The following is a 115343-nucleotide window of genomic DNA, read 5'->3' as shown; positions in this document are numbered from 1 at the left end:
CCGAGTCGCGGCGTCCGTTGCGGCCCCGGCCCGGACCGGTGGAGATCCTGCGGTTTGGTGAGCGCTACGCCGATGTGCGTGATCGCCGCTTGGCGGACACGTTGGTGGTGGAGGACGCCGCGGAGGAGAACGAGGAACTCCAGGCGCTGGAGCGCACCTCCTGCCACGTGCATCGTCGATGGGCACACGAGTGCGTTCATTCGCCTGTGCACGTCATCGTCGTGACCGGACACCGCTGGTGCCGGAGCTGCGAAGCCGAGGCTTCGGTCGCGGTGGACGAGGTGTCGGGTTCGGTCGAGGTGATCTGCACGCGCTGCCGCAGGACCCCTGACACCGCGGCGACGCGGCAGATCATCCGAACCTGCCGGGCCAGCCTGGCGGCTGCGCTCGAAAGCCGTCGCTCTCACGAGGTACGGCATGGCTCTGCGGCCTGACAGGAACGTGTCCGACGAGAGCGAGGTAAGCGCGAAAGCGGTTTGGCGGCTTGCCCGAACGGTGTCCGGCGCTATGCGCGGTGCAGGAGGGACGCGTGTGGCACGACGGACTTCGGACATGTCGTCAGTCGATTGCCCGATCCCACCGGCGCCCGACATCGGCGCGATGCAGTGGCAGACGCTTCTCGACCAGACCACGACTCCGATGGCGTTGCTCGATCCAGAAGGACGCTGCTTGCACGTCAACGAGGCGTTGTGCTCTTTGGCCGGGTACGACCGTGCCTGCTTGCTGCGCCACGGCCTGGGCGCTCTCGACTGTTCCGCCGCCGATGCGGAGACGCTCACCGGCGGAGCAGGTGCGCCCTCGGTCGAAAAGGGGCTCCGGCGCTCCGATGGCGCCATCATCTGGGTGCGGAGGTACACGTCGGTCATCAACGATTCCGATCACCGGCGTGTGCTGCTGGCGCAGTTCGAGGAGATCAGCGATCCCCGGGAGAGCGCGATGCTCTGGAGCAGGGCTTTCGGCAGCGCTCCTGTCGGCATGGCGCTGCTGGACCTCAACGGCGACTGGACCGCGGTCAACGACGCGTGGTGCGAGCTGCTCGGATACACCAGGGACGAGATGCTGTCGATGCGCTGTTCCGACGCCACCTACGCCGTCGACCCCGAAAGCGAAGCCGCGGCGCTCGCCGACCTCGTCGCGGGCAGGGTCGGTTCGGTGAGCCTGAAGAAGCGGTACCGGCACAAGGACGGGCACCCGCTGTGGGCGCTCGTCCGCACCAGCGTGGTGCCCGGTGCCGATGACCGGCCGATGTACCTGGTGAGCCAGTACGAAGCGCTCAGCGAGCGGTGCATGACGGACACGACCCTCGCGCATCTGGCACTCCACGATCCGCTGACCGGCTTGGCCAACCGCGCGTTGTTCGCCGACCGGCTCGAACACGGCCTCGCCCAGCTGAGGCGGAACGGCGGCGTGGTGACGGTGCTCGTCGCGGATCTCGACGAGCTGAAACCGGTCAACGACCGCTACGGCCACGCGGTCGGCGATCAGCTCCTCATCGCCACCGCCGACGAGCTGTTGAACGGAGTCAGCCCCGACGACACCGTGGCGCGCATCGGCGGAGACGAGTTCGCGGTGGTCAGTCACCTGCCCGACGTGGCGGCTGCCGAGGTCCTCCGGGACCGGATCCGGCAACGTCTGCGAACCGAGCGCGTCATCGCCGGGCACCGCGTCACACTCCGCGCCAGCGTGGGGCTCGCGATCACCCAGAACCCGGATACCGCACCGGACGACCTGGTGCATTGCGCCGACCGGAACATGTACAGCCTCAAGAACAGGCACGCACCTCGATGACCCGTCAACGGGCTGTGTCCCGCGCTGAACGACACGCCTGCGCGGCGTGACCAGGAACCCGCCACCGGTTCGAGGAGGAACACGATGTCGCTTCGCCTGCCCGACCACTGGGTCTGGGACTTCTGGTTCGCCGAGCACGGCGACGACGTGCACGTCTTCTTCCTGCACGCGCCGCGGTCGCTCGGCGACCCCGACCGGCGGCACCGCCACGCCCGGATCGGGCACGCCGTCTCGCGCGATCTGCTGACCTGGGAGGTGCTTGCCCCGCCGCTCGGCGTGGGCGAACCCGGAACCTTCGACGACCTGGCCACCTGGACCGGCTCCGTGCTGCGCCATGACGGGCGGTGGCATCTGTTCTACACCGGGCTTTCCACCCGCGAGGACGGCGCGGTGCAACGGATCGGAATGGCCACGTCCGACGATCTGCTCCACTGGCGCAAACAGGGGATGGTGCTGGAAGCCGACGGCCGCTGGTACGAAAAGCTCGGCCCCGGTGTCCGCGAGGAGGCGTGGCGCGACCCCTGGGCCTGCTTCGACCACGAAAGCGAGCGGTTCCACCTGCTGATCACCGCTCGGGCCGGCGAGGGCCCGCCGGACGGGCGTGGTGTGCTCGCGCACGCCTGGTCCGACGACCTCAGCTCGTGGCAGGTCGGCCCGCCGGTGAGCGTGCCGGGGGAGTTCGCCCAGCTGGAGGTTCCGCAGCTGGTGTACCTCGGTGGTGCCTGGCGGGTTCTGTTCTGCGCGCACCCGGAGGACCACAGCGCCGCACGGCTCTCCCGGCCGGGTACCGCGGCCGAAGGCGGCACGCACTACTTGACCTCTCAATCGAAGTTCGGGCCTTACGCACCCGATCGCGACCGCTTCTTCGCGGGCGATCCGGACAACCGGTACTACGCCGGACGCCTGCTGCACCACGACGGGGAATGGCTGTTCTTCGCGTGGCGCCAGTTCGACGAGCACGGCCGCTTCGCCGGAGACCTCAGCGATCCGATGCCGGTCTCGTTCGCCGCGGACGGTTCGCCGATGGTGACTCTGCCCCGGTCCTGAGGGGCGATCGGTTCGTTGCACACCGCAGAACGCGGGTCTAGCGTTGCCGTGTGGCGGCTACCCGCGCCCGGCGCGACCAGGGCAATCTGCCCGAGGCCATGACGACCTTCGTGGGCCGTCGCCAGGAGGTCGCCCAAGTCCGGCAGCTGGTCTCGGTCGGCCGCCTGATCACCTTGACCGGGATCGGGGGTGTGGGCAAGACCCGGCTGGCCATCGAGGTGGCGAGGATGCTGCGCCGGGCCTTCCCCGACGGCGTTTGGCTCGTCGAGCTCGCGGAGCTGACCGACGGTGCGCTGGTGGCGCACACCGCGGCCGACCTGCTCGGCGTGAACGAGCGGTCCGGCGGGTCGCCCGGACGTGCGCTGGCCGGGCACCTGCGCGACAAGCGCCTGTTCCTGGTGCTGGACAACTGCGAACACGTCATCGACGACTGCGCCAAGCTGGTGGAAGAGGTGCTGCGCACGGCACCGGAGGTGCGGGTCCTCGCCACCAGCCGGGAACCTCTTGGCGTCCCCGGCGAACACATCTGGCCGGTGCCCCCGCTCTCGTTGCCGGAGATGGGCAGGCCGCTGCCGCCCGGGGCGTACACCCAGTACACCGCGTTGGCGCTGTTCGCCGAGCGGGCCGCCGCCGCGGCGCCCGGCTTCACCGTCACGGACGCCAACGTCGCAACCGTCGCGCAGATCTGCGCGCGACTGGACGGCCTGCCACTGGCGATCGAACTGGCGACCGCGCGGCTGCGGGTGCTCTCGCCGGAAGAGCTGCTGGAGCGCCTGGAAGATCAGCTCAAGCTGCTGACCGCAGGAGTCCGGACCGGGCAGGCCAGGCACCAGACCCTGCGCGCGGCCATCGAGTGGAGTTTCGACCTCTGCACCGAACCGGAACGGTTGCTGTGGGCCCGGACCTCGGTGTTCGCAGGCAGCTTCGATCTGCCCGCGGCCGAGGCGATCTGCGCGGCCGACGGCATCGAGCAGGAGGAGCTCGTCGAGGTGCTGGCGGCGTTGGTGGACAAGTCGGTCCTCGCCTGTGACTTCGCGACCGGCCACGCGCGCTACCGGCTGCTTGAGACGCTCCGGCAGTTCGGCAGGCAGAAGCTCCGGGACAGCGGTGCCGAGCGCGTGTTCCAGGACCGGCACCGGGACTGGTACACGACGGTGGCCCGGCGCGCCGAGGAGACCTGGTTCGGGCCGCACCAGGCCGACATCTTCGGCCGGATGAGGTGGAACCGGCCGAACCTGCGAGCGGCCCTGGAGCACTGCCTGGATACCCCGGGTGAGACCAGCAGCGCGCTGTACCTGGCCGCGAGCCTGTGGTTCTACTGGATGCCGGGTGGCTTCCTCCCGGAGGGACGGCACTGGCTCGAACGCGCTCTGGCGGCCGATACCGCACCGAGCCGCGAGCGGGTCAAGGCGTTGTGGGTCAGCGCCCGGATCTCCGTCCTGCAGGGTGACGTCCACGCGGCGATGCCGCTGCTGGAGGAGTGCCGGACCCAGGCGCAACAGCTCGGTGACGAGTCCGCGCTGGCGCACGCCCTGCACGTCTCCGGGCACATCGCCCTGCTCAGCGACGACCTGGCGGTCGCCACCGTCCTGCTCGAAGAGGCCCTCGCCCGGTTCCAGGCGCTGGACGAAACCAGCAGCGTGACGATCATGAGCTGGGTCCACCTGGCGCTCGCGCACACGTTCCAGACCAATTACGACCGTGCGGTCGCGCTGTGCCGGGAAGCCCGCGTGCTGTGCGAAGCCCACGGCGAGCAGTGGACGCTTTCCTACGCGTTGTACGCGCTCGCGCTGGCCGAATGGGGCAGAGGCGAGACGCGGAGGGCGAGCGAGCTCGCCAGGGACAGTCTCCGGCTCAAGCGCCAGTTCGACGACCTCATCGGGATCGCCATCGTCGTCGAGGTGCTGGCCTGGGTCGCCGCGGCGGAAGGCGAGAGCGGCCGGGCGGCCCGGCTGCTCGGTGCCTCGTACCGGCTGTGGCCTTCGGTGGGATCCCTGCCCCTGTTCGGGTTCAAGCGGCTGATCGAAGCGCGCGCGGAAGCGGTGGACAAGGCGCGGCACGCCCTGGGGGGCCAGCGGTTCGACACCGCGTTCGAGGCGGGCGGCAAGCTCGGCATCAGCGAGCTCGTCGAATTCGCGCTCGGGGAGGCCGACCGGGTGGCGGAGGAGCCCGCGGCCGGTGGCGCCGCCACGGTGCTCACCCGGCGCGAGCGGGAGGTGGCCGGGCTCATCGCGGACGGACTGTCCAACAAGGAGATCGCGGAACGGCTGGTGATCTCGCAGCGCACCGCGGAAGCGCATGTCGAGCACGCGCTCACCAAGCTGGGCTTCACCTCGCGTGCCCAGATCGCCGCGTTGATCAGCAGGGAACGGGACTCCCAGGACGGGTGACCGGCACCCCCGGGGCCGCCTCGTCCAGGGGAGGAACCTCGCTGGTCCAGGAGGCGGACCGGCCGATTCCGATCGGCGGGCATAGGCTCGGCGGCGGGAGAGTCGGCGGCGCAAGGGAGCCCGCGATGGCGACTGTGACCGGGGGCGTGGGCAGTGCTCACCTGCGGATCGTGCATCCGTGGACTGAGGAAGCCGTTCGCGGTCTGCAGTGCCTCGTCGATGATTTCGTCGCCGAGCATCACGATGTGAGCGTCGAGCTGGACGCTGTTCCCACGGGCGACTGGTACGAGTTCCACAACAAGATCCTGATGCGGATGGCCGCCGGAACGGCTCCCGACCTCGTGTACGTGGTGAGCGAGCACCTCGGCCTGTTCGCCCAGCGGCTGGCCGAGCCGCTGGACGCGTTGGTTTTGCGGGACGGCGACGAACTCCGGGAGTACTTCTCGGACGTCCATCCCCTGCTCGTCGAGTCGATGATGTACGAGGGAAGCCTTTTCGAGCTGCCCATCGAGTTCAACGCGGCGAACATCTTCTACAACACCGAGTGGTTCGAGCGGGCGGGTGTTTCCCGGCCACCGGACGACTGGTCCAGGGACGACTTCTACGACATCGCGAGGAAACTCGCCGCTGCCGGGTTGCCGGGCACCAGCTACGGCTGGGTGAACCGGCTCTGGGGCGGGGTGTTGCCCTGGATGTACGCGGCGGGGGCCAGTCTGCTCGAGGAGACCCACGAGGGTGACGGAGCCTGGTTGTGGGGCGAGTTCTACCCCGATGAGCCCTCGGCGGTGGGCCGGGGCGGTGGCTGGCGGTGGGGAACGCCGCGGGCCAACGACGCCCGCAACGTCGAGGCGCTGCGGTTTCTCGCCGACCTGACGCGCGAAGGGCTGTCGCTGGAGGCGGGTGAGGGTGGCGGCGGGACGCGGTTCGGGCAGCGGTGGGTCGGGACGGTGGCCGACGAGTTCCTGGCGGGACGGCTGGGAATGAGCCCGGCGGGGGGCTTCTGGACCGGGGAGCTGCATCGGAGCGGTATGGCTCCGGGCGCGTTCGACGTCCAGTACTTCCCCAGGTGGACCACCCAGCGCCACGAGTTCGGCGCCGCCGGCTACGCCATCACCAAACAGGCGCGGGACAAGGAACTGGCCTGGGAGTGGGTCAAGTTCTCCGCGAGCAGAGCCGCGATGGAAAGGACCTTCGTCGGCAACGAGTCCACGCCGTCGCGCCGGTCGATGGTGACGGCGAGCCAGTACGAGTGGAGCGGCCCTCGGCACTGGGAGGTCTTCTACCGGACTCTGGAGCGGTTTCCGGACAGCGCGCCGGTTCCCGGGCCACCCACCACGGCTGCCCTGACGGCGACGTTCACCAAGTACGTCGATCTCGCCATGTCGGGAAAGATGTCCGCCAAGCACGCGCTGGACGAGCTCCAGCATGCGTTGGAGCGAATGTCGCGGTGGTATTAGAGCGGGTTGTTCGAACAGCTCCTGGTGCAGAAGTTCGACGGGGGGAGCGATGCGAGACCGATTCCGGTGTCTTCGTCGGCTGGTGGGAGTCGCTGCCGTGCTGGTGCTGGCCACGGGGTGCGTGGGCGCATCCCGGCAGGCCGGACCCGAGGCGGGATCCGGTACCGGGACGATCACGATGTGGGCGTTGCAGGGCCAGCAGCCGCTGGAAGTGGCCGCGCTGCGGGACGTGGTCGCGGAGTTCAACCGGTCCGGATCCGGCATTACCGTCCAGCTGCGGCTGATTCCCGAGGCCGACTACCCCAAGACGTTGGCGGCGACCAGACCGGAGGACATGCCCGACGTCGCCGAGATCGACGGCCCCACCATGAGCAACCTCGTTTACAACGGCAAGCTGGCGCCGCTCGAGGATTTCGTCTCGCCCGCCACGAGGGCGAATGCCACCGATGCGATTCTCGTCCAGGGCACCGCGGAGAACGGCAGGCTCTACAGCCTGGGGATGTACGACTCGGGCCTGGGGATCTTCGGCAACAGGAAGTTGCTGGACACGGCCGGTGTGCGTTATCCGACCGGGATCGACGACGCTTGGACGGCCGAGGAGTTCACCACGGCGCTGCGGGCGCTGGCCCGGGCGGCGCCAGGCGGGAAGGCGCTGGATCTCAGCGAGTACCGGGGATTCGACAACGAATGGGGGACCTACGGGTTCAGCCCGGCCGTCGAGTCCGCCGGTGCACACCTGATCCAGGACGGCAAGGCAGGCGGAACGCTGGATTCCGAGGCCGCGGTGCGGACCGTGCAGACGATCGCCTCGTGGCGCCCGTACGTCGATCCGAACACCGACACCGCCGCGTTCACCTCGGGACGTGTCGCGCTGAGCTGGGTGGGGCACTGGCAGTACCCCACCTACGCCCGAGCGCTCGGTTCCGATCTGGTGGTCCTCCCGCTTCCGGACTTCGGTCTCGGCACCAAGACGGGCCAGGGTTCCTGGGCGTGGGGGATCGGAGCGGGCACGCACAACGCCAAGGCGGCGGGGAAGTTCATCGACCACCTGCTTTCCGACCGTTCCGTGGAGCGGATCACCCAGGCCAGCGGCGCACCCCCGGGGACGAAGTCCGTCCTCGCCCGCAGCCCGCTCTACCGGCCGGGCGGAGCGCTGGAGCTCTTCGGCACCGGGCTCGCGCGGACCTGCGGGACGAAACCGGTCACCAAGGCGTGCGTCGCCGTGCCCCGGCCGGTGACCGCGGGGTATCCCACGATCACCGAACAGTTCGCCGGGGCGTTCACCGCCGCCTACCAAGGCGCGGATGCCCGAGCCGAACTGGCCAGGGCCGCACGCGCCATCGACCGGGACTTCGCCGACAACGGCGGATACCGGCTGAGGTAGCGGCCCATCTCGCGGGAAGTGACCCTGTCATGGAGCGGCCACCCGCGGCGTCGGCCCGGACCGGCGTCCGTTCGCTGAGGAGCCGAGGATGCCGGACAGGACGGTGAGACGCGGGCCGCGGCGAGGGATCACGGGGTGGGTCCTGTCGGCCCCCGCGTTGAGCGCGCTGGCGCTTTTCCTGGTACTGCCGTTGCTGATCGCGTTGTGGCTGTCGTTGTTCAACGTGCAGTTGAACTCGGCACGGCCGCCCCAGTTCGTCGGGCTGGAGCAGTACCGCCGCATCTTCTTCGATCCCGATCTCGGTGCCCAGTTCAGGCAGGCCCTGCTCAACAACACGCTGTTCGCGCTGGCCGTGGTGCCGCTCCAGACCACGCTCGCGCTCGGAGTGGCCCTGCTGTTGAACCAGAAGCTGCGCGGCATGGCCGTTTTCCGCACGTGCTTCTTCATGCCCGTGGTCTTCCCCATGGCGCTGGTCGCGGTGGTCTGGCGCATCATCTACGCGCGAGACGAAGGCGGGCTCCTCAACGCGGCCCTGCACGCGCTGACGTTCGGGAACTTCGAAGCACATGACTGGCTGGGCGACCCGGCGACGGCACTGGCATCGGTCGTGGTCCTGTCGATCTGGCACGGCGTGGGGTTCCAGACCGTGATCATCCTGGCCGGCCTGCAGGGCATCCCGCCCTCGCTATACGAGGCCGCGACGGTGGACGGGGCGACCCGGTGGCAGCGGTTCCGCTACGTGACCGTACCGGGCCTGCGACCCACGCTGGTGTTCGTGACGACCGTGACGACGATCCTGGCCTTCCGGCTGTTCGACCAGGTCTACGTGCTCATCCGTGGTGGTGGCCTGCACGCCGCCACCACCCACACGGTGCTGTACGACGCGGTGACGATCGCGTTCGAAGGCCAAAGCGACGTCGGTCGCGCCTCGGCGATCACCCTGGTGTTCTTCGTGATCGTCCTGGCGCTCACCCTGCTCCAGCGCGCCCTGCTCAGCATGGAGCGGAAGGCCAGGACATGAGCCGGGCGGTGGCTTCGAGGCGCGACCGCGCCGGCGCACGACTCCGGCACGTGCTGCGCTATCTGATCACGGGTGTTCTGGCGCTCGTCTACGCCAGCCCGGTTCTCTACATGGTCCTGGGGAGTCTGGAGCCGAGCGAGAACGTCCTGAGCGGCTTGCGCGCCTTCACGCCCAACACGCTGACCACTGCCAACTACCCGCACCTGACGGCCCGTTTCCACAGCGCGGACACCGGCTACTTCTGGGGTTTCTTCGCGGTGTCGGTCGTGGTGGCGACCACCGTCGTGGTGGGAGGTCTCGCGATCAACTCGCTGGCCGGCTATGCGCTGGCCCGGCTGCGCTGGGCCGGCCGCGACGCGGTCCTGACGGTGATCGTCGCGCTCGCCGTCGTCCCCTTCGAAGCGCTGGCGGTGCCACTGTTCTTCCTGCTGGCAGGACTGCGGGACACCATCGCCGTGCAGGCCCTGCCCTTCCTGGGCAACGCCTTCACGATCTACCTGTTCCAGTCGTTCTTCCGTTCCCTGCCCACCGAGATCGAAGAAGCGGCCAAACTGGACGGAGCCGGGCCGCTGCGCATCTTCTTCCTGATCATCGTGCCGATGAGCAAACCCGTGTTCGCCTCGGCGGCGATTCTGACGTTCCTGACCCAGTGGACGTCGTTCCTGTGGCCAGTGCTGATGATCAGCGACCCCACGGTGCGCCCGCTGCCACTGGCGATCAGCGTCTTCCAGGGAAACCCGCCCTACGACTGGGGCGCGATCATGGCTTTCGGCGTGGTCATGGTGGCCCCGGTGCTGATCGTCTTCCTCCTGTTCCAGCGCTGGTTCGTGCGCAGCATCGCCGACTCCGCGATCCAGGGATGATCGACGTTGCCTCTCGGGGCGGGACGCCTCATCGCATGGACATCCGCGGCCCGTTCTCCCGGCACGTTCACGAACTTCCGCACAGGTGCAGATCCCGAAGGCCCGCACGCCGAGCGGTACTTCCCGGCGACGTCCCGTGCGAGGCGGTCCGCAGCGCTCGACGACCTTCCCTCATCGTCGGGTCCTCAGAGGACATAGACGCCAGTTCGCTTGATTGCCAGTTGGTCCAGCCGAAGAGGCATGCGCGGGGCCTTGTCCTGCGGTTGTGACACTCCGCGTTCACCGCGGTTCGGTTGCATGCACGATCGGGTGCATGTCGGCGAGTGGCATTACCGCAGGTTACTCTCATGTGGCGGGATTCGGCGCGGAAGGTCTTCCGGTTGTTCGTCGGCCGTTCGTCGATCCGGCGGTACCGGTGGTCGACGCAATGGGCGATCGGCCAGCGCGAACACCGTTCACCGCGCTTGAGTGGGGTCGGTGAGTCGGGGGCACCGCCACACCACAAGCCGTTCAACCGAGAGGAATCTGAGCAGTTGCCTGTCGACGCGCTCGACGAAGTCGCTGACCGCGCCGAGCGCGACCGTTTAGTGACCGTGTTGGCTTCGTGGGCCTCCGACCCGGGCGGATCGCCCTACCGTACCGTCGTCACACCTAGCGGCCATCGTCGTCCAGGCGTACGGCCTCCCACCGAGAGAGCTCGAGGTCGCCGAACTCGTGGCAGGTGGTCTGCCCACCGCCGAGATCGCCGCGTCGCTGTTCATCTCCCCGCACACCGTCCGCGATCACCTCAAGGCGGTCTTCGGCAAGGCGGGCGTCTCCAGCCGTGGTGAGCTCGTCGCTCGGCTGTTCTCGGTCACGTTCGTGAAGTGAAGCCGAAAGGGCGGACCAATCCGGAAACATCGCGCTCCGGGACCGATCCACCAGCGCGCCTTCTGGGCCGCCGACCTGGTCTGAACTACTTCAGGCCGGAGCGGACGAAGGCGTTGACGATCTGGCGCTGGAGAACGAGGTAGAGGGCGAACACGGGCAGGCATGCCAGCCCGGCCGTCGCCATCAGGGGACCCCAATCGTTGCCTTCGGTTCCCATGAAGCTGCGGATACCGAGTTGGACCATCGCGTTGCTGCGCTGCAGCACCAGCGCCGGCCAGAAGTATTCGTTCCACGCCTGGACGAACAGCAGAATCCCGAGCGCCGCGAGCGCGGGACGCAGGTTGGGCACCACGACCGTCCACAGCGTCGCCCAGGAGGAGCGTCCGTCGATTCTGGCCGCATCCAGCAGTTCCCTGGGGAAGCTGCGCAGGTGCTGGCGGAGCATCAGGACGCTCAACGCCGAGCACAGGGACGGGATGATCACGCCCGCGATGGTGTTGAGCACGCCGAGCTGGAACAGCAGCACGTAGTTGGGCAGCATCGACACCTGGAAGGGCACCAGCCAGGTGCCCACGAACAGCAGGTAGAGCACCTTTTTGCCGCGGAACTCCCAGACCGCGAACGCGTAGGCGGCGAAAAGGCCGGTCAGCAGCTGGCCGAGCGCGGTCACCAGGGCCACGATGAAGGTGTTCGACAGCATGAGCCCGATCGGAATCTTGCGCCACGCATCGGCGTAGTTGTCCACGGACAGCGGCCAGGGAAGCAGTGAGAGGGAGAAGACGTCGCCGGGCATCCGGAGTGAGGTCGCGTACATCCAGTAGATGGGGAGTACGCACAGGATGCCCAGCCCGCTGAGGAGCACGTTTCCCAGGATCGCCCGCGACCGGCTCCGGGATCCGACCGGGACGTCGAGCTGCTCCCGGGCCTGGTCTTCGACGCCGGTTTCCATAGTGGACATCGTCATGAACTTCTTCGCCTGCTCTCGCGGATAACTCAGTCGTCGTGGAAGCTGATGCGGTCGGCCAGCCACACCAGGAACAGTGCGACGACGCCGAATGCCGTGAAGAAGATCACGCCCGCCGCAGCGCCGAGGCCGGCCTGGTGGCTGTGGAAGCCGTAATCCCACAGCAGGTAATAGATGTGCGTGGTCGCACCCGACGGCCCGCCCTGGGTCAGGGTGTCGATCAGCGGAAACGTCCACTGCGCGCCGAGAAGCACCGTCATGAGCGCGAGAAAGACCAGGGTCGGTGACAACAGTGGCAGCGTGACCCAGCGGGTGATCTGCCAGCGGGAAGCACCGTCGAGTTGCGCCGCGGCGGAGTAGTCGTCGCTGATGCCGGCCAGGCCGGCGGAGACCAGCAGCACGGCGAATCCGAGCAGGTGCCACCCGGTGATCCCGATGATCGAGATCTGCGCGGGCACGGTTTCGTGCAGCCAGTTGACGTTCACGCCCAGCAGCCGGTTCACGGCACCGGATCCGGGGTCGAGCAGCCACTGCCACACCGCCGCGCTGGCCACCGGTGCGACCAGCATCGGCGCGAAGATCAGTGCCCGGTACAGCTCGCGGGCGGGGCCGCCGACCTGGCGGGTCAGCAGCGCGACGACCACCGGGATCACGATCGTGAACGGAAGCAGCCCGGCGATGACCAGGATGGTGTTCCACACGGCGTTGCCCAGTTCCGGTGCCCCGAGCAGCTGTTCGTAGTTGTCGGTTCCCGCCGGGACCATCGGTGATGTGGGCAGCAGGTTCCACGAGTAGAAGGACAGCTGTGCGGTCTGCACCAGCGGCCGGTAGGTCCAGATGACCAGGAGGGCCAGTCCGGGCGCCAGATAAAGGTAGGGCGGTGCCGCCCGGAGGATTCGCGCGAGCAGCGGTGCCCGCCGCGCGGCCGGTGGGGCGATGGCCGCTACGGGGGCGGGGACTTCGACGAACACGGCGTTCACTCCGATTCGGAGAGATGAGTCTGGATCATGTCCACGACCTCGGCTTCGTCGTGGTCGTAGACGAACGGCGAACCCTCGATCGGGACCGACGTGGCGGTCGCGGCATCCGCGAAGACGTCGACACGGGTCAGCCCGCCGCCGGGCACACCACGCAGACGGCCCTTCACCAGCGGGTCGATCTGGTTGGCGCACGCCGGTGACACCCAGACCGGAACGCCCGCGAGCGCACCACATCCCGTGGAGTGGTTGTGTCCGCTGAGGATGATCCGGACGTCGGTTCCGGCGATGGCCTCGCCCAGGCGTTGTGCGTCGTACATCCGCAGCAGATGCACCGGGGGCACGGCCGACGGGAGGGGTGGATGGTGGAGCGCCAGGACCGTCCCACGTGGTGCGGGCCGCTCCAGCTCCGCCCGGAGCCAGCGCAGCTGCGCGGCTTCGAGACGGCCGTCGTGGCGGCCGGGCGTGGTGGTGTCGAGGACGATGATGCGCAGTCCGCCGACCTGGTGCACGACATCGTGAGGTTCGGCCGTGGCGGCAGCCGACAGGAGTTCGGTGCGGAAGGCGCCGCGCTCGTCGTGGTTGCCCATCACGTAGATCAGGCGGGCACCGAGCCGCTCGGCGGCGGGTTCGACGATCTCGCGCAGCCTGCGGTAGGCGGCGGGGGAACCGTCGTCGGTGAGATCCCCGGTGAGCAGCAGAGCGGACACGGTGACCCCGGAGGCCGCCACAGTGGCGAGGGCGGCCTCCAGGTTGGTGAACGTGTCCACCGCGCCGTGCTGGAGTTCACCAGCGGGAAGGATGTGGGTATCGCTCAGCTGGATCAGGGTGAATTCCGGATCCGGAACTCCAGCGCTCATCGGGTGGATCAGCCCTTCGGCAGGAGGCTCGACGCCTGCTCCTGCGCCGTGCGCAGGGTGGCCGCCGGGTCCGCGCCCTGGTAGACGCTCTTTTCCACGGCCGCCATCATCCCGTCGCGGATCTGCTGGTAGTTGACGCCGGGCATGGAAACCCAGGGCTCCATCCGGGCCAGCTGCTCGATGTTCGGCCGCAGCAGCGGGTTCTGGTCGGCCCACGCCTTCAGGCCCTCGGGGTCATCGAGCAGGCCGGTGCGCAGCGGCAGGTAGCCGATCTTGCTGGAGATCTTCTCGTAGGCCTCGGGGCTGGTCAGGAACTTGATCAGTTCCCAGGACGCGCGCTGTTTGGCCGGGTCGTCGGACAGCACGAACAGCGACGCGCCCGAGTTGGTCGGGACCGTGGCCTTGCCGTCGAAGCCCGGCATGGGCGCGGCACGCAGATCCCACTTGCCCTGCGCGGCCTTCTCGAACTTGCTCTGCAGAGCGCTGGATTCGAGGATCATGCCCATCTCGCCGCGGCCGAAGCCTTCGTAGCCCTGCTGCTGGCTGAGTACCGGCGTCGCACCGGTGGCGACCATCTGCTGCGCCATCCGCACGACGTCGACGGAGGCCGGGTCGGCGAAGGTCAGCGTCTTGCGGTCCGCGGAGAGGACGCGCCCACCGTTGGACCGCACCATGGACTGGAAACACCAGTCCTTGGCAGCCTTGGTCAGGCAGTCGGCGTAGGCGCCGTCCTTGCCCGTGGCGGCTTTGACGGCCAGTGCCGCCCGCTCGACCTCGGCCCAGGTCGCCGGCGGCTTCGCCGGGTCGAGCCCGGCCTGCTGGAACAGCGTGGCGTTGTAGTAGAGCACGGGGGTGGAGAACACGAACGGCACGCCGTAGGTCTTGCCGCCCAGGTCGCCGAGGACCCGCGCGGACTTGTCGTAGGAGTGCCGGGGACCGTCGAAGTTGGCCTGCACGGCCTCGCGTCCGACCAGGTCGTCCAGCGGCTTGGCGCGGAGCTGGTTGATGGTGAAGTCGAGCTCGCTGAAGCCGAGCTGCGCCACGTCCGGAGGGGAGCCGGCCATCATCTGGTTCTGCACGCTGGAGACGGTGTCCGACACCGGGTTCGGGCTGTTGCCCTGCGGTTTCTGTGCGGTCACCTTGATGTTCGGGTGCTGCCGCTGGAACTCGCCGATCAGTTCGTTGAACGTGTCCGTCCAGGCCCCGGCCTGCCCGAAGTTGTAGCTTTCGAACACGATCGAGACCTGCTGGTCCGGCCGCAGCTCGGGAACCGGGCCGACGGGATCGGCCGACCTGGGATCAGTGCTGCCCAGGCCTCCGATTCCGCATGCGGACGTGGTCAGTGTCAGCGCGGCGGCAGCCACGAAGCCGCCGAGTGTGCGCAATTTCTTCATCGGGAATCTCCTTGTGTGCGGGGAACTCAGCCGGTGCTCCGGGCTGGTCGGGACTGCGTCAAACGGCGGGGGCGTCGAGTTCTCGGGGCACGACGGCCACCTCCGGCTGCGGATCGCGCCAGACCAGGCGGCGGCCGGTGGCCGGGTCGAACAGGTGGGTCCGGTCCGGGCTCGTGGTGAAGGTGACGTGTTCGCCCACGTGCAGCCCCAGGGGACGCTGCCCGCGGGCGACGAGCCGGGCCCCGCCGGCTGAGCACACGGCGACCTCCTCGTTGCCGAGGTTTTCGACCGCCTCGACGACACCGCGGAACTGCGGGCCATCGGGTGCGTGCCGACCGACGATCGTCAGGTGTTCGGGGCGAACGCCGAGCACGACGTCGCGGGTCGGGAAGTCGCCTGCCGGGTGGTCCAAGGGGACGTCGATGTCGTGGGCCGTGACGTGCACCCGGCCGGCGCGGCTTTCCACCCGGGCGTCGATGAGGTTCATGGGGGGTGATCCCATGAATCCGGCGACGAACACCGATTCCGGGGTGTCGTAGACCTCCGACGGCGTCCCGGCCTGTTCGAGGCGGCCCTGGTTGAGCACCGCGATCCGGGTGGCCATCGTCATCGCCTCGACCTGGTCGTGCGTGACGTAGACGAAGGTCGACCCGAGCTGTTTGTGCAACGCGGTGAGTTCGGTGCGGGTGGCGGTGCGCAGCTTCGCATCCAGATTGGACAATGGCTCGTCCATCAGGAAGGCGCCCGGATCACGGACCAGGGCCCGTCCCAGCGCCACGCGCTGCCGCTGTCCACCGGACAGTTCCTTGGGGCGGCGCTGGAGCAGCTCGCCGAGACCCAGCAGCGATGCGACCTCGGCGACCTTGGTGTGGATGTCCGCGCGGGACCAGCCGCGGGTGCGCAACGGAAAGCCCAGATTCCGGGCGACGGTCAGGTGCGGGTAGAGCGCGTAGCTCTGGAACACCATCGCCAGGTCGCGGTCCTTCGGCGCGACGTGGGTGATGTCGCGGTCGTCGAGGAGGATTCGCCCGGCGCTCGGCGGGAGCAGCCCGGCGATCATCCGCAGCAGCGTCGACTTCCCGCACCCGCTCGGTCCCAGCAGCACCACGAACTCGCCGTGGCTGATGTCGAGCGAGACCGAGTCCACGGCGGCGGTAGTGCCACGCCGGGCATTTCCGAACCTTTTGGTCAGTCCCTCAAGTCGGATTCGGCTCACTGGTGGTCTTACCTTCCGGTTGTGGATCGGGGCCAGACGCGTCGCGGTGCCGTTGTCGAAAGCCCCGTGGTTTCGTGAAGGCCGTCCACCCGCGTCGTTGCGCCGACGGTTTGGTCGGGGTGCGGCCACGGCGCAATTCGAACATGGCCGTGTGGACTTCCGGTGAACGCCCAGGAATCTTCGGATTCCGCGGGAGGTCCCAGGAAGAAGCATCGTCATCCCTGGTCAGGGTTGATTGGAAGGGCTGCACGGCCGATTCGTGCTCGCGGCGGCGGCGCAGGCACGGCGGCGGTGAGCCCGTGATCGGCATCTTCAATCGAGCGAGACGAAGATCGTTCTTGACGTCCTCGCCGGGCATGGCCGGCGGGTCGGCGATTATCGCCTGATAGGAGATACCGATTCGGATGAGCGGTGAAAATCCTTGTCGCGGTGGACGATTTCCGGAAAGATCCCTGGAATCGCCGTTACGTCGTAGCGGACCGGGTATTCACAGGAGGGAAAGAGGATGCGGCTTACCGTGCTGGGTTGCCGGGCGGGAATGCCGGCCGATGGCCAGGCGAGTTCGGGTTATCTGCTGGAGACCGGGACGAGTCGCCTGTTGCTGGACTGCGGGCCGGGAATCGCCACCGCGCTCAGTTCGGTCACCCGGCCGGCGGGCCTGGACGGCATCGTGATCAGCCACTTCCATTCCGATCACTGCTACGACCTGCTGCCCATCGGCAAGTCGCTGCTCAGCGGCTTCGCCCACGAGCCGGGGGCGCGTGCCGACAAGCTCGCCGAGACCGGCTTCACCCCCGTTCCGCTGTTCGTCCCCCGCGGATCCGGTGACCTTTTCGCGCGGTGGGCCGGGTTGTTCCCGGTGCGGACCTTCCCGTTGCTGGACAAGGCTTTCGAGGTCGCCTTCGACGTTCACGAGTACGAACCGGGTGACTCCTGTTCCGTGGGAGACATCGGCCTGACGATGCACGAGATGCGGCATGCGATCCCGAACTGCGGGATCCGCGTCGAGTCCGCGGCGGCGACCTTCGCCTACACCGGGGACACCGGGATGACCCCCGCGCTGTTCGACCTCGCCGCAGACGTGGACGTGCTGCTCGCGGAGGCGACGCTGTCCGCCCCGGACACCGGCGATCACGGACACCTGTCCGGCTTCGACGCGGGCGTCGTGGCCGCGAAGGCAGGGGCGGGCCGGCTGGTCCTGACCCACTTCACGTCGACCGACGAAACCTGGCTGGAGGGCCTGCGTTCCGCCGCGGCGGATACCTTCGACGGGCCGATCGAGCTCGCGGCCCCCGGTGTCAGGATCGACATCGGCGCGTAGCACTGCCGGGCCGGTGCCGAGCGGTCCGGACCGCTCGGCACCGGCCCGGACAAGCCGCGCTGCGAAACCGGCTCCGACGCGGTGTGTCGAAAGTCACCTGCGGTCGCGCATCCAGCGGTTTCGGTTTCCGGACGCGACCTTGACCTGTTGCCACTGACAACGGTTCATCAGGTGTTCCCCGAAGCCGGTTACCGTCCTGCGGTGCACAAAGCTGTTCGACAGCGCGCCCCGGGGGGCAACGTGGAGTTCCGACACCTTGAGTCCTTTCTCGCGATCGCCGAAGAACTGCACTTCGGGAGGGCCGCGGCCAGACTGCACCTGGCGCAGCCTTCGCTGAGCCAGCAACTGCAGCGACTGGAACGCAGCGTGGGTGCCGAGCTGGTCGCCCGCACGTCGCACGAGGTGCGGCTGACCCCGGCAGGCGAGGTCTTCCGGGAACAGGCCCGCGCGATCGTGATGCAGGCGCACAAGGCCGCGCAGACGGCGCGGGAGGCTGCGGCCGGGCGGTCGGGAACCATCAACGTCGGATACAACTTCGCGGCCGGGCAGCACGTTCTTCCCGCGGTTCTGGGGAAGATGCACGCCGAACACCCGACCGTCGGGGTCACGCTGCACGAGATGCGCACCGGTCCCCAGCTGCAGGCCCTGCGGGCAGGCGACGTCGATGTCGCCATGGTGTACGGGCGCCCGGTCGGCAGCGAGTTCGAAAGTCGCCCGTTGGCGCAGTTTCCGCTCGTCGCGGTGGTCGGGCCGAACCACAAGTGGGCCGGCCGGCCGGGAGCCTCGTTCAGCGAGCTCGCTCACGAGCCGTGCATTCTCTTCGGGCGCGAGCAGTGTCCCGCCATGTACGACGCGATCTACGGTGCGGCGTCCACCAGCGGGATCGCCCTGAACATCGAGTACGAGATCGACGATCCGGGTGCCGTGGCGATCATGGCGTCGGTCAAACCGGTCGTCGGTTTCGCTTCCGCCGTGCGGGGAAGGCACGTCTGCGGGAGCGTGCGGACGGTCCCGGTGCGGTTGTACGACCCGGTGCCCACCATCGACCTCCACATCACGTGGCTGAGCGGGAGAATGAGCCCGCTGACGGAGTTGTTCCTGGACTGCGTCGAGTCACGGGACGCGGTGCCCGGAGAGGAACCGCTGCAGGTATAGCTTTCCGGCTGCACGTGTGATCGTTTCCGGTCATTCATGCCGATAGGCCGGAACAATCGCCCGATGCCCGTCCGCTGACACGGTTGACGCTTTCCGGTCCGAGGTAGAAGCATTCGCTCTGACGAAGTTCGGGTCTTCATGCGAATCCGGAGGACGGCACTCGTGGGGCAGCAGCTGAAACAGGACGTTTTCGAAGGGTTCGCGCCCTATGTGGGCTCGCCGGGCGGGACAGGTCCCGATTACGAGAAGATGTGCGCGCACGCGAACACGATGGTGCCGTTCAGCAATCACGTGGGCACCCGGATGCTTGAGATCAGCCCGGAGCGGGGCGTCGTCGAGATCCCGGCCGGCGAGCAGATGAACAACCACCTGGGCAGCGTGCACGCGGGAGCCCAGTTTCTCGCCGCCGAACTCGCCGGGGCGATGGCCTTCGGCGGGGCTTTCGCCCCGGTGCTCACACAAGTGAAGCTGTTCATCCTGCGCAGCAGCACAGCGGTGTTCCTGAGTCCCGGGTGCGGCCGTATCCGCGCGGTGGCGACGCTGGACCCGCGAACGGTCTCGGACGTGCTGGGCGGAACCGTCTCCGGGAAGTTCGAGCTCGACGGCAAGGCCTGGCTGTACGACGACAACGACGTGGCAGTGGCGAAGTTCTACCTCGACTACGTCGTCGATATTCCCGCCGACTGACGCCGGCCGTTCGAATCGGGCGATTCGAGATCCCTATCCAGGGGCCCGCGTGGCGCCGAGACCGGAATACTGCGATCGAACCCGAACCGGACGAATTCCGGCCGAGCCGTTCGTCATACCCGTAGGGATGGTTGTCATGTCACAGGAAGCGACAAGTTTGTTCGGGCCGCTGGCGCAGTTCGGCAACGATGCCCCGGACTACGAGAAACTGCGCGAGGGCACCAACCGGATGGTGCCCTTCAGCGCGCACGTCGGCATCGACATCACCGAAATCGGGCCGGAACGCGCCGTTGCCGAGATCCCCGCGCAGGACAGAATGCAGAACCACATGGGCAGCGTGCACGCGGGCGCGTTGTTCCTGGCCGCCGACGTCGCGAGCGGTTCGGCGTTCGTCGGGGCGATGGCGCCGCGGCTGTCCAGTGTGGTCCGGTTCGTCGTCCGCGAATCCCGCTGCACCTTCCTCAAACCCGCCCTCGGCCGTATCCGCGCCATCGCCACCGTCGACGAGCGCGTGGTGTCCGGCGTGCTCGGGCGTGACACCGCCGAAAAGTTCGACATCGACACCAAGGCACTGTGCTACGACGACAACGACGTCCTCGTCGCGAAGTTCTCTTTCGACTGCGTCTGCAAGATCACCGAGGACTGACGCTGTCCGGCACCGCACTAGGGAGTACTCATGTCCGAACCCGCACGCGCCGACGACACGCCCGACGAGGACAAGCCGGTGGTAGCGTCGGGTTTTCCGGCGCTCGAAGCGATCGAGGTGACCACCGCGGACAACGCCCGGTTCGTTGTCCGCGTCCGGGCACAGGATGATCCCGGGGCTCCGGCCGTCCTCGTTCTTCCCGCCATGGCCATGAAAGCGAAGTTCTACTACCCGCTGGTCAAGGCGCTGCACGCGGAGGGCCTGTCGGTGGCCACGGCAGATCTGCGGGCACAGGGTGAAAGCACCCCATCGCTGGCGGAAAGCCCGAACTTCGGCTACCGCGAGATCGTGGAGACCGACCTGCCCGCGATCACCGAGGCCGTGGCCAAGCGCTTTCCCGAGGCGCCGCTGTACGTGTTCGGCCACAGCCTCGGTGGCCAGACAGCGCTGCTGTACGCCGCTGCGAACTCGGACCGCGTCTCGGGGCTGTGCCTGTTCGCGACGGGAAGCGTCTACTGGCGCGCGTTCCCGGTCAAACGGCAGCCGAGTGTCCTGATCGGTGGGCGCATCATCGGGCTGGTCTCCAAGCTGCGCGGTCACTGGCCGGGCGGGATGTTCGTACCCGCCCCGGTGGCCGGCCGCGTGATGACCGACTGGTGCTTCCAGAATCTGACCGGCCGGTACCGGCTGGGCGGCTCGAAGCTGGACTATGCCCCGTTGCTGCGCGAGCTGTCCGTTCCGGTGCTCGCGATCTCCTTGGACAACGACGAGCTGGGGCCGCGAACGAACGTCGACTTCCTGTGCTCGCGGATCCCCAATGCGAAGGTGACCCGCTGGCACTGGGACGAGACTTCCGGTGTGGTCGGCAATCTGGGCCACTTCGCCTGGATCAAGGACAGCACGGCGGTGGCGGCGAAGGTCGCTCCGTGGATCACCGGCGAAGCCGAGCTGTCGGCCTGACAGATCCGGTAGCAGCGCACCGCGTGAGTCACTCGCGCGGTGCGCCGTTGCGCTTTCCGGTGCCGGAACGATGGTGCGATAGGACATCCCAACCGCACCTTTGCGGAAGCGGCATTGCCCTGCCGCCCAAGGGGAAACGACAATTCAATCACGGTCGGCACGATGGCGTGTCCCATGCGGGGAAGGGTCGCCACGTGAGGACGGCTCTGCGGTCCGTGCACATGACCACGTGACTGTCCCGCATTTCCATGCCAGATCCGAGCGAACCCTCGACAGCATTGTGCTGTGTCCGAAAGCGACGGTGAAGGTGATCAGCGGTGCGGGAAAGCAGCGGCGGCCAGGGTCTGAAACTGCCCGACGATCAAGGGCTCGCCCATGTCGTGGAGGAAGGTGCCCGGCTCACACCGGACCGTCCTCTGCTCAGCAGGCGAGTCGAAGGGGGATGGCGGGACACCACCTGCCGTGAGTTCGCCGAGGATGTGCGGCGCGTCGGCCAGGCCCTGATCGGCGAAGGGGTGCGGCGCGGTGATCGTGTCGCGGTGATGGGGAGCACGAGCTACGAGTGGGTCCTGGCAGATCTGGCCGTGTTGAGCATCGGTGCCGTCTCGGTCCCGGTCTATCCCACGGCCTCCGAGGAACAGGTCAGGCACATCATCACCGACTCCGGGGCCGCGTGGTGCTTCGCCGAGACCGGGGAACAGCAGCGGGACCTGGAACGCATCGGCGGAGACTCATGGCAGGTGTGGGCCTTCGCCGAGCTGAACCTCTGGTGCGAGCGGGAGGCGTCCGGCGCCGACGGAGCCGTCTTCGACGAGCGGCGAGCGCAGGTGCGGGCGGATCACCTGGCGACCATCGTCTACACCAGCGGTACGACCGGCATGCCCAAGGGGTGCATGCTGACCCACCGCAACATGTTCGCCGCTTCCGCGGCCAGCGTCGAGCACCTCGGTGAGACGTGGCGGACCAGCGGGGGAGAGCAGGCGGCGACGCTGCTGGTGCTGCCGCTGTCGCACATCTTCGGCCGGACCATCCTGGTCGCCTGTCTTTACGCCGGAACGCGAACCGGCCTGCTGCCGGGCTTCCCGGCGCTCCTCGACGCGCTCGCCTCGTTCCGCCCCACGTTGATGGGCCTCGTTCCGTACGCGCTGGAGAAGATCCGCAAGGCGGCCCGCGCGATGGGCCTGGATCCAGCCGCGGAGCGGGTCGCGATCGAAGTCGGCCGGGCGCGCTTCGCGGGCAAGCCGATCCCGGACGAGATCAAGGCGGAGTTCACCAGGCTCGACGCGACGCTGTTCGCGAGACTTCGCGAGGCCCTCGGCGGACGGTGGACGCACGCGATTTCCGGGGGCGCATCGCTGGACGAGACGACGGCGGTGTTCTTCCGTGGGATCGGAGTGAACGTCCTGGGTGCCTACGGGCTGACCGAGGCGGCGACCGCGGTGACCATCAACCCGCTGGAGGACAACCGGATCAACAGCGCCGGCCGCCCGGTACCCGGGGTCACGGTCGCGCTCTCCGACGATGACGAAGTGCTCGTGCGCGGCCTGAACGTGACACCCGGCTACTGGCCCGGTGTCCGGGACGGCGACGCCATGGGTGTCCACGAGGAGAATCCGGGCTGGCTGCCCACCGGTGATCTCGGGCGCCTCGACGAGGACGGCTACCTCTACATCACCGGGCGCCGCAAGGAAATTCTGGTCACCAGCAGTGGCAAGAACATTTCGCCGACGCCGCTGGAGGACCGGGTACGGCTGCACCCGCTGGTGAGCAACTGCATGGTCGTCGGTGACAACCGGTCGTTCGCCACCGCGCTGATCACCGTGGACCCGGCCGCCATCGAGAAGTGGGCCGCAGCGCACGATGTGAACCTGCAAACCCCGGGCTGGGGCCGGAATCCTGCGCTGTCCGAGGAACTGAGGTCCGCTGTGGACGATGCGAACGGGCTTGTCTCGCGGGCGGAGTCGATCCGTGAGTTCCGCGTGCTGGAGGCCGACTTCACGCTCGCGGCCGGGCAGCTGACACCGTCGATGAAGCTGCGCCGCAAGGTGATCGAGCGGGATCACGCCGAGGTGATCGAATCCATGTACGCCAAGTAACTGTTCATCCGGAGCCTCCGGAGAACAAGCGGACCGGCACGGTGTGCCGTCAGGTGAACGCAATATCAATTCTGCGGGAAATTGTCCGATCCGGTCGGCCGCTGTTTGTCGTTGAATCCGATCGCGCCGATTGCGCCGGGCTATCGCGCGATGCGGGCAGGCCGTAGAGGTTGACCGCCTTTGTGCCGAGGCAAGAGTATTCGTGTGTACCGGCCGGAATGGTTTGCCGAGTTCTTCGCCCGGGTGATGACGGGAGTATTTCCACATGTACGACGTTATCGTTGTCGGCGCGCGCTGCGCGGGATCTCCACTGGCGATGCTGCTCGCCAGGCAAGGCCACCGAGTGCTGGTCGTGGACAGGGCGACTTTCCCCAGCGACACGATCTCGACGCACTTCATCCAGCAGGCCGGGCTGTCCCGCCTGAAAGAGTGGGGCCTGCTCGACCGCCTGCTGGACACCGGTGTGCCACCGATCCGCACCCTCAACTTCGCCTACACCGGCATCGACTTGAGCGGCTTCGCGGACCCCATCGACGGGCTCACCGAAGCCTATGCGCCGCGCCGCACGGTGCTGGACAAGATTCTCGTCGACGCCGCTCGTGACGCCGGCGCCGAGGTGATCGAGGACTTCGCGGTCGAGGAACTGGTCTTCGACGAGCACGGCCGCGCGGCCGGTATTCGCGGCAAGGCCGGTGGGGAGGAAGGCCTGAAGGAATTCCGCGGCTCGTTCGTCGTCGGCGCCGACGGCCGCAACTCCAAGGTCGCCGATCTCGTGCGGGCGGAATTCTACGACGTCGTGCCCGCCGCCTGCTTCGTCTACTACAGCTACTTCAGCGGGATCGAGTGGGAATTCCACCACCAGACCGATTTCCACCACCAGCAGATCGGCACGTGGCCCACGAACGACGGCCTGATGTTGTGCGCGGTCATGCGCAAAAAGGACCGGTTCCGTGAGTTCCGGGCCAATGCGGAGGAGAATTTCCACTCGATCTACGACGCCATCGTTCCCGAGCTCGGCCAGGACCTGCGGGACAACGGGAAGCGCGAAGAACAGCTGCGCCCGATGCTGTACCCGGACAACTACCGGCGCCGGTCCAGCGGTCCCGGCTGGGCTCTGGTCGGCGACGCCGGTTACCACAAGGACCCGTTCACCGGCCTGGGCATCACCGACGCGCTGAAGTACACGGAGCTGCTCGCCGAACGGCTGCACGAAGGTCTCGCCGGTGAGCGCCCGATCGATGAGGCGGTGGCCGAGTACGTCAGGCTCCGTGACGAGGACAGCCGGGGCTCCTACGCGCTGACCTGCAGCATTTCCGAGCTGGAGCTCACGCCGTACTTCGACTCCGTGTTCCGTGCGACGAGCATGAGCGAAGGGTTCAAGCGCCGGTTCTTCACCATGCTCGGCGGCGGGATCCACGGCGACGAGTTCTTCGCCGTGGATCAGCTGGAGAAGCTGTACGAAGAGGTGGACTTCCCGGCCGAGAAGCGGATTCTGTCCCCCGGCTGAGTCCGCGCTGAGCCTGTTGCGTCCGAACCGGTTCGTCCCGCCGCGACAATGAAGGAACAGACATGCCCGCATTCCGATTGGCAGCGCTGGGTGACAGCTTCGTCGAGGGCCGTGGTGACCCCGACCTCGACGGTCCGTTTCACGGTTGGGTTCCCCGCCTGGCCGAACAGCTCGGGATTCCGCAGCGGGGCGTGCTCAACCTCGGGACGCATCAGGCGACGACCCAGGACGTCGTCGACCGGCAGCTCCCGGCGGTGCTGGCGAGCAAGCCCCCGATGATCGGCGTGATCGTCGGGGTCAACGACCTCGTCAGCGACTACGACCCCGAGCGGTTCCGGCGCAACCTGGGCACGATCTATTCTAGTCTTCGCGGCATGGACACCACGGTGTTCACCGCGGCCTATCCCGACATCCCGAAGAACCTGGCGGTCCCGGAGGTCTTCCGGAACCTGCTGCGGGAGCGGTTCGCGGAGGCGAACTCCGTCCTGCGGGAGACCGTCGCTGCGACCGGGACGCTCTTCCTGGACGTCACGGCGATCCCCGAATGGTCCCAGGCGCGGATGTGGGCGGCGGACGGACTGCACCCCAGTGTCGAGGGCCACCGGCTTTTCGCCGACCAGCTGACCGAATTCGTCGCCCGGGCCACCGGTCTGGTGCCGCCCGCGCTGCTGGTCGACGGGTGACCGGCGCGACCACGAACCCGTCCGCCCCGCACTCACCTCCGACGGTGCCGGTGCATTCCCTGGCCGATGTAGTCCCGGTAGCCCGCACATCAACCCTGTCCGACGGCGGTACGTGTCCTCGTGCTGCCCGCGTGAGGCACGAAACGACTTTGAGAGGAAGAACGTGAGCGAGGGTACGAATCCGATGGATCGGGACCTGACCGGCCGGCGGCTGGCGAACAACCCCATCGCGATTGTGGGCATGGCGGGTCTGTTCCCGATGGCGCGCAACTATCGCGAGTTCTGGCAGAACATCGTCGACGGCACGGACTGCACCGAGGAGGTACCGGAATCCCGCTGGCGACTCGAGGACTATTACGACCCCGACCCGTCGGTCCCGGACAAGACCTATTCGCATCGCGGCGGTTTCGTCCCGGACGTGGACTTCAGCCCGCTGGAATGGGGACTGCCGCCCAACCAGCTCGATCTCACCAGCACGATGCAGCTGCTGAGCCTCGGAGTCGCCCGTGACCTTCTCCGCGACAGCGGGGCGGTGGGCTCGGAGTGGTACGACGCGTCCTCCACCGGCTGCGTTCTGGGCACCACCGGGCCGGTGCCGCTGACGCACCCGCTGGCCGCCCGGCTGTCCACCCCGGTGCTCAAGGAGGTCGTGCGCAGCTGTGGCCTGACCACGGAGGACGCGGAGAAGATCGCGGAGAAGTACGCCCGGGCCTTCACACCGTGGGAAGAGAGCACCTTCCCCGGACTGCTCGCCAACGTCGTCGCCGGTCGCGTCGCGAACCGCCTCGGCCTGGGCGGCATGAACTCCACAGTGGACGCCGCTTGCGCCGCGTCGCTGTCGGCGATCCGGGTGGCCATCGCCGAACTGGTGGACGGCCGGGCGGACATGATGATCACCGGAGGCGTGGACACCGAGAACTCCATCTTCGGCTTCATGTGCTTCAGCAAGACCCAGGCCCTGTCGCGCAGCAGCAGGATCAGCCCGTTCTCGGATGCCGCGGACGGGACGCTGCTGGGCGAAGGCGTGGGCATGCTGGCGCTCCGGCGGCTGTCGGACGCCGAGCGGGACGGAAACCGGATCTATGCGGTGATCCGCGGTCTCGGCTCCTCCAGTGACGGCCGGTCGAACAGCATCTACGCCCCGCTGGCCAAGGGGCAGCGCGTGGCGCTGGACCGCGCGTATGCGGACGCGGACTGCTCACCCGGTTCGGTCGAGCTGTTCGAGGCGCACGCGACCGGAACGCCGGTCGGGGACCGCACCGAGCTGACCGCACTCGGTGGCCTGCTGCGCGAGTCGTCGCAGGAGCAGCACTTCGCCGCGATGGGCAGCGTCAAGTCCCAGATCGGTCACACCAAGGGCGCGGCGGGCACCGCCAGTCTGATGAAGCTCGCGCTGAGCCTCTACAACAAGACGCTGCCACCCACGATCAACGTCGAGCGCACCAACCCGGCGGTCGACTTCTCCGACGCTCCGTTCTACGTCAACGTCAAGACCCGCCCGTGGATCCGCGACCCACACCGCCCGGTGCGTCGCGCCGCAGCCTCGGCGATGGGCTTCGGCGGCACGAACTTCCACTTCGTGCTGGAGGAACACGCGCGGGACCGTGCGGAGATCGAGACGCTGCACCGCACCGCGCGCGCCTACCTCTGGCATGCGCAGACACCTCAGGACCTGCTGGACCTGGTCCGCTCGGACGCCCCGTCCCAGGACGGCGGAACGGTCCCGGCAGACCACGCCCGGATCGGTTTCGTCGCCTCGGACGAGGCGACCGCGCAGGAACTGCGGGAACTGGCCGCCGGGCAACTCGCGCGCGAGCCGGACGCGGAGCACTGGTCGCATCCGAGGGGGGTCTTCTACCGCAAGCAGGCACAACCGAACCTGAAGATCGGTGCCCTGTTCGCGGGCCAGGGCAGCCAGTACCTCGAAATGGGGTTGGAAGCCGCGTTGAGCATCCCGGAAGTCGGTGCGGCCTTCGACGCCGCGAACGCCTCGTTCGACGGGGCGAGCACGAGGCTGGCGCAGGTCGTCTACCCGCCCACGCTGCTGGACGCCGAACTCCGGCAGGAGCAGGAAGCCGCGCTGCGCAAGACCCAGCACGCCCAGCCTGCGATCGGCGCGCTCTCGGCGGGTCAGTACCGCTACCTGGCCTCGCTGGGACTGCGGTGCTCCGGCTTCCTGGGGCACAGTTTCGGTGAGCTGACCGCATTGTGGGCCTCGGGCGCGATCGCCGACGCCGACTTCTTCCGGCTCGCGCGGGCGCGCGGCGAGGCGATGGCTCCGCCCGCCGACGAACCGGGTGCCGACCCGGGCACGATGGCGGCGGTCCAGGCCGGCCGGGGGCAGGTCACCGAACTGCTGGCGGACTTTCCGAACGTCGTGGTGTGCAACCACAACGCGCCGGACCAGGTGGTCGTGGGTGGCCCCACCGCCGACGTGGAGGCATTCACCGTGGCGTGCGCCAAACGGGAGCTGCCCGCCCGGTTGCTGTCAGTGGCGGCGGCCTTCCACACCTCGCACGTCGCGCACGCGGTCGAGAAGTTCCGGCCGGTCGTGGCCTCCGTCCGGATCGGTGAGCCGAGCGCCTCGGTCTACGCCAACAGCCCGGGCGCGAAGTACGGGGCCGACCCGGACCGCAACGCCGAAACGCTGGTGCGGCAGCTGCTTGAGCCCGTCGAGTTCGCCGAAGCCCTGGAGGCGATGTACGCCGATGGCTGCACGGTGTTCGTGGAGTTCGGCCCGAAGCAGGTGCTGACCCAGCTGGTGCATCGCACGCTCGCCGACGCGCCGGTCGTCGCGATCCCGACCGACGGCGGGCCGCTGGGCGACAGCGATCTGTCGCTGAAGCAGGCGGCCGTGCGCCTGGCGGTGCTCGGTGTGCCACTGAGCGGCATCAACGGCCACCTCGCGGCCGACTTCGAGGAGGTCATCCCGACCGGGATGACCGTGCCGATCTCCGCCGCCGAACACGTGCCCGGCACGCGCCGGGACGCTTACGAGGCCGGTTTGACCGATGGCTTCGAGGTTTCCGCGCTCAGCCGGGCGGCCACCTCACCCGAGACCACTGTGGACGACGCCGTGCACGAGAGGGAGCAGATGAACGACCCACAGGCCGCCGCGCCCATCGCCGACGCGCAGCAGGCACCCGCGTACCAGGTTCCAGCCCCGACGGGCGTTCCGGACGACGATGCGGTTCGTCAGCACGTCGCGCTGCACACGCAGTACCTCGACGGCCAGCTTCAGGTCGCCCAGGCCCTGACCGGGCTGCTGCGCGACCACCGCGAGTGGGACCGCCAGGACTCGCGGCTGCCGGAGGTCGTGGAGAGCCTGCGGGGTCAGAGCGTCGCGATCTCGCAGGCACATGCGCGGGCCAACGAGGTGCTGGCCGAGCTCACCACCGCCGAACTGGACGGGCGGCGTTCCCCGGAGGCCCCGGCGACGGTGTTCGCCGAAGCCACCACAGTGCAGGAACCCGCGCCTCAGCGGGCGCTGACGACCCGTCCTGCGCCGGATCAGCTCCCGGCCGCTCCCGTGCCGCAGCCGGCCGCTCCGACCCCCGCCGGACCCGAACCCGTTGCGGTGCAGGAGGAACCGGAGGCAGTCGCGGCTGGCGGGGTCGTTTCGGGTGGTGTTGATGTGGGTTCGGTGAGGTCGGCGTTGCGTGAGGTGGTGTCGGAGAAGACGGGTTATCCGGTGGAGATGGTGGATCCTGGGATGGATCTGGAGTCGGATCTGGGGGTGGATTCGATCAAGCGGGTGCAGATTCTCGGGGTGGTTCAGGAGCGGTTTCCTGGGTTGCCTGCGGTGGGTCCGGAGCAGCTGGGTGAGTTGCGCACGCTGGATCAGATCTCGGGCTTCCTGATGGCCGACGCAGGTGATGCGGACCCAAAAGCCCCGACCCGCTGAGTGACGGGGCCGCCGGCAACGGTACGGTCCCGACACCTCGGCACAAGGTGGAGCTGGTTCCGGTTCCCGGCCGTGATCTGCTCGCGGACGCCTACGCGGCCGAGCCCGTGGCGGTGGTGGCCGACCGTGGCGGCGACTACGCCGACGCGGTCGTCAGCGGACTCCAGGCACGCGGCTGGACCGTGCGCCGGGTGGACCTCAGCGACTCGCCGTCCGCATTCGACGGTGCGACCGCCGAACTGGAAAGCGTTCTGGCGCAACACTTCCAGGGCCGCGTGGACCTGTGCGTGAGCCTGCTGGACGGAGATGCATGGGACGCGGGCGTCCGGCAGATCGCGGAGACGATCCTGGTCGCCAAGCACGCACACGCCGCACTCGCCGAGACCGCCGGAACGGGGGCGAGGGCAGGCTTCGTCACGGTGACCCGCCTCGACGGCGGCCTTGGACACCGGGGCACGCGCCCCGTCCCGGAAGCGCTGGCCGGTGGTGTCGGCGGCGTCGTCAAGACGTTCGCCTGCGAGGCACCTGGCGTGTTCTGCCGGGCGATCGACGTCGACCCGGGTGTGGGCCGTGACGACTTCGTGGCCGCGCTGCTCGGGGAAATCGCCGACGCGGCCACGGACACCACCGAAGTCGGCGTCGACATCGACGGAGCCCGATGGACCGTCGTGCCTGGCGCCTACCGGCTCGCCGCCGCGCAACGCGACGAGATCGGCGGCGACGTCCCGGAAATCAGCCTCGGGACCGACGACACACTGGTCGTCACCGGCGGTGCCAGGGGAGTCACGGCGTTGTGCGTCCGCGCGCTGGCGCAGCACACGGCGGCATCGTTCGTCCTGCTGGGACGCACGGAACTCGCCGACGAACCGCCCTGGGCCCAGGGCGTCGCCGACACTGATCTCAAGGCCGCGGCGATCGAGGACATCAAGGCCCGCGGGGAGCGCCCCACACCCCGCGAGGTCGGGCGACGCTGTCGCGACCAGATCGCCCAGCGGGAAATCCGCGCGACGCTCGAAGCCGTACGCGTGGCCGGTGCGGAGGCCAGTTACCTCGCGGTCGACGTCACCGACTCCGACGCGGTCAGCGCCGCGCTTTCTCCGCTACGGGACCGCATCACAGGTGTGGTGCACGGAGCCGGGGTGCTCGCCGACGCGCACCTGATCGACAAGACCGGCGACGAGATCCACCGCGTGTTCCAGACCAAGCTCACCGGCCTGCGCACGGTGCTCGACGTGCTCGACGCCGATTCGCTGCGCCACCTGGTGCTGTTCACTTCCGTCGCCGGCCTGCTCGGCAATGCGGGGCAGGCGGACTACGCGGCGGCGAACGAGGCGCTGTGCCGGCTCGCGGCGAGCTGGAAGCGGCAGCGCCCCGAGTGCCACGTCACGGCGATCGACTGGGGCGCATGGGACGGCGGGATGGTCACCCCCGAGCTTCGTGACCTCTTCCACGCCCGAGGTGTGCGGCTGCTGGAGCCCGAGACCGGTGCCCAGGCGTTCGTCGAGCAGTTCGGCAGGGAGCACGCCGACGACGTGTGCGTACTGGTCGGTGAGGACAAACCGCTGTCTGCGGGCGACCCGGGCGAGGTGGCCCCGTTCACCGCGCATCGCGACATCGCGACGCTGGCCGGTGATCCGGTGCTCGAGGCGCATGTCGTCGGTGAGCACGCGGTGCTGCCCGCCACGTTCGGCCTCGGCTGGATGATCCACGTCGTGGAACGCGCGCACCCGGAACTGCGGGTCGTCGAGGCCCGTGATTTCCAGGTGTACAAGGGGATCCTGTTCGACGAATCGCTGACGGGCGGCCAACACGTCGTGGTCGAGCCGGTCGGCCGCGAGGGCGGGAACGAGCTCGTAAGAGTGTCGGTGCGCACCGACGCGGGCGCAGCGCTGCCCGTGCTGCACTACGCGGCGACGCTCGTCCTGTCCACGTCGCTCGTGGACGCTCCACTGGTGACCGGCTGGGCACCCGATGCGCCGCTTGACGGCCCCGAGAACGGGCTCGACATCTACCGGGACGCCATCCTGTTCCACGGTCCGGCGCTGCAAGGTCTGCGGCGAGTGCTGCACCACTCCGACGATCGCCTGGTGCTGCAATGCCGGCTTCCCGACACGGCGGCCGGCTCTGGTGCCTACCGGGGAGAACTGCACAGCCCGGTGCTCGCCGACCTGCTGCTGCAGGGGGCGTCGGTGCAGGGCAACCGGCTTCTCGGGCAGGCCAGCCTGCCGCTGGGATTCGGGCGGGCGGAGTACTTCGAGGCATTGCCCGACAACGAACCGTTCGTGCTGATCGTCGACGACGTGCGGCAGGCGGCGGCCTCGATCACCGTGACCGCCACAGCCGGTGACCGGAACGGACGTGTGCTGCAGCGGTGGCATGACGTCGAGATGGTGGCGACGCCGGGGATGTCGGAGAAGTTCCGCGAAGGAACCCGGCGGTGGCTGGCGGAATGAGCACGCGCACCACGCCAAGTGCGGACGGAAGCGCACTGGGGACACCCGGAGGAGAAGCAGCGATGAACGACGATCCGGAGGGACTGGGCTTCGACGGAGTGCCCTTCAACCCCTTCGCCGAGCCCGGCGGGGCAGAGCCGACCCCACCGGCACCCGCCGCACGGCGGGTTCCGGTGACGCAGCCGCCATCGGAGACCGGCCGGACAGCGGGAACCGGTCACACCGCCACGGTGGCGCGGGAACTGCGCAGCGCAGTCGTCAACGCGCACCGGAATGCGCTGCACGCGCAGGTGCTGCTGCAGGCCAGAACTCTCAGCCGGCTGGGTGTGGCTCTTGCCTCGCCGACCGCGTCACCGGAGCCGCACGCCTCCGGGGCACAGTTCTTCGAGGTCGTCGACGGGCACATCCGCCAGGTCAGCACACCGTCGCCGTCGCCGGTAGTGCCCTACGTGACGACCGAAGCCCGGTTCAAGCCGCTGGCCCGGACCGATAGGACACGGCTCGGCCGGGACGATCTCGGCAGACTGACCGAAGGCGACATGGCCGGGGTTTTCGGCCCGGGCCACCTCCAGCCCGGCTGCAACCCGTCGGTGAAGCTCGCGGCGGGAACACCGCTGCTGCTGGCGGAGGTCCCCCGGATCGAGCTGCGCGGCGGAAGCAGCGGACGCGGCCAGGTGATCGCCTCGTCGGGCCCGCTCGACGGGACACCCGAGTCGCTGCTCGCGGCGGCCGGTCAGGTGGCCGAGATCTTCGCGTTGTACCTGGGTTTGCACCTCTGCCTCGCGGACGCGACCTTCGTGCCCGGTGACGGCAGCGGTGAACCGGTGCACAGCGCGGTCGAGCTCGCCGGGTCACTCGGTTCGGCGGAGATCCGGCTCGACGTCACCGACGTCGACCTCGTTCCCCGGCCGCACGTTCGCGCCAACGTGGAATTCCGCTCCGGCGGCGCGGTGGCCGGTCGGGTACTCGGTCTTTCACTGGCACTGGTGGAAAAACCCGGCGTCCCGATCGGGCCGGCTCGCGGCGGCACCGTCCCGTCGTTCCTCGGACGGTATTCCGCGGCCGGCGAACAGACGGTGATCAGCGAGTTCCACATCGCCCACTTCGCCCGCGGCAGCCACGGGATCGCCTTCGGCCCGGAGTTCGAGCACTACTCCGACCGCCGGGCGACCCGGGTGCCCGACCGGGGACTGACGCTGGTGGACCGGCTGGTGTCCATGGACGGCCGGCGCGGCGAGCTCGACGGCGCGAGCTACGAGACCGAATACGATTCGCCCGCCGACTCCTGGTACTACGCCGACACCGCCAACGCCTCCATGCCGAACATGATCTACATGGAGACGTCGTTGCAATCGGCGTTGTCGATCGGGTACTTCCTCGGGCCGACCCTGTCCGACCCGCAAGCGCCCGTCAGCCTCCGCAACCTCGGCGGGACCGCGACCGTGCTGCGCGAGGTCGACCTGCGGGACAAGACGATCCGCCAGCGGTCCGAACTGCTGTCCACCACGCTCAACAACGGTGCGTCGTTGCAGAGCTTCTCGTACACGATGCTGGCGGACGGCGAGCCGTTCTACCAGGGCGAGACCCTGTTCGGCTACTTCAGCGAAGCGGCGATGGCCAACCAGACCGGCCTCGACGCGGGCCGCAACGTGCCGACCTGGCTGGAGGAGCAGCAACCGCGGCCGGCCACCCGCACGATCGACGTCGCCGCCCGACGCGCCGACCCGTCCGCCCCGCTGTGCGCGCGCGACCACCTCGCGTTGCTGGACGACGTGCAGGTCGTCGACGAGGGCGGGCGCTACGGGAAGGGCTATCTCCGAGCGGTCCGCCGGATCGACCCGGCGGACTGGTTCTTCGCCCGGCACTTTCCCCGCGACCCGGTGATCCCCGGTTCGCTGGGTGTGGAGACGGTCATCCAGGCGATGCAGGAGTGGCTGCTGGACGCGGGACTGGGTGCGGGGATGTCCGACCCGGGATTCGTTCTCCCGGTCGGTGCGCCGTTCACCTGGAAATACCGCGGCCAGTTCCTGCCCACCGACGGTGAATCGACCCTCGAAGTGCACATCAAGGACGTCGCCCGCGGGCCGGGCCGCGTGCGGGTGACCGGCGACGCCAGCGTGTGGAAGCCGGGCCTGCGGATCTACGAACTCACCGACGTCGCGGTCGAACTGCGCGAGGAAGGGGCACAACCATGGTGACGCAGACCGGCGCGATACCCGAGGCCGGGCGCGACGCGGGTTCGGTCCATACCCACCTGCTGAACCTTGACCGGCCGTTCTACCTGGTCCGGGACGAACACGGCATCGCCGCGGCGGGCAGCGCCGAGCAGGTGCCGGGCGCCCAGGTGCTCGCCGCCGTGCCGCCGCTGCCGTCGCGGGCGCTGGGGGACAAGCAGTTCCTCACCGCCCACGGTGTCGGTCAGCCGTACATGGCCGGCTCGATGGCCAACGGGATCGCTTCGGCGAAGATGGTGATCGCCTTGGCGGAGCGGGGTTTCCTCGCTTCTTACGGTGCGGCCGGGGTTGTCGCGCAGCGGGTCGAAGAGGACCTCGCGCATATTCGCGCGAACTTGCGCGACCGTCCCTTCGCCTGCAACCTCATCCACAGCCCGAGCGAGCCTGCGATGGAGCGGTCCACAGTGGATCTCTGCCTCAGGCATGAGGTCCGGACCATCGAGGCGTCGGCGTTCCTCGACCTGACCCCGCAGGTCGTGCGGTACCGGCTGGCCGGTCTGGTCCGCGAGGCCGACGGGAAGATCGTCGCGCGCAACAAGGTCATCGCCAAGGTCTCCCGCGCGGAGGTCGCCGAGAAGTTCCTGTGCCCCGCGCCGGAGGCCATGGTGCGGGACCTTCTCGCCTCGGCAGCGATCACCGCCGAGCAGGCCGAGTGGTCGCGCCGGATCCCGGTGGCCGACGACGTCACCGCCGAAGCGGACTCCGGCGGGCACACCGACCGCCGGCCGCTGGTCGTGCTCCTCCCCGAGATCATCGCGGTGCGCGACCGCGTGCAGCGCGAACTCGGCTACGAGTGGCAGGTCCGGGTCGGCGCGGCCGGGGGCATCGGCACCCCGGACGCGGCAGCCGCCGCTTTCGCCCTGGGTGCCGCCTATGTGGTGACCGGCTCGATCAACCAGGCCACCGTGGAGGCGGCGCAGTCGTGGGAAACCAAGCGGCTGCTGGCAAGCGCGGGGGTGAACGACTGCGACATGGCGCCCTCGGCCGACATGTTCGAGATGGGCGTCGAAGTGCAGGTCCTCAAGCGCGGCACGATGTTCGCCACCAAGGCCAAGCGCCTCTACGACGCCTACCGGGCCTACGACGGGATCGAGTCGATTCCCGCCACCGAGCGTGCCGGCCTGGAGAAGCGGATCTTCCAGCGACCGCTGGAGGACGTGTGGCAGGACTGCGTCGAGTTCTTCCGGGAACGCGACCCCGGGCAGATCAGCCGGGCCCAGGACAACCCGAAGCGCCGGATGGCGCTGATCTTCCGGTGGTACCTGGGACGGTCCTCGGGCTGGAGTATTTCGGGCGCCGAGGGGCGGGGGGCCGACTACCAGGTCTGGTGCGGTCCCGCGATGGGCGCGTTCAACAACTGGGTCGGCGGAACCTACCTGGCCGCCGTCGAGAACCGCCACGCGGCGGAACTGGCCACCCACCTCATGCGCGGTGCGGCGTTCCGGAGCCGGGTGACGCAACTGCGCCTGGCCGGGGCCCGGCTGCCCGCCCGCGCCTGTTCCTACGTGCCCGCGCCTCTGGAATCCGGTGCTGGGAGGAATCATGAGTAAAGCCGTCACGGACACCTCCTGGCTGGTGTGCCCGGGATGCTCGGAGATGGTGTACCGCAATCGGTTCATGCGTGCCCACCAGGTGTGCCCGGAATGCGGATGGCACTCGCCGCTGACGGCACGGCAGCGGGTCGACCTGCTGCTGGACGCGGATTCAGCGGAACTGCTGGACTTTTCCCTGCCCGACAGCGATCCACTCGATTTCACCGACACCAAGCCCTACCCCGAGCGCCTGCGGGAGGCCCGCGAGCGCACCGGTCTCGAAGAGGCGATCCTGTGCGCCCGTGGCCGCATCGACGGCAACCCGGTGATCGTGGCGGTGATGGATTTCCGCTTCATGGGCGGCAGTCTCGGCGCGGCCGTCGGTGAAGCGGTGACGCGGTCCTGCGAAACCGCGTTGCACGAGCGGACACCGCTGCTACTGGTGACGGCCTCCGGTGGGGCCAGGATGCAGGAAGGCGTCATCTCACTGATGCAGATGGCGAAAACCAGCGCGGCACTGGGGCAGCTGGACGAAGCCGGCATCCTCACGGTGTCGCTGATCACCGACCCGACCTTCGGCGGTGTGGCGGCCTCGTTCGCGACGCTGCCCGACGTCATCATCGCCGAGCCTGCCTCGCGCCTCGGGTTCGCCGGCCGGCGGGTGATCGAGCAGACCGTCCGGCAACAGCTGCCGGAGAACTTCCAGACCGCGGAGTTCCTGTCGCAGCACGGCGTGATCGACATGATCCGACCGAGGGACGAACTCCGTCCGACACTGGCGAAGCTGTTGTCCGTGGCGAGCAGAAGACCGGACGAGGCCGGCCGCCCGCGGCACACCCCGGCGACGCCCCTGGTCTCCGACCCGGGGCGGTTACCGGAACGCGATGCCTGGGACTGCGTGCGGGTGGCACGCCGGCTCGGCCGCCCCACCACCACCGACTACATCGCGGCGTTGATGGAGGACTTCTCCGAGCTCCGCGGTGACCGCATGTCGTCGGACTGCCCGGCGCTGGTGGCCGGAATCGGCAGGCTGGAGGGAACTCCGGTCGCGGTCATCGGCACCCGGAAAGGGCACACGGCCGAAGAACTCGCCGCCAGCAACTACGGCATGCCCAATCCGGCCGGATACCGCAAGGCGGCCCGGGTGATGCGGCTGGCGGGCAAACTCGGACTACCGGTGATCACCCTGGTGGACACCGCCGGTGCCTTCCCGGGCATCGAGGCCGAGGAGAACGCGCAGGCGTCGGCCATCGCCGAGAATCTGCGCCTGATGGCCAGCCTTCCGGTGCCGGTGATCAGCGTGATCACCGGCGAAGGGGGCAGCGGCGGGGCCCTGGCCCTGGCCGTCGCCGACCGCGTTCTCATGTGCGCCAACGCCGTGTACTCGGTGATCAGCGCGGAAGGTTGCGCGGCGATCCTCTGGAAGGATCCCGCCGCCGCACCAGAAGCCGCCAACGCCCTGCGCGTGACCGCGCGCGAACTGCTGCGGTTCGGCGTGGTCGACGGCGTCATCCCCGAACCGGAAGGCGGCGCCGACGCGGATCACCCGCTGGCGGCCGAGGCACTGCGGGACGCCCTGGTCGCCAGCCTCGCCGAGCTGGCCCCGCTGGATCAGATGAACCTGGTGACGCAGCGGCATGCCCGGTTCCGGCAGTTCGGCGCGGCCGAGCCGATGCCCTTCGTACCAGGCGAAACCAGTGCCGCAGCCGAGGTTCGCACTGACCCCGACGACGAGAAGGAAAGAGCCTCATGAGTCTGACATCCGTCAACGGCGAGCAGACCCCGGTCCACGGCGCCGCCGGCGCGGACGAACTCGACCAGGTCATCACGGTGCTCCGCGAACACGTGCACGCATTGTCCGAACGGACCTCGCGGGCGCCGGCCGTGGTGCGGCTGTCGGCCCGGGGCGTCGAGCTGGAGATGAGCTGGCCGGATCCGGGGCGGCTCGCGGCCGGCGACGAACCGTACGTCGCGGTCCCCAGCGCCCCCGCGGCTGCCCCGCAGGGGCCTGAAACCGGAACCGGCGGAACCAGTGAGGAGCCGGCCTTCCCGTTGTGCGCCGGGACGGTCGGCGTCTTCTACCGCGCACCCGAGCCGGGCGCGAAGCCTTTCGTCGGCGAGGGCGACACGGTTCAGCCGGGCCAGCAGGTCGCGATCATCGAGGCGATGAAACTGATGATCCCCGTCGAGGCCGACCGGCCGGGCACGGTGGTCGAGGTGCTGGTCGCCGATGGTGAGGCGGTCGAGCACGGGCAGCCGCTGATGACCCTCGCGCCCGTCGAGTCCGAAGGGACCACGCGGTGATCAGCAAGGTTCTCATCGCCAACCGGGGCGAGATCGCGCTGCGGATCGCCCGCACCTGCCAGGAGCTCGGCCTGGCCACGGTCGCGGCGCATTCGTCGGCGGACCGTGACTCGGCGGTCGTGCGTTTCGCCGACGAGACCGTGCAGGTCGGCCCCGGCCCGGCGAAGTCGAGCTATCTGAACATCCCGGCGATCATCGAGGCCGCCCGGGCACGCGGTGCCGACGCGATCCACCCCGGGTACGGGTTCCTGTCCGAGAACGCCGACTTCGCCGAGGTGTGCGAAGCCGAGGGGTTCACCTTCATCGGCCCGTCGGCGGAGGTGATGGGGCGGCTGGGAGACAAGTCCAGTGCTCGGGCGATCATGCTCGACGCCGGGCTTCCGCTGCTGCCGGGTAGCCGGGTCGCGCTGAGCAGCGCACAGGAGGCGAAGGAGCTCGCCGCCGAGATCGGCTACCCGGTGATCATCAAGGCGGTCGCCGGGGGAGGCGGGCGCGGGATGGCCGTCGTGCGCGAGCCGGGCGAGTTCGACCGCGCGTTCGCGACGACGAAGGCGAACGCCCAGGCCGTGTTCCGGGACGGGCGGCTGTACGTCGAGCGTTACCTCGACAGCGCCCGGCACGTGGAGATCCAGGTGCTGGGCGACGGCCACGGTGGTGTCGTGCACCTGGGGGCGCGCGACTGTTCCCTGCAGCGACGACACCAGAAACTCGTCGAGGAATCCCCAGCGCCGCGCCTCGACCCGCGGATCGTCGCGGAGATGGGGGAGGCGGCGGTGCGAGGCGCACGCGCCGCGGACTACACCGGGGCGGGCACGTTCGAGTTCCTGGTGGACGGTACCGGCCGGTTCTTTTTCATGGAGGTCAACTGCAGGCTCCAGGTGGAACACCCGGTGACCGAGATGGTCACGGGCATCGACCTGGTGCGGGAACAGTTGCGGGTGGCCGCCGGGGAGCCGCTCGGGTTCACGCAGGACGACGTGGAGCACCGGGGCGTGGCGATCGAGTGCCGGGTCAACGCCGAAGACCCCGCCCGGGACTTCGCCCCGACACCCGGCACGCTCACCCGGTGCGTCCTGCCGGGCGGTCCGTTCGTGCGCGTCGACACCCACATCGAGCACGGGTACAAGATCCCGGCCCTGTACGACTCGCTGCTGGCCAAGCTGATCGTGTGGGCCCCGGACCGGGAGGCCGCGCTGGCGAAGATGCGGCGTGCCCTGGCGGAAACGGAGATCCGCGGGGCGGGCGTGACCACGACGGCGGAGTTTCTCGCCGGGCTGCTGGACCATCCCCGGGTTCGCGCGTCCGAGCACGATACGGCACTGATCGGCTCACTCGTCGGGTAGCCGCCGTGGCACACCGGCCGTCCGCGGCGGGTGTGCCACGGCCCTTCGCTGTTCCCACGAAGACCGCATTTTGGAGGACATAGTCGTGCCCGACGACCGGCTGGCACCTTTTCCGGCACTGTCTCCGCAGCAGGTCATACGGTTGCGTGTGGCCGAGACCGAACTCGAAGCCGAAGACACGAGATCGTTCGTGCTCGTCGAGGAATCCGGCGCCGACCTGCCGGAATGGAGCCCCGGCGCGCATGTGGACCTCCGTCTCCCGGGGGACGTGATCCGGCAGTACTCGCTGTGCGGCGACCCCGCCGAGCGCGGGCGGTGGCGGATCGGTGTCCTGCGCGAGCCCCGCGGGCGGGGTGGCTCGGCCTACCTGCACGACCAGGTCCGTGCCGGAGCCGCGCTGGAGGCGTCCGTGCCGCGCAACAACTTCCCGCTCCGCGGCGCGGCGCGGTATGTGTTCGTGGCGGGTGGGATCGGGATCACCCCGCTGTTGCCGATGATCCGCCAGCTTGAGGATGACGGATCCCCGTGGCACCTGCACTACGGTGGGCGGCACCGCTCCCGGATGGCGTTCCTCGGAGAGCTGGCGCGTTACGGGGACAAGGTGACGCTCTACCCCGAAGACGAGTCAGGCCTGCTGCCGCTGGACAGCATCGCGCGTTCCGCAGGCGAGGACGGGCTGGTCTACTGCTGCGGCCCGGAGGTCCTGCTGACGGCGATGGAGGACACCTGGCGGGGAAGGCCGTCCGAACGGCTGCGCGTCGAGCGCTTCCACCCCCGCGAGATCGCGGGCGACCCTGCTGCTGACCAGCCTTTCGACGTGCGTATTCACAGCACCGGCCGCAGCATCCGGGTCGGCAGCGATCAGTCCATTCTGGACGTTCTTGGCAGGGAAGGATTCGACGTTCCCTCTTCCTGCCGCGAAGGCACCTGCGCGACGTGCGAAACGAGCGTGCTGGAAGGCACGGTCGACCACCGCGACTCGGTTCTTTCCGAAGAGGAAAAGGAATCCGGCAAGACCATGATGATCTGCGTATCGCGATCCCGCTCACCCCGGCTCACGCTGGATCTCTGAACTCGTCGGGACGACACCACGGGTTTCGTCCGCGCGCCACCACCGGCGCGCGGACGAAGCTCGTGGCTGGGCACTCGGCGCACAGCTCTCGGCACATGCCCGAGATCACGTGCGCCGGAACATTGCGGCCGGGGTACCAGTACGGTCCCCGGCGCGGGTTCTCCAGGCGAACCAGTCGGAGTGGGACTCGCAGCGGGAGAACATCGGTGTTCAGACTCCTGATGGGGTCGCAGGTGTCCAGGGCTCGAATGAGGACTCCAGGTAGCGCTTCTTCGCGGCGCTTCGCATGATCTTTCCGCTGCTGGTCTTCTGCAGTTGACCGTGCGTGGTCAGCACGACGTCGGCGGCGGAAAGGTCGTGTTCCCGTACGATCGCCTGGCGGATCGAAGCGGCGATGTCGGTTGCGGCGTCCTCGGCCCGCTCGCGGTGGATCTCCTGTACGACGACCAGTTTCTCGCCGTCGGGGCCGGGGATCGAGAATGCCGCGCACGCGGTGGGACGCAGTGCCGGGTGCGCCGACTGGGCTGTGTGCTCGATGTCGTGGGGGTAGTGGTTCCGGCCCCGGATGATGATCATGTCTTTCAGCCGGCCCACCACGTACAGTTCGCCGTCGATCACCACGCCGAGGTCGCCGGTGCGCAGGTAGGTGAGTGCGGTGTTGCTGCCCTCGCACCGGGCCTGGAAGGTTTCCGCGCTCAGTTCGGGCCGCTGCCAGTATCCGGTGGTGACGTGATCACCGGAGATCCAGATCTCGCCGATCCGGTCCGGTGGGCACGGGTGTCCGGTGTCGGGGTCCACGATCCTGAGCTCGCCCGTCGGCGGGAGGAGGCCGGAACCCACGAGAGTGTGGCCTCGACCGGCGGGTGCCTCGGCGAAACGGCGCCTGCCGAGGGCTTCGGCATCAGCCTCGACCGTGCGCGGTCCGCGGCCTTTCCTGCTTCCGGTGGCCAGCAGGGTAACCTCGGCCGATCCGTAGCAGGGGTAGAGCGCCTTCTCGCTGAACCCGACGGAGGAGAAGGTTTCGGCGAAGCGGCGCAACGTCTCGTGCCGGATGGGTTCGGCACCGTTGAACGCGACCTTCCAGCAGCTGAGGTCCAGGTCCGGCACACCGCCCCTGGCGGCGTGCGCGACGCAGGCGTCGAAGGCGAAGTTCGGCCCGCCGCTGGTGTGGGCGCGATACCGGGAAATCGCCGACAGCCAGCTGAGCGGACGGCGGATGAACGCCGCAGGCGCCATCAGGACACTGGTCACGCCGAGGTAGAGCGGCTGGAGGACGTTTCCGATCAAGCCCTGGTCGTGGTACAGCGGTGTCCAGCCGACGAACGTGGAGTGCCGGTCGTGGCCGAACGCGTGCTGGATCATCTCCTGGTTCGCCGACAGGTTCCGGTGCGACACCATGACGCCCTTCGGGGCGGCGGTGGAACCTGATGTGTACTGCAGGAATGCGAGGGAATCCGGTGAACAGGGAGTGGGCTGGAAGTCTGCGTCCACACTCGACTGAAGATGGTCGGCGAGAAGCCAGTGGGCGGACCCGCAGAACGGTTCCAGCGCGGGTTTCAGCGTCTCCAGCATCGTGCTGTCGGTGAGCACGGCAGTGGGCCGGCAATCTCCGATGATGCTCCGCATCGCCTCCTGCACCCGGTTCGCGCGCGGCGCGCTCACGGGCACCGCGACGACATGCGCGTAAAGGCATGCGAAGTACGCGACGATGAAGTCCAGCCCCGGCGGGAAAAGCAGCAGCGCTCGGTCACCGGGCCGGCAGTGCCGGCTCAGGCGCCCGGCGACGGTGAGCGCCCGCGAGTGCAGGTCGCCGTAGGTCAGGACGGACTTCTCCCGCCCGTGCTCGTCGAGAAACACATAGGCCCGGTGGTCCGGTTCGAGGGCGGCACGGTTCTGCAGGATCTCGGGTAGCGGTGGTGTCTGCGGCACTTGTTCCTTCTCCTTCCCGGCGCGGAGCTCGGCAGAGCGTTCCGGCGCCGCATCGGGTCGTCTCGCACATGCCGGCCTCAGCTGCGCCCGCGCACCGATACCGGAAGGTGCTTGAGCCCCCGGACGATGAAGCTGCGGTCGTGCCACTCGAGTTCCGCCGAGTCCGGTTCCAGAAACTCCGGGCGCCGGTACAGGCACTCGAACGCGACTTCCGCCTGCAGCTGGGCCAGCAGTCCGCCCAGGCAGCCGTGCATACCGTGACCGAACGCCAGGTGACCCCGTGCGTCGCGGGTGATGTCGAACTCGTCCGGCCGGTCGAACAGGTCGGGATCACGGTTGGCGGCACCCAGGCACAGGAGAACCTGATCGCCCTCCCGCACTTGCTCGCCACCGACTTCGGCAGCGCGCGTCGCCACCCGCTTGGTCTGCTGGAGCGGGCTGTCGTAGCGCAGAACCTCGGTGACAGTGCCCTTGAGGTGTTCCGGCTGGCGGCGCAGCAGAGCGTCCTGCTCCGGGTGCCGGATGAGGGCCAGGAGGCCGTTGCCGATGAGCGACTTCGTGGTTTCGTTGCCGGCGACGAAGCACATCATGCAGACGAAGACGAGTTCCTCATCGGTCAGCCGGTCCCCACCGGCCGTCTCCACGGCGAGCAACCGGCTGACCAGGTCGTCGCCAGGACTGGACCGCCGTTCGGCGACTACCGCGCCGAGCTCGTCGGCGAACACCCGGACGACGTCGCAGACGTTCGCGAAGTCCGCGGCGTCCATCAGGCCCGGTTCGAGCAGGAACCGGATGTCGTGCGTCCACTGGCCGACGTGCCGGCGAAGGCCCTCGGGCAGCCCCATCCAGCTGGACATGGCGGTGCTCGGAAGCGGTGCGGCGAAATCGGCGATGGCGTCCATGCCGCCGTCGTCCCATGCTCGCCGCAACAGCCGTTCCGCGGATTCGGCGATGAGCGGGCGAAGCTCGGCGACGGCCTGTGCGGTGAACACCCGGTTCACCAGCCCGCGCAGCCGCGCGTGGTCGGGATTGTCGGTGAAGACCAGGGATTTCTGAGCCAGCCGCTCGATCTGCCCGACGTCGTCCCGGGCGAACCGGTCCGCTTGCCGCTTGATCAGATCGGGGATGAGTCCGGCGCTGAAAGTGCGGTCACGCAGCACGGCCTGTACGTCGGCATGCCGCGTCAGCACCCACATCCCCATGGTCCGGTGCACGGGCTTCGTTTCGCGAAGCCGCCGGTAGAAGGGGTAGGGGTCGCGCCGGAAATCGGCGCTGAAGGGGTTGAACCGGACCGGCGCGGACGGTGCCGGGGATGCGACACCGCCCGCGCCGCCGGGCGTCCGCGTCATCGTGCTCACGCCCCGCCGGACCGGAAATAGGCTCCGCGGTAGGGCTGGAGGACGAGCCGCAACAGGCCGATCTTTCCCATCCGGAAGCCGACCGCCGACATCTTCAGGTAGCGCTCGTACCTGGCGGTGATCTCGGGACCGACGAGACGAACCGCCTCGGCGTGGCGCCGCCGGAGCCGGTGCGCCCACTGCTCGCACGTCCAGGCGTAGTCGAGCCTGCCGTTGCCGACCGACCGCACCTCGAAGATGCCCTCGGCGGCGGCGGTGATCTCGGCCAGCGTAGGCAGGTCGGCGTCCGGGAATATCGACTGCTGGATGAACTCGCTGGCCTGCTCGCGGGACATGTTCGCGTAGGTGATCGTCTGCAACGACAGCGCACCGCCGTCGTTGAGCCAGTCACGGCAACGCGTGAAGAACTCCCGGTACAGGCCGGTCTTCTCGGCCGGCGTCTCCTCCGGCGTGGCGAAGTGCTCGAACGCGCCGATGGAGATGATTCCGTCGAAGCGGGAATCCGGCTCGTAGTGCGTCCAGTTCTCCGTCCGTACTTCCACACCGGGAAGCTGCCGGTCCCGGATGAAGGCGGCCTGTTCGTCGCTCAGCGTGAGGCCGACGGACTGCTGAACCCCGTGCGTCCCGGACAGCTGACCGAGGATGGAACCCCATCCACAGCCGATGTCCAGGACGCGAGTGGCGTTGTCCGCGCGAATCGCCTCCAGGTGGAATCGAAGCTTTCGCTGCTGGGCGGTTTCGAGTGTGTCGTCGGCTTCCTGCCGCAGCGCACACGAGTAGGTCAGCGACGGGTCCAGCCACAGGCTGTAGAAGTCGTTGCCCACGTCGTAGTGGTGCCGGATGGCGGCTGCCGCCTGGGTCGCGCGGACGCTTCCGTTCGGGGCCACCACGGTTACGCCACGACGTTCTGCGTGTGCGCCTGCAGGTATGCCGCGACCGCATTGATGGTCGGGTTCTCGAACAACTCCTCGGGCGGCAGGTCGATGCCGTACTCCTGCTCGATCTCGATCAGCAGGGAGACGGCGAGCGCCGAATCGAGGCCGAGGCGGTCGAAGTCCGCTTCCGGGTCGATCTCCGAGGCCGGCACGTCGAGCAGCTGCGCGACGTAGTTCCGGCACCACTGGACGATGGTTTCCTGGGCAGGCATTGAGTTCTCGCTTCCTTACGCCGCGGCGCCGGCCGTGGGGCTGCTTTTGTCGGAGATCCGCTTGGATTCCCGCCGGTCCTTGGACGGGACCTTCAGATCCCAGACCAGACCGGAGATCTCAAGCACCTTGACGAGCCAGTACCCCGGGTCGAGCCGGTACCAGTCCAGTCCGAACGACGGTGATTCCGGGAACGCGTGGTGGTTGTTGTGCCACGCCTCACCGAAGGTGATCAGCGCGAAGATCCCGCCGTTCCCGCTCTGCTCCCTGGACCGGTACGGGCGCGTGCCGAACATGTGCAGGAACGAGTTGATCGCCCACACGATGTGTTCCAGAACGAAGATCCGTACGAGGCCGCCCCAGAACAGGCAGCTCACCGCGCCGGTCCAGCTCTGGTAGACGAGGCCGCCGATGACCGTGGGAATCAGCAGCCCGAGCACGATCCAGTAGTAGTAGAGGCGCGCGACGCGGACCAGCGAGCGGTTCTTGAGCAGGTCGGGCGCGTAATGCACGACGTTCGGGTACTCGTGGCGGCGCATCCACAGGAAGTGCGAGTGCATCAGGCCACGAAGTCGTCCTTTCAGGCCGCTGCCGGCGAGATTCGGCGAGTGCGGGTCGCCTTCGCGGTCGCTGCACTCGTGGTGGCGCCGGTGCAGCGCGACCCAGGACACCAGGCCGCCCTGCCCGGCCATCGACCCGCACACCGCGAGCACGGCGGCCACCGACGGTGCGGCCTTGAAGGAACGGTGGGTGAACAGCCGGTGGTAGCCCACGCTGATGCCGAGTCCGGTCACGATCCACATCGCGAGGAGCAGCACCAGTTCGGTCACACCGAACGGGTGGACGGCGAGGAACGCGACGGCGGCGACGGTGCCGAAAATCGGGAGCACGTCGAACAACAGGAAGTGGCGGCGTTGCAAGCGGTGCACATAGGAATTGCTGATCGTTTTCCGGCGCGGCTCGGATCGAGCGGTGCCGGGTTGATGCTCTGCGGGTTCCGGTATGGACTCGACGTCTGTTTCGGCCATCTCAACCCCGAAGGTAGTGGCGAGCACGTTTGCGCCCCAAAGCTAGGCGATCGGTTCCGGCTTGGCACCGGTGAGCAAGGAATTTCGATCGCGCGATTGGGAAAGGTACTGGTCGAGGTGGAAGCGTGTCTCAGGACTTCGCCGGCTTCTAGATCGGCATGATGGTGGCCAGCATGGTCGCGACCTGTTTCTCCTTGCCGCCCGTGGCGGTGAAGACGTCGGCGGCAGCGATCACCAGTCGCGAGGAGGACTTGATGACACGACCACGCCCGATCAGCTTCTCGCCGACGGCCGGTGCGAGCAGGTGGAGCTTGTACTCGGTGGTTACGACGTCCCCGACCACCGAAGCGGCGGCCCACGCGCATGCGTTGTCGGCCACGCAGCCGACCACCGCTCCGTGTGCGAACCCGTGGTGCTGGGTCAGGTCCTTGCGGATCGGCACCACCAGTTCGGCCTCGCCGTCGGCGCACGTGCTGATCTCCGTGCCGAGGAATGCGGTGAACGGAGAGTTCGGAATGATCTCCTCCCGCATCATCTCCAGAGTGGCGAGCCGGCGGCCGTTGTTCGGTTCCACGGATGTTCTCCTTCGGTAAGAATGGCGCGATTCAGCGTCGAGGCAGCCGGTCCGGAAATCGGGTAGCCGATGGCCGATCCGATCGGCGGTATTCCGTTCTCGGTAGCATCGGTTGTCGCCCGGCGGTTCCATGATCAGTCACATGGGGGGCCGCTCGGCTCGCGATCGGGAGAACGAATTGCACGTGCATTCATTCCTATCGCTGGCAGCGGGATCCTGCTCTCCGCCGATACGATCATCGACTGTGCTCTGCGGCTCAGTCAGGAGCACGGTCCCGACGTCTCAGCGCCCGGCGCCTCGGCGTCGCGCTCGGCTGCGATCCAGATGCCCTTTGTCGCTACTTCCGCAACACCGACGACCTCCTGTCGGCCATCGCCGATCGGCTCATAGGCCAAACGGGATTTTCCCGAAAGGGATTGCTGAGATCGATTCGCGGAACTCCTTCGGGGTACCCTGCCGCTTCCGGCAGTATCGCCGAGCGGTCGCCGCGGGGCCGTGCTGCTAGTTTTCCCTTCGGTCACCGCGAATTCTCTGTGTCAGATCGCAGGCGGTCGGCCGCTTCGCGACATGAGAGAGCAGAAGGTGGCCAGAAAGGAAGAATCCGATGAAGAAGGTCTACGAAGCACCCATGTTGATCAAGGTCGGCTCGTTTCGCAAGCTGACCGGATTGCTGCAGTTCGCCGGAAACGACCGACTCGTCCTGAGCAAGAACTGACCTTGACCGCCACAGGCGATGAACCGAGCCGTGGTGAGCCGTACTTCGTGGTCCTTCCCGATCACGCGGACGCGCTCACCGCGGCCCGTCGCTGCTCCGCCGTCCGCATCGTCCGCCACGCTTCCGGACGCCCGTGGCTGATCGGCCGGTGGGCCGACGACGACATCACCATCGGCGCGGCGGGCAGCACCCGAATCGCGGTTCTGGGATGCTGCCCGGTCAGCGCGGAAACGCTCACCAGCTTCGCCGAGCGGTTGCGCGACCTCGCCGGTCTCGACCATCTAGTCCGCCGGCTGCCCGGCAGCTTCCACCTGATCGCCACTCTCGACGGCCGGTGCCGGGTGCAGGGAACCGCGTCGGGGCTGCGGAGGGTTTTCCACGCCCGCGTCGGTGGTCTCGCGGTCGCGGCGGATCGCGCGGACCTGCTCGCCGACGCGACCGGCGCCGAACCGGACGAGGAACAGCTCGCCGTCCGTCTGCTGTGGCCGGTTCCGCATCCGCTGCTGGAGACCACGTTGTGGACCGAGGTCACGTCGGTGCCACCCGGCTCGGCCCTGCTCGTCGACGCCGACGGCCGCCACACCCGGGTCTCGCGCTGGTGGACTCCGCCCGAACCAGTGCGCTCGATCGCGCGCAGCGCGGGCCGGGTGCGCGAGGCGCTGAGCACGGCCGTGGACGCCCGGTGCCATCAAGGCGGGGTGGTGAGCTGTGACTTCTCCGGTGGCCTCGACTCAACCTCGGTGTGCTTCCTGGCCGCCGCATCGAACGCTCGCGTGGTGGCCAGCACCTGGCCCGGACGAGACCCCGGCGACGACGACCTGCACTGGGCCGAACGCGCTACCGAGCACCTCCCCCAGGTGGATCACGTGGTGTGGCCCGCGGAGGAGTCGCCGCTGGTCTACACAAACCTGCTCGACATCGACGTGCCGCTCGACGAGCCGACGATCGGCGTCATGGACCGCGCCCGGGCGCTAAAGCACCTGCCAGGTCTGAAGGAACGCGGCAGCAGGCTGCATCTGACCGGCATCGGTGGTGACCACGTCACGTGGTGCTCGGAGGCTTACTATCACCGCCTCCTGCGGGTACGTCCCGTGTTCGCGCTGCGGCAGCTCCGCGGCTTCCGCGCCCTGTGGAACTGGCCGCTGCGGGACATGGCGCGGGCGCTGGCCGACCGCCGCTCGTTCCGGCGGTGGCTCGCCGACTCTGCCGCCGAACTGCGCGATCCGCCGCCTCCGACCGTCAGCGCGTCCCTTGGCTGGGGCATGCCGTCCCGCGTGTTCGATTGGATGACGCCGCACGCGGTGCGGACAGTGCAGCGCGTGTTGCGTCAGGCGGCCGAGAACGCCGAGCCGCTGCACGACGATCGAGGCATGCACGTCGACCTGGACCAGATTCGGATGTGCACCCGCATCGTGCGGCATTGGGACCTGATGGCCGCCAGGGCGGGACTCCCGATGGCGTCACCGTTCTTCGACGACCGGGTGCTCGAGGCGTGCCTCGCGGTCGACCCCGGCGAACGGGTCACGCCCTGGCGCTACAAACCGCTGCTTACCACCGCCATGCGGGGAGTAGTCCCGGATGACTGCCTCCGGCGCACGAACAAGGCGCAGGCGGCGATGGACGCCGCCGACGGGCTGCGCCGCCATCGCGGTGACCTGCTGGCGCTGTGGGAGAGTTCCCGGCTCGCCGAGCTGGGCCTGGTCGACGCGGCGAAACTGCGGGAGCTGGCCCACCGGCCGGACACGCCCGCCCTACGCGAGGCGATCCTGTACTCCACGATCGCCTGCGAGGTCTGGCTGCGGAAGCGGACGAAGATCCAGCTATGAAAGGACGAACTCCGATGCGGTTCACCTCCCATGTCTCCACTGCGGAAACCGACTACGGCACGGTGCTGCTCGACCAGCGCAGCGGGCAGTACTGGCAGCTGAACCCCACCGGCACGGTCGTCGTTCGGACGCTGCTCGACGGTGGTGACGAGAACATCGCGATCGAGGCGCTCATGACGGAGTTCGACGTCGACCGCTCCCACGCGGTGCGGGACGTCCGCGCGCTGCTGGACCAGCTCCGCTCGTCCGGGCTGGTGACGGCATGACCGTGCCGAGCGCGATCGACCGCCCGGCCGGCGTGCCGTTGCGGCGGCGGCTCGCCGCGCGCCTCATCGTGCCGGTCGCCATGGCGATGGCGCTGCTGCCGCCGCACGGGATCCGCACGGCGCTGGAGGTGCTGCGGCGGGGCGCGGCACCGGCGACCTACGAGCAGAGCCAGGCAGCGAGGGACGCCGTCTGCGCGGTCAGCCTCAGCTGCGCTCGACCGCGTGGATGCCTGCCCCGGTCGTTGGCGGCCGTGTTGTTGTGCCGGATCTGGGGTGTGTGGCCGACCTGGTGCACCGGCGTCCGCGTCGTGCCGCCGTTCGGTGCGCACGCCTGGGTGGAGGCGCAGGGACGCCCGGTGGGTGAGGGCGTGCCGGATGATTACTTTCGCCCGCTGATCACCGTCGCGCCGCGCGCATGACAGAACGCCGCGTCCGGTTCACCGACATGCTGCGGTTGGCCTCCGGCCATCGCGGCACGGTCGTGGTCGCGGTGGGGCTCACCCTCGCGGGATCCGGTCTCGGGCTCGCCCAGCCGTTGGTGGCCAAGCAGGCCATCGACGCGGCGTCCGGGGGAAGCGCGGTGTGGCCGATGCTGGCGGGGCTCGCGGGGCTGTTCCTCGCCGAGGCGACGTTGGGCGCACTGGCCCGATTCCTGTTGGAGCGCATGGGGGAACGCATCGTCCTCGGTCTTCGCCGCAGTCTCGTGTGCAACCTCCTGCGGCTGCGGATGCGGGTTTACGACGAGTACCGAACGGGCGACCTCATCTCCCGCGTCACGACCGACACCACCGTGCTGCGCGACGTCACGGCTCAGGCATTGGTCGAACTCGCCACCGGCGGACTGACCGCCGTCGCGGCGGTGGCGCTGATGCTGTGGCTGGATCCCGTTCTACTGCTGATGGTCGCGTTCACCGTCGCGGGTGCGGCCGTGGTCGTGTCGTCGTTGCTGGCCGGAATCCGGTTGGCGGGTGAACGTACGCAGGCGGCGATCGGCGTGGTCGCCGCTGACTTGGAACGCGCGCTGAGCGCGATGCGGATGGTGCGGGCCAACCGGGCGGAGCGGCGGGAGGCCGACCGGATCGGCGAACGCCTCGATTCCGCCTGCACCGCAGGGGTGCGCACGGCGAAGCTGGCGTCGGTGATGAGTTCGGCGGTGGAACTGGCGGTGCAGGGCTCGTTCCTGATCGTGCTCGTGGTGGGCGGCATGCGGGTGGCCGGTGACGCGGCGTCTCTCGGCGAACTGGTGGCGTTCCTGCTCTACGCCTCCTACCTGGTGGTACCGCTGTCCACTGTGTTCCGTTCGATCGGGCTGATCCAGAAGGGCATGGGCGCGCTGGTCCGCATCACCGAGGCGATGGACCTGCCCATCGAACGGGATCCGCCGCCGGTCCGGAGCCCGGAACCCGGCGACGCGCCCGCCCTCGAACTGCGCGACGTGTGGTTCGGATACCGCGAGCGGCCCGTGCTGCGGGGACTTCGGCTGACCGTCCCGCGCCGCGGCCAGGTGGCGTTGGTAGGGCGGTCCGGGGCGGGCAAGAGCACGGTGCTGGCGCTGGTGGCGCGCTTCTACGACCCGGAGTCGGGCGAGATCCGCTTCGACGGGCAGCTCGCGGACGCTCTGGGGCGCGACGAGTGCCGACGCCGGGTCGCCATCGTCGACCAGAGCGCACATGCGGTGCACGGGTCGCTGTGGGACAACCTGACCTATGCGGTCCCCGGCGCCGACCCCGGTGAGGTGGCGCGCGTCATCGGACTGACCAGCCTCGACGAGGTTGTCGCTCGGATGCCAGGTGGTCTGGCCGGCTCGATCAGCGATCGCGGCGGGACCCTGTCGGCGGGCGAGCGGCAACGCGTCGCGATCGCCCGCGCCCTGCTCACCCGTCCGTCGCTGCTGCTGCTCGACGAGCCGACCTCGCACCTGGACGCGCTCACCGAGGCCGACCTGGCGCGGGTCCTGGCCGCTGCGGCAGGGGAGTGCGCACTGCTGGTCATCGCGCACCGGCTCGCCACGGTCCGCCACGCCGACCAGATCGTCGTGCTCGACGGGGGCGTCGCGGCGGCCACCGGGACGCACGAGGAACTGCTCGGCCACAGTGCCCTGTACCGCAGACTCGTCGCGAGCCAGGCCCTCGCCGCTCCGGATGTGACCCGCGGCAAGGTGTGACACCGGTGGCGAACGGTGACGTTCGGCGCGGGTGGGCAGTGCGCAAGATCGTCCGGCGTCTGAGACCCTCACGGTAGCGTGCCTGCCGTGGAGTGTCGACGACGGCTTTCCGACCACTGATGCATCGTAGATATATCAGCACATCGCGCAACACCCTCAGGGCAGCCTTCTGGCCCGGCGGCAAGGTCGGTCCAAGTGAGCACCGCGCCATCGAAGTGTGGCCGAGGGAAGCGAGCCAAGGTGCGGGCATGCGCCTCAGCCAACGCCGCCATCTCCCGCGACTCGCGCTCCGCACGTCTGTCGGTCACCGCGACGAAGTCGATGTCGCTGGCTGTGCTGAGCCGACCGCGACCGCCACCGCGCGGATGAAAGTCGCCCAACGCTACCGATCCAACCAGGTAGAAGCCGGTGACCAAGCCTGGCGCCAACTCGTCCAGGGCAGTCAGGAACAGCTTCACACTCCGACCGACCTCGACCGGAAGATCGTCGCTAGGCATGCCATGCAACCTACCGGGCCCCCACACAACTGCGAGCACTCGCAATCGCGCAGGCGGTGTGATGACTTGATTGCGCCCATTCTGATTGTTGATCGCGAACAGCGAAGGTACGAATATTGCCGGACGAGGATGCACTCTGCGTCGGTCTGTGGGCGCAGCATGAGAGTTCTCCCATCCTTTGCCCAGTACCTCTTCGGGGTGGTGACACGTTCTCGCTTTGCTGGGTTCATCGGTCCGATGCCTTGAGTGGTGATGCTTGTGCGCCGTCTGATTGATCTCTTACGGAGTCGCACATGGATCTCTCTCGCAGGCAGTTCGTCAACCGCTCGCTGCTGGGCGGTATCGGGATCGCCCTCGTCGGCAACGTCGGGGCGGTGACCGCCGCCGCTCCGGCCGCTGCCGACGACGGTGAGCCCGCAGGTTACGGACCGCTCGTGGCCGACCCGGCAGGCCGGTTGTCGCTGCCGGCCGGATTCAGCTACAAGATCGTCACCGAGGCGGGCAAGACGACACTGGAATCCGGTGAGCCCACCCCGCAGAAGCACGACGGCATGGCGACCTTCATCCGCCCCGACGGCGGCAGCGTGATCGTGTACAACCACGAGATCAAGGTCAGCCACAACGCCGAGTTCCCGGTCCCGCGCCTGCCCGGCCTCACCTACGACCCGATCGCCCCCGGCGGCTGCACGGTCGTCGAGGTCGACGCGGAGGGCAACCGCGTCACCGAGTACGTCGCCCTGGCCGGCACCCAAACCAACTGCGCGGGTGGCCGTACTCCGTGGAACACCTGGCTGAGCTGCGAAGAGACCGAGGACAGGGCGGGCAAGGACGGCCTGCAGTTCGACCACGGCTTCACCTTCGAGGTCGACCCTTACAACCGGCAGGCGAACCAGGACCCGAAGCCGATCAAGGCCCTGGGCCGGTTCTCCCACGAGGCGGCCGTCGTCGACCCGAACACCGGGCACATCTACCAAACCGAGGACGCCTCCGGCCCGAACGGCCTGTTCTACCGCTTCACGCCGCCGGCCTCCGCGCTGCCCCTGGGCCCCGGCAAGCTCCGTGCCCTCGGCGACAACGACGGCACACTGGAAGCGATGACGGCGATCGACGCATCCGGTCAGCACGTGGACGACCTGTCCCGAGCCACGCAGGTCGGCACCCGGTATGGCGTCACGTGGGTGTCTGTACCCGACCGCGCGGCGGCGACGACCTCGATCCGCAAGCAGTTCACCGACGACCAGATCACCCGCGGCCGTAAGCTCGAAGGAGCTTGGTGGGGCGACGGCGGCGCCTACTTCGTGTGCAGCTACGCCCGTGTCGAAGACAGCCCGGGCACGCCGCACGACGGCCAGGTGTGGTTCTACAACCCGCGGCGGCAGACCATCGAACTGAAGCTGCGCTTCGAGTACGACCAGAACGACGACGCCCAGTTCGACGGCCCGGACAACATCACCGTTTCCTCCCGCGGCAACGGTTTGATCCTCGCCGAGGACGGTGACGGGAAGTCGCACCTGTTCGGCGCGACCTACGACGGCCAGACCTACCCGCTGGCCCGCAACGAGATCAACACCGGCACCGCACTGGAGCCCGACTACAGCGAGTTCTGCGGCCCGGTCTTCTCACCCGACGGCAACATCCTGTTCGCCAGCGTCCAGACCCCCGGCGTTCTGTACGCGATCACCGGCAACTGGGACCGCCTGGAAGGCGACGACGACTGAGCGGCGCTCGCACGACAGGGACGCCCCGGCCAGCCACGGGCTGGTCGGGGCCCACCCTCACGCCGCCCGACATCGTCATCGCCATTGGGCTGCCGCGCCCGGTCACGGCGAACACTCGGACGCGCGTTCGGTGTGTGGCGTTTTCCTTGCGGGTGAAGGTGTTCAGCATGATCGCGGAGGAATTCCCGGCCAACGTCGGGCGGAGTTCGGCCTCATGCCGCCCACATCGCATCGACGCCGTGGACCGGCTGGCCGCCGTGCAGGGCATGACGCCCTCGGAATTCGCCGCCGCTGATGAGCACCGCTACGTCGCCGCCGATGGCACCGTGCTCAGCATCCGTCCCGAACAGGGGCGGCTGCAGGTGTGGCTCTACAACGACTGCGGGATCCCCGCCGTGGACCGGGCATCCCTTCCCCAGGAACTCCAGTCCGACGATGTCCGGTCCGGCCGGGCGGGCGCAGGAAACGCGTGACTCACTCCTGCGGAGGCGCTGCTTCTCCACAGGAGGTACTTGTCAGCTACGGTGAGGTGCTCGGCAAAGCTGCCGGCGAGACTGGCCGGCATGGCTTTTCCCTTGTTCGCGGGGAAGGAGTCTGATCGGCCAGGACCTGACCGTGACTTGAATCGCAGTCGAAGAGGTCCTTCCGAGTTCGGAATCGGGCAGGGGCGGCAGCGGGCTGGAACTAGGCAGCCGGGTGCCGAGGCTGGGACGATTCCGTCCGGCTGGCCGCGCCGCTACGGCCAGGTCATCGGACGCAGTGGCGCGATCTAGTGGACCACCACCGCGGTGCGTCGCCCTACCGGAAATCTGGGTGAGCGAGGCGGAAGTGGCGGGGGAGTGGTCAAGGACGAGGCGGGTGTCCTGGTAGAGAGCGTGGGCGAATTGGTCGTGTCCCCCGGGGACGTGAACCCTCACAGGGTGGCGGTTTGCAAGCTGTCTTTGACGCGGCTGCGTGGGTTCGAATCCCGCCGTCCCGACGGTCGCAACAGCCCGTTGACGATGCTCGTAAGCGCAGGTCAGCGGGCTGTTTGGTGTTCTGGGGTGGATCTTGTGGTGATCGCCCGCGCGGGCCCGTCTCCGATTTTTGGGAGGATCCGTTCCTGCGGGGCGCGAAACGGGGTCGTGCGACGGACTGCCCGATATGTTCGGACATGTCTGGTTCCGGTTGCGCTTGACGTTGGGCTGCTGTGGGGACCGCGCTCGTGCCGCCTGGGAATGACAGTCCTATCGGGGCGTGGTTGGAAAGCTCGCTTAGCAGCCCTTGATATCCGGACTGTCTCCGCCCGTCGTCAGCGCGTCAGGTCCCTTGCCAGTGCGGTGAAGTTGGCCGCCGCCACGGAGCGGTTGGCCTTCGGTAGCGCGATCGCGAGGTCGACCAGCCGGACCAGCGGGCTGACCGGCACGAAAACCACTTCGGGGCGTGGTTGTGCCGCCGAGCCGGGCAGGATGCTGACCCCGCAGCCGGCGGCGACCAGGCCCACGATCGTGGCCAGTTGCACCGCTTCCTGGGTGATGTCCGGGGTGAATCCGCCGCGTCTGCACAGTGCGGTGATCTCGTCGTGCAGGCCGGGGCCGAGTGCCCGGGGGAACAGCACGAACGGCTCCTTGGCGAGGGTGCTCACCGCGATCCGGCGACGGCCGGCGAGCTGGTGGTCGTTCGGCAGGACCGCGACGAGCGGTTCCCGTGACACGGGCACCAGCTCCAGGTCGTCGCCGGGACCGGGAAGTGGTGGGCGCAGCAGCCCGAGGTCCAGCGCGGCCACGCGGAGTCGCTCGACCTGCGTGACAGTGGGAAGTACGTGGAAGGTCAGCGTCACGTCCGGGTAGCGCGCACGGAACGCGCGGACGATCGTCGGCAGCGGGTGCTGGACCGCGGATCCGACCATGCCGATCACCAGCTCGCCGGCCTCCCCCCGGCCGGTCGCCCGCGCCCGTCTGGCCGCGCTGTCCACCATGGACAGCGCCGCCCTGGCGGCGGCGACGAACGCCTCGCCGGCCGCGGTCAGCGCCACCTCGCGGGTCGTCCGCTGGAACAGCGGCACACCCAGCTCGGTCTCGAGTGCCTTGATCTGCTGGGAGAGCGGTGGCTGGGCCACGCCGAGCGCGGCGGCGGCGCGTCCGAAGTGGAGGTGGTCGGCGACCGCGACGGCGGCGCGCAGGTGCTTGAGATCCATATTGACACCGAATTAATGAGAGTGGATTGTGCACAGAATAGTCGGATCTTGGCGTGGCGGTGACAGCCTGACGGCATGTTCGCGAGTCTTGTCATAGCGTTGTTGACCACTTTCCTGCCCGCGGGGGAGCTGGATCATCTCGTGCGCTCCGACTGGGACATACCGGGCGGCGCGGGCACCCTCCAGGTCCGGGAGGTGCGGCTCGAATCGGCAAAGCGGGCGCGGCCGGTGGTCCTTCTGCACGGCGCGCGGGTGCCAGGTGTCGCGTCGTTCGACCTGCCGGTGCAGGGCGGCTCACTCGCCGAGGACCTCGCACGTGACGGGCACCGCGTGTTCGTCCTGGACGCCACCGGGTACGGCGGCTCGACCCGTCCGCCGGCCATGACCGGGCCGCCCGAGGCGAACCCGCCCCTGGTGACCGGTGAGCAGGTCGTCAAGGACATCGACGCCGTGGTGCGGTGGCTGCGTGCCGGACAGGTGGACCTGGTCGGCTGGGCGACCGGTGGGCACTGGGCGGCGTGGTACGCGAGTGAGCACCCGCACCGGGTGGCGAACCTCGTGGTGCACAGCAGTCTGTACGGCGCGACCGCGGGCCACCCGATGTTCGACGCGCCGCCGCCGACCGAGGCGTACCGGTTGAGCACGGCGGCCCAGCTGCTGCCCGCGTGGGATTCGAGTATCCCGGTGCCGGACAAGACCGAGTGGCGCGACCCGCGCGTCGCACAGTCCTATGTGGATGAAGCGCTGGCGAGCGACCCGACGTCCGAGGACCGCGACCCGCCGAGTTTCCGCGCGCCGACCGGCGCCATGGTCGACAGCCACCAACTGGCGAACGGTACTCAACTGTGGGACGCGCAACGGATCCGGGCGCGGACGCTGGTGTTGCGCGGTGAGTACGACTTCTGGTCCCGGCCGGCCGACCTGACGACGCTGGCGGCGGACCTGACCGCGGCGAAGGAGGTGCGTGCGGTGACGCTGGCAGGCGCCACGCACTACGTGCACTTGGACCGCCCGGAGAAGGGCAGGGCCGAGTTCCTCCAGGAGGTCACCGACTGGCTGCGGTGACACCGATGTCCCTTCGGGTGTTCGGTGACCACCCGAAGGGACTCGTCGCCTGTCGCCGCTCGCGGCGAAAACCAGGGGCCTGCACCGCTTTCGGGTGTCCTGGCGGATGGCCTCGGCACAGGCTGCTGAGCTGTCACGGCTCAGCGTAGATCACGGCGAACGGCCGCAGCCGTCCTTCCGCGCCCTCACAGGGGGTCAGCCCCGGTCGGATACGGGTTTCCAAGCTGCGACGAGGTCCAGCAGGCCGGGGAAGCGCGCGTCGAGGTCCTCGGTACGCACGCGGCTGCGCCGTTCCAGTCCGTACTGTCGTTGCCGCAGGATGCCGGCGTCCCGCAACGCCTTGAAGTGGTGGGTCAGCGACGACTTCGGTCGGTCCAGCCCGAACCAGCCACACGGATGGTCGTAGGACTCGCGCTCCAGCAGCAGCTTGCGGACGATCGTCAGCCGCAGGGGATCGCTCAGCGCACCCAGCACGACCTCCAGCCGCAGCTCCTCACGTGCAGGCTCGGGCAGCGGCGGCGGCAGTTCGGCGGGCGGTACATCCGGGGCGGGCGCCGTTGACGTGCTCATGCCCACATTCAACCACTCCAGTACGACTTGAGTCGAACTGCTGCTATGTTCGAGTTGACTCGTATTAGTTCGACTTAATTCGTACTGGAGGACCGATGGTCGCCGTCACCGACGCCGCGCCACCCCGCGCAGGCAACCCCTGGCTCGCAGCGTGGCCGGTCACCGCGGTGTTTGTGCTGTCGAACGCGCCCACTCCGCTGTATGTGCTGTGGCAGCACCGGCTGGGCTTCTCCGCCGGCACCCTCACGGTGATCTTCGCCGCCTACATCGCCGGGCTGCTGGCCGCGCTGCTGGTGGCGGGCCGCGCCTCCGACCGGCTCGGCCGCAAACCCGTTGTCCTGCCCGGTGTGCTGCTCGCGCTGGTCGCCTGTGCGCTGTTCGCGACCGCCACCTCGGTGCTCGCACTGGCGATCGCCCGGCTGCTGGCCGGGATCGCGGTCGGCATCACCGTGTCCGCGGGCATGGCAGCCGTCGTCGACGTCGGTGGACCCGAACGTGCCCGCACCGCCACGCTCGCCGCCTCCACCGCCATGGTCTTCGGCGCCGGCCTCGGGCCGCTACTCGCCGGAACGCTGTCGGAAACCCTGCCCGGGCCCACAGTGACGATCTTCGTGCTGTCTGCGGCACTGCTGCTCAGCGCCGCCATCGTGGTCGGTCGCCTCCCGCTCCAGCGCCCGGCTGGACCTGGCACAGGCGGCTGGGTGCGCGTACCCGCGATTCCCCGCGCTCACCGCAAGCACCTCGCTCTGGGCATTGCTGTCTTCGCCCCGGGCATCACCTCGACCTCGTTCATGCTCTCGCTCGGCCCGGCGCTGCTCGCTGGCGTGCTTGGCACCAGCAACCGACTACTCGCCGGGGCGACCGCGTTCGTCATGTTCGGCGCCGCCACTACCGTCCAGTTCGCCGCAAGGCGGCTCGGTGTCCGCGCCATCCTGCTCACCGGCACGGTCACGGCACTCGCCTGCATGGCCGCACTGCTCGTCGCCGTGTACGCGCGTTGGGTCCCAGCGATCGTCGTCACCGCCGTACTCGCCGGAGCCGCACAGGGCCTGGGCCAGCTCGGCGGGCTCACCATGATCAGCGCACACGTACCCGAACGACGGCGCGCCGAGGCCAATGCGCTGCTCAACTTCGGCGGCTACATCCCCGCCGCCCTGCTGCCCGTGGGCACCGGCTACCTCAGCGACGCCCTCGGATTCACTACCGGATCGACCATCTTCGCTGCCGTTCTTGCTGTCGCATCGCTTGCGGCCGGCGGGCTCGTCTGGCACCACGAACGCACGCCATGAGCACACCGTCACCGCCGGGTCATGCACTGACACGGCGCCGCTGAAGGACGCATCCAGTGGGCTTCCACCGAAACCGACCGCGGCTACGCTCGCCACATCGAGGGAGCCGTCCGCGGCGGCATGCGCGACCCGGACGCCGACACCATCTGCCGCATCGACGGCTACCTCGTGCTCAACCCCGCCGCGTGACAACGAGTTTCGGGTTGCCCGTGAGCCAAACCGGTCGTGCACGCGTCACCGGTGTCCGCCGGGTTGGCTCTGGTTGAGCGCCGAGTACTGGGTCAGGGCCACGCGGGCCCGGATCGCGGCGTGGCGCAGTAGGCTTTGCGTTCGTGGCATGTCGAACTTCTTGTGGTGAGCTCCGACGCTCAGTGCCGCGACCGGGCGTTGGCTGCGCGTGAAGATCGGGGCCGCGACCGCGGTGATGCCCGGGCTCGGGCCGCCCATGCTCGTCGACACACCGCGCCGCCGGATTTCCACGAGTTCGGCCTGCAAATCGGGTGGCAGCAGGTGATGGCCGAGTCCGGCCGAATGCCATCCCGCCCGCACCCCGAAGCTCGAGGTCAGGTCGGAATCATAGGCGAGGAAGATCTTGCCGGCGGCGCTGGTGTGCAGGAATGACGCTTCCTCGATCCGATTGATCACGTGTCCGTATTGGCGGCCGTAGACCGTGTCGACGAATTCGACCGTCACTTCGCCCGGTATTCCGAGGCCGACGAGATGGTGAGTCTCCTCGTACAACTCGGCCAGCACGGGCTTGATCGCCCGCCGCAACAACTTGATCTCGCGGTGATCGCGGCTGGAGAGCATGCTCAGCATCACCGGCCCCAGCAGGTACTGGTCACCGTCCCTGCGTACCGCTCCGTGGGCGTGGAGCTCGGCCAACAGCCGGTGGACGGTGCTCTTGGGCAGGCCGGTCGCCCGGCAAAGACCGGAAAGCGTGGCCGGTCCGCCGCTTTCCCGGACGGCTTTGAGGATCGCGACAACCCGGCCTATCGTCCGATTCCGGTTGGCAGGCTGAAGATCCGGTCCCTTCGCGGTTTCGTGTTCGTGGACCATCGGACGGATCCTTTCAGCTCCGGATCGGCGGGAAACTGCGAAATCGGTGATGCTGTTCCGGCCGGATGCGCTGGGACGGAGTGTACGCGCCCCGGCGGCCGCGTTACGTTCGAATGCGTGTGCTGACCAGCCGAAACGCGCAGTCGCGGGTAGTTGCGAGGAGACAGGATCGTGGGCGGTTGGGCGGGGGAGGAGACCCGGCGGACATTTCCCGCGCTGCCACGACGGTCATCCCGCGTTCACAGGACCGGTCTGCGGTTTTCCACCAGGTACGGCGCGATGCTGCGCAGCTTTTCGCAGGTCTCCTCGTACTCGCGTTCCGGCCGGGACGCGGCGGTGATGCCCGCGCCCGCCTGCAGCCACCGGCGGCCCTTCTCCTCGAACAGGCTGCGCAGCACCAGTCCGGCGTCCAGCGCGCCATCCTGAGTGGCCATCACCACCGCTCCCGAATACAGGCCCCGCGGACGGGATTCGGTGCGCGCAATGTATTCGCAGGCCGCGGACTTGGGGATGCCGGAGGCGGTGACTGCCGGATAGACGGCCTCCAACGCCTCCCAGGCGGTGCGGCCGGCATCCAGGTAGCCGCGCACTCGTGATCCGAGATGCTGCACGCCGCCGCGCGGCTTGACCGACATCAGGTCGTTGACCACCACGGTCTCCGGGACACACACGCGGGACAGCTCGTCGTAGGCCAGCTTGACGGACACGGCGTGCTCGTAAACTTCCTTCGGATCGGCGAGGAGTTCGGCGCGCAAGCGGTGGTCGTCGACCGCACCGTTGCCGAGGGACCGGGTTCCGGCCAGGGGTTGGGTGGAGACCAGGCCGTCGGCGCCGGTTTCCAGGATCGTTTCGGGGCAGAATCCGGTCGCGCGGCGTCCTCCGAGGTCGAGCAGGAACGATCGGGCCGGGGTGTTGGCCGCCCGGCCACGCAGGTAGGTCCGCGGGAAGTCGATCCCTGCGTCCACTGGGACCTGCCGGGACAGAATGACTTTCCGGAAGAAACCGCGCTGGATGGTCCGCACGGCGTCGGCCACCGCTGCCTGGTATGAAGTGCTGTCCTGCTCGATGTCCACTTTGGCGGTCGAGGCGCGCGGCGCTGGCGCAGCGGTGGTCAGCACGTCGTGGATGCGGTCCCGTAGGTCCGGGTCCGGGCAGGTGATCGTCGCTCCGTTGTGACTGATCCGCGCTTCGGCACGGGGCACGACCACGTGTGCGAGGTCGGCGGTCCCGGCCAGGTCGGGTCGGCCTGCCAGGAGTTGGGCGATCTCGAACGCCAGCCAGCCGTAGGCGGTGCCGGTGGGCATCGGCACGGCGGCCAGCGCCTCGCCCAGGCGGACCAGGGGTTGGGAGCGCCACCTCCAGCGGCGGTCGCTGCCCTCGTGGCGCACGCGGACGTGCTCGGCGTCCAGAGTGACGGTGGCGTGATCTCCTCCGGCGACGGTCCACGTTCCCGCACGCTCGTAGAGCATGTATGTGTCGAAGAGCCCTTCCTGGATGAGCGCCACGGCACCGGCCGCGGCAGCGGTGCTGGTGGGTGCCGGTTCGATCATGGCGGTGTCCGTGGTCGTCGCCCACGGGCGCTGATCATCGGGTAGGAGTTGACGGCGAAATTCGGATCATCGAGCAGGTTCCAGTAGTCCCGCAGTTCCTCGTTTCGTATGCCGGTCGCTGCGAGTTCGGAGTGGAGCTGTCGGGTGTTGGCGCGATGCAGTTCGACGCCGCTCCCGCCGCCGTGCCACGCCTGGGCGAAGGTGGTGGACGAGACCTCCTCGAGTCCGCTCCGGAGCAGTGCGGAGTAGATTTTGCGCCCCCACAACGGATCCGCACCCGCCTGGCGCAGCACCCGCAGGAAGGCTGCCTGTATCCGCTCGAACAACGCCGACGCCTCCCGGCTGGGCGCGGACATCACCGGGGTCCAGGCGCAGTCGAACTCCTCCACCACCAGCCAACCGCCCGGAGCCAGCGCAGCGGCCAACCGGGGCACCACCGCCTCCCGCTGCGGCAGATGCAACAGCACCAACCGGGCGTGGATCAGATCGAAGTCCTTCTCCGGAGGATCTTCGCGGACCACGTCGTGCGTCATCACCTGCACGTTCGCACGCTCGCGCAGCCACCCAAGGTGGCTCGGGGCGACATCGGTGGCGACGACCTGGCCGGTGGCCGCGACCTGGTCGGACAACCAGCCGGCCAACGCCCCGCCTCCGGCGCCGACCTCCCAGCAGCGCCATCCGGAGCCGAGGCCGGTCTCGGCCAGTCGTTGCCGCGAAACACCGTCATAGCAGCCTTCCAGGGCCGCGAACCGGTACGTGGCCTGCTCTGCGTCGTTTCCCAGCACGTAGGGGGAATCTTCGGAGGGATTCCTTGGGGTGTTCGGAGGACTGCGCATGGGTCCCCGCTTCCTTGTGCTGCCGGTCTTGTTCACGTGGTCCGACCGTAGGAACGGGGATCCGACTGGCGCCAGTTCGTGTCCCGTTACGCGGAACACGAACTGGCCTGCGATCTTTTTGCTGGGTCAGGCGCTCCGTCACGAGGTCGTCCGTGCGCCTGTCCTAGAGCACGGTGGCATCGTCGGGGGGCAAATGCGCGGGGTTGACCTTGCTGGTTTCCTGGTGTGGATCGCACGTGAGTCACTGGGGGTGTGGCGCCATGAGTGCCTCGGGATCGGCGCGAATCAGTAGGCGGACCCCACATCCTCGCGGTCGGCGGCCCGATGCCTTCCGGCATCGACATCGTCGACGGGCGTGGGAAAACGTTGCTGCCTGGGCTGATCGACGCCCACGTGCACGCGTTCGGACTTCGCGCAGATCCGGTTCGCTTCGGCGTCACCACCGAGTTGGACATGTTCACGTTCCTGGAGCATCTCGGGCCGTACCGGCAACAGCGCGAATCCGCGGCACCCACCCGGTTCTCCGATGTGTGGACCGCAGGGACACTGGTCACCGTTCCTGGCGGGCACGGCACGGAATACGGCCCGATCCCCACTGTCTCTCCTGACGCGGATCGTGAGGACGTTGCGCGATTCGTCCGTGAGCGCTTGGCCGAAGGCTCTGATTACATCAAAGTCATCAAGGATGACGGCAGCCTGTGGGGCGGGCACTATCCCACGCTCAGCGACAGGCAGGTGGAGTACGCGATCGAAGCAGCACACGAGTTCGGTGCCCGTTGCGTCGTGCACGTGGTTCGGCAGCGCGATGCCCGTGTTGCGCTGGAAGCGGGTGCCGATGGACTCGCGCATGTGCCCGCGGATCCGATGCCCGACGACGTCGTCGATCTCGCGCGACGTCGCGGCGCCTTCGTCATCGCGACGTTGACCGTGTTCAACGCGTTGAGCTGCGCGGGAGAAGCGGATCAGCTGCTGGGAGACCCGCTGCTGGCGCCGTATTTGTCTCAGGAGCAGCGGGATGGGCTGAACTTGCGTGCCAAGTGCAAGCCGGGACTGTTCGATGTCGCGCGGGAGAACGTTCGTGCACTGCATGCCAAGGGTGTTCCGGTGCTGGTCGGAACCGACGCCGCGAACCCGGGAACCGCACGCGGTGTCAGCCTGCTCTCCGAACTCGGCTTGCTCGTCGACGCGAGACTGAGTCCGGTCGACGCGTTGCGTTCGGCTACTGGCATCCCGGCGCGGCGGTTCGGTCTCGAAGGCAGAGGGCTGCTCGCCCCCGGCCACCGGGCCGATCTGGTGCTGGTCAACGGCGACGCCACCGAGAACATCCAGGCCCTGCGCGACATCCACACGATCTGGCGCAACGGAATCCCCACCGACCGCCGACCCGCCCAGACCTAACCAGGATCTGACCTCTTGCCGATCGTCCGCTCGTGCCGACGGGCGGATGTTCCGATTCTGCTTTCTGCGGGGGTGTGCTCCTGCCGGTCTGCAGTATCGGGCTGGCAGTTTCCCACCGCGAGCGTCGGCGTTCCAGAGCAGGGACGTCACTGGGGTGCTGGAGCCCGGGGCCCGATCAGGTAGCCCATGCCGTGTTCCCGGGCCAGCGACGCCACCACGAGGGCGATGGCGCCAATGGCGGCGGAGATCATCGTGGGGCGTCCGCGACGATCGCGATGACCACGGCCATCGTGAACGAGACGAACAACCCGACGCTGGGATCCAGGCCGGCGGTGATCGAGAACGAGATGGAGTACGGGATCGCGTCACACGCCCTTTGCTGGATGAGGGCAGGGATCACCAGGGCACGCCTCGGTTTCGCGCGGGCGTCGGGTCAGCGTTGCGATCGTCCGGCGCGACGGCTACTGCCGTGTGCGCTTCGCGGCGTCGAGGTGCGCTCGGAGCGTGGCGGCGAATTCCTCGGCGGTGCGCAGTCCTCGCAGGGGTTCTCGGCGGTCGCACGGGGCGATCAGGAACGAGGAGGCCCGGGGGAAATCCCCAGCCCATCGCGGTCGAAGTCCAGGCTGAGCGTCTTGATCAGGTTCGGCATTGTGGACGGTCCGTCTTGGCTACTGTGGCCCTATGCGTGAAACCTCCGAAGAGCTCAACGAGCTTCAAGCGCTGCTCGACGCTTCCCTGTCCCGCTCCACCACGCACCTCCGCTCGATCGTCACCGAGCGCACCCTGACCGCCGTTCAGCTCACCCAGGTCCTGACCGGCATGTGCACGCTCGCCCTGTCCACCGTGACGGCGAAGGGGGAGCCGCGGATCAGCGGTGCGGACGGGCATTTCCTGCACGGCAGGTGGTACTTCGGCACGGCGCGCAGCGCGGCCAAGGCTCGCCACCTCGCTGCCCGCCCCGCCGCCAGCGTCGCGCACATGCGCGGCGAGGACCTGGGGGTGTTCACGCACGGCACGGTGGAGGTCCTCAACCCCGAGGACGGCGAGCCGGCTTCGGACTGGCCGGACCTGCTCGCGTACTTCAAGGACTTCTACGGCGATGATGCTTTCGACTGGGACAACGACGTGGTCTTCTACCGGCTGCACCCGCACTGGATGACCGTTTACGCCCCCGACATCGCGAAGCTCACCGCCGGGTAACCGCTGCAAGTCCGTCAGAAGCTGACCCGAGGCGCCGGGCTGGATGAAGAGCGCGCGTACGCACCACGACGTAGCGGCAGATACGCACGACGGTCGACGACGCGACGGGCGTGTCCACCGACGATAGAGCAGTCCGCCGAAACACGGTGCTGACCAAGCGCTACGGCGACCTCACGGCCGTCACGAGTCCCGGGTTCCCGCGTGCGGCTGTCGCTCATCCATCGGCGTCCCGTTCAGCTGACGAAGGACTTCCATGCGTATCCACTACCTGATCGGCCTGCTGCTGCTCGCCGTCGCCGGACTTCATCTGGTCGTCTTCGCCATCGACGGCGGGGCGTGGGACGGTCCGGTCTCCTGGCGGAAGCCGATCACCTTCGGCCTGTCCTTCGGCGCCAGCGTGCTCACCCTCACCTGGATCTCCGGGTTCGTGCGACTGGGCGACCGGGCCCGGAGCCTGCTGCTCGGGATCTTCGCCGCGGCCTCGGTGCTGGAGGTGGGCCTGACCTCGATGCAGGCGTGGCGAGGCGTTCCATCCCACTTCAACCTGGAGACCACGTTCGACAGCATCGTGGCCCGGTCCCTCGCCGCAGGCGGGGTCGCGCTGATCGTCGTGGTGGTCGCGCTGACCATCGCCGCGTTCCGCACCGGTTCCGGCTCGGCGGTTCCGGCCAGCATGCGGCTGGCCGTGCGGGCCGGGCTGGTGGCGTTGGTGGCGTCCATGGCCCTCGGCGCGGTCATGATCGCCCGCGGCCTCACGCTGGAGGGCTCGGGCCATCAGCAAGCGGCGTACGAGCTGGCCGGTTTCCTGCGGCCGGCGCATGCGGTGACCATGCACGCCATCCTGCTGCTGCCCGCGCTGGCCTGGCTGCTGGGCCGCTCGTCGCGTCCGGAGGCGGCACGGCTGCGCCTGATCCGCATCGCCACCGGAACCTACGCGGCCACCTCGGTCCTCGTCGTGATCGCTTCCGCCATCGACGCCACCGTCCTGACACCGGCCACCGCGGCCGCGGTCAGCGCCGCTGCCGTGGTCATCCCGGCGCTGGCGATCCTCGTCATCGGCAGGCGCCGGGGAGCGGAAGCCGCACCGGTCCGGCCGTAGCTGCCCGGCACGTCATCCCTAGGCACTCACGGGTCGCCGGGGAGGGTCAGGCCCGCACGCACGGCGAAAACGACGAGTTGGGCGCGGTCCCGGGCGCCGAGCTTCATGGTGGCGCGGCCGACGTGGGTGCGGACGGTCGCGGGGCTCAGGAAGAGTTCTTGGGCGATCTCGTCGTTCGAGCGTCCGGTCGCCACCCAGGCGACGATCTCTCGTTCGCGGTCGGTCAGCTCGTCCAGAGCCGAGGGCGTGGTGGTGCCGCCCGCGATGTGGCGGGCGAAGTGCGTGACAACGCGGCGGGTGACCGACGGGGACAGGAGTGCTTCACCGGCCGCGGCCACCCGGATGGCCTGAACCAGCTCCACGGGGTCGGCGTCCTTGAGGACGAATCCGCTGGCGCCTGCCTGGAGGGCGGTGAAGACGTACTCCTCGGTCTCGAAGGTCGTCACGATGACGACGCGGGTGCCTTCGAGGGCCGGATCGCCGGTGATGGAGCGCAGCGCTTGAAGCCCGTCCATTCCCGGCATTTTCACGTCGAGGAGGAGGACGTCGGGAGTGGTCCGCCGGACCAGCTCGACCGCGGCCGCCCCGTCCTCGGCCTCACCGACGAGTTCCAGGTCGTTCTCGCGTTCGATGAGCACCCGCAGGCCCATCCGCACCAGCGCCTGGTCATCGGCCAGCGCCACCCGGATCATTGCTCCGCTCCTTCCGGAACGGGGATCCGGGCGCGTACCCGGAACCCGCCTTCGTCGCCCGGCCCCGCGGTGAGCGTGCCGCCCAGGGCCTCTGTCCGGGAGCGCATCCCGGCCAGTCCCCGCCCGTCGGACTGCTTCGGCGACCCGCTGCCGTCGTCGGCGATCTCGACGAGCAGGTCGCCGTTCTCGCGGAAGATCTGGACCCGCGCCCGGGCCCGGCCCGCGTGCCGCAGGACGTTGGTCAGTGACTCCTGGACCACCCGGTAGACGGCGGCATCGAGGTCCGCCGGCAGATCGTTCATCGATTCCACGTGCAGGTCGACCGGCAGCCCCGCGCTCCGGACGCGTTCGGCCAGCCGGGGCAGCCCGTCGAGTCCGGGAGTCTCCGCCCCCTGCATCAGGCTGAGCGCGACGCGGAGGTCGCTCAGCGCATCGGTGCTGGTGGACCGGATGGCCTGGAGCGACTTGCGGGCCTGGGCCGGATCGTCGTCGAGCACGAGCAGCGCGACGCCGGCCTGCATCGCGATCACCGAGAAGCCGTGGCCGGCGACATCGTGCACTTCTCCGGCCACGCGCACGCGTTCCTCCAGCGCCCCTCGTTCGACCAGTTCGGTGCGCAGCCGGGCCGCGGCCACGGTCCGGACCTGGACCAGCGTGCCCAGCGACCAGGGCGCGACCAGCCAGTTCACACAGGCGAGGCCGACGATCAGCGAGAGGCTGCTCTGGTCCGCGACGTTGACCAGCAGCGCGGCCACGACAACGGCGGCGGCCACGCCACACGCCGGCAGGGAGACCCGGACCGGCCGGACGCGGGCGACCTGGAACGTCGCGACCACCAGGCAGAGCAGGACCGGCCCTGGCGGGTATCCGCCGACCAGGTAGACGCTCGTTCCGGCAGCAACCACGGCCAGCATCACCACAGAGCCCGCCCGCGACCAGGCCAGCGCACCGGCCGTCACCGCCGCCACCAGCGAGGCCCACGCGTCCGGTGAACGCTCCCAGCCCTCGACAGACGCAGCGAAGTTCGAGCCGACGCCTACGAGGACGGCCAGTCCGACGGCAACCAGGACGACTCGCAGCCCTGGCACGCCCCCGCGACCTCCTGTCGATCTCCGCAGCACCACCGAAGCATAGAGGCGTCCGATCATGAAACGCCGCGGAGTACGCAGGGCTGCGTACCCGCGAATCAACGCTGGTGACGATGCCCGGGAAACCGCGCCCGGCCGATCATTGCTCGACGTACTTGTGGCACGCGACGAACCGAGGAGCCGTGACCGTGAACATGACGCCCGCCGCCCAAGCCGAGACCGCGTCCGCACGAACCCGACCCCGTCCTGGAGCCCCCGACAAGACCCGGCAGCCTTCCTCTCCGGGTGGCGGACACCCAGTCGCCACCGAGCCCGCGACGGCGCGGACCGGCAGGGTCCAGCGGTCCCGACGCCGGCTCTCCGCACGTGCGCGGCGCGTGGTGTTGCTCCTGCACGTCATCGCCGGTGTGGGCTGGTTCGGGATCGCCGCGGTGACGTTCGTGCTCACCGTCGCGGCAATGACCCAGTCCGACGCCGCGATCCTGCGCGCCGGCTACGAGTTCCACGAGCTGCTCATCGGCTCCCTCGCCCGCCCCGCGTCGCTGATCACCCTGGGTACCGGGCTCATCCTCTCCGTCGGCACCAAGTGGGGGATCGCGAAGTACTACTGGCCGCTGGTCAAGCTGGTCCTGGTCGTCGCCACGATCTCGATCACCGCCAGCCTCACACCCGGCTGGATCGCCACCGCCCTGCAGCCCCCTGGCACCCCGCGCACTGGCGATCTCGTCGGTGCGCAGGTCAACCTCGTTGGCATGGCCGTGTTCCACATCCTCACGATCGGTGCCGCCACGTGGCTCTCGATCTACAAACCCGGTGGCCGCATCCGCTGGAACCTGCCCACCCGACGCTCCGAGCAGTAGCTCAGTGCCGCCGACGGCATGCCCCGGTTCTAGCGCCGGCGGTCGAGTGCGGCGGACAGCAGGGCCACGGCCAGCGCGGCGGCGGCCATGATCGCGCCGATCCACGACGGGGCGGTGAGACCGAGGCCGGCGTCGATCGCCTCGCCGCCCAGCCAGGAGGCCGCGGCGATGCCGATGTTGAAGCCGGAGATGTTGGACGCCGAAGCCAGCGCCGGTCCGTCGGCGGCCTTGTCGAGCACTCGCATCTGGACCGCCGGGACGATCGCGAAACCGAAGGCGCCCAAGGCGAACACCGTGATGATGGCGGGCACCACGGCGTGGGCGGTGGCCGTGAACACCAGCAGCACCGCGGTCAGGGCGGCCAGCGATCCGCACAGGGTGGGCATGACGGCCCGGTCGGCGAGCTTCCCGCCGACCACGTTCCCCAGGAACAAGCCCAGACCGAAGACCACGAGGATCCACGACACGGCGGTGTCCGGAAGCGCGGTCACCTCGGTGATGATCGGCTCCAGGAAGGTGAAGGCGGCGAAGACCGCCCCGAACCCCAGGGCGGTGACCAGCAGCGCCAGCCACACCTGCGGCCGGCGGAACACCGTCAGCTCGCCGCGCAAACCACCCTGCTCGGTGCGGGGCTGGGACGGCACCAGGCTGGCCACGGCCAGCAGCGCGACCACGCCGATCGCGCTCACCACCCAGAAGGTGGAGCGCCAGCCGAACTGCTGCCCGAGGAAGGTTCCCAGCGGCACACCGGCGACGTTGGCGGCGGTGAGCCCGGTGAACATCATCGCGATGGCGCTGGCCTTGCGGTCCGGGGCCACCAGGTCGGCCGCCACGATGGAGCCGATGCCGAAGAACGCGCCGTGGGTGAGCGCCGAGACGATGCGCCCGGCCATCAGGGTTCCGTAGTCGGGGGCCAGTGCCGCCAGCAGGTTTCCGACGATGAAGATCCCCATCAGGATCATCAGCATGGTCTTGCGGGGTACCCGGGTGCCCGCCGCGGTCATGATCGGGGCGCCGATCGCGACACCGACGGCGTAACCGCTGACCAGCAGACCGGCGGTCGGAATGCTGACCGACAGGTCGTTGCCGATGGTGCCCAGCAGGCCGACGATCACGAACTCGGTGAGTCCGATGCCGAAGGCACCGAGGGCGAGGGCGGCCAGCGCGAGTGGAGCGCGTTGGGTCCGGGCGGGTGAGGCCGCGGCCTCGGCCGTGATGGCCATGACGTGTCTACCTTTCTGCGTGGTGTGGATGGGATCCGCTGCGGGTGCGGAGCGCGGATTGCCGTAGTGCCGGGCTGGTGAGAGTCCGCACTCCGCACCCCGTCGGCCGCCACCAACCGGTGGGGGCGGCATCAGCTGAGCCCTTACGGTTCGTCGATGATCTGGATGATGGTTTTGCCAGGGGTGCGGCGGCTGGTGAACGCGGTCCCGGTCTCGGCCAGCGAGCGGACCGCGCCCACGACCGGGCGTAGACGGCCGTCCTGCACCCGGCGAGCCAGGTCGATGAGCTGGGTGCGGTCGGGTTCGACGATGAAGAACACGGCGCGGCCATCGGCGGGCCGGACCTTGGGCGGCGCGGCGATCGTGACCAGGCTGCCGCCGGGCCGCACCAGCGACGCCGAACGGTCGAGGATCTCCCCACCGATGACGTCGAACACCACGTGCACCGGTCCGGCGTCCTCCAGCCGCTCGGTCTCGAGGTCGACGAAGACCTCGGCTCCGAGTTCCCGCGCGGTGGCGCGGTCGGCGGTGCGCCCGGTGCCGATCACGTGGGCTCCGGCGTCCCGGGCCAGTTGCACCGCCAGCGACCCGACACCTCCCGCCGCTCCGTGGACCAGCACGGTTTGACCGGTCTCCAGGCGCCCGTGGTCGAACAGCCCTTGCCAGGCGGTGAGCCCTGCGAGGGGGAGCGCGGCTGCCTGAACGTGATCGATCGAGGCGGGCAGCGGCGCCAGGTTGCGGGCCTCCACCGCGACGTACTCGGCCAGGGTTCCGTCACGCGTCCAGTCGGTCAGCCCGAACACCCGCTGCCCGACGGTCAGTCCGGTGGTTCCCAAGCCCAGCTCGGCGACCACCCCGGACACCTCGTGCCCGGGGATCACCGGGGTGCGGTCGCGGCCGGCGCGGTCGGTCCAGGTGCCCGGCCAGTCCAGCTCCCCCGGGGTGAAGCCGGCCGCGTGCACCTTCACGATGACGTCGTTCTCGGCGGCATGCGGGTACGGCGCGTCCTCCAGCACGAGTCCGGCATCCCGGCCGTAGGTCCTGATCGCTTTCATCGTTTCTCCTCGACGGGGTCAGCCGGTGCCGGTGGTTCGTTCAGGCAGATTGGTGTCCTCAATGGACTGCGCGGTCCCTTCCGCAGTCCACCGCCCCATACTGGCGAGAAAGAACGGGCTGGAACGAGATCGATCTGCTCTACCATCGATGCGTGAGACTCACCAATCAAACCGGAACGGGGTTGGAGCGCCACGAGATCGAGGCCGTCCTGGCCGTGGCCGAGGAACTGCACTTCCGGCGCGCCACCGAACGGCTCGGGCTGGCCCAGGGGCGGGTCAGCCAGACCGTCAAGGCGCTCGAACGCCGCCTCGGTGTGGTGCTGTTCGAGCGCACCAGCCGCCGGGTCGCCCTGACCCCCGCCGGGCGGCGGCTCTACGAGGGCCTCGCGCCGGCCTACCGGCAGATCCAGGAGGTCACCGCGCAGGCCGTCACCATCGGCAAGGGCATCACCGGGACGCTGCGCGTCGGCTTCTCCTCGCAATGGGCGAGCGACATGGTGCTCAAGACCGCCAAGCTTTTCCGGCGCGCCTACCCGGACTGCGCCGTCGAACTCGAAGAGGTGCAGCTCAGGGACACGTTCGGGCCGTTGCGCTCGGGCGAGCTGGACTTGCAGCTCACGGAGTTCCCCGTCGACGAACCCGACCTGGTCGCCGGGCCGGTGATCTTCTCCGAGCCGCGTGCCCTCCTGGTGCCCGAGCAGCATCCGTTCGCCCGGTGCGGATCGGTCTGCATGGAAGACCTGGCACGCACCCCGCTGATCGTCATATCAGGAGACAGTCCCCAGTACTGGCGGGACAGCATCTATCCGCGGACAACGCCGCAGGGACGGCCGATCACACACGCTGCCTCCGCCGTGTACTGGGCGGAGGTACTGTCGATGGTCGCGTCCGGACTGGGCGTGTCACCCGTCGCGCTGCGCGCCGCTCGGTACCACGCCCGTCCCGGCATCGCCTTCGTGCCGCTCAGCGACGCGCCACCCCTCGAGTACGGCCTGATCTGGCGGTGTGACGGCGACACGGCACGGGTGCGGGCCTTCGTGCAGACGCTCTGCCGGACCACATCGGACCGACCGCGGTAACAGCACGTCGGCTAGGTTCCCGCTGCCGTGGTGAAGAGCCGGTTGCGCAGGCATTGCTCGAGGTAGGGAACGCCGGCGGTGTAGCCCGATCCGTGCGCGTTGCCGAGCATCCGGGCGGCGAGCCGGTAGTGGGTGATCTTCCAGCGCTGGTGGCTCGCCTCCAGCTGGTCGATGGCGAACCGCAGGCGCGTGCCGGCGGAGTCGTCGATGCGGCCCTGCCGGTGCAGATCGAGGAATGCGCGCGCCACGTTGTCCTGGCGGTGCGCGCCTGCCTGGACGGCCGGTACGTTGGTGAACGCCTCGGACCTGATCCTCGACGGCTTCGGTTCGCCGCAGCAGACCTCGAACCTCTTGTAGGACTCCGACTGAATGGCGCTGGCGCCTTCGGTGAACTGCCGGAAATCATGGAATTGGTCCGCGCGCATGGTGGCGACGATCCGGAACAACATGGCGGCCCGCTGGAATACCTTGTCAGCTCGGAGCAGCGCGGCAGTCGCGGCGTCAACCTGCCCGGCGCGCAATGCGTGGGTAGCGGCCTGGACGTCAGCGGTGAGCGTTCTGAATACGAGCTCGTGCGTTTGGAGCGCGCGGATGAAGAAGTATTCATCGTGCACCAGGGACACGGGCAAGACGGTGAGCGGCAGCCAGGCTCCGGCGGCGGTTCGGGGTGGTAGTGGCAGGTCGGTGATGTCCGCGCTGCCAAGGGCGGTCAAGAGTCGTTTGGCGTGTGTGATCCGTTTGCGACGAGTCTCCGGATCGGTGCGGCCTGCGCTGGACGGCTGGCTCTCATGCGCCACGATGTCGGCGATGAGCAGCGCGGACAGTCGCTCCGGGTCGAGGCCGGACCGAGGATCGGCCAGAACTTGGTCGAGCAGCGGGAGGGCGAGGTAGGTCTGGTTCCGAAAGCGGTCCTGGTGCCGGGCAAGGATGGCGTCGAGGAATGCGTGCAGGAATGGGTCACGGTTTCCGCGCCGGTGCTGGATTTCGGCGAGCGTCTCCAGCAACTGGTCGCCAAGCAGGTGCCTGCCGTGCTTTCTGACCTCCTTGGTGACCAGTTGGGCCAGCCGGAAGCCGTCACCGGCCGAATCCAGCGGCGCGGCGGACCACCCGTCGATTTCACCAATGCCCATGGCACTCCCATGCTCGCGGGGAAGATTGCGGTCGAGAGGCGTGTCTTGCGATGACTCGCCAGTGCGTCAAGGTTGCGGGAAGTCGAGATCCATACCGATGGGGTAAACCCCCGGCCAAACGAGGAAATACCACCGGACCTCGCGGGGTCTTCCCCAGGGCGTCCGTCTCTGGATCGGGGAGTGTTCGAACCGGTGGCACGCGGCCCTGCGTGACAAGGACTCCGCCGACGAGGAGCGCGGCCCGCGCAGCACCCACCTCTGAACCGGCGCCGCGGACCCGTGCTGCCACCCGGGTTGATCGTTCGATGGTCCGCATCCTCGCCGAGCGCGGGGAGGTCGACAGCCTGGAGCTCGGCCCCGACCTGCCGCGCTCGACGCTCACCCACCACACGAGCCTGCTGCGCGAATCCGGCGTGGTCTTCGTCCGCGCCGAGGGGCGCAAGTGCATGATCCGGCTGCGTGCCGAGGACCTCGACGCCCGGTTCCCCGGCCTGGTGCGGACGGTCCTGGCCGGTTACGAGGACGAGGGAGCGGCCGAGGAGGGTGGCGCGTGATCGGGAAGGTCTGGCCGCTGGTCATCGCCGCGGTCTCCCTGGGCATCGACGCCTATGTGCTGGCCGGCGTCCTGCCGGATATGGCCGGCTCCCTGGCCACGACGGCCGGGGCGATCGGGCTGGGCGTCACCGCGTTCACTGCCGCCTACGAGGCCGCGGGCCCGTTCCTGTCCCGCGTCCTGGTCGGCAGATCGACCCGTACCGCGCTGCTGGTCGCGCTCGGTGCGTTCAACCTCGGCAACCTCGCCACCGCGCTGGCACCGACGCTGGGCGTCTTCCTGACCTCCCGCGTCGTGGCGGGAGCGGGGGCCGGTGTGCTCACCGCGGTCGCCACGGCGACGGCCGGAGCTCTCGTGGCGGACCACGAACGCGGGCGCGCGATGGCGATGGTGACCTTCGGCCTGTCCACCGGGACCGTCGCCGGCGTGCCGCTGGGCATGCTGATCGGCGAACAGGTGGGGTGGCGCGGGACGATGGGCTTCGTCGTGCTCATCGGCGTGCTGAGCATGCTCGCCCTCGCCCTGCGTTCCGGCACGCTGCCGCAGCTTCCCGCCTCCCGCCGCTCCGGGAACGGCGCTGTGCTCAGGAGTCCGCGCGTCGCGTTGGGCATCGCGCTGTCCTTCGTCCTGGGGGTGGTCAGCCTCGGTCTCTACACCTATCTGCTGCCGATGGCGGACGAAAGCGGCCTGAACGGCTGGGGTTTCGCGCTCGTGTGGGCCTGGGGCATCGGCAGCGTACTCGGCTCCGGCCTGATCGGCAGACCGCTGGACGCGCTGGGCCCCCGACGGCTGATGCCGGTCGTCCCGGCCTGCCTCCTCGCCGCCTTCCTCATCGTCTGGCTCGTCGACAACCCCGCGGCATGGCTGATCGCCACCGCGGTGTGGGGCGCGAGCGGTTGGATCAGCGTGCCGGTCCTGCAACAGGCGCTCACCCGGGACCACACCGAGCAGGCCATGCCCATCGTCGCCTTCCAGATGGCGGCGATGTACCTCGGCTCCGCCGCGGGAGCGGCCGTGGGCAGCGCCCTGCTCGCCGGGGGCGTCACGTCCGACTCACTGCCGGGATGGGCCGCACTGGCCGCTACGGGCGGCGTGGTGCTCGCCGTGCTGATCGCCCGGCTGACACCTCCGTCCGCACCCGCCGCTACGCCGGACGCCCTCACCCCGCGGACCCCGACGGCACAGCACACGCCGGCTGAGTCACGCTGCCCTTAGCAGTCCAGGCGCGGGCAGCATCACGCCGCCCTGCTCGCCCCCAGCGGCGACTGCCGATGGGGGCGAGCAGGCTGGTCAGCGACACCTCACAGCCGAAGTCGGATGTCGTAGCGCGACAGCCAGTTGTCCAGCTGCAGTACCAGTTCCAGGCCCGCCCGGGCGTTCTCGTCGTTGCTGGCGGCGTGCGGACCGTCGACGACCTGCCGCACTGCCTGCTCGTCCAGCAGCGCCCGCACCGGAGCGTTGTGATCGGCGTACAGGTCGGCGACCTGCTTGCGCAGCGTCTCCGTGTAGGTGCTGTCCTGTGTGGCCGGATAGGGCACCTTCTTGCGCTCGATGATCGAGCGCGGCAGCAGGTCCTGCGCCGCATCCCGCAGAAGGCTCTTCTCGCGGTCGAAGCGCCGCTTCATCGACCACGGTGCGTTGAACACGTAGTCGACCAGGCGGTGGTCGCAGAACGGCACGCGCACCTCCAGGCCGGTCGCCATGCTCATGCGGTCCTTGCGGTCGAGCAGGATGGGCATGTACCGGGTGATCGCGAGGTACGCGATGACGCGCATGCGTCGCTCGTGTGCGTCCTCGCCGGGCACGTCCGGCATCTCGGTCAGCGCGTCGCGATAGGAGTCGGCGCGGTGGGCGGGCAGGTCGAGCGTCGCGAGCAGACCGCCGTTGAGCAGTTCGGTCTTGCGGGACTGGTAGCCGATCGCCAGCCAGGGGAACGTGTCCGCGTTCAGGCATTCGTCGTAGTAGAACCAGCGGTAGCCACCGAAGATCTCGTCCGCGGACTCCCCGGAGAGAGCCACAGTGGACTGTTCTCTGAGCGCGCTGAACAGCAGGTAGAGCGACGTGTCCATGTCGCCCATGCCCGGCATGTCCCGCGCCCGCAGCACCGCGTCGCGCACCTCGGGGTCGGTCAGCCGGTCCGTGGTCAGGACGATGTTCTCGTGCTTCGCGCCGACGTGGGCGGCGAGGTCGTAGGCGAACGGCGTGTCGGGGGTCTCCCGCATCGCGCTGGCGGTGAAGTTCTCGGTGTAGCCGGCGAAGTCGACGGAGAACGACCGGATCGGCTCGGAGCCCCGCTCGGCCAGTTCCCGCGCTGCCAAAGCTGTGACCACCGACGAGTCGAGGCCGCCGGACAGCAGCGTGCACAGCGGCACGTCGGCGACGAGTTGGCGGGACACCGTGTCTTCGAGCAGGTCTCGGACGGTTCCCACGGTCGCGTCCAGGTCGTCGGCGTGCTCGCGCGCCTCCAGGCTCCAGTAGCGCCGCTTGACGATCCCGGAGCGCCGGACGCGCACCAGCGAACCCGGCCTGACCTCGTACATGCCGCGGAAGATCCCGTGCTCCGGGGTCTTGACCATGGCCAGCAGCTCGGCAAAGCCCTCGGCGTCGACTTCGGCCTCGACCGACGGGTGGGCCAGGATCGCCTTGGGCTCGGATCCGAACAGGACCCCGTGGGGCGTCGGGAAGTAGAACAACGGCTTGACACCGAGCCGGTCCCGCACGAGCACGAGGGTTTCCCGCTGCTTGTCCCAGACCGCGAAGGCGAACATGCCGTTCAACCGCGACACGCAGTCCTCGCCCCACTCCAAGTAGGAGCGCAGCACTACCTCGGTGTCGCTGGAGGTGCGGAAGTGGTGGCCGCGGGCCGCGAGTTCGGACCGCAGCTCCCGGTAGTTGTAGACCTCGCCGGAGAAGGTCAGCACCGCCGCGGGGTCGTCGCCGCCCGCCGTCATCGGCTGCCTGCCACCGTCGATGTCGATGACCGCCAACCGCCGATGCCCCAGAGCGGCGTGCCCCTCGGCCCACACCCCGTAGGCGTCAGGGCCGCGGCAGGTCATCGTGTCGGTCATCGCTGAGGCGATGTTCCGCGGTTCCGGCTCAGCGAGATCGCGATCGAAATCTACCCATCCAGCAATTCCGCACACAGGCCAGACCCTTCCTGAATTTCGATAGCGGTGAACGGTTGCGGTGTCCCCAGATTGAACGGATGGAGTCGAGCACGGGCGGCAGTGGCAGGCAACCAACACTTCGGGAATGTGCTGTCGATCACCGGACGTGTGTCGACAATCACACCCTGATGGCGGATTTGTTTTCCGATTTCTGTATTCATTTATCTTCCGATTTCCTGGGTTGGCTGAAATGTTCTCTGTATTGCCGCAGTGGCTCTGCCGGAGTTCCGGCGAGAAACGCGCTACATGTGTCCTAATAGGACAACCTAGAGAGCGTCGACGATCATCAGGGCGGCGTGCAGTGAGGTCCGCGATTCGGCCGAGTCGAGCGAGGTGCCCAGGATGCGTTCGATGGTTTGCAATCTGGCATACAGGGTGGGGCGGCTCAGGCCGGTGATCCGGGCGGTGCGGGTCTTGGATCCGCCGCAGTCCAGGTAGGTCCGCAGCAGGCCGAGGAGGCCGTCGCTGCTGCCTGCGTCGTGTTCGAGCAGTCGGCCGAGCTCGGTTTCGGCGAAGGCTTGGACGCGGTGGTCGTCGCGGAGGAGCGCGATGAGGCCGCGGAGTCGCACATCGGTCGAGCGGTAGAGGCGGTTGGGTTCGGGCATGGTGATGCCGACGTCGGCGACATGTTCGGCTTCGGCGATTTCCCGCGCTGCGGCAAGCAGAGTGCTGGTGCTCGGTGCGGTTCCCGCGACCCAGGCTCCGGTTCCGTCGCGCTTGGCCAGGCGGTCGTTGAGTCCGGTGCACACTGCGCGGAGCGCGGTTTCGGGGTTGTCGCAGGACATCACCGCTGACACGGTTCCTTCGCGGCGGATGGAGACGATCGCGGTGTGGCCGGCTTCCGCGACTGCCTGGCGCAGCGCTGTGAGCAGGCGGCGGTCGATTTCACCCTGGGTCAGCGGATGCGCATCGGGTCGCTGGGGGACCCGGACGACGACCGGGACGTAGTGCTTGCCCGTCTTCAGGCCGAGTGCTTTCGCTCTGACCACGGCTTCGGTGTCGTCGTTGATCCGGCCGCTGAGCATGTCCTGGAGAAGGCCGCCGAGGGCGTGGACGACGAGTGCGTCGCGTTCTTGCTGGAGCATCCGGTGCAGCTGCAGGGATTGCGCCGCGCGTTCGAGCACCATTTTCGCGCGCGGTGCGTCTGGTGCTTCGGCCGGAAGCACGAGCCGCCCCCATCGTTCTGTCCCGACACCGACCGGTACTGCCGACCACTCGGAAGTCGTTGCGGCATTGGGGGAATCGTGCAGCCGTGAGCGGTCCGCCCATTGGTCCAGCAGCTGCGAGGTCGACGTTCCCGCCGCGCAATGGGCCAGCACGTGCCGGTTCAGGTCCTCCAGCACGAGCGGCGCGTCGAGGATCTGCGATGCGCGCGTGACGATGTCGCTGCTGGTGGCGCGCGCGATGTTGAGCGAGGTGAAGATCTCGTGGGTGGTGCGGGCGAAGCTGACCTCGTCGTACTGCTCGGCCACGATCCGGCGGTGGACCTGCTCGGTCACTTCGACGAAGCGGATCTCGGAGTCGAGCACGACGACGGGAACCCCGGCCGTCTCGGCGACCGCTTCGAGGCCGGCGGGGACCTCGCGCAGGTGCGTGCCGAGTTCGACGACGAGTCCGGCGACCTGCTGGGCGCCGAGCATGGCGAGGTAGTCCGAGACGGCCGCGGGGCTGCCGGAGAGCGGTAGCCCGGTGCTCAAGACCAGTTCGCCGCCTTCCAGCAGGTCGGTGAGGTCGGTGGACTCGCTGATGTGCACCCACCGCACCGGGCGATCGAGAAGGGCGTGGCCTGCGACGACCCGCGGGCGCCCGGCCGCGACGACCGGTAGGGCGAGCACATCGCGAACAGTCGGGACCATATGACGAATTGTAAATTGATCCGCCTGATTCTTTCCATCATGTCGGCCCTGGAGCTGGCAACGTCCCAGGGGTCAAGCCGAAAGCCGCAGGCATCGGCGATCCACGCCTGGAGATCTCGAGCGAGGGAAGAAGCAGTGGCGAACACCGGTCAGTCGCAGATCGTGCACTGGGTGAACAACAAGCCGTTCCACGGTTCGAGCGGGGCCACGGCCCCGGTGACCAATCCCGCGACCGGCGAGGTGACGCGGGAGGTGGTGTTGGCCGACACCGCGGACGCGCAAGCCGTGATCGAGGCCGCCGCGGCCGCGTTCCCGGCCTGGCGGGACACGTCGCTGGCGAAGCGGACCGCGATCGTCTTCCGGTTCCGCGAGCTGCTCAACGAGCGCAAGGAGGAGCTCGCCGCGATCATCACCAGCGAGCACGGCAAGGTCCTGTCCGATGCGCTGGGCGAGGTCACCCGCGGCCAGGAGGTCGTGGAGTTCGCCTGCGGCCTGCCTCATCTGGTCAAGGGCGGGTTCACCGAGAACGCCTCCACCGAGGTGGATTCCTTCTCCGTGCGGCAGCCGCTCGGGGTGGTGGGCATCATCTCGCCGTTCAACTTCCCGGCGATGGTGCCGATGTGGTTCTTCCCGATCGCGATCGCGGCGGGCAACGCGGTGGTGCTGAAGCCGAGCGAGAAGGACCCGTCGGCCGCGTTGTGGCTGGCCGAGCTCTGGGCCGAGGCCGGTCTTCCGGACGGCGTGTTCAACGTGCTGCAGGGCGACAAGCTCGCCGTCGACGAACTCCTGTCGCACGAGGCGGTCAAGGCGATCAGCTTCGTCGGCTCCACGCCGATCGCTCGCCACGTCTACGCCACCGGCACCGCGAACGGCAAACGCGTCCAGGCTCTCGGCGGGGCCAAGAACCACGCCGTCATCCTGCCCGACGCCGACCTCGACCTCGCCGCGGACGCGATGGTCAACGCCGGATTCGGCTCCGCCGGAGAGCGCTGCATGGCCATCTCCGCGGTCGTCGCGGTCGGCGGTGTCGCCGACGAGCTGGTCGCCAAGATCGCCGAGCGAGCCGGGTCCATCAAGACCGGTGACGGCACGCGCGGCTGCGACATGGGGCCGCTGGTGACCGCGGCGCACCGGGACCGGGTCGCGTCCTACGTGGACGCTGCCGAGCGGGACGGCGCGAAGATCGTCGTCGACGGCAGGCAGGTGCGGGCCGACGGCGGCGAGGACGGGTTCTGGCTCGGCCCGACCCTGCTCGACCACGTCGGCACCGGGATGAGCTGCTACACCGACGAGATCTTCGGCCCGGTGCTCTCGGTCGTGCGCGTCGAGACCTACGACGAAGCCCTGTCGCTGATCAACTCCAACCCGTACGGCAACGGCACGGCGATCTTCACCAACGACGGAGGCGCCGCGCGCCGCTTCCACAACGAGGTGGAGGTCGGCATGGTCGGCATCAACGTGCCGATCCCGGTCCCGATGGCCTACTACAGCTTCGGCGGCTGGAAGAGCTCGCTGTTCGGTGACACCCACGCCCACGGCACCGAGGGCGTGCACTTCTTCACCCGCGGCAAGGTCGTCACCTCCCGCTGGCTCAACCCCAGCCACGGCGGCCTGAACCTCGGCTTCCCGCAGACCGCGTAAGGAGGACCACGGATGACTCTCATCGACGATGCGGCCAGGACCTACGAACTGGACCGGCGCCACGTCTTCCATTCCTGGTCCGCCCAGGCCGGCCTGGATCCCATGGTCATCACGCGTGCTGAGGGGTCCTACGTCTGGGACGGCGAGGGGAACCGGCTGCTCGACTTCTCCTCGCAGCTGGTGAACACCAACATCGGCCACCAGCATCCCGAAGTCGTGGCGGCCATCGCGGAGCAGGCCCGCAAGCTGGCCACGATCGCCCCGCAGTACGCCAACGACGTGCGGTCCGAAGCGGCGCGGCTGATCGCCGAACGCGCCCCGGGTGATCTCGACCGGGTCTTTTTCACCAACGGTGGCGCTGACGCCAACGAGCACGCGGTGCGCATGGCGCGCCTGGCCACGGGCCGCCCGAAGGTCCTGAGCCGGTACCGCTCGTACCACGGCGGAACGCAGACGGCCATCAACCTGACCGGGGATCCCCGGCGTTTCCCGAACGACGCCGGGGATGCCGGGGTGGTCCACTTCTTCGGGCCGTACCTGTACCGCAGCCGCTTCCACGCCCGGACCGAGGCCGAGGAGTGCGAGCGGGCGCTGGCGCACCTGGAACAGGTCGTCGAGCTGGAAGGGCCGCAGACCATCGCGGCGATCCTGCTGGAGGCGATCCCCGGAACGGCCGGGATCATGGTTCCCCCGCCGGGCTACCTCGCCGGCGTGCGGGAGCTGTGCGACCGGCACGGCATCGTGCTGATCATCGACGAGGTGATGACCGGGTTCGGCCGCACCGGCGCCTGGTTCCACTCCGCGACCGACGGCATCGTGCCGGACCTGCTGACCTTCGCCAAGGGCGTCAACTCCGGCTACGTCCCGCTGGGCGGCGTGCTGCTCGGAGAGCGCATCTGCGACCACTTCGCACACCGGCCGTACCCGGGCGGGCTCACCTACTCCGGACACCCGCTGGCCTGCGCGGCGGCGGTGGCGGCGATCAACGTCATGGACCGCGACGGGGTCATCGACAACGCTCGAAGCATCGGCACGGAGGTCATCGCTCCAGGGCTGTCCCGGCTCGCCGAGCGCCATCCCAGCGTGGGCGAGGTGCGCGGGCTCGGCGTCTTCTGGGCCATCGAGCTGGTCAGCGACCGGGATGCTCGCACCCCCGTCGCGCCGACCGGTGGTGGCAGCGCGATCATGAGCGATGCGGTGAGCACCGCGAAGTCCCTCGGCCTGCTCCCGTTCGCCAACTCCAACCGGATCCACGTCGTGCCGCCCTGCACGATCACTCCGGCGGAGACACGGGAGGGCCTGGACCTCCTCGACAAGGTCCTCGGCCGGGTCGATGATCTGATCGCCGAAGGGGCGGTCTAGAGGTGTCTTGAAAGCCTGAGGTGTGGGTGGCCAGGTCGATCATGGCTTGGTAGGACAAGGCGGTCTTGTCGTATGGAGTGGCGATCGCGCGGAATTGTGTGAGGCGGCCGAAGCAGCGTTCGGCCACGTTGCGGCGCTTCTAGGGCGGCAAGGACCCGGTCCGGGCAGGTGCGTGGTCTGCCCGGACCGGGATGCCAAGGCTTTCGGCAAACACGCCGTCGTGAAACCGTTGTCAGGCAGAGGCGATGGTGAGTGGAATCTGCAGAGTGCCCAGCTCCTGTCGAGTGGGCGCGGTGACGCTGACGGTGAAGTTGCCACTGGTCGGACCTGTCCGCAGCGGCGAGGCCGTGGCGATGCCGTCCTTGTCGGTCGCCGCGCCGTACACCGTGCCACCGGCCAGAAAAGCCGATCCGCTGCTGCCCTCGACGGTGAAGGTGATCCCAAGATCTTTGACCGGTTTGCCGTCGACCTGGACACGCACATCAAAAGCGTGCGGGAAGTTGGTGTAGCGCCCGACGGTCTGGCCACTGGCCGCGGGGTTCATCAAGCTGATCGCACCGTTCGACAATCCAGGAACGAGCAGCAGGTTGTGCTTACCGCCGGCACTGACGAAGGCGACTTTCGCGCTCTTCAGCCTGGGCGGCACCGTGCTTTGCCCTTTGTCGTCGGCACCCCAGGCGTCAAGGGTACCGTCCTGCTTGATCACCACGTTGTGACCGTAACCAGCACTGACGGCCATGATTTTCACTTTCTTCAGGTCATTCGGCGTCTTGTCGCTTCCTTCGTAGCTCCAGGCGTCGAGGACACCGTCCGCCTTGAGCACCATGTTGGGGTCCCACCCCGCACTGATGGCAGTGACTTTCGTGTCCTTCAGCCGTTTCGGCACCCAGGACTGACCCTCATCCTCATCCGACACCCCGGACGCGCAGGTGTCGTACCACCAGGCGTCAAGGTGGCCGCTCTGCTTGATCATCAAGTTCCGCAAACCACCCGCGCTGACGGCAATGGCTTTCGTGTTCTCGTGCTCCGGCGGCACCTTGCCCTCCCCGCAGTTGTTCTCACCCCAGGCATCGAGGAGGCCGTCCTGCTTGATCACCATGTTGTGGTTGCCGTAAGCGCTGATCGCGAGGATTTTCTGGCCCTTCAACCTGTCCGGCACAGCGCCCTGCCCATCTTTGTTGTAACCCCAGGCATCGAGCGTACCGTCCGACTTGATCACAAGATTGTGGTAGCGACCCGCAGAGACGGCGGCGATTTTCACTTTCTTCAGCCTGGGCGGCACCGTGCTTTGCCCGCTGCCGTCGGAACCCCAGGCGTCAAGGGTGCCGTCCGGCTTGATCACGAGGTTGTGGTAGCCGCCCGCGCTGATGGCGGCGACCTTCACGCCCTTCAACCGATCCGGCACCGAGCCCTGCTTTTCCCCGTTGTCTCCCCAAGCGTCGAGAAAACCCTCGCCAGCCGAAGCTGAAGCTAAAAGCGCCTCCTCCTCGCCTTCGATCCGTCTTTCGTCCACTGTGCTCACATGGTGAGCGACCGTACCCATGTCGTCCCTCCCGAGCCGAGTACTCCTCACGACTTGTAAGCGAGGTTGAGGTTCTCGCCACCTTGTACACCGATGTTGAGGTTCAACTCGATCTTCTTGAACCCCGGCGGGGCCGCTTCAGACGCCTTGACCACGGCCAGATCGGTGATGGCATTGTTGCCCTCGGTCGAATTAGTGGTGGTGGCGAGGTAGAGGGGAATCGGCCCGGCTCCCTCATTGAGATCTTGCTTGTAGAAGAGATAGGCGCCCGGATCTTCCTTCCATTTCAGGTAAAAAACGAGGTTGACGATCGAGGGTTTATTGGCTGCTCTTGTGTAGCCGAGGTAACGTGCGGTGCCCTTGCTGTTGATGTTCGTCTTGATTTTTGTGTATCCTTCGATGTCACTGTCGTCCGGGAAGAACGCTATGTGAGTAATCCCCTGTCCCGCCAGGACCGACTCGTCGCCCATCCTTGCATTTTCCGGTTCCGTCATCGTTTCCCCCCTCGAACAGTTCCTCCATGCGCGGTCTCCCGCGAGCTCACACCCAGTGCAGGTGCCACGCCCGAAGGTCACAAGTCCGTACGCGCCCCGAAACCGGATCGGACGACGGCCATTTACCGAGAGTCGCCGCCCCGAGGAGGCAGACAGCAGCGTCGCGGGCGAGGTGGAACAGCGGCAATGTCCACACGTCGGCGGGCGCAGCCCCGGCTGACCTCACATCGGGTCGAGGTCGATCAGTCCGCGGCCCCAGACGTTCTGGTCGTGCTTGGTGTCGCTTTCCGGTCGGACGGAGAGCTTTTCGAGAATCTTGTCGCGGTCGAGCGTGGGTTCCTTCTGCAGCAGCAGGGCCACGACACCGGCCATGAACGGGGCGGACATGCTTGTGCCCCTGCCGACGACGTGGGTGGAGTCGGGCGTGTCCTCGCTGTCGGGCTTCTGCGTGATCTTGCTGGACAGGCACGTCACGATCACCGCACCCGGAGCCGCCACGTTCGGTTTCGCGTTGCCGTTGCGCAGCGGGCCCCGGCTGCTGAACGGCGCCATCGCGTCCTCGGTGTAGTCGCTGTGCTGCCAGTCCAGCTCGTTGAGGTCGGTCCACTTCTTGCGCGACATGTAGGCGCCCACGGTGATCGCCTCGTAGGCGGCGCCGGGAGCGGCGATGGTCATCGTGGTGCGGGCACCGGGGCCCGCCAGATAGACGTCTCCGGTGCACCACACGTCGACATGGCTCGTCGTGGCCATGCCGAAGTTCTTGCCGCGCAACACCAGCTTCCAGAAGGATCTCGTCTTCCCGGCGTTCTGCGGCGGAGTGGCCGAGACACCGATGTAGTGGCACCGGTTGCGCGGGTCCACCATGTGGTAGAGGACGACATCCCAGTTGTCCAGCTTGTGGCTGGTGTAGGGCTTTCCCGAGGTGATCACGCTTTGCCACGGGGTCCGCGCTCCGCTCGGCGCTTGGAACGCGATCTCGATCTGAACCTTGCCCGAATACCACCCGTAGACGCCGAAGGCGCCGTACTTCTCGTAGAAGCCGTAGTTGCACGGGATCGTCGTTTCGCCGCGCCCGACCTCGGCCTCTGCCCGGATCGGGCTCGACCCCTCGTTCCCCGCAGAACAGCACACGACCACACCGGGCCCCGAGATCTCGTCCACTGCCCTCGACAACGCGTCTGTACCGTCGTGAGGGTCCTGCCCGCAGCCGAGGCTCAGGTTGATCACCAGCGGCTTCTTGGCTTCCCGAGCGACGCGGGCGAGGTAGCGGATCCCGTTGATGACATCCGATGTCTTGCGCTTCGACTTGACCACTACCAGGTCCGCTTCGGGAGCGACCCCGCGGTAGACCGATCCCGCACCGGCGGCGACGCCGGCCACCATCGTGCCGTGGCCGTTGGTGTCCTGCGACGTTTGCACATCGGCACCGGTGTATTCCTTCCCGTACGCCCCTTCGGGGACACCGGTGCCGGTGACCGTCTGGTCCCAGATCCGCTGCACCCGGCCGGTGAAGTCGGCGTGGGTGGAGTCGATCCCGGTGTCGACGATCCCGATGATCACTCCCTTCCCGCTGGTGCCCGCGCGCGTCCGGTACTTGCCCAGGCCGACTTTCTCCGCAGCGACGTCCAGGTGCAGCTCGACGTGCTCGTCCTCGCCGATCCACTCCACGCCCGGGTGCTCGGCGAGCTGCTCCAGAGCGGGCAACGGCACGGTCGCGGTGCGCACGCGCCGGCCGCCCTCGTTGATGCTGACACCAGCGTCGGCGAGACCGCTGAGGTCGGCGTCCGGGCTGCACAGCAGGTTCACCACAACGTGAGCCGGTTGCGTTTCGTCGGACGGCGCGACGACTCCGGCGAGCTCATGCCTGTCGACGTGAGCCGACAGTCCCTCCCACCCGGACTCCAGGTAGGTGTCATAGGCTCGGGCCAGCGTCGGCGAAATCTTCCCATACTCCACGGAATCCCCCAAGAAACCAGCGAACGTTCGGCTTCACCGTCCACCCTGACCGACGCCAGAACAGCACGCCCGGTCATGGTTCGGATACCACTCGGACGGTGGGCAGTAACGCCCGGGCAGCGGGCGACGAGCCAATCGATACTTCACTTCGACGGACCCAAAAAGCCCGATGAACAGCATCCCATTGATCATCCGGCGGTCATCGTTTCTCGGACGCCCTTTCGAGCCCGAAACGGCAACAGCGGCTCGATGACCCGCCACTGCTTATCAGTCAACTTATGCCTACACACTCTCAGCCCTAGCTGCCGGTCTTCGCAACGCGGTTCGCCTCCCGAGCTTGCCGGCTCGGGAGGCGAACGTGGATCGGATGCGGAAACCCGTCGTGCTACACCGGATTCGCGGCTCCCTGCCCCGTTGGCACCTCACCACTGTGGACGGAGTCGTCGTTCAGGGCGTGGTCGAGTTGTCCGGTGCGAAACCCACTGCGGATCGCCCACCAGTAGCCGGTCAGCGCGACTACGACGATGGCGCCCAGGTCGTAGGGCTCCGGCAGCGCCGGTGCGGCCAGTGGGCCGAACTCGCCGTAGTAGGAAAGCGTCAGGACCGTGAGAAGCGTGGTGATCAACCAGATCCCGGAGTCCAGGTGCTTGCGGCCCTCGCGGGTGCTGAACACCCTCAGCGCCGCGAGGTACAGGGCCAGGCTCACCGCCATCGCTGCGATGTACCAGGGGAAGTCCCAGCTTCCGGGGCGCTGGGTCTCGGTGGTGTTCATGAACCAGCCACCGCGGGCGTTGATGAAGACCCATGCCGCGAGGAACAGGGCGGAGAGCACCCAGCCCGCGACGCGGGGAGTCCAGCCTGTGCGGACCGACGTGTAGGCGCCGTAGACGACGAGCCCGGCGAAGGTGATGACCAGCAGCTGGACCAGTGCGGTGAAGCCCGTCGCGTAGATGATGAACAGTCCGGCGACGTAGCCGGCGGGCGCCCAGAACCCCAAGGCAGGCAGGCGCCAGGTGCGCGGGGCGTGCGGTGCCGTGCGGCGCAGGACGTGCGCGATCGGACTGCCCATCAGGTAGCTCAGGACCAGCGCCGCCGACACGACCGAAACCAGCTGGTACCAGCTCGGGAACGGCAGCATGAACAGCGCGCTGACGACCAGCGCGAGGACCAGCGACACCCAGGGAACGCCGAACTTGTTGACCTTGGCCAGGGTTCTGGGGGCGTAGCCGTCGACGCCGAAGGCGAAGGAGGACCGAGCCGCGCCGCCGAAGGTGACCCATCCGTTGCCCGCGGGGGAAACCGCGGCGTCGATGAGCAGGACGGTCGCGAAGGCACCGAAACCTGCTGCTCCCAGCGCCTGGAACAACGGGGCCGAGGCCCAGCTGCTGCTTTCCAGCGCGGACCAGTCGCCGGGTGCCACGCCGGCGCTGCCCCAGTCGAGGGCGCCGAGGAACCCGATCTGCAGGCCGAGGTAGACCACCATCGGGATGAGGCAGGAACCGATGATGGCCAGCGGGATGTTGCGCCTGGGGTTGCGCGCTTCGCCGGCGTAGTCGAGGATCTGCCGGGATCCGACGTAGGCGAACGCGATGCCGCCGATGACCAGCGCGTGCACGACTCCGCTCGATCCGGTCGGGAAAAATCCACTTCGGATGGTGAGGTTGCCCGCGCGGAAGCTGAAGAACAGCAGCACGAAGGTGATCGTCGGCACGACGATCTTCCAGATGGTGACCCAGGTGTTGACCTTGGCGAGCAGCTTCACGCCGAAGAGGTTGAGCACGAAGAACAGCGCCAGGATGGCGATTCCGCCGAGGATCCCGTTCGGCCACGCGAGGACCGTCGTGCCGCTGTCGACGCGGACGAGTCCCAGTTCGGGGAAGCTGCCGCCGAGATAGGTCAGGGTGGCCTGGGCTTCGACCGCGGGCAGGCAGACGGTGCCGATCCAGTACCCCCATCCCGTGATCCAGCCGGTGAGCATCCCGTGGGACAGCGCCGGATAGCGGACGATGCCGCCGGAGCGGGGGAACAGGGTGCCGAGCTCGATCCAGGGCAGCGAGACGATCAGGACCATGATCGCGCCGATGATCCACGACAGGATCGCGGCCGGGCCGGCGACCGAGGCGGAGGACAGGACGGCGAACAGCCAGCCTGATCCGATCTGGGTGCTGACGCCGAGCAGGGTGAGCTGCCAGAGGCCGAGGCTGCGCTTGAGCTTCGCGTCGGGGTTGCCCGCTGCGGCGGGTGGTTCGGATATGGTGTTCATGAATCCTCCTACGGGATTCAGCGGTCCGGTCTCATTGCCGTGAGGTTTCGGCGGACCGCGGGGCCGAGGGTCCTGGGGGCGGTCTCCCGGCCAGGAGACCGCCCCACCCGGGCGGCGCGTGCCGGTGGTGGTGCACGCTCAGCGACCGGTGAAGACCAGGTCGTGCCAGGACTTCTGCTGGTCGCCGGTGATGTCGGACATGACGTGCTTGACGTTGGTGTAGTCGTCGAACGAGTACGCCGACATGTCCTTGCCGAATCCGGAGGCCTTGTAGCCACCGTGCGGCATCTCGCTGATGATCGGGATGTGATCGTTGATCCACACGCAGCCCGCCTGGATGTCGCGGCCCGCGCGCTGGGAGCGGAAGACGTTGCCCGTCCAGGCTGAGGCGGCCAGCCCGTAGGGGGTGTCGTTGGCCAGCCGGATGGCGTCGTCGTCGGTGTCGTACGGCAGGCAGACCAGCACCGGGCCGAAGATCTCCTGCTGGACGATCTCCGAGTCCTGCGCGGCGTCGGTGATCAGCGTCGGGGCGTAGTAGGCGCCCTCGGCCGGCGTGCCCTCGGGGTTGTAGCCGCCGCAGACGATGGTGGCACCGTCCTGCCGGGCCCGGTCGACCATGCCGGCGACCCGGTCGCGCTGCCGGCGGGAGATCAGCGAGCCCATGTCGGTGGCCGGGTCGTCGACCGGCCCGAGCCGCACGCCTTCCATGAGTTCCCGGACCCGGTCGACGAATGCCTCGTAGCGCGGTCGCTGCACGTAGGCGCGGGTGGCCGCGGTGCAGTCCTGGCCGCTGTTGATGAGCGCCCCGGCCACGGCACCGCGCGCCGCCGCCTCCAGGTCGGCGTCGTCGAAGACGACGAACGGTGCCTTGCCGCCGAGTTCGAGGTGCACGCGTTTGACCTGACCGGCGGCCGTTGCGGCTACCTGGCGGCCCACCGCGGTGGAACCGGTGAAGGACACCATGGCGACGTCCGGGTGCCCGACGAGCGCACTGCCCGCGGTGCTTCCGGTACCGGTGACGATGTTGATGACGCCGTCGGGGATGCCCGCCTCCGTGGCTGCCTCGGCGAACATCACCGAGGTCAGCGGAGTCAGCTCCGAAGGCTTGAGCACCACGGTGTTTCCGGCGGCGACGGCCGGGAGCACCTTCCACGCCGCCATCTGCAGCGGGTAGTTCCAGGGCGCGATCGACCCCACCACTCCCAGCGGTTCGCGCCGGATTGTGGAGGTGTGCTCCGGCGAGTACTCACCGGCGGACTTGCCTTCCAGATTGCGCGCTGCTCCGGCGAAGAAGCGGACGTTGTCGATCACGCCGGGAATGTCGAAGCCCCGGGCGAGCTTGATCGGCTTGCCGCCGTTGCTGCTTTCCACCGCAGCGAGTTCCTCCGCACGCTGCTGGAGATTGTCCGCCCAGCGCAGCATCGCTTCGGAGCGCTCGGCGGGGGAGGTGCGCGACCAGCCGGTGAACGCGTCACGGGCGGCGGCCACCGCCTCGTCGACGTCGTCGGCCGATGCCAGGGTGTCGGTGGCGAGGACGTCTCCGTTCGACGGGTTGATGACCGAAACCTGTTCCCGGGAGGTTCCGCTGCGGCGTTTGCCGCCGATGTACTGCTGTCCGGTGCCATCCGTCGATGTTTCAGTCATCAGCCCTCCAGCTCGATGAGGTCGGCGGCTGCGGTCCGGGCCTGTCCCCACAGGTCCCCGAGCACGTAGCCCTGCGGGAAGGGGTCGCTGTCGTCCAGGACGAACTGCGAGAACCCGGTGATCCAGCCACGGCCGCTGATCGACGGCAGCACCGCCTGGTAGCCGCCGATCTGCGTGGTGCCGCGCAGCGTGCCGGTGAAGGTCGTGCCGAGGATGCCTTCGTGGACGAACGGGACGTTCACGCCCAGCTCGCCGCGAGCGTGCAGGGCGGCCATCCGGCCGCTGGTCCCGGTCCCGCACGGGGAGCGGTCCAGCGATCCCGTCCAGGTGGCGGGGTCGGCGAGGTCGACCTCCCCGTTGGGCAGCACGACCGCGTTGCGTCCCGACACGCCGGGTGTCGCCGAAGGACCGTGGATCATGGTCAGCGAAACCTGGTCGATGTCGGGGTTGTTCGGGTGGACGACCGGGAACTGCTGCTGCGCGGCGGCGCGGAGCACCGCGCCTGCGCGGGTGATCTGCTTGGCGGCCGGGGCGTCCAGCTCGATTCCCAGGTCTGCCGCCCGTGCCTGCACGAAGAACTGGCCGCCGAAGACGATGTCGACCGGCACCCGGCCGTACTCGGGCAGCTCCAGCACGTGATCGAGGGCCACGGCGAAGGAGGCCACGTTGTCGAAGGTGACGCGGGTGACCTTGCCGTCCGCCACCTCGGCGCGCACCGAGACCAGGCCGACGGCGGTGTCCACCACGAGCTCGGTGACGGGTTCGCTCACCGGCAGCGCCTGGGTCTCCACCAGCGCGGTCACAGCGCAGATGAGGTTGCTGCCCGACATCGGTTTGAAGCCGCCCTGTTCGAGCACCACCAGACCGAAATCGGCGACCGGATCGGCAGGCGGCAGGATGAGCACGCCGCACAGCCCGGGATAGCCGCGTGGTTCCCGCAACAGCAGGCGGCGCAGCGGGTCGAGCGTTTCGCGGCAGTGGCGCAGCCGCTCGGCCATGGTGGCGCCCTTGACGTGCAGGTGGCTGCCGATGAGCACCCGCCCGGGTTCCCCTTCGGCGTGCACGTCGATGGCGTGGATTCGGCTGGTCATGCTGCCACGTCGTCCTCGACCACGGAGACGCCCGCCGCGATGAGCAGCCGGCGGAACTCCTCGCGGTGCTCATCGGCCAGCGGGAGGACCGGGCGCCTGGTCGGTCCCGCGCTCTGCCCGACCAGGTCGAGCCCGGTCTTGATGGCGCTGGAGTAGTTGTGCGATTCCAGGAACTGGCAGATCGGGAAGATCCTGCTCCACAGCTCCTGCCCGGCGGTCAGGTCGCCACGAACGACGACCGCGTCGTACAAGTCGGTGCACAGCTGCGGGATCACGCTGGCGGTGCCCCAGACCCCGGCCTGCGCACCGCCGGCGAACGCGGCGAAGGTCAGGGTGTCCCAGCCGTTCATCGCCATGATGTCCGCGGCGTGCTCCTGCTGGACCGCGGTGAAGCGGGGGAAGTCCCCGCCGGTGTCCTTATAGGACGAGATCCCGGTTTCCTGCGCGAGCCGGGCGAGTTGCTCCGCGCTGAGGTCGACACCGGTGGCCGACGGGATGTTGTAGTACATCACCGGGATGTTGATCGCCTCGGACACCGCTCGGTAGTGCGCCACCAGTTCGGCCCAGTTGGGGGCGTCGTAGAACGGCGGCACCACCATGACTGCCGCGGCGCCGGCCTGTTCGGCGTGCACGCTCAACTCCACGGTCTCGGCCGTGCTCAAAGCCCCCGTACCGGCGACGACCGGGACGCGCCCGGCCGCGGCTTCGACGTAGAGCTCGGTGACCCGCTTGCGCTCCGCGGTGGTCAACGTCGTGAACTCACCGGTGCTGCCGCCGGGGACCAGGCCGTGGACACCACCGGAGATGAGGTGTTCGGTCTGCCGCCTGACACCGTCGGCGTCCACTTCGGACCCGTCGGCGGTCAGCGGCGTGACGACCGCCGCGAGGATGCCGGTGAAACCGGTGTTGCTCATCGGTTCTCTCCCTTGTTCTCAATTTCCTGCGTGATTCGGATGAGTTCTTCGGCGTTGGACCGGATGTGCGGGAAGTGTCAACGCGTGAAGCGGCGGGGACTCACGTCCTCGGCAATGGCGGGGAAGCGCTGCCGGGTGATCGCGTCGGTGACCAGCTCGGCGGTGGCGGGGGCGAGGGTGAGTCCCAACATCCCGTGGCCCGAGGCGACGAACACGTTGGACAGGGGGTGCAGGCGGCCGATGATGGGCAGCCCGTCCGGGGTCATGGGCCGCAGCCCGGCCCAGGGGCTGGCTTCCCCGGTGGGTTCGCCCCACTCCGGGAAGGCAGCGGCGGCAGCCTGCTTGATCGCCGCGACCCTGCGCGGGCTGATCTTGTCGTCCAGACCGCCGAACTCCATGGTTCCGGCCAGCCGCAGCATCCCGTCGAGCGGGGTCACGGCGACTCGTGCGTCTTCCAGCGTCAGCGATGTGCGCAGCGAGATCGGGGCGGGGGAGTAGTCGACGCTGTAGCCCTTTCCCGGCCGGATGGGCAACGGCACGCCCAGCTGCCGGGAGAGACCTCCGCTCCACACCCCGGCAGCCAGCAGCAACGCGTCGCCGTTGAGCTCACCTCGGTTGGTGACGACACCGGTGACCGCGTCGCCGTGCCGGACGAAGCCGCTGACCGGGGTGTGCTCGTGGATCCGCACGCCCAGTTCCTGGCAGCGCTTGACCAGACCGCGGGTGAGCGAGTCGGGCTCCACCTGCCGGTCGTCGGCGAAGAACAGCCCGTGGCGGATCCGCTCGGACAGCGCGGGTTCGAACGCTTGCACCGCCTCCCCGTGCAGCCGCTGCGGCACCATGCCGAAGCGCTCGAAGATGTCGAGCGAGCCCAGTTGCTCCTCGTAGCGCTCCCGCGTCTCGAAGGCCAGGAGCACGCCCGCCTTGTGCGCTTCGAAGGTGATGCCGTCGGCGGCCCACTCGTCGAGGAGGTCCATCGTGCCCTCGGCCAGTCGCAGGTGGGTTCGCAGGCCGCGCCGGAAGTCGCGGGTGGTGCAGTGCCGGGCCATGCCGAGCATGAACCTGACGAAGCCCGGGCTGAGCGAGGGTTTCACGTACAGCGGGCTGTCCGGCTTCAACATCCACCGCAGTGACCGCAGGATGACTCCGGGCGCGGGAACCGGGCCGCTTTCGGCGAGCGCGATCTTGGCGGCGTTGCCGTGGGAGGCCGCCGCCCCGGCACCGCGCGCGTCCACGAGGTCCACCTCGCAGCCGCTCTTGGCCAGCCGGTACGCGCTGGCCAGGCCCACAACACCGGCGCCGGCAACGATGATCCGCATGGCAGCGGTGAACCTCCAGACGGCGCGGCGGTGCGCCAGTGATCAGGGATCTTGAATGCAGATTGTCTTACAATCTGCATGTGTGTTGGAACACTAAGGCCGGGCGCGTGAAGCCGTCAAGAAGCCGCTGTGAACTCGCCGGAACCAGGTCGTGAACGCGCCAGGGGCCCGCCGCGCGGTGCGACGGGCCCCTGGGTGCGAGAGCACTAGCCGAGCGAGTAGATCCGGCCTGTCTGGCCGCCCTCGATCGAACGGACGTAGGCCTGTGCGACCTGGGCGACGTCCACCGGCTGGATGCCGGGGAAGAAATCCCCGTACTTCGCGAGACTTTCGGTGAAAACCGTCGGGCTCACCGCGTTGATGCGCTGCGGCGCGATCTCGATCGCCGCGGCGCGCACGAACGCCTCGACCGCCCCGTTGGCCATCGAGGCCGCGCTGCTGGTCGGGATCGGATCGCGACCCAGTACCCCGGTGATCACGGTGAACGAACCGCGCTCGGCGATGCGCGAGACGCCCTGGCGCACCAGTTCGATCTGGCTGAGCACCTTTCCGCGGAACGCGGACTCGTAGTTTTCCGGCGCCATGTCGACGACGGGCTTGTAGGGCACGTCGCCCGCGGCGCTGGCCACCGCGTCGACGTCCCCGGCCGCGTCGTAGAGCGCGGTGACCTGTGCGGGATCGGCGATGTCGTACCGCAGTTCGCCGCTGGAGCGCGTGACTCCGAGGACCTGGTGTCCCCGGTCGGTCAGCGCCTTGCCGACCGCTGTGCCGAGCCTTCCGGCGGCACCGATCAAGAGAATCTTCATATCCATGACGCTATGGCGGCGCTCGGCGCGACAGAAATGCTTGTCGCGTCGCATCTATGATCGGCGGTTATGAATGTGGAGCTGCGGCACCTGCGTGCCCTGGCCGCGATCGGGCGCGAGGGCACCATCACCGGCGCGGCGGCGGTTTTGCACGTCACCCAGCCGGCGTTGTCGCGCACCCTCGACCAGCTGGAGGGCAGGCTCGGCACGCGTCTCGTCGAGCGCACCACCCGGCGTCTCGAACTCACGGAGGCGGGGCGACGCCTGTGGGAGCACGCCTGCCGCCTGCTCAACCAGCTGGACGACGCGCTCGTGGAAGTCAGGTCCGGGACTCGGCCGCTGCGGGTCGGTTTCGCGTGGGCAGCGGTCGGTGCCTTCACGGTCCCGCTGCTTCAGCAGTGGCGCGATGAGCACCCCGACTCTCCCGCGCGAATCTTCCGCCGCGACGACCCCGAAGCCGCGTTGCGCCGGGCCGAGGTCGATGTCGCGTTCCTGCGCACGCAGTCCCCGCAGGAGAGCGATTTCCGCGCGGTCGTGCTCTTTGAAGAGCGCCGCATGGCAGCTGTGGCCGACACCGATCCGCTGGCGGACGCGGACTCCGTGCGTCTGGACTCCCTGGCCGACCGGCCGGTGGCCCTGTGCGCCACCGCCGCCACCACGACGGCGTCCCTGTGGCCGCCGGAACGGCGACCTTGCACCGTCGAGGTCGCCAACGTCGACGAGTGGCTCGCCCTGATCGCCACCGGTGACGCCGTCGGCGTCACCGCGGAAGGTACTCAGCACAGCCACCCCTACCCGGGGATCCGGTACGTGCCGGTGCTCGACGCGGACCCCGTGACCGTCCATCTGGTCTGGCCGCGTGTCCCCACGCACCCTGAGACCGAGTCCTTCCGCGAGCACGTGCGGAGCGTGGTCGGTGCCGTTCGTCCGGTGGGGAGAGGCAGCGCGTGACCATCGCGCGGGCGCTGATGATGGTGTCGCGGGCCGCCTGCCGTTTTGTCTGGCAATCTGACACGCTGCAGTACTGGGTGCGACAATGTGCAAGGGCCGAGTGCGCTGCGCCTGGGCTGGGGCAGGGGAGGTTCGGATGAGCGTTGACGACGCCGCGGTGACCATCAGCGGAGGCGCGGTGACGCTGAGCACCCGTCGGGAGGAGGTCGTCAAGCGGATCCGGCACGCCCTGCTGGCAGGCGAGCTCAAAGCCGGTCAGCGGATCAAGGAAGCTCGGCTGGCGGAGTCGCTCGGCGTCAGCCGCCCGACGCTTCGCGAGTCGCTGCAGCAGTTGGTGCACGAGGGCGCGCTCGTGCAGATCCCGCACAAGGGCGTCCACGTGGCGGCGCCGACCCCCGAGGAACTGCTCGACGTCGCGGAAGTGCGCGTGTCGTTGGAGACGATGGCGGCTCTGCGGCTGGCCAAGGAGCCGCGGGGCGAGGCGATGGACGAGGTCCGCGCGGCCCTGGACCGGCACCTCGCGGCGATCGAATCGGGCGACGAGGTCCAAACCGATATCACGCACTTCGAACTGCACCGCACGATCTGGGAGATGTCGGGCAGTGCGACCCTGCGCAAGATCTGGCCGCTGGTGGGCGGCCAGGTGCAACGGGCGCTGAGCCTTGACCAGGCGACGATGCGCGACCCCGAACGGGATGCCGAACTGCACCGCAGGCTCATCCGGGTGATCGAGGAGGGCGACGAGGAAGCGATCGTCGCCGAGGTGCGGGCCCACATCCAGTTCAGCGTCGACGAGGTGGTCCGTCGGCTCGCCTAGCAACGGCCGGACTCCTCGGGCTCACCAAGGGAATCGCACGCGGGAACCGGCCCCACCGCAGGACGGGGGAGGGCGGCTGGCTTCACGTGCTGGGCGTCAGGTTGGCAGGTTCGCGCTGATGAGCTTGTCGAGTTGGGCGGCTACGCGGTCGAGCGGTTGGGTGCTGCGGTGCGCTCGGCACAGGACCACGGCGCCTTCGACCGCGGCGACGACGAGGGTGGCCAGTTGCTCGGCCGCGTCGGCGCCGTTCTGCCGCAGCGAGTCGGCGAGCCGGGACTGCCAGCCGTCGAACGCCTCGGCAGCCGCCGCGTGAACCGATGAGCTTTCCCCGCCTGCGGGTTGCTCGATGGCGACGGCAAGCACGGGGCATCCGGCTTGGAAATCAGTGTCGGTGAGGATCTCGCGCCACAGAGCGAGGAAGGCGCGCAGTCCGTCGAGCGGTCCGTCCCGCAGTTTCTCGTCGAGTGTCCTGGCAACGGTGTCCCCGGCGAAGCGAACGGCTTCGGTGGCCAGCTGCTGCTTCCCGCCCGGGAAGTAGTGATACGTGGACCCCAAGGGCGCCTGGGCGTGCTTGGCGACCTCGCGGATGCTGGTGGCGCCGATCCCGCGGCGGCGGATCATGTCCGCGGCCCCGGCCACGAGCTGCCGACGCGACTCCGGCTCCGGCTTGACCATCGACGCTCCTCTGCTGGCTATAACGCTCGCCATAGAGTACCGTCCCCCGAGTTATAACGACTGTCATAACAAGGAGCGGTGCCATGCCGATGATCGAACTGACCGCGCCCACCGGAGCGCTGACGCCCGAGGGGCGCAGGACCGTCCAGCGCGAGCTGGCGTCGGTGCTGCTGCGCTGGGAGGGCGCGCCGGACACGGAGTTCTTCCGCGCGCAGGCGTGGAGCTATCTGCACGAACTGCCCGCGGGCGCGCAGGTCACGGCCGCGGACGACGCGCCGCGGTTCCGGGTCGACGTCACGGTGCCGCAGGGGGCGCTGTCGGAGCGCCGCAAGGCGGGCCTGGTCGGGGACGCGACCGCGGCCGTGCTGACCGCCGCCGGGCTGGCCGAGTCCGACGCGCTGCGGGTGTGGGTACTCGTCCACGAACAGGCCGAAGGCACGTGGGGTGCCGGCGGCAGCGTCATCCGCTACGCCGACCTGGTCGAGCTTGCCCAGGGACAGCAAGCCGAAGGGGCCGTGGCCGATGCGTGAACTGACCTATGTCGCCCGGCGCACCGTCGAGTGGCGGGAGGCGCCGGACCCGGTGCTCCAGTCGGACCGGGACGCGATCGTGGCCCCGGTGGCCGCGACGTCGTGCGACGTGGACTCGATGATCCTGGCCGGTCACGGTCCCATCGCGCCGCCCTACGCGATCGGGCACGAGTGCGTCGCCCGGGTCGTCGACGTCGGCGACGCGATCAGCCATGTCGTGCCCGGAGACTTGGTGGTGGTGCCGTGGGCTGTCTCGTGCGGGGACTGCGGGAGCTGCCGGTCCGGGCTTCAGGCGCATTGCACGTCGGTGCCGCACATGGCGATGTTCGGTGCTCCGCTCGGTGGCGACTGGGGTGGCCTGTTCTCCGACCTGGTCCGCGTCCCGTGGGCGGATGCGATGCTGGTCCCGCTGCCGCCGGGTCTTGATCCGGTGGCGATGGCCTCGGCCAGTGACAACTGGCCGCTGTCGTGGCGCATGGTCGCTCCGCATCTGCAAGCGCGTCCCGGTGCCCGGGTGCTGGTGATCGCCCGGGGCAGCATCGGCCTCTACGTCTGCGACATCGCCCGCGCGCTCGGCGCGAGCGACGTGCTCTACGTCGACCCCGACCCGGCCCACCGCGAGATCGCCGAGGGTTACGGTGCCCGCACCGCCGAGGCGATCGAGCCGATCCATCACGGCTTCGACCTCGCCGTGGAGTCCACCGGACGAGTCGACCAGCTCGCCGTCGCGCTGCGTTCCCTGGTGCCCGAGGGATTCTGCGAAAGCGCAGGCAACCACTTCCGGCCCGGTGAGCTGCCGCTGCTGGAGATGTACCTGACCGGGGTCACGATGCGCATCGCCCGCGACAACGTGCACGCGCACCTGCCCGACGCGCTGGACCTCGCCCGGTCCGGGCGCGTCGAGCCCGGCAGGGTCGTCTCGGATGTCATCGACTGGGAAGACCTGCCCGACGCGCTGCCGGAACGGCATCTCAAACCGGTCTTCGTCCGCGAGGTCCCAGATGCCGCGTGAACTCCAGTTCCACCGCAGCGGCCACCTGGCCTGGCGCGAGATCGGCAAGCCCGCGTTGGAGCAGCCCGGCGACGCGATCGTGCGGCCGTTTCTCGCCGGCCGCTGCGACGGTGACACCCTGCCCGTCCACCGGCCCGTCTCCCGTGCGCTGCAAGCGGGCATGGCGCTGCGCCTGGTCGACCCGATCGTCGGCCGCATCTGCGGGGAGGTTCCGTTCCGCGGGCCGTTCGCCATCGGCCACGAATGCGTTGCCGAGATCGTCGCCGTCGGGTCTCAGGTGAACCGGCTGGGCGTCGGGCAGCGGGTGATCGTGCCCTGGGCCGTCTCCTGCGGCACCTGCCCGGAGTGCCTGCGCGGCCTGACCTCCAAATGCGCCACCACCCGCCAGGGCAGGCCGCTGGCCGCGTACGGGTTCGGCCCGGCCAGCGGCCCCTGGGGCGGCATGATCGCCGACGAGTTCCGGGTTCCCTTCGCAGACCACATGCTCGTCCCCGTCCCCGCCGGTGTTCCCGCCGAACGGATCGCCGCCGCCAGCGACAACCTCGCCGACGCCTACCGCGCCGTCATTCCGCCGCTGACCACCCATGCCGGCGGCTCGGTGCTCGTCCTCGGAGGTGGCGCCAAGAGCATCGGACTCTACGCGGCCGGTCTCGCTGCCGCCCACGGATCGTCCATAGTGGACTACATCGATGACGACCCGGATCGCCGCGCGATCGCCGAATCACTCGGTGCCCGACCACGGGCACGACCGGGAAGGCAGACCTACGACGTCGTCGTCGAAGCGACCTCACGCGCGTCCGGCCTGCGGCGCGCCATCCGCGCCCTGGCCCCCGGGGGCGTCTGCACCGCCGTCGGCTACTACCTGTCAACCGGGACGCGGGTACCGCTGATGCACATGTACGCCACCGACGCCACCCTGCGCCTCGGCGTCTCCCACCCGCGCGCCACCCTGCCCGAGTTGCTGGATTTCCTGCAACGCACCGAATTCCCCGCCGAGCGGGTCACCACCCGCACCGCCGCCTGGGAAGAAGCACCGCACGCCTACACCGCCCGGACCACCAAACTCGTCCTCCGCCGCGACCCGCTCACTCTCGACACCGAGGCAACAACTGCCGGGTGATCTAAGGTGCCGCCATGGCGCCAATGCTCCGACCGCTCGCGCTTGATGACGTCACTGCCGTCCACAGCTGGGCCTGTTTGCCGGAATCGTGCCGCTATCAGGCGCGGGGACCCAACACTTTCGAGCAGACGCAGGAGTTTGTGCGGGCCGCGGTGGCGGCGCCTCCGGACCGGCTGGTGTTCGCGGTGGTCGTCGACGGCGACGTTGTGGGCACCGCCGCACTGAAGCTGCGCGGTTCGAGCACTGGCGAGATCGCGTACGCGGTGCATCCGCGGCTGTGGGGGCAAGGCATCGCCACGGCTGCGGCGCGGGAGCTGTTGCGTATGGGCTTCGCCGAGCACGGGCGACACCGCATATTCGCCACGTGCGACCCGCGCAACCTCGCGTCGGCGGCGGTGTTGCGCAAGATCGGCATGCGGTACGAGGGCAGGATGCGTGGAACCGCGTACATTCGCGATGGCTGGCGCGACTCGGACCTGTACGCCATCCTCGCCGACGACTGACCCCGCCTGACTGCCTCAGGTCCGCCGTAGAAGGAGAGCCAGGCATGATCCTTCCGAAGGTTCGCGATCCGCGCTTTGTGACGATCCGCCGTGGCGGGACGCTCACGGATTCCGATCACCATCTCCTCGCGCTGTGGGCGGCGTCTTGTGCGGAGCACGTTCTCGGGCTCTTCGAGTCGGTTCGGCCTGATGATCCTCGGCCGCGTGAGGCGATTGAGCACGCCCGCGCCTGGGTGCGCGGCGAGGTCAAGATGACCCAGGCTCGTGCGGCGGGCGGCCATGCGATGGGCGCGGCCCGAGACCTGCGTGGGGCAGCTCGGCATGCCGCATACGCCGCTGGGCAGGCCGGGGTCGTCGCTCATGTCGCTGCGCACGAGCTCGGTGCGGCGGCTTATGCGATCAAGGCGGCACGCGCTGCTGCACCCGAAGGCGAGGGCGAGGTCGCTGGGCGGCTTGAGTGTCAGTGGCAGCGTGATCAGCTCCCGGACGCCATTCGCGAGCTCGTGCTTGACGACCAGCGGTTGCGGAACGACATCTGCTGGTCGGTGTTCGACTGCTGAGCTGTATATATCGCTTAGTGATATATACTGCCGTCATGTCGAGACGCGCGATGTCCGAGCAGACCTTCCTGGTCCTGACGGTGCTTGCGGAGGGGGCGCTGCACGGGTACGGGATCGTGCAGGCCGTGAGCGCGCTGTCGGAGCAGCGGGTCGTGCTGCGGGTCGGGACCCTCTACGGCGTGCTCGATCGGCTCAGCGACGACGGACTGGTCGGGCTCGACCGGGAGGAAGTGCACAACGGCCGGTTGCGGCGCTACTACCGGCTCACCGAGGAGGGGCTGACCGCGTTGGCGCGGGAGACGTCCGCTCGCGCGGCTACCGCCCGGGTGGCCGCCGACCGGCTCCGCGCTCGCGGAATTCGCCTGGCACCTGAAGGGGGAGTGTGATGACGACCCGGCTGGAGGCTCGCTACCGGCTCCTGCTGCGGCTGTTGCCGCGCTGGTACCGCGCGGAGCGCGAGGAGGAGCTCGTCGAGGTGTTCATGGCCGCTGAGGCCGTCCGCGAAGAACCGGACGACGAGACCGGCCAGTTCCGGGGCGAGTACGGCTGGCCGGATCGCGCCGAGGTCGCCGCGATGGTGGCGCTTGCGGTGCGGACGCGTTTCGGAGGTGTCAACGCGCCGGCACCGGCTCGCCGGTGGGGCGACACGGTCCGGCTCGTCGCACTGCTGGGCTTGCTCGTCCAAGCCGCCTACTCGCTCATGTCAGTAGCATCCATCGCCGTGGCAGGTTGGGTGGGACCGCCGCAGATCGCCGACTACCTCGCCCGTGTCACAGCGCCGCTCACCTGGGGTGACTGGCGGGAGGCCGTGGGTCTGCTCCTGCAGCTTCTGTGGATTCCCGCCTACTTGCTGCTCGCGACCGGCCGTCGTCGCGCCGCTCGCCTTGTGACGGCCGTGGCCTTGCTGCCATCGGTGGTCGCCGTGCTCAGCGCGGTGTTGCAGGACGGGATGATGCTGCGCGCGGCCCTGGTGGGTGGATGCGTGGTGTGGTTTTCCGCTGCCTGCGTGTTCCTCGGGTTCCACGGCGACGCACCTCGTCCGGAGTCCCGGCCATGGCTGATCGCCCTGCCGGCCGCGGCTCTCGCCATCGGAGGCGTCGTAGTGGCGGCCATCCTGGCCGGACCAGCGGTCACCGCTGCGATGGGTCCGTGGGCGGACGGCTCGTGGGCCCTGGTCCTCGGCGGCGTGGGGCTTCTCGCGGCGCGGCTCTGCGCTCCCCGGAGCGTGCCCGGACCGTGGCTGGCCGCAGTCGCCCTGCTGTGCGTGCCGTTCGCTCTCATGCAGGTCGGCTATCTGGCCGTTTTCGGGCTGCCCAGCGGAATTCCCGTGGCCGCGGTGCTCGCGCCGCCGTCCGCGCTCGCGGTTGTCACCACCGTTCTTGCCGTGTCCGCCAGGCGCCGTCAGCCCGAATGGTCTTCCACCGGTCTCCCGTCCGCTGACCGGTTCTGATCCTCCGGCTGGGAACGGTTCCGGCTGTTGGGAGCGACGGCGGAGTTGAGGACGGCGGTGTTGGGTAACCGGATCGGGCCGTCGTCGCCTTCCACCGTCAGGTAGACCAGCCCCATCTCGGTCACCCGGCCCTCCAGCGGCCCGCCCAGCGTTCCGGAGTGGACGATCACGTGGTCTCCGATGGCGAACGGGCGGGCGATCACCAACATCAGGCCGGCGAAGACGTTGCCGAGCGACTGCTGGGCGGCGATGCCGAGGATGACACCGGTCACGGCCCCGCCCAGCAGCAGCTGGTCCATCCGGACGCCGAGCTCGCCCAGGGTCAGGACCGCGACGGTGATGTAGCCGACCAGGGAGATCAGCAGCCGGATCGCGCCTGCGTGGCTCGCGGTCAGCCGGAGCCGGGTGCGGCTGACCGCTTCCCTGGCGATGTTCTGCACCGCAACGATTCCCAGCGCCGCGAACACGATCGCGCCCCCGATGGCGGCGGCCTTCTGCAGGGGCTCGCCGTGGCGCAGCAGCGCGGCGGGATCGACCAGCGCCGCGGTCACCAGCATCGCCAGTGCCAGCGCGGAAGCCGCGATGGCGCGCTTGGCGTCGGGGGTGAGCCGGTGCTTGCGCATCGCCGACGTCACGGTCTGCCGCCAGTTCTTCCGGTCGCCGGTGTCGCCGCGCTGTGGCGTGAAACTGGACATGGTCAAATGCTGGGGCAAGTCTGATCAACGCACAATGCCCTGATCAACGCACCAGCCCTGTCCGGCTTCCGGATCAGCGGGTTCCCGGTTCGGGGCCGACGTAGCGCAGGATCCACATGCCCTGGTTCTTGTCGGTGATGTAGATGAATCCGCGCCTGTCGACCACGACGTCCTCGGTCTGCAGGACCAGGTCGTGCTCGGGCAGGTAGCCGTACCGCTTGCGGGGCTCGGGTGGGATGAAGTAGCCGATCTCCCTGGGAAGACGCCGGTTGGACACGTCGTAGATCCGCAGACCGGCGTTGAAGTGCGCGAGGTGGAACAGGTCGCCCTGGGGCTGGACGTCGGGGTGGTACTGGTGGTGGTTGAAGTTGTGCGGCCCGCACCAGCCGCCGCGGGTGGTGAAGTCGTCGTAGGGCGCCTCCCGGGGCGGAACCGGTTCGGGCAGCAGCGAAAGCAGGAACGGGTTCGCCGGGTCGCTGATGTCCACGATGGACGCGTGGTGGGCCGGGCCGGTGCCGTAGGAGATGTCCTCGGAGTTGGCGTACCCGATGCCCTGGTCGGGCAGTGGCAGGAATCCGTGCACGCCGAACTGCGAGTGGAACGGCGGGCTGAACGGCAGGTGGCCGATCTGCCGCGGTCGCGAGACGTCGGAGATGTCCAGCACGATCAGGCCCGCGCCGCCGTAGGGCAGGTAGACCAGGCCGTCCTCGGTCGGATAGGGCGGGCCGTGCAGGTGGACGTGCGCTCCTGCTCCGCAGCAGAACCCGTGGGTGTGCGCGGGCGGAGTCCGCGGTGCTCTGCCGCGTTCTTCCTGGCCCGGCACCCACCACCGTCCTGCTTCACGGGGCCGGGTGCGGTCGGAGATGTCCAGGATCACGTAGATGTTGCCCTGGAATCCCGGCATCGCGGCGGACAGGTGCGCGTAGCGTCCGCCGGTGTAGATGTTGCGATGGGTTCCGTTGCCGCCGGTCCTGAAGTGGCTCAGCAGCCGGGGATTCGCGGGTTCGGCGATGTCGTAGATGAGCACGCCCTCGTTGAACGGGGCGTTCGGGTCGGTTCCCGGCGCGCCTTCCGGGAAGACCTTCTCCATCGCGGTGATCAGGGTGTCACCGGCCAGCGTCGCCTGCATTCCCATGGTGTTGCCCTGCGGCCCAGGGGTCGGCCAGTAGCGCAGCACGGTGGCGCGTCGCGGGTCGGTCACGTCGACCACGCTCCAGCCCGGTGACCAGAAGTGGCCCATGTAGAGGTACCAGCGTCCGGCCTTCTCCCGGATCGCCATCTTGAACCCGGGCCGCTCCTCCAGGGCGCAGTAGCCGACCACTTCGACGTTGCGGGCGTAGGCGCCCGGAGGTGGGATGACCTCGACGTCTCTGCCGGCGTTCGCGGCGGTGCCGGGAACGCCCAGTGCGGTCGCGGCGGCCATGCTTGCGGTGGTCAGTGCGCGGCGGCGGGAAAAATGCTTCTGGGACAAGTCGCCTCCTCAGGCTCAACTCCTGTATTCGAGCCTTGACGAGGAAGAACTGTGCGTCCAATATATTTTTCTGGGATCACTAATAGTGGTTGGATATCAGTCTTCTTACCCGGCGGTGGAGGAACCGATGCGCAACACCGAACTCGAGAAGCTCGACGGACTTGTCGGCGCGTGGACAACGACGATGTCGGATGCCTGGTTCCTCGAACCGCCGGGCCTCGAAGTGCCAGGAACGACCACCATCGAGCGGCTCGGGGAGTCGTTCCTTCTCATGCGGTCGGAACTCGGCGAAAGCGCGCACCACTCTGCCATGAGCTTTGTCATCGGACGCAGCGATCCGAACGACGCCTACGTCGCGCTCTACCAGGACGACCGCGGCGTATGCCGCCAGTACGCCGTGACCTTCGACGGCGGGCGCTGGACCATGACCCGTGAGGACCCGGATCTCCACCAGCGCTTCATCGCCGACGTCGAGAAGGACCGGATCCTCGGCCGTTGGGAGGCCTCCGAGGACCAGGGCAGGACCTGGCGGAAGGACTTCGACCTCACCTTCGAGCGGGCCTGAGCCGGAAGGCGGCTGGCTCAGTCATGGCTGATCTGCGTCGTATGGAGTACTTCGTCGCGGTGGCGGAGGAGCTGCACTTCGGCCGAGCCGCCCGGCGGCTGCGGATTTCCCAGCCGCCGCTGAGCATGCAGATCCAGCGCCTCGAAGAGGAACTCGGCGTTCAGCTGCTGGAGCGCACCAAGCGCAGCGTCGCGCTCACGGCCGCCGGAGCGGTGTTCCTCGACGAGGCGCGGGAAACCTTGCGGCGCGTCACCCTGGCCACCGAGCGGACCCGGCGCGCGGCACGGGGTGATCTCGGCAGGATCGCCATCGGCGTGATCGAGTCCGCCCTGCACAGCGTCGTACCACCGGTCATCCGCCACTTCTGCACGCGCTTCCCCGAGGTCGAGATCAGCGTCACCGAGTCGCGGATCTCCACCCAGTTGCGCGATCTCGCCGCGGAGAAGCTGGACGTCGGATTCGTGCATCCGCCGGTGCAGCATCCCGAACTGGCCCAGGAAACCCTTTTCACCGAACCACTTCTGGCGGTCGTACCGGACAGCCATCCCTTGGCCGCGCAACGGCACGTGCGGCTGGCGGAGCTGTGCGCGCACCCGTTGATCATGGTTCCCCGGGAGATCAACCCACCCCTGCACGACCGGTTCATCGCGCGCTGCCACGAGCTCGCACTGGAACCGGTGATCTCCAGGGAGGCATGGCCCAAGCAGACCGTCGTGGCGCTGGTCGCGGCGGGTCTCGGGCTGTCGGTGCTGCCGGCCTGCATGGAACGGCTCGGGCACCCCGGAGTGGTGTACCGCCCCCTCGTCGACGGCGAGGTCGACGTGGCCACCTCGCTGGTGTGGCGGAAGGCGGGTTCCGCCCCGACAACCCTGGCGTTCCTCGACTCCGCCAGGGAGGTGTCGGGGCGCTGGAGCGATCAGGGGCCTTCGCACCATCCGTTGCAGGTGTAGACCCACCCGGTTCCGCATCCGTCCACCCTGCGGCAGTCGTCGCTGCCGACGCAGCCCATCCAGCAGTAGTCGCTCTTGGTGCTGCACTGGCAATCCGTCGCGGCGGGCGCGAGGTCTGGTGGACCGAGGGTTGCGATGAGGGCCTGGGTTTCCTCTCCGAAGGCGGCGTTCACCTCGGCCCGGAGATCCTCCAGCACCTGATCCCGTTCAGGCGGAGACGGCTGCGCGTACAGCGATTCGTTCCCGAGGACGTCCATGGCGTGCCGCAGGACGCGTTCCTGGTCGTCCGGCAGATCGGGGTGCGTCGCGCTGTACTGCTGGAGGTGCTCGACCCACAGGCGGCCCTTGGTGGCAGCTGACGACGCACTGAAGATTGCCTTGCGGTAGGCCATCGGACGCTCGACGACCTCGGCGTAGGACTGCGGGAGCCGGTCTTTGTTGGCTTCCACCCAGGAACTCGGATCGTCGCCGTTCCCGTCCCCGCCGGATGGGCGGATCTTGGTCAGGCTGGCCGCGACCGCAAGACCGGCGATCAGCGGCAGGGCGCCGAGACGCTTCCGCCGCGTGGTGCGGCGTGTCCGTCCCAGCGCGCCGAGCACTGCCAGCGTCGAACGGATGCCCAGCCGCCGAACCAGGTGGAATCCTAACGGGATTCCGACCCAGGCGCGGGCTTGGCCGGGTCGGACGTGGATCAGGGTGGGCGCCCACACCGGGTCCGCGCCGAGCGCCTGTTCGCGCCACTCCCGCACGTCCTGGTGCGCCAACGGGAGGACTTCGAGCTTGTCGCCGCAGGCATCGGCCACAGCGCGGGACATGTTCCGGCAGACCCGGCACGAGCCGTCAAAAGCCAGCACCCAACGGTCAAACGCATTCGTCATTGAATCCCCCAACGTTCTACCTGGCGAGCTTGCCTTCGCAACAGCACCATTCTTGGGTCTGACCGGTCAATAAGCGGTCAGGGTGATGGCTTCGCCGAGCACCGTCCGGGAACGTCCGCCTGCGGCGTGCTCGGCTCCGGTCCGGTCTGCCCGCGAGCGCCGCTGCGCTCGGCTCCGATACCGGCGGTGACGACGAACGCGATCCCGATGACGGCGCTCCAGCCCGGTATCTGGCGCAGCGCGACGAGTCCGACCACCAGTGCGATCGCCGGTTCGAGGGCCATGAGCGTGCCGAACGCCGCCGTGGTGAGCCTGCGCAGGGCCAGCATCTCCAGGCTGAAGGGGATCACCGGGAGCAGCACGGCGAGTCCGAGTCCGACGAGCAGCAGTTGCGGGTCGAGGGCGTTGAACACGGCCGGTGCGTCTGTCAGTGCGACGACCGCGGTGGCGGTGACGGCCGCGACCGGCATCGACACGGCGAGGCCCCGCAACCCTGTCACCTCGTCGCCGACTTTCTGCGTCAGCACGATGTATCCGGCCCAGCAGGCGGCTGCGGCCAGCGCGAATCCGATTCCCACGGGATCGGTCCCGTCGCCGCGCCATGGCTCGGTGAGCAGCAGTACGCCGGCGGCCGCGAGGAGCGCCCACAGGCGTGCCCGCCCGCGACCTCGCGCGACGGCGACGCCGAGCGGGCCGAGGAACTCCAGGGCGCTGGCGGTTCCGAGCGGGATCCGTGCGACGGCGGCCATGAACAGGAAGGTGACTCCGGCCGTCACCATCCCGAGGAGCGTGCAGGTCAGCAGGGCGCGGCGGGTGAGCCCGCGGAGCGGCGGTCGCACGAGGACCGCCAGCACGAGCCCGGCCCACGCCAGCCGCAGCCAGGCCGTGCCCTCGGTGCCGAGGCGATCGATCAGCCCGACGGAGACGGCGAGACCGAGCTGGACGCAGAGCATGGCGACGACGGCGAAGGCGGAGCCGAGACGGGGGGAGGTGTTCACGGCGACCAGTGAAGGACACGAGGACCGTTCGCGTCCACGTGACTTCACTGCACATATCGTTCATGATTCGTGAATGGAGACTCGCCGCCTGGAGCTGCTGGTCGCGCTGGCCCGGCTCGGCTCGATGCGCGAGGTGGCCGACGAGATGGGCGTCACCACGTCGACCGTCTCGCAGCAGATCGCCGCGCTGGCCCGGGAGACCGGCACCGAGCTGCTGGAGCCGGTGGGGCGCCGGGTCCGGCTCACGCCCGCCGGGCGGCGGCTGGCCGATCACGGCCTCACGATCCTGGCCGCGGTGGACGCGGCCCGAGCGGACCTGGACCCGGGCGCCGAGCCCGCGGGCACCGTGCGGGTCGCGGGCTTCGCGACGGCGATCCGCCGCTCGCTGCTCCCACTGCTGGGCTCGCTGGAAGACACGCAGGTCCGGATGCTGGTCGCCGAGCACGAGCCCATCGAGGCGCTCGACCTGCTCGCCGAGGACGCGATCGACCTCGCCCTCGTCTACGACTACGCGCTCGCCCCGCTGACCTTCGGGAACCGGTTCGAGGCCACCCCGCTGTGGACCGCGCGGTGGGGTCTCGGGGTGCCAGGGGAGTCTACTGTGGATGATCTGTCCACGGTGGACATCGTGGACCGCCATCGCGACCACGACTGGATCGTGAACTCCCGCAACGACGCGGACGAGCGCGTGGTAGCTGCCCTGGCCGCGCACGCCGGGTTCACGCCGCGGATCGTGCACCGCGCCGACAGTCTTGACCTGGTGCAGGACCTCGTCGCCGCCGGACTCGGGGTCGGGTTGCTGCCGGAGGGGATGCCGATGCGGTCGGGCGTGCGGCTGATTCCCTTGCGCGAGCCCGAGGTGCTGCTGCGGGCGTTCGCGGTCGTCGGGCGTGGCCGCGCCGCGTGGGCTCCGCTCGCTCTGATCGCCGACAGGCTCATGGGCTGAGCCGGACCGCTCGCCGCGCCACTGGGAGATGGCGCATTCGTAGCTGCCCAGCGCCTGAGATCTGGTCGACGCTCGCGATCGTCTTGGCCCTGCCCGGCCTTGGCGTTTCCCGCAAAGGCGTGCTGGAACATTCCAGCACGCTGGCGAAGCCGGACCGGCGGTTCAACAGTCCATTTGCGTGCGACTCTTCGGGCGCGCTGAAATACGTCCGATCGGCGGAGTGCGGTCTGATTTCGCGCTGCTAGCCTCGGCGGCGTCGGGGTCGCAGACCGATTACCGCGCCTGCAGGGGGATAACTGGTTGCGCGCCAAGGGGTCGGCGCGTTCGAGGAACCGGTCGTTCGCCGGGAACGCTCGGTAGTTGTCCGAACTGGAACTGATCCACGTGATCTTGCATTTTGGGTGGAGTCGGCCTGCGCGCGTTCGCGGTGCCGGACCTCTGGGGGGAGAACAACATGGCAAAACTCGACGGGCAGCGCATTCCGGCAGCGAATTCGTCGGCTCCGCCGACCGGTGCGCTCGCGACTTCCGAGCGGTCCGGAATTTCCAAGGGCTCGGACGAACCACCGGTGGTGCGTCCGGGCGATTCCCGGTACGAAGACCTGAACTCCGGGTTCAACCGGCGTTGGGTCGCGCGGCCGGACGAGATCTGGCTTCCGTCCACTGCGGACGAGGTGCTGGAGGCCGTGCAGACGGCCGTGGACAAGGGCAAGCGCGTCACGGTGTGCGGTGGCGGGCATTGCTTCGAGGACTTCGTGTTCAACCCGGACGTCGAGCTGGTCATCAACATGACCAGGATGGACCGGGTCTACTTCGACGCCGGGTACGGCGCGTTCGCGGTGGAAGCCGGCGGCACGTTGCTGAACGTCTACGAGGAGCTTTACCACGGTTGGGGCGTGACCATTCCGGCCGGCGCCTGCTACTCGGTCGGCATCGGCGGCCACATCTGCGGCGGCGGGTTCGGGTTGCTGTCCCGTAAGCACGGCCTGACCGTCGATCATCTCTACGGCGTGGACGTGGTCGTGGTCAACGCCGAGGGCAGGGCCGAGCGCGTGATCGCCACGCGGGAGGAGGACGACCCGAACCGGGAGCTGTACTGGGCGCACACTGGTGCCGGCGGCGGCAACTTCGGCGTGGTCCTGCGCTACCTGCTGCGCTCGCCGGGCGCCGACGGCACCGAACCCGCGCGGGCGCTGCCTGCTCCGCCCCGCGAGGTCTACGCGATCGAGCTTTCCTGGCCGTGGTCGGGAATCACCAGGGAGGGCTTCGGCGGCCTGGTCGACTTCTACGGGCGGTGGGTCGTGGAGCACAGCGACCCGGGCTCGGCGCACGCGAGCTTCTGCAGCTGGATGTCGCTCAACCACAAGTCCAACGGCAAAGTGACAATCCTGGCGCAGATGGACGCTACGGTGCCGGGCGCGGCGGACCTCGTGGCGGAATACGTCTCGGCGGCCAACCGTGCGATCGGGCTCGGCGGGGATGTGGTCGTCGATCCGAAGGCGAACGCGCCGATCGTGCACGAGCACTCCCGCATCCAGCGGCTGCCCTGGCTGCGGGCGACCCGCTACATCGGAACCGGCAGCAAGGATCAGACCGACCCCAACACCCGCGGCAAGCAGGCGTCGGCCTATCTGCGCAAGCCGTTCCCGCAGGAGCACATCGACACGATTTACGAGCACCTGACCGACGACTCCTACAGCAACACGCTCGCCGGGCTGGTGATCGCGTCGCTCGGAGCGAAGATCTCCACCGTCGATCCGGTGGCCACCGCGGTCGCGCATCGCGACTCGATCTTGAAGGTGTCGTACGAGACCTACTGGTACGACCCGGCCGAGGACGAGGACAACATCGCCTGGGTGCGCAACCTCTACGGCGCGGTCTACGCCGACACCGGCGGAGTTCCGGTGCCCAACGACGTGACGGACGGCTGCTACATCAACTATCCGAACGGCGACATCACCGATCCGCGGTTCAACCGTTCGTCCGTTCCGTGGTTCGAGCTGTACTACAAGTCGAACTACCCCCGATTGCAGCGGGTGAAAAGCCGCTGGGACCCGCGGAACGTCTTCCACCACCGTCAGTCCGTGCGACCTCCGCACTGAACGACCGAATCTCGTCGGAAGCCGCCGTGTGACCGGAAGTGCCACGAGATCCCGATCGTCCACGGCGGCGCGGGATTCCGGTTGCGCGAGCGCTTCGCCGACTGGTCCCGGCTCGTGGGCGGGTTTCCGGTCGACTCCGGCCGGGAACCCGCGTCTGCTCGCCGTGCGGAAGCTACATCGCGATCACGAGCGGACCTGGACACGGTGTGAATGGTGTCCGATATGGACGGGATCGGCACTAGATCTGACCTGACCAGCTACGTCGGCCGGACGCGGGAGACGGCCGAAGTGCGTCGGCTGCTCGGCTTGGGGCGGTTGGTGACGTTGAGCGGTCCGGGTGGCGCGTGATGTCGCCCGGGCCTACGACGGCGTGCTGCTGGCCGAGCTGGCCGAGCTGGTGCACGCGTTGCTTGCCGGGTGCTCGATGTGCCGTCGGCTGGAGGGAGTGCCGCTGGCCCTCGAACTCGCGGCGGCTCGGATCCGGACGCTGTCGGTCTGGCAGATCGCCGACCGGCTGACCGGACGGCTGGCGTTGTTGACCACGGCGCCGGTTCGTTCGACCTTCAGGCCGCAGAAGGGGTGTCGGGTGTGGACAGTGGTGCTGTGCTCGGCCCGGTCGACGGCTTGGTGGACAAGTCCGTGCTCCTGCATGAGGAGGACGGCGACGCCTGGAGGCCGTGCTGAACCACGGCGCCCGCTCCGCTGATCCGGACGGTCCGTGGTCCCCGCTCTCCAGGTGCACGGCGACCTCCGGCGCGAGTTGCGGGCGTTGTTCCTGCACGGCTTCCTCACCGCCCACGCCGACCTGGACGCCGGGTGAGAGGCCGTGCGCGGGGGGCATCGCGCGCACCCAGTACTGCGATGACACCTACGGCCGGGACATAGCGTTGTTCGGCCTCGCTCATGTCGAGGTGCTGTTCGGCGACGTGGACGCGGCCGCCGAGGCCGCGCGCACCGCCCTCGCCTCGACAGCTCGGATCGCGGCTCGCCCTCATCTCGCGCACTTCGAGAGTACGAAGCAGGCACTCGGTGAGAAGCGCTTCACCACAACCTTCGACGCCGTTCGATATTTGTCCAAAGAGGACGCACGACGCTACGCCCTTGGCGGGAAAATGCCTGTGGTCGTGAACGAAATCCCCCTCACGGCAAGGGAAACCGACGTCGCAGAACTGGTCGCGGAAGGGCGTCGAACCGGGACATCGCGCATCGGCTGTTCATCGCCGCGCACCGCCGATACGCACGTCCAGCGCATCCTCACCAAGCTCAACTTCACCGGCCGGGCCCAGGTCGCCGCGTGGATCACCGCCGAACGCACTGGTTGACAGGAAGACCGGCGTGCTGCCAATCTCCCTAACACTTGTTAGGGAGGTTGCATCGATGCTTCTTCGCCGTCTTGTCCCGGCTGCTGCGCTCCTGGCCTGCGCGGCGCTGGTCACGCCGACCGCGCACGCCGCCGGGCCCGCGCACTCGTCGATCGGAAGTCAGTGGGCCGATCCAGGACCGTTCGAGGTCATCAAGGAGTCCACGAGCGCTCACACCCTCTACCGCCCCGCCGTCCTCGGGGACGGCGGTCACCGGCACGCGGTGATCATCTGGGGCAACGGAACAGGGGCCACCCCAGAGGCGTACGACGACCTGCTGCGGCACTGGGCCTCGCACGGGTTCATCGTCGCCGCCGCCAACACGAAGAACGCCAACAGCGGGCAGGAAATGCTGGACGGCGCCCGCTTTCTCCTGCAGGAGAACGACCGTCCCGGAAGTCCCTACCACCAGAAGGTCGACGCCGACAGGATCGGTTCGGTCGGCCACTCGCAGGGCGGTGCCGGTGCGATCAACGCCGGAGCCGACCCGATCGTCGACACCACGATCCCGCTCGAACCGGGCCCGCTCGCGGAACCGGAACAGCTGCACGGACCGGCCCTGTTCCTCGCCGGGCAGAACGACGGCATCGTCGACCCGCAGCGGATCGTGCTGCCGCTGTACGAGCGTGCGGCGCACGTTCCCGCCTTCTACGCCGAGCTCGCCGGCGCCGACCACTTCGAGCCGGTGGCCGACGGCGGGGGATTCCGCGGCGTCATGACGGCCTGGTTCCGGTACCAGCTGGCCGGGGACGAACAGGCCGCGGCCGAGTTCACCGGCCCCTCGTGCGGCCTGTGCACTGACCCCGCCTGGAGCGACGTGCGCAGCAATGGTACGAACGACGGCGGTACGCGCTGACCGGAAGGCCACGATCCTGAGCGACAACGCCCGCGACTTCACCGCACTGACCAGAGTCCGTGCGGTGGAGCCGCGTTTGCCCCCCGGCAACGCGGAAGGCACCGAGCTGCACATCCTGCTGGAGTCGATGCGCCTGTTCGCCCACCACGGCTACTCGGCCACGAGCGTGCGGCACATCGCCACCGCAGTGGGGATCAAGGCGCCCAGTCTCTACGAGTACTTTCCCTCCAAGGAACACATCCTCGCGAGGATCGTCCTCATAGGACACCGGGATCTGCTTGCGGCGATGGAGAACGCGCTGGCCGATTGCGGGCCGGATCCGGTCAGCCAGGTGCGGGCGCTGGTGCGCACGCATGTGCTCAGCCACGTCACGTATCCGTTGCTGGCCATCGTCACCAACGACGAGTTGCATCACCTCTCCCCGGACCGTGCTGCGGAAGCGCTCGCCCTGCGCGAGCGCACCGAGCTGATCGCCATCGAGGTCGGCCGCCGTGGGGTGGAGCAGGGCGTCTTCGAGGGATCCGAACTCGCTGTCACCACAGCAGCGATCGCCAGCATGGGTGTGCGGGCGCCGTACTGGTTCGTGCCCACACCCGACTACGGAACCACCGATCTGGCCGACTCCTTCGCGGAACTGGCCATCCGGATGCTCAAACCGTCCTGACCGGATGGTCGTCAGTGCGGGTGGTGGACCTCCTGGAGGTTGTAGACCGGTGTGGGAATCCGCTCGTAGCGCGCCTTGAGCTGAAGCGCCAGGTACAGCGAATAGTGGCGTGACTGGTGCAGGTTGCCGCCGTGGAACCACAGCCCCTCCTGCTGGGTGGGCTTCCACATGTTGCGCTGTTCGCCCTCCCACGGGCCGGGGTCCTTGGTGGTGTCCGAGCCCAGGCCCCAGACCTTTCCGACGGTGTCGGCGACCTCCTGGCTGATCAGCTCCGCGGCCCACCCGTTCATGGACCCGTAGCCGGTGGCGTAGACGACGAGGTCGGCGGGCAGTTCGGTGCCGTCGGCGAGGACCACGGCGTCCTCGGTCAGGTGGTCGACCTGGCCCCGCGCGAGCTTGACCCGGCCGTCGGTGATCAGGTCGGCCGCGCCGACGTCGATGTAGTACCCCGAGCCGCGGCGCAGGTACTTCATGAACAGGCCCGAGCCGTCGTCGCCCCAGTCGTGCAGGAAACCGGCCCGCTCCAGCCGGTCGTAGAACTCGGCGTCCCGCTCCCGCATCTGCTCGTAAAGCGGGATCTGGAACTCGTGCATGATCCGGTACGGCAACGAGGCGAAGATCAGGTCCGCCTTCTCGGTGGTCACACCGGCGGCGATCGCGCGTTCCGAGTAGAGGTCGCCGAGACCGATGTCCATCAGGGTGTCGCTTTTGACGATGTGCGTCGAAGAGCGTTGCACCATGGTCACGTCCGCGTCGTGTTCGTAGAGCGCGCCGCAGATGTCGAAGGCGCTGTTGTTCGAGCCGATCACCACGCATCGCTTGCCGGCGTAGGCGTCCGGTCCTGGGTGTGCGCTGGAGTGGTGCTGTTCCCCTTGGAACAAGTCCTGCCCGGGCAGCACGGGCACGTTCGGCTTGCCGGACATTCCGGTGGCCAGGACCAGCTCCCGCGGCCGCAGCGTGATCGTCTCGCCGTCGCGGTCGACCTCGACGGTCCATTCGCCTTCGTCCGCGTCGTAGGAGGCGGCCTTCGCGGTGGTCGACGACCAGTACGGAACCTCCATCACCTTGACGTAGGACTCCAGCCAGTCGGCGATCTTGTCCTTGGGGGCGAACACCGGCCAGTTCTCCGGGAACTTCAGGTACGGCAGGTGGTCGTACCAGACGGGGTCGTGCAGGCAGAGCGACTTGTAGCGGTTGCGCCACTGGTCGCCGGGGCGCGGATGCTTGTCGATCACCAGGCTGGGCACGCCGAGCTGGCGCAGCCGGGCGCCGAGCGCGATGCCGCCTTGGCCGCCGCCGATGACCAGCACGTGCGGCTGGGTGCTGGTGCCGAGCGAGTCCGCTTCCTGCCGCCGTTGCTCAAGCCAGGTCTGGCGCTGCTTGTCGACGCCGTGCTGGGCGCCCATTGGACGTCGCTCGTGCCGGGGTTCCTCGTGGCCCTTGAGTTCGTACAACGTCGTGAGGAGCGTCCAAGCCCTGAGCTCGCCGTCCTCGTCGCGCAGCCGGACCAGCCCCCGGCCGCGGCCGACTCCGGTCTCGAACGTGAACCACGCGGTGAGCACGGCGTCGGCCTCCTCGGCGGGCTCGCTCAGCTCGAAGCCGCTCGGGGCCGTCCGGTCCAGGGTCGCGGTGAGCAGATCGGTGACGCCGTCCGGGTTCTCCACCGTGGTGATGTTCCAGGAGAAGGCGATCAGGTCGCGCCAGAAGCTGGTCGCGGCGAAGTGCGCGGTGGCGCGGTCGACGTCCCGAGCGCGCAGTGCGTCCTCGAACGACGTGAACCAGGCCCGCGCCCGCTCGTCCGCGCTGAGGGTTTCGGTCTCGGCGCCTGCGGTGTTCAATGTTTCCGTCATGTGGCCCAGGGCACACTGCCCGGGCGTGCCCGGGCAAGCATTGCAACAGGTTGCATCCCGACATGGGGCATCCCGGCACGGGAGGAGAAGTGAGCGCAGGAATGATGACCGGTTTCGGTGCGATCCCGCCTGACTCCGATCTCTCCCAGCACGCTCGGGAACTCCTGCGGATCCACGACGCGGTCATCGCGGGCGGCCGTCCGCCGCGCCGCCCGCGGGCGCTGGTCGCCCGCTCCTGGCAACGCGTGATGCGGATCGGGCTCGACCCCGACGGCGACAACTCCCGGGTGGCGATGCCGGCCGGTGAGCTGGAAGCGCGGCGTTGCCGCAGCCCGCTCGCCCTGGTGATCGACGAGCTGCGCCTGGCGCTGAGCAGCGTCGCCGAGGCGTCCCAGTTCCTGATGGTGGTGTGCGACGCCGACGGGGTCGTGTTGTGGCGTGAAGGGGCGGCCAAGGTCCGCCGCAACGCCGACCGGCTTGGCTTCGCCGAAGGCGCCCGCTGGACGGAGCAGATGGTCGGCACCAACGCGATCGGCACCGCGCTGGCCGAGGCGGCACCGGTGCAGCTGTTCTCCGCCGAGCACTTCGAGCAGACGCAGCACCCGTGGTACTGCACCGCCGTGCCGATCCACGACCCGCGGACCGGCGACCTGATCGGCGTCGTCGACGTCAGCGGCCCGGCCCTGACGCTGCACCCGGCGATCACGGCCCTGGTCGAGGGCGCGGCGCGGCTGGCCGAGGAGCGGCTGTGGCGGCTGCACCAACGGCACCTGCGCAGGTTGCGCCAGGTCGCCGAGCCCGTTGTCAGCGCCGTCAGCGGACCGCTGCTGGTGGTCGACGACCACGGCTGGGTCGCCCACCACAGCGGGATCGCCGAGCGCGACCGGATCGAGGTGCCCAGGCCGGACCGAGTCCTGGCGGTGCCGGGGATGGGGTTGTGCCTCCCGGAGCGCATCGCTGACGGCTGGCTGGTGCGGCCCACGCGGGAACGGGGATCGGTCTCGGTTTCGGCGCACCTGGACCTGGCCGGCCGGATGCTCGAACTGCGGTCGAGCGGGGAGCCGTGGCGGACCACCGTCACCGCC

101 protein-coding genes and 1 pseudogene (2 of these 102 running past the window's edge) are annotated in these 115343 nt (G+C 68.8%); 61 read left to right on the top strand and 41 right to left on the bottom strand.

Annotated elements, in window-relative coordinates:
- The 9 genes from ABD691_RS23065 to ABD691_RS23025 form a co-directional block, all read left to right on the top strand.
- Positions 1-434, top strand: partial view of a hypothetical protein gene (locus ABD691_RS23065; RefSeq protein ID WP_344682992.1) — the 3' portion only. Its footprint begins 43 nt before the window's first position; the window shows 434 of its 477 coding nt (coding positions 44-477); its start codon lies off the left edge, out of view; the stop codon is at positions 432-434.
- A gap of 7 nt (positions 435-441) precedes the next feature.
- On the top strand, positions 442-1788 hold the full coding sequence (locus ABD691_RS23060; protein WP_344682990.1) for a diguanylate cyclase domain-containing protein: 1347 nt from the start codon (positions 442-444) through the stop codon (positions 1786-1788).
- Between the two features lie 84 nt (positions 1789-1872).
- Positions 1873-2835 (top strand): glycoside hydrolase family protein, encoded by a 963-nt coding sequence (locus tag ABD691_RS23055; RefSeq protein WP_344682989.1) that lies wholly within the window; start codon positions 1873-1875, stop codon positions 2833-2835.
- Between the two features lie 50 nt (positions 2836-2885).
- Complete coding sequence (locus tag ABD691_RS23050) at positions 2886-5225, top strand: ATP-binding protein (protein WP_344682987.1); 2340 nt, start codon at positions 2886-2888, stop codon at positions 5223-5225.
- Between the two features lie 125 nt (positions 5226-5350).
- Positions 5351-6682, top strand: coding sequence for an extracellular solute-binding protein (locus ABD691_RS23045; protein ID WP_344682986.1), 1332 nt, complete (start codon positions 5351-5353; stop codon positions 6680-6682).
- Positions 6683-6764: 82 nt separating this feature from the next.
- Positions 6765-8066: an extracellular solute-binding protein gene (locus tag ABD691_RS23040; RefSeq protein WP_344682984.1), complete on the top strand. Its 1302-nt coding sequence runs from the start codon at positions 6765-6767 to the stop codon at positions 8064-8066.
- Between the two features lie 88 nt (positions 8067-8154).
- Positions 8155-9087 (top strand): carbohydrate ABC transporter permease, encoded by a 933-nt coding sequence (locus ABD691_RS23035; RefSeq protein ID WP_344682982.1) that lies wholly within the window; start codon positions 8155-8157, stop codon positions 9085-9087.
- An 8-nt stretch (positions 9088-9095) separates the two neighbouring features.
- Positions 9096-9950 carry a carbohydrate ABC transporter permease gene (locus tag ABD691_RS23030; RefSeq protein ID WP_344682980.1) on the top strand — a complete coding sequence of 285 codons (855 nt, stop codon included), beginning with the start codon at positions 9096-9098 and terminating at the stop codon, positions 9948-9950.
- 660 nt (positions 9951-10610) lie between these two features.
- Complete coding sequence (locus tag ABD691_RS23025; RefSeq protein ID WP_344683506.1) at positions 10611-10820, top strand: helix-turn-helix domain-containing protein; 210 nt, start codon at positions 10611-10613, stop codon at positions 10818-10820.
- 85 nt (positions 10821-10905) lie between these two features.
- On the opposite strand, the gene ABD691_RS23020 is transcribed toward ABD691_RS23025, so the two are convergent.
- Genes ABD691_RS23020 through ABD691_RS23000 form a run of 5 tightly spaced genes read right to left on the bottom strand, consistent with a single transcriptional unit; the run spans position 10906 to position 16231 of the window.
- Positions 10906-11778 (bottom strand): carbohydrate ABC transporter permease, encoded by an 873-nt coding sequence (locus ABD691_RS23020; protein WP_344682978.1) that lies wholly within the window; start codon positions 11776-11778, stop codon positions 10906-10908.
- Positions 11779-11813: 35 nt separating this feature from the next.
- Entirely contained in the window at positions 11814-12755 is a 942-nt protein-coding gene (locus tag ABD691_RS23015) for a carbohydrate ABC transporter permease (protein WP_344682976.1), read from the bottom strand.
- A 5-nt stretch (positions 12756-12760) separates the two neighbouring features.
- Positions 12761-13621 (bottom strand): metallophosphoesterase, encoded by an 861-nt coding sequence (locus ABD691_RS23010; protein WP_344682975.1) that lies wholly within the window; start codon positions 13619-13621, stop codon positions 12761-12763.
- A gap of 8 nt (positions 13622-13629) precedes the next feature.
- Entirely contained in the window at positions 13630-15015 is a 1386-nt protein-coding gene (locus ABD691_RS23005; protein ID WP_344682973.1) for an ABC transporter substrate-binding protein, read from the bottom strand.
- A gap of 58 nt (positions 15016-15073) precedes the next feature.
- Positions 15074-16231 carry an ABC transporter ATP-binding protein gene (locus ABD691_RS23000; RefSeq protein ID WP_344682972.1) on the bottom strand — a complete coding sequence of 386 codons (1158 nt, stop codon included), beginning with the start codon at positions 16229-16231 and terminating at the stop codon, positions 15074-15076.
- Positions 16232-16736: 505 nt separating this feature from the next.
- Here ABD691_RS23000 and ABD691_RS22995 point away from each other — a divergent pair.
- From ABD691_RS22995 to ABD691_RS22920, 16 genes are all read left to right on the top strand, one after another.
- The gene (locus ABD691_RS22995; protein WP_344682970.1) at positions 16737-17552 is read left to right on the top strand and encodes an MBL fold metallo-hydrolase; all 816 of its coding nucleotides are present in this window, start codon (positions 16737-16739) and stop codon (positions 17550-17552) included.
- 240 nt (positions 17553-17792) lie between these two features.
- Positions 17793-18707, top strand: a complete 915-nt coding sequence (locus ABD691_RS22990; RefSeq protein ID WP_344682968.1) for a LysR family transcriptional regulator — start codon at positions 17793-17795, stop codon at positions 18705-18707.
- 162 nt (positions 18708-18869) lie between these two features.
- Positions 18870-19394 carry a DUF4442 domain-containing protein gene (locus tag ABD691_RS22985; RefSeq protein ID WP_344682967.1) on the top strand — a complete coding sequence of 175 codons (525 nt, stop codon included), beginning with the start codon at positions 18870-18872 and terminating at the stop codon, positions 19392-19394.
- 49 nt (positions 19395-19443) lie between these two features.
- Positions 19444-20040 carry a PaaI family thioesterase gene (locus tag ABD691_RS22980; RefSeq protein ID WP_344682965.1) on the top strand — a complete coding sequence of 199 codons (597 nt, stop codon included), beginning with the start codon at positions 19444-19446 and terminating at the stop codon, positions 20038-20040.
- 30 nt (positions 20041-20070) lie between these two features.
- Positions 20071-21000 carry an alpha/beta hydrolase family protein gene (locus ABD691_RS22975; protein WP_344682964.1) on the top strand — a complete coding sequence of 310 codons (930 nt, stop codon included), beginning with the start codon at positions 20071-20073 and terminating at the stop codon, positions 20998-21000.
- A gap of 317 nt (positions 21001-21317) precedes the next feature.
- Positions 21318-23096 (top strand): AMP-dependent synthetase/ligase, encoded by a 1779-nt coding sequence (locus tag ABD691_RS22970; protein WP_344682963.1) that lies wholly within the window; start codon positions 21318-21320, stop codon positions 23094-23096.
- 265 nt (positions 23097-23361) lie between these two features.
- The gene (locus tag ABD691_RS22965; RefSeq protein WP_344682961.1) at positions 23362-24603 is read left to right on the top strand and encodes an NAD(P)/FAD-dependent oxidoreductase; all 1242 of its coding nucleotides are present in this window, start codon (positions 23362-23364) and stop codon (positions 24601-24603) included.
- A 62-nt stretch (positions 24604-24665) separates the two neighbouring features.
- On the top strand, positions 24666-25286 hold the full coding sequence (locus tag ABD691_RS22960) for an SGNH/GDSL hydrolase family protein (RefSeq protein ID WP_344682959.1): 621 nt from the start codon (positions 24666-24668) through the stop codon (positions 25284-25286).
- A gap of 163 nt (positions 25287-25449) precedes the next feature.
- Positions 25450-29190: a beta-ketoacyl synthase N-terminal-like domain-containing protein gene (locus ABD691_RS22955; protein WP_344682957.1), complete on the top strand. Its 3741-nt coding sequence runs from the start codon at positions 25450-25452 to the stop codon at positions 29188-29190.
- A 47-nt stretch (positions 29191-29237) separates the two neighbouring features.
- Positions 29238-31643 (top strand): SDR family NAD(P)-dependent oxidoreductase, encoded by a 2406-nt coding sequence (locus tag ABD691_RS22950; protein ID WP_344682955.1) that lies wholly within the window; start codon positions 29238-29240, stop codon positions 31641-31643.
- Between the two features lie 62 nt (positions 31644-31705).
- Positions 31706-33841, top strand: coding sequence for a hotdog family protein (locus ABD691_RS22945; RefSeq protein WP_344682953.1), 2136 nt, complete (start codon positions 31706-31708; stop codon positions 33839-33841).
- The gene (locus tag ABD691_RS22940) at positions 33835-35427 is read left to right on the top strand and encodes a PfaD family polyunsaturated fatty acid/polyketide biosynthesis protein (RefSeq protein WP_344682951.1); all 1593 of its coding nucleotides are present in this window, start codon (positions 33835-33837) and stop codon (positions 35425-35427) included. Before ABD691_RS22945 ends, ABD691_RS22940 begins: the two co-directional genes overlap by 7 nt.
- Positions 35420-37162 carry an acetyl-CoA carboxylase, carboxyltransferase subunit beta gene (gene accD, locus ABD691_RS22935; protein WP_344682949.1) on the top strand — a complete coding sequence of 581 codons (1743 nt, stop codon included), beginning with the start codon at positions 35420-35422 and terminating at the stop codon, positions 37160-37162. The genes ABD691_RS22940 and accD overlap by 8 nt, the downstream gene beginning before the upstream one ends.
- Positions 37159-37713, top strand: coding sequence for an acetyl-CoA carboxylase biotin carboxyl carrier protein (locus ABD691_RS22930; RefSeq protein WP_344682947.1), 555 nt, complete (start codon positions 37159-37161; stop codon positions 37711-37713). Before accD ends, ABD691_RS22930 begins: the two co-directional genes overlap by 4 nt.
- Complete coding sequence (accC, locus tag ABD691_RS22925) at positions 37710-39056, top strand: acetyl-CoA carboxylase biotin carboxylase subunit (RefSeq protein ID WP_344682946.1); 1347 nt, start codon at positions 37710-37712, stop codon at positions 39054-39056. Before ABD691_RS22930 ends, accC begins: the two co-directional genes overlap by 4 nt.
- Before the next feature lie 85 nt (positions 39057-39141).
- Complete coding sequence (locus tag ABD691_RS22920; protein ID WP_344682944.1) at positions 39142-40128, top strand: PDR/VanB family oxidoreductase; 987 nt, start codon at positions 39142-39144, stop codon at positions 40126-40128.
- 210 nt (positions 40129-40338) lie between these two features.
- On the opposite strand, the gene ABD691_RS22915 is transcribed toward ABD691_RS22920, so the two are convergent.
- From ABD691_RS22915 to ABD691_RS22890, 6 genes are all read right to left on the bottom strand, one after another.
- Positions 40339-42057, bottom strand: a complete 1719-nt coding sequence (locus tag ABD691_RS22915) for a fatty acyl-AMP ligase (protein ID WP_344682942.1) — start codon at positions 42055-42057, stop codon at positions 40339-40341.
- A 77-nt stretch (positions 42058-42134) separates the two neighbouring features.
- On the bottom strand, positions 42135-43406 hold the full coding sequence (locus ABD691_RS22910; protein WP_344682940.1) for a cytochrome P450: 1272 nt from the start codon (positions 43404-43406) through the stop codon (positions 42135-42137).
- Positions 43407-43411: 5 nt separating this feature from the next.
- The gene (locus ABD691_RS22905; RefSeq protein WP_344682938.1) at positions 43412-44302 is read right to left on the bottom strand and encodes a class I SAM-dependent methyltransferase; all 891 of its coding nucleotides are present in this window, start codon (positions 44300-44302) and stop codon (positions 43412-43414) included.
- 5 nt (positions 44303-44307) lie between these two features.
- Positions 44308-44562 carry an acyl carrier protein gene (locus tag ABD691_RS22900; protein WP_344682936.1) on the bottom strand — a complete coding sequence of 85 codons (255 nt, stop codon included), beginning with the start codon at positions 44560-44562 and terminating at the stop codon, positions 44308-44310.
- Between the two features lie 15 nt (positions 44563-44577).
- A complete protein-coding gene (locus ABD691_RS22895; protein WP_344682934.1) occupies positions 44578-45489 on the bottom strand; it encodes an acyl-CoA desaturase in 912 nt (303 codons plus the stop codon).
- A 247-nt stretch (positions 45490-45736) separates the two neighbouring features.
- The gene (locus tag ABD691_RS22890; RefSeq protein WP_344682933.1) at positions 45737-46294 is read right to left on the bottom strand and encodes a PaaI family thioesterase; all 558 of its coding nucleotides are present in this window, start codon (positions 46292-46294) and stop codon (positions 45737-45739) included.
- 472 nt (positions 46295-46766) lie between these two features.
- Here ABD691_RS22890 and ABD691_RS22885 point away from each other — a divergent pair, with 472 nt between their 5' ends.
- Genes ABD691_RS22885 through ABD691_RS22865 form a run of 5 tightly spaced genes read left to right on the top strand, consistent with a single transcriptional unit; the run spans position 46767 to position 51133 of the window.
- On the top strand, positions 46767-46877 hold the full coding sequence (locus ABD691_RS22885; RefSeq protein WP_344682931.1) for a keywimysin-related RiPP: 111 nt from the start codon (positions 46767-46769) through the stop codon (positions 46875-46877).
- Positions 46878-46879: 2 nt separating this feature from the next.
- On the top strand, positions 46880-48703 hold the full coding sequence (locus tag ABD691_RS22880) for a lasso peptide isopeptide bond-forming cyclase (RefSeq protein WP_344682929.1): 1824 nt from the start codon (positions 46880-46882) through the stop codon (positions 48701-48703).
- Between the two features lie 14 nt (positions 48704-48717).
- On the top strand, positions 48718-48969 hold the full coding sequence (locus ABD691_RS22875) for a lasso peptide biosynthesis PqqD family chaperone (protein ID WP_344682927.1): 252 nt from the start codon (positions 48718-48720) through the stop codon (positions 48967-48969).
- Entirely contained in the window at positions 48966-49388 is a 423-nt protein-coding gene (locus ABD691_RS22870) for a lasso peptide biosynthesis B2 protein (RefSeq protein ID WP_344682925.1), read from the top strand. The genes ABD691_RS22875 and ABD691_RS22870 overlap by 4 nt, the downstream gene beginning before the upstream one ends.
- Positions 49385-51133, top strand: a complete 1749-nt coding sequence (locus ABD691_RS22865) for an ABC transporter ATP-binding protein (RefSeq protein ID WP_344682923.1) — start codon at positions 49385-49387, stop codon at positions 51131-51133. The genes ABD691_RS22870 and ABD691_RS22865 overlap by 4 nt, the downstream gene beginning before the upstream one ends.
- A gap of 68 nt (positions 51134-51201) precedes the next feature.
- Here ABD691_RS22865 and ABD691_RS22860 read toward each other — a convergent pair whose 3' ends face one another.
- Positions 51202-51630, bottom strand: a complete 429-nt coding sequence (locus tag ABD691_RS22860; RefSeq protein WP_344682922.1) for a nucleotidyltransferase domain-containing protein — start codon at positions 51628-51630, stop codon at positions 51202-51204.
- A gap of 293 nt (positions 51631-51923) precedes the next feature.
- On the opposite strand from ABD691_RS22860, the gene ABD691_RS22855 reads away from it, so the two are divergent.
- Together ABD691_RS22855 and ABD691_RS22850 are read left to right on the top strand one after the other, a co-directional pair.
- The gene (locus ABD691_RS22855) at positions 51924-53348 is read left to right on the top strand and encodes an alkaline phosphatase PhoX (RefSeq protein ID WP_344682920.1); all 1425 of its coding nucleotides are present in this window, start codon (positions 51924-51926) and stop codon (positions 53346-53348) included.
- A gap of 167 nt (positions 53349-53515) precedes the next feature.
- Entirely contained in the window at positions 53516-53821 is a 306-nt protein-coding gene (locus tag ABD691_RS22850) for a hypothetical protein (RefSeq protein ID WP_344682918.1), read from the top strand.
- Between the two features lie 818 nt (positions 53822-54639).
- On the opposite strand, the gene ABD691_RS22845 is transcribed toward ABD691_RS22850, so the two are convergent.
- Positions 54640-55524, bottom strand: coding sequence for a LysR family transcriptional regulator (locus ABD691_RS22845; RefSeq protein WP_344682917.1), 885 nt, complete (start codon positions 55522-55524; stop codon positions 54640-54642).
- Positions 55525-55599: 75 nt separating this feature from the next.
- Here ABD691_RS22845 and ABD691_RS22840 point away from each other — a divergent pair, with 75 nt between their 5' ends.
- Positions 55600-56589 (top strand): alpha/beta fold hydrolase, encoded by a 990-nt coding sequence (locus ABD691_RS22840; RefSeq protein WP_344682915.1) that lies wholly within the window; start codon positions 55600-55602, stop codon positions 56587-56589.
- Between the two features lie 195 nt (positions 56590-56784).
- Here the strand turns inward: ABD691_RS22840 and ABD691_RS22835 are convergent, their stop codons facing one another.
- Positions 56785-57159, bottom strand: a complete 375-nt coding sequence (locus ABD691_RS22835; protein ID WP_344682913.1) for an ArsR/SmtB family transcription factor — start codon at positions 57157-57159, stop codon at positions 56785-56787.
- A 95-nt stretch (positions 57160-57254) separates the two neighbouring features.
- On the opposite strand from ABD691_RS22835, the gene ABD691_RS22830 reads away from it, so the two are divergent.
- Positions 57255-58448: an MFS transporter gene (locus ABD691_RS22830; protein ID WP_344682912.1), complete on the top strand. Its 1194-nt coding sequence runs from the start codon at positions 57255-57257 to the stop codon at positions 58446-58448.
- A gap of 234 nt (positions 58449-58682) precedes the next feature.
- Here the strand turns inward: ABD691_RS22830 and ABD691_RS22825 are convergent, their stop codons facing one another.
- The 3 genes from ABD691_RS22825 to ABD691_RS22815 form a co-directional block, all read right to left on the bottom strand.
- On the bottom strand, positions 58683-59507 hold the full coding sequence (locus ABD691_RS22825; protein ID WP_344682910.1) for an IclR family transcriptional regulator: 825 nt from the start codon (positions 59505-59507) through the stop codon (positions 58683-58685).
- Between the two features lie 239 nt (positions 59508-59746).
- The gene (locus tag ABD691_RS22820) at positions 59747-61057 is read right to left on the bottom strand and encodes a salicylate synthase (protein ID WP_344682909.1); all 1311 of its coding nucleotides are present in this window, start codon (positions 61055-61057) and stop codon (positions 59747-59749) included.
- A complete protein-coding gene (locus ABD691_RS22815; RefSeq protein WP_344682908.1) occupies positions 61054-61929 on the bottom strand; it encodes a class I SAM-dependent methyltransferase in 876 nt (291 codons plus the stop codon). Before ABD691_RS22815 ends, ABD691_RS22820 begins: the two co-directional genes overlap by 4 nt.
- 288 nt (positions 61930-62217) lie before the next feature.
- Here ABD691_RS22815 and ABD691_RS22810 point away from each other — a divergent pair, with 288 nt between their 5' ends.
- Complete coding sequence (locus ABD691_RS22810) at positions 62218-63291, top strand: amidohydrolase family protein (protein ID WP_344682907.1); 1074 nt, start codon at positions 62218-62220, stop codon at positions 63289-63291.
- 247 nt (positions 63292-63538) lie between these two features.
- Here the strand turns inward: ABD691_RS22810 and ABD691_RS22805 are convergent, their stop codons facing one another.
- Positions 63539-63691, bottom strand: coding sequence for a hypothetical protein (locus ABD691_RS22805; protein ID WP_425565141.1), 153 nt, complete (start codon positions 63689-63691; stop codon positions 63539-63541).
- A gap of 281 nt (positions 63692-63972) precedes the next feature.
- On the opposite strand from ABD691_RS22805, the gene ABD691_RS22800 reads away from it, so the two are divergent.
- Together ABD691_RS22800 and ABD691_RS22795 are read left to right on the top strand one after the other, a co-directional pair.
- Positions 63973-64491, top strand: coding sequence for a pyridoxamine 5'-phosphate oxidase family protein (locus tag ABD691_RS22800; protein ID WP_344682905.1), 519 nt, complete (start codon positions 63973-63975; stop codon positions 64489-64491).
- Between the two features lie 253 nt (positions 64492-64744).
- Complete coding sequence (locus tag ABD691_RS22795) at positions 64745-65590, top strand: hypothetical protein (protein ID WP_344682904.1); 846 nt, start codon at positions 64745-64747, stop codon at positions 65588-65590.
- Between the two features lie 26 nt (positions 65591-65616).
- Here ABD691_RS22795 and ABD691_RS22790 read toward each other — a convergent pair whose 3' ends face one another.
- On the bottom strand, positions 65617-66282 hold the full coding sequence (locus tag ABD691_RS22790; protein WP_344682902.1) for a response regulator: 666 nt from the start codon (positions 66280-66282) through the stop codon (positions 65617-65619).
- Positions 66279-67370 carry a sensor histidine kinase gene (locus ABD691_RS22785; protein ID WP_344682900.1) on the bottom strand — a complete coding sequence of 364 codons (1092 nt, stop codon included), beginning with the start codon at positions 67368-67370 and terminating at the stop codon, positions 66279-66281. The genes ABD691_RS22790 and ABD691_RS22785 overlap by 4 nt, the downstream gene beginning before the upstream one ends.
- A gap of 377 nt (positions 67371-67747) precedes the next feature.
- Here ABD691_RS22785 and ABD691_RS22780 point away from each other — a divergent pair, with 377 nt between their 5' ends.
- A complete protein-coding gene (locus ABD691_RS22780; protein WP_344682898.1) occupies positions 67748-68230 on the top strand; it encodes a hypothetical protein in 483 nt (160 codons plus the stop codon).
- 29 nt (positions 68231-68259) lie between these two features.
- On the opposite strand, the gene ABD691_RS22775 is transcribed toward ABD691_RS22780, so the two are convergent.
- Positions 68260-69453 (bottom strand): MFS transporter, encoded by a 1194-nt coding sequence (locus ABD691_RS22775; protein ID WP_344682896.1) that lies wholly within the window; start codon positions 69451-69453, stop codon positions 68260-68262.
- 143 nt (positions 69454-69596) lie between these two features.
- Positions 69597-70508: an NADP-dependent oxidoreductase gene (locus ABD691_RS22770; RefSeq protein ID WP_344682894.1), complete on the bottom strand. Its 912-nt coding sequence runs from the start codon at positions 70506-70508 to the stop codon at positions 69597-69599.
- Positions 70509-70660: 152 nt separating this feature from the next.
- On the opposite strand from ABD691_RS22770, the gene ABD691_RS22765 reads away from it, so the two are divergent.
- On the top strand, positions 70661-71587 hold the full coding sequence (locus tag ABD691_RS22765; protein WP_344682892.1) for a LysR family transcriptional regulator: 927 nt from the start codon (positions 70661-70663) through the stop codon (positions 71585-71587).
- Between the two features lie 11 nt (positions 71588-71598).
- Here ABD691_RS22765 and ABD691_RS22760 read toward each other — a convergent pair whose 3' ends face one another.
- The gene (locus ABD691_RS22760; protein ID WP_344682890.1) at positions 71599-72717 is read right to left on the bottom strand and encodes a tryptophan 2,3-dioxygenase family protein; all 1119 of its coding nucleotides are present in this window, start codon (positions 72715-72717) and stop codon (positions 71599-71601) included.
- Positions 72718-73022: 305 nt separating this feature from the next.
- On the opposite strand from ABD691_RS22760, the gene ABD691_RS22755 reads away from it, so the two are divergent.
- Both ABD691_RS22755 and ABD691_RS22750 read left to right on the top strand, forming a co-directional pair.
- Complete coding sequence (locus ABD691_RS22755; RefSeq protein WP_344682888.1) at positions 73023-73271, top strand: transcriptional regulator; 249 nt, start codon at positions 73023-73025, stop codon at positions 73269-73271.
- Positions 73268-74485, top strand: a complete 1218-nt coding sequence (locus tag ABD691_RS22750; protein ID WP_344682886.1) for an MFS transporter — start codon at positions 73268-73270, stop codon at positions 74483-74485. The genes ABD691_RS22755 and ABD691_RS22750 overlap by 4 nt, the downstream gene beginning before the upstream one ends.
- A gap of 86 nt (positions 74486-74571) precedes the next feature.
- Here ABD691_RS22750 and asnB read toward each other — a convergent pair whose 3' ends face one another.
- The 3 genes and pseudogenes from asnB to ABD691_RS22735 all read right to left on the bottom strand — a co-directional run.
- A complete protein-coding gene (gene asnB / locus ABD691_RS22745; RefSeq protein ID WP_344682884.1) occupies positions 74572-76413 on the bottom strand; it encodes an asparagine synthase (glutamine-hydrolyzing) in 1842 nt (613 codons plus the stop codon).
- A 290-nt stretch (positions 76414-76703) separates the two neighbouring features.
- The gene (locus ABD691_RS22740; RefSeq protein WP_344683504.1) at positions 76704-77936 is read right to left on the bottom strand and encodes a PucR family transcriptional regulator; all 1233 of its coding nucleotides are present in this window, start codon (positions 77934-77936) and stop codon (positions 76704-76706) included.
- A 33-nt stretch (positions 77937-77969) separates the two neighbouring features.
- Positions 77970-78293, bottom strand: a pseudogene (locus tag ABD691_RS22735) (PucR family transcriptional regulator ligand-binding domain-containing protein); the annotation flags it as partial.
- Positions 78294-78428: 135 nt separating this feature from the next.
- Here ABD691_RS22735 and ABD691_RS22730 point away from each other — a divergent pair.
- Both ABD691_RS22730 and ABD691_RS22725 read left to right on the top strand, forming a co-directional pair.
- Positions 78429-79934 carry a CoA-acylating methylmalonate-semialdehyde dehydrogenase gene (locus ABD691_RS22730; protein ID WP_344682882.1) on the top strand — a complete coding sequence of 502 codons (1506 nt, stop codon included), beginning with the start codon at positions 78429-78431 and terminating at the stop codon, positions 79932-79934.
- Positions 79935-79946: 12 nt separating this feature from the next.
- On the top strand, positions 79947-81296 hold the full coding sequence (locus ABD691_RS22725; protein WP_344682880.1) for an aspartate aminotransferase family protein: 1350 nt from the start codon (positions 79947-79949) through the stop codon (positions 81294-81296).
- Between the two features lie 232 nt (positions 81297-81528).
- Here ABD691_RS22725 and ABD691_RS22715 read toward each other — a convergent pair whose 3' ends face one another.
- From ABD691_RS22715 to ABD691_RS22675, 9 genes are all read right to left on the bottom strand, one after another.
- Positions 81529-82818: a hypothetical protein gene (locus tag ABD691_RS22715; protein WP_344682878.1), complete on the bottom strand. Its 1290-nt coding sequence runs from the start codon at positions 82816-82818 to the stop codon at positions 81529-81531.
- A 47-nt stretch (positions 82819-82865) separates the two neighbouring features.
- Positions 82866-83288, bottom strand: coding sequence for a hypothetical protein (locus ABD691_RS22710; RefSeq protein ID WP_344682877.1), 423 nt, complete (start codon positions 83286-83288; stop codon positions 82866-82868).
- Between the two features lie 246 nt (positions 83289-83534).
- On the bottom strand, positions 83535-85268 hold the full coding sequence (locus ABD691_RS22705; protein WP_344682876.1) for a S8 family serine peptidase: 1734 nt from the start codon (positions 85266-85268) through the stop codon (positions 83535-83537).
- Positions 85269-85653: 385 nt separating this feature from the next.
- Entirely contained in the window at positions 85654-87531 is a 1878-nt protein-coding gene (locus ABD691_RS22700; protein WP_344682874.1) for an APC family permease, read from the bottom strand.
- A gap of 138 nt (positions 87532-87669) precedes the next feature.
- Positions 87670-89175: a gamma-aminobutyraldehyde dehydrogenase gene (locus ABD691_RS22695; RefSeq protein ID WP_344682872.1), complete on the bottom strand. Its 1506-nt coding sequence runs from the start codon at positions 89173-89175 to the stop codon at positions 87670-87672.
- Entirely contained in the window at positions 89175-90266 is a 1092-nt protein-coding gene (locus tag ABD691_RS22690) for a proline racemase family protein (RefSeq protein ID WP_344682870.1), read from the bottom strand. Before ABD691_RS22690 ends, ABD691_RS22695 begins: the two co-directional genes overlap by 1 nt.
- On the bottom strand, positions 90263-91180 hold the full coding sequence (locus ABD691_RS22685) for a dihydrodipicolinate synthase family protein (protein WP_344682868.1): 918 nt from the start codon (positions 91178-91180) through the stop codon (positions 90263-90265). The genes ABD691_RS22690 and ABD691_RS22685 overlap by 4 nt, the downstream gene beginning before the upstream one ends.
- A gap of 77 nt (positions 91181-91257) precedes the next feature.
- Entirely contained in the window at positions 91258-92499 is a 1242-nt protein-coding gene (locus ABD691_RS22680) for an FAD-dependent oxidoreductase (RefSeq protein WP_344682866.1), read from the bottom strand.
- Between the two features lie 206 nt (positions 92500-92705).
- The gene (locus ABD691_RS22675; protein ID WP_344682865.1) at positions 92706-93359 is read right to left on the bottom strand and encodes a short chain dehydrogenase; all 654 of its coding nucleotides are present in this window, start codon (positions 93357-93359) and stop codon (positions 92706-92708) included.
- 15 nt (positions 93360-93374) lie between these two features.
- On the opposite strand from ABD691_RS22675, the gene ABD691_RS22670 reads away from it, so the two are divergent.
- Complete coding sequence (locus ABD691_RS22670; RefSeq protein ID WP_344682863.1) at positions 93375-94256, top strand: LysR family transcriptional regulator; 882 nt, start codon at positions 93375-93377, stop codon at positions 94254-94256.
- A 136-nt stretch (positions 94257-94392) separates the two neighbouring features.
- Positions 94393-95073: a GntR family transcriptional regulator gene (locus tag ABD691_RS22665; RefSeq protein ID WP_344682862.1), complete on the top strand. Its 681-nt coding sequence runs from the start codon at positions 94393-94395 to the stop codon at positions 95071-95073.
- 96 nt (positions 95074-95169) lie between these two features.
- Here the strand turns inward: ABD691_RS22665 and ABD691_RS22660 are convergent, their stop codons facing one another.
- Positions 95170-95748 (bottom strand): TetR/AcrR family transcriptional regulator, encoded by a 579-nt coding sequence (locus ABD691_RS22660; RefSeq protein WP_344682860.1) that lies wholly within the window; start codon positions 95746-95748, stop codon positions 95170-95172.
- Between the two features lie 83 nt (positions 95749-95831).
- On the opposite strand from ABD691_RS22660, the gene ABD691_RS22655 reads away from it, so the two are divergent.
- Genes ABD691_RS22655 through ABD691_RS22625 form a run of 7 tightly spaced genes read left to right on the top strand, consistent with a single transcriptional unit; the run spans position 95832 to position 100923 of the window.
- The gene (locus ABD691_RS22655; protein ID WP_344682858.1) at positions 95832-96278 is read left to right on the top strand and encodes a tautomerase family protein; all 447 of its coding nucleotides are present in this window, start codon (positions 95832-95834) and stop codon (positions 96276-96278) included.
- Entirely contained in the window at positions 96271-97290 is a 1020-nt protein-coding gene (locus ABD691_RS22650) for a zinc-dependent alcohol dehydrogenase (protein WP_344682856.1), read from the top strand. The genes ABD691_RS22655 and ABD691_RS22650 overlap by 8 nt, the downstream gene beginning before the upstream one ends.
- Complete coding sequence (locus ABD691_RS22645; protein ID WP_344682855.1) at positions 97280-98410, top strand: zinc-dependent alcohol dehydrogenase; 1131 nt, start codon at positions 97280-97282, stop codon at positions 98408-98410. The genes ABD691_RS22650 and ABD691_RS22645 overlap by 11 nt, the downstream gene beginning before the upstream one ends.
- A 14-nt stretch (positions 98411-98424) precedes the next feature.
- Positions 98425-98913, top strand: a complete 489-nt coding sequence (locus ABD691_RS22640) for a GNAT family N-acetyltransferase (protein ID WP_344682854.1) — start codon at positions 98425-98427, stop codon at positions 98911-98913.
- A gap of 44 nt (positions 98914-98957) precedes the next feature.
- Positions 98958-99473 carry a putative immunity protein gene (locus ABD691_RS22635; RefSeq protein ID WP_344682852.1) on the top strand — a complete coding sequence of 172 codons (516 nt, stop codon included), beginning with the start codon at positions 98958-98960 and terminating at the stop codon, positions 99471-99473.
- Between the two features lie 35 nt (positions 99474-99508).
- A complete protein-coding gene (locus tag ABD691_RS22630) occupies positions 99509-99859 on the top strand; it encodes a PadR family transcriptional regulator (RefSeq protein ID WP_344682850.1) in 351 nt (116 codons plus the stop codon).
- Positions 99859-100923, top strand: a complete 1065-nt coding sequence (locus ABD691_RS22625; RefSeq protein WP_344682848.1) for a hypothetical protein — start codon at positions 99859-99861, stop codon at positions 100921-100923. Before ABD691_RS22630 ends, ABD691_RS22625 begins: the two co-directional genes overlap by 1 nt.
- Here the strand turns inward: ABD691_RS22625 and ABD691_RS22620 are convergent.
- Together ABD691_RS22620 and ABD691_RS22615 are read right to left on the bottom strand one after the other, a co-directional pair.
- On the bottom strand, positions 100875-101618 hold the full coding sequence (locus ABD691_RS22620) for a mechanosensitive ion channel family protein (protein ID WP_344682847.1): 744 nt from the start codon (positions 101616-101618) through the stop codon (positions 100875-100877). The genes ABD691_RS22625 and ABD691_RS22620 overlap by 49 nt on opposite strands.
- Before the next feature lie 73 nt (positions 101619-101691).
- A complete protein-coding gene (locus tag ABD691_RS22615) occupies positions 101692-103089 on the bottom strand; it encodes an LVIVD repeat-containing protein (protein WP_344682846.1) in 1398 nt (465 codons plus the stop codon).
- 127 nt (positions 103090-103216) lie between these two features.
- Here ABD691_RS22615 and ABD691_RS22610 point away from each other — a divergent pair, with 127 nt between their 5' ends.
- Positions 103217-103654 carry a hypothetical protein gene (locus ABD691_RS22610; protein WP_344682844.1) on the top strand — a complete coding sequence of 146 codons (438 nt, stop codon included), beginning with the start codon at positions 103217-103219 and terminating at the stop codon, positions 103652-103654.
- A 23-nt stretch (positions 103655-103677) separates the two neighbouring features.
- On the top strand, positions 103678-104604 hold the full coding sequence (locus ABD691_RS22605; protein ID WP_344682842.1) for a LysR substrate-binding domain-containing protein: 927 nt from the start codon (positions 103678-103680) through the stop codon (positions 104602-104604).
- On the opposite strand, the gene ABD691_RS22600 is transcribed toward ABD691_RS22605, so the two are convergent.
- Together ABD691_RS22600 and ABD691_RS22595 are read right to left on the bottom strand one after the other, a co-directional pair.
- Positions 104571-105482 (bottom strand): bacteriocin fulvocin C-related protein, encoded by a 912-nt coding sequence (locus ABD691_RS22600; RefSeq protein ID WP_344682840.1) that lies wholly within the window; start codon positions 105480-105482, stop codon positions 104571-104573. The two genes, ABD691_RS22605 and ABD691_RS22600, sit on opposite strands and share 34 nt — an antisense overlap.
- Before the next feature lie 77 nt (positions 105483-105559).
- Positions 105560-106480, bottom strand: a complete 921-nt coding sequence (locus tag ABD691_RS22595; protein ID WP_344682838.1) for an EamA family transporter — start codon at positions 106478-106480, stop codon at positions 105560-105562.
- A gap of 73 nt (positions 106481-106553) precedes the next feature.
- Here ABD691_RS22595 and ABD691_RS22590 point away from each other — a divergent pair, with 73 nt between their 5' ends.
- The 6 genes from ABD691_RS22590 (at position 106554) to ABD691_RS22565 (ending at position 112408) form a co-directional block, all read left to right on the top strand.
- Entirely contained in the window at positions 106554-107426 is an 873-nt protein-coding gene (locus tag ABD691_RS22590; RefSeq protein ID WP_344682836.1) for a LysR family transcriptional regulator, read from the top strand.
- 454 nt (positions 107427-107880) lie between these two features.
- Positions 107881-109527, top strand: a complete 1647-nt coding sequence (locus ABD691_RS22585; protein ID WP_344682835.1) for an FAD-binding oxidoreductase — start codon at positions 107881-107883, stop codon at positions 109525-109527.
- A 337-nt stretch (positions 109528-109864) separates the two neighbouring features.
- Positions 109865-110233 (top strand): hypothetical protein, encoded by a 369-nt coding sequence (locus ABD691_RS33775; protein ID WP_425565140.1) that lies wholly within the window; start codon positions 109865-109867, stop codon positions 110231-110233.
- A 181-nt stretch (positions 110234-110414) separates the two neighbouring features.
- Positions 110415-110849: a response regulator transcription factor gene (locus tag ABD691_RS22575; RefSeq protein ID WP_344682833.1), complete on the top strand. Its 435-nt coding sequence runs from the start codon at positions 110415-110417 to the stop codon at positions 110847-110849.
- Positions 110850-110904: 55 nt separating this feature from the next.
- Complete coding sequence (locus ABD691_RS22570; RefSeq protein ID WP_344682831.1) at positions 110905-111744, top strand: poly(ethylene terephthalate) hydrolase family protein; 840 nt, start codon at positions 110905-110907, stop codon at positions 111742-111744.
- Positions 111716-112408 (top strand): TetR/AcrR family transcriptional regulator, encoded by a 693-nt coding sequence (locus tag ABD691_RS22565; RefSeq protein ID WP_344682829.1) that lies wholly within the window; start codon positions 111716-111718, stop codon positions 112406-112408. Before ABD691_RS22570 ends, ABD691_RS22565 begins: the two co-directional genes overlap by 29 nt.
- An 11-nt stretch (positions 112409-112419) precedes the next feature.
- On the opposite strand, the gene ABD691_RS22560 is transcribed toward ABD691_RS22565, so the two are convergent.
- On the bottom strand, positions 112420-114258 hold the full coding sequence (locus ABD691_RS22560) for a flavin-containing monooxygenase (RefSeq protein ID WP_344682828.1): 1839 nt from the start codon (positions 114256-114258) through the stop codon (positions 112420-112422).
- A gap of 89 nt (positions 114259-114347) precedes the next feature.
- Between ABD691_RS22560 and ABD691_RS22555 the strand changes: the two genes are divergently transcribed.
- A protein-coding gene (locus ABD691_RS22555) for a GAF domain-containing protein (RefSeq protein ID WP_344682827.1) crosses the window boundary here: on the top strand, positions 114348-115343 show its 5' portion. The gene runs 207 nt beyond the window's last position; 996 of the gene's 1203 nt are visible here — the first part of the coding sequence; its start codon is at positions 114348-114350; the stop codon falls past the right edge of the window.

It is taken from the genome of Saccharopolyspora taberi (assembly GCF_039534165.1).
GTDB classification, from domain to species: Bacteria; Actinomycetota; Actinomycetes; order Mycobacteriales; family Pseudonocardiaceae; genus Saccharopolyspora_D; species Saccharopolyspora_D taberi.
This window is presented reverse-complemented; position numbering and strand designations above follow the sequence as displayed.

Bases quoted from the DNA above. Each gene is read 5' to 3' on its own strand.
- ABD691_RS23055 (WP_344682989.1), top strand. From the start codon at position 1,873: ATGTCGCTTCGCCTGCCCGACCACTGGGTCTGGGACTTCTGGTTCGCC.
- ABD691_RS23045 (WP_344682986.1), top strand. From the start codon at position 5,351: ATGGCGACTGTGACCGGGGGCGTGGGCAGTGCTCACCTGCGGATCGTG.
- ABD691_RS23035 (WP_344682982.1), top strand. From the start codon at position 8,155: ATGCCGGACAGGACGGTGAGACGCGGGCCGCGGCGAGGGATCACGGGG.
- ABD691_RS23020 (WP_344682978.1), bottom strand. From the start codon at position 11,778: ATGTCCACTATGGAAACCGGCGTCGAAGACCAGGCCCGGGAGCAGCTC.
- ABD691_RS23010 (WP_344682975.1), bottom strand. From the start codon at position 13,621: ATGAGCGCTGGAGTTCCGGATCCGGAATTCACCCTGATCCAGCTGAGC.
- ABD691_RS23005 (WP_344682973.1), bottom strand. From the start codon at position 15,015: ATGAAGAAATTGCGCACACTCGGCGGCTTCGTGGCTGCCGCCGCGCTG.
- ABD691_RS22995 (WP_344682970.1), top strand. From the start codon at position 16,737: ATGCGGCTTACCGTGCTGGGTTGCCGGGCGGGAATGCCGGCCGATGGC.
- ABD691_RS22975 (WP_344682964.1), top strand. From the start codon at position 20,071: ATGTCCGAACCCGCACGCGCCGACGACACGCCCGACGAGGACAAGCCG.
- ABD691_RS22965 (WP_344682961.1), top strand. From the start codon at position 23,362: ATGTACGACGTTATCGTTGTCGGCGCGCGCTGCGCGGGATCTCCACTG.
- ABD691_RS22960 (WP_344682959.1), top strand. From the start codon at position 24,666: ATGCCCGCATTCCGATTGGCAGCGCTGGGTGACAGCTTCGTCGAGGGC.
- ABD691_RS22945 (WP_344682953.1), top strand. From the start codon at position 31,706: ATGAACGACGATCCGGAGGGACTGGGCTTCGACGGAGTGCCCTTCAAC.
- ABD691_RS22940 (WP_344682951.1), top strand. From the start codon at position 33,835: ATGGTGACGCAGACCGGCGCGATACCCGAGGCCGGGCGCGACGCGGGT.
- accD (WP_344682949.1), top strand. From the start codon at position 35,420: ATGAGTAAAGCCGTCACGGACACCTCCTGGCTGGTGTGCCCGGGATGC.
- ABD691_RS22930 (WP_344682947.1), top strand. From the start codon at position 37,159: ATGAGTCTGACATCCGTCAACGGCGAGCAGACCCCGGTCCACGGCGCC.
- ABD691_RS22910 (WP_344682940.1), bottom strand. From the start codon at position 43,406: ATGACGCGGACGCCCGGCGGCGCGGGCGGTGTCGCATCCCCGGCACCG.
- ABD691_RS22900 (WP_344682936.1), bottom strand. From the start codon at position 44,562: ATGCCTGCCCAGGAAACCATCGTCCAGTGGTGCCGGAACTACGTCGCG.
- ABD691_RS22890 (WP_344682933.1), bottom strand. From the start codon at position 46,294: ATGGAACCGCCGGGCGACAACCGATGCTACCGAGAACGGAATACCGCC.
- ABD691_RS22885 (WP_344682931.1), top strand. From the start codon at position 46,767: ATGAAGAAGGTCTACGAAGCACCCATGTTGATCAAGGTCGGCTCGTTT.
- ABD691_RS22875 (WP_344682927.1), top strand. From the start codon at position 48,718: ATGCGGTTCACCTCCCATGTCTCCACTGCGGAAACCGACTACGGCACG.
- ABD691_RS22870 (WP_344682925.1), top strand. From the start codon at position 48,966: ATGACCGTGCCGAGCGCGATCGACCGCCCGGCCGGCGTGCCGTTGCGG.
- ABD691_RS22865 (WP_344682923.1), top strand. From the start codon at position 49,385: ATGACAGAACGCCGCGTCCGGTTCACCGACATGCTGCGGTTGGCCTCC.
- ABD691_RS22860 (WP_344682922.1), bottom strand. From the start codon at position 51,630: ATGCCTAGCGACGATCTTCCGGTCGAGGTCGGTCGGAGTGTGAAGCTG.
- ABD691_RS22855 (WP_344682920.1), top strand. From the start codon at position 51,924: ATGGATCTCTCTCGCAGGCAGTTCGTCAACCGCTCGCTGCTGGGCGGT.
- ABD691_RS22850 (WP_344682918.1), top strand. From the start codon at position 53,516: ATGATCGCGGAGGAATTCCCGGCCAACGTCGGGCGGAGTTCGGCCTCA.
- ABD691_RS22845 (WP_344682917.1), bottom strand. From the start codon at position 55,524: ATGGATCTCAAGCACCTGCGCGCCGCCGTCGCGGTCGCCGACCACCTC.
- ABD691_RS22840 (WP_344682915.1), top strand. From the start codon at position 55,600: ATGTTCGCGAGTCTTGTCATAGCGTTGTTGACCACTTTCCTGCCCGCG.
- ABD691_RS22835 (WP_344682913.1), bottom strand. From the start codon at position 57,159: ATGAGCACGTCAACGGCGCCCGCCCCGGATGTACCGCCCGCCGAACTG.
- ABD691_RS22830 (WP_344682912.1), top strand. From the start codon at position 57,255: ATGGTCGCCGTCACCGACGCCGCGCCACCCCGCGCAGGCAACCCCTGG.
- ABD691_RS22825 (WP_344682910.1), bottom strand. From the start codon at position 59,507: ATGGTCCACGAACACGAAACCGCGAAGGGACCGGATCTTCAGCCTGCC.
- ABD691_RS22820 (WP_344682909.1), bottom strand. From the start codon at position 61,057: ATGATCGAACCGGCACCCACCAGCACCGCTGCCGCGGCCGGTGCCGTG.
- ABD691_RS22810 (WP_344682907.1), top strand. From the start codon at position 62,218: ATGCCTTCCGGCATCGACATCGTCGACGGGCGTGGGAAAACGTTGCTG.
- ABD691_RS22800 (WP_344682905.1), top strand. From the start codon at position 63,973: ATGCGTGAAACCTCCGAAGAGCTCAACGAGCTTCAAGCGCTGCTCGAC.
- ABD691_RS22795 (WP_344682904.1), top strand. From the start codon at position 64,745: ATGCGTATCCACTACCTGATCGGCCTGCTGCTGCTCGCCGTCGCCGGA.
- ABD691_RS22790 (WP_344682902.1), bottom strand. From the start codon at position 66,282: ATGATCCGGGTGGCGCTGGCCGATGACCAGGCGCTGGTGCGGATGGGC.
- ABD691_RS22775 (WP_344682896.1), bottom strand. From the start codon at position 69,453: ATGGCCATCACGGCCGAGGCCGCGGCCTCACCCGCCCGGACCCAACGC.
- ABD691_RS22770 (WP_344682894.1), bottom strand. From the start codon at position 70,508: ATGAAAGCGATCAGGACCTACGGCCGGGATGCCGGACTCGTGCTGGAG.
- ABD691_RS22760 (WP_344682890.1), bottom strand. From the start codon at position 72,717: ATGGGCATTGGTGAAATCGACGGGTGGTCCGCCGCGCCGCTGGATTCG.
- ABD691_RS22755 (WP_344682888.1), top strand. From the start codon at position 73,023: ATGGTCCGCATCCTCGCCGAGCGCGGGGAGGTCGACAGCCTGGAGCTC.
- ABD691_RS22725 (WP_344682880.1), top strand. From the start codon at position 79,947: ATGACTCTCATCGACGATGCGGCCAGGACCTACGAACTGGACCGGCGC.
- ABD691_RS22710 (WP_344682877.1), bottom strand. From the start codon at position 83,288: ATGGGCGACGAGTCGGTCCTGGCGGGACAGGGGATTACTCACATAGCG.
- ABD691_RS22700 (WP_344682874.1), bottom strand. From the start codon at position 87,531: ATGAACACCATATCCGAACCACCCGCCGCAGCGGGCAACCCCGACGCG.
- ABD691_RS22695 (WP_344682872.1), bottom strand. From the start codon at position 89,175: ATGACTGAAACATCGACGGATGGCACCGGACAGCAGTACATCGGCGGC.
- ABD691_RS22690 (WP_344682870.1), bottom strand. From the start codon at position 90,266: ATGACCAGCCGAATCCACGCCATCGACGTGCACGCCGAAGGGGAACCC.
- ABD691_RS22685 (WP_344682868.1), bottom strand. From the start codon at position 91,180: ATGAGCAACACCGGTTTCACCGGCATCCTCGCGGCGGTCGTCACGCCG.
- ABD691_RS22680 (WP_344682866.1), bottom strand. From the start codon at position 92,499: ATGCGGATCATCGTTGCCGGCGCCGGTGTTGTGGGCCTGGCCAGCGCG.
- ABD691_RS22675 (WP_344682865.1), bottom strand. From the start codon at position 93,359: ATGCGACGCGACAAGCATTTCTGTCGCGCCGAGCGCCGCCATAGCGTC.
- ABD691_RS22670 (WP_344682863.1), top strand. From the start codon at position 93,375: ATGAATGTGGAGCTGCGGCACCTGCGTGCCCTGGCCGCGATCGGGCGC.
- ABD691_RS22665 (WP_344682862.1), top strand. From the start codon at position 94,393: ATGAGCGTTGACGACGCCGCGGTGACCATCAGCGGAGGCGCGGTGACG.
- ABD691_RS22660 (WP_344682860.1), bottom strand. From the start codon at position 95,748: ATGGTCAAGCCGGAGCCGGAGTCGCGTCGGCAGCTCGTGGCCGGGGCC.
- ABD691_RS22655 (WP_344682858.1), top strand. From the start codon at position 95,832: ATGCCGATGATCGAACTGACCGCGCCCACCGGAGCGCTGACGCCCGAG.
- ABD691_RS22650 (WP_344682856.1), top strand. From the start codon at position 96,271: ATGCGTGAACTGACCTATGTCGCCCGGCGCACCGTCGAGTGGCGGGAG.
- ABD691_RS22645 (WP_344682855.1), top strand. From the start codon at position 97,280: ATGCCGCGTGAACTCCAGTTCCACCGCAGCGGCCACCTGGCCTGGCGC.
- ABD691_RS22640 (WP_344682854.1), top strand. From the start codon at position 98,425: ATGGCGCCAATGCTCCGACCGCTCGCGCTTGATGACGTCACTGCCGTC.
- ABD691_RS22635 (WP_344682852.1), top strand. From the start codon at position 98,958: ATGATCCTTCCGAAGGTTCGCGATCCGCGCTTTGTGACGATCCGCCGT.
- ABD691_RS22630 (WP_344682850.1), top strand. From the start codon at position 99,509: ATGTCGAGACGCGCGATGTCCGAGCAGACCTTCCTGGTCCTGACGGTG.
- ABD691_RS22625 (WP_344682848.1), top strand. From the start codon at position 99,859: ATGACGACCCGGCTGGAGGCTCGCTACCGGCTCCTGCTGCGGCTGTTG.
- ABD691_RS22620 (WP_344682847.1), bottom strand. From the start codon at position 101,618: ATGTCCAGTTTCACGCCACAGCGCGGCGACACCGGCGACCGGAAGAAC.
- ABD691_RS22610 (WP_344682844.1), top strand. From the start codon at position 103,217: ATGCGCAACACCGAACTCGAGAAGCTCGACGGACTTGTCGGCGCGTGG.
- ABD691_RS22605 (WP_344682842.1), top strand. From the start codon at position 103,678: ATGGCTGATCTGCGTCGTATGGAGTACTTCGTCGCGGTGGCGGAGGAG.
- ABD691_RS22600 (WP_344682840.1), bottom strand. From the start codon at position 105,482: ATGACGAATGCGTTTGACCGTTGGGTGCTGGCTTTTGACGGCTCGTGC.
- ABD691_RS22590 (WP_344682836.1), top strand. From the start codon at position 106,554: ATGGAGACTCGCCGCCTGGAGCTGCTGGTCGCGCTGGCCCGGCTCGGC.
- ABD691_RS22585 (WP_344682835.1), top strand. From the start codon at position 107,881: ATGGCAAAACTCGACGGGCAGCGCATTCCGGCAGCGAATTCGTCGGCT.
- ABD691_RS22570 (WP_344682831.1), top strand. From the start codon at position 110,905: ATGCTTCTTCGCCGTCTTGTCCCGGCTGCTGCGCTCCTGGCCTGCGCG.
- ABD691_RS22565 (WP_344682829.1), top strand. From the start codon at position 111,716: ATGGTACGAACGACGGCGGTACGCGCTGACCGGAAGGCCACGATCCTG.
- ABD691_RS22560 (WP_344682828.1), bottom strand. From the start codon at position 114,258: ATGACGGAAACATTGAACACCGCAGGCGCCGAGACCGAAACCCTCAGC.